Genomic DNA, 115,343 nt, shown 5'->3' on the forward strand with positions numbered 1-115,343 from the left:
AGCACAGGTCATTAAGCCCTAGTTTATTCACTTATGTATTTGATATGATGGATTACTTAGCGCGCTGAATGCGGCGTGGATAGGTAATTCAAACATCACCTTTTTATATCGTGCACTAACGGAGTATGACGAGATGTCAATTTGGGGAAAAATCCTCGGCGCCTTATTTGGTTTCATGTTTTTAAAAATACCCGGCGCCATTTTAGGGCTGTTAGTCGGGCACTTTTTTGATAAAGCATATCGACAAGATTTCAATCAGCTAGGTGGCTTTGGGCGCTTTTTTACCGACCAAGATAACCTCAAGCAGCAGGCCATTTTCTTTCATAGCTTATTTAGCGCACTTGGGCATTTGGCAAAGTCGGATGGCAAAGTTACCGACCGTGAAATTCAAATCGCAACGGCGCTGATGGATGAGATGCGCCTGACCGGTGATGCCCGCCGTGAAGCGCAAGATGCATTTAGAGAAGGCAAGGCACGAGACTTTCCTTTGGTGGATACGTTAAAAGGCTTTTACGATGCCAGCCACGGCAGAAGAGATATCCTTCAGGTATTTCTAGAAATCCTTATACAAGCGGCTTTTGCTGACGGTCAACTTTCTCAAGAAGAATACAACGTACTTGAAAAAGTAGCGAAACCACTTGGATTTAGACGCCGTGATTTAGATTACTTAATCTCGATGTACGAAGCGGAAATCCGCTTTAGACAGCGGGGAGGGCAACGCACTCATTCTGGTGCGGGTCAGCGTCAACACGGCCGCGCAGGTCAGCAGTCGGCGTACTCGGAGCAGCAAAGCCTAGACGATGCCTATCGCATATTGGGTGTTGCTTCATCTGATGATGAAAAAACAATAAAACGGGCATACAGGAAAAGAATGGCCGAGCATCACCCCGATAAGCTAGTGTCTAAGGGTTTACCGGAGCAAGCCATGGAAATTGCGAAAAAGAAGGCCCAAGACATTCAGTCGGCTTACGAGTTGATTAAGCAAAAGCGTGGCTTTTAAATGGCAAAAAAAGAGCGAGAGTTAACCTATGTGCCGCCAGCAAGTCAGGCACATATTGATGGCTTTATCGAAATGCTATGGCTGGAAAAGGGTTTGTCAGAGCACACGCAACAAAGCTATCGTACCGACCTTAGTAAGCTTGCTGTTTTCAGCAACAACCAAGGCATAAAAGACATTGCAGTGCTGAGTACTGAACAGCTTCAAGACTACCTTGCTTATCGTCATGATAAAGGCTTATCTACCCGCAGTACTCAACGCGCGCTAAGCGCTATTCGCGCCTTCTTTGTTTACCTTATTAGTAAGCAGATAAGAGTGGACAGCCCGGTCTCTGCCTTGTCGAACCCGAAAACACCTAAAGCGTTACCTGCTTCACTCAGTGAGCAGCAGGTAGAAGATTTACTTAATGCCCCCCAAACCGACGACCCCATTGAATGTAGAGATAGAAGCATGCTTGAAGTGCTATACGCTACTGGACTTCGAGTCAGTGAACTTATCGGTTTAACGATGGACCAGATAAGCCTTCAGCAAGGTGTGGTACGAGTGGTAGGCAAAGGTAATAAAGAGCGTTTAGTTCCGTTAGGTGAGGAAGCTATAGAATGGCTGCTTACCTATATCAAAACAGCGCGACCTATACTCGCTACTAAAACCTCTGATTTTGTGTACCTCAGTAAGCGGGGTCAAAAGATGACGCGGCAAACTTTTTGGCATCGCATTAAATATTATGCAGTAAAGGCGGGAATAGAGCAGCACTTGTCTCCTCACACCCTAAGACATGCTTTCGCCACGCATTTGCTCAACCACGGGGCTGATTTGCGAGTGGTTCAAATGTTGTTGGGACATAGCGACCTATCGACAACCCAAATATACACGCACGTAGCCACTGAAAGGTTGCAAACGTTGATTCACAGTCATCACCCAAGGGGCTAAAGTGGGGCGTTAATGCTACAAGTTGGCACCTATGTACGATGAGGCTCGGTATGGCCGTATATAAAATTGCAGCGCGTATGATAGGATTAAGGTAAGTCAAATATGGCCGTAAAGTAACGCAAAGCGCGTTCAGTAAAATAAAAGCATAGTTAAATTTAATGCAATTATTTTGTGCTTTGTACGCTCTTATTATTAAGGGGCTTATGAATTTCGGCCTAAAGGTTTATAAAGTGAAGATTATCAGCAGGTGCGCTAGTTGCCTTGGGCGAAAAGATGAAGCATCTGCGTAGCAGCCAAACTGGCGCAATGGAGTAATTTGAAGTGAAAGCAGTACAGAAAATGTTGTTAGCCGGCGCCTTTGCCGTAGGTTCTTTGTTGAGCATAAGTACACAGGCTGCAGATGAAGCCGCCATTCGCGACAAGCTAACCTCAATGTTAGGGTTAGACGTGGAAACGATTGCTGATTCACCCGTTTCAGGCTTGGTACAAGTCTCTACTAACCGCGGGTTATTTTACGTGAGCGAAAACGGGCAATATTTGCTTCAAGCGCGGGTTTTTAACATTGATGAAGAAATGCGTAACGAAACAGAGCTTGCCCTATCAGGATTGCGTAAAGACGGCGTAAAACAAATGAAGTCGTCGTCAATTACGTTTAAAGCGGAAAACGAGAAGTACGAAATTAGCGTGTTCACCGATATTACCTGCGGTTATTGCCGTAAATTTCATAACGAAATTGATGAGTTGAACGATGCGGGCATTACCGTTCATTATCTTGCCTTTCCCCGTTCTGGTTTAAACAGCCAGAATTACGACGATATGGTATCGGTATGGTGTGCTAAAGATCCTCAAAAAGCGCTGACTAAAGCGAAAGCGGGGAGCGATGTTGCAAGCGCAAGTTGTAAAAACAAGGTCGCTGAACAATATATGCTGGGGCAAAAATTAGGGGTGAACGGCACGCCAAATATTGTGTTACCTGATGGTTCACTTATCCCAGGGTATCAACCTGCTAAAATGTTAGCGAAGGCATTAGCAGCGACAGAGTAACGCTTTAATACACGCCTTAAGTTTATAGAAAAAACGCACTTGTGCGTTTTTTCTTTTTCTGCGGTATGATTTCTCCAGTTCTTCCCTAAAAGATTTTCATCACAGCTTTCGCACAGTGAAACTTTGACTTATTGAATAAGCAATCTTGTTTGGGGGTATCAGCACCTTCATCCTGTGCATCGTTAGCTGTAATTACAATTTTGGTTTAGTGGTATCTCATGATTTTGCCTATTGTTCGCCGCGAGATAAGCGGTGCATCCTTAAGTTCCGACTTACACCCCGTTATTGATAGAATTTACCGAGGTCGTAATATTGCGAATATCGATGATTTGGAAAACGGGCTTAGAGGGCTTACTCACTTTAACGCGCTAAAAGGAATGCCTGAGGCCGCGCAAATTCTTGCCACAGCGATAGAACAAAATAAACGCATTATCATTGTTGGCGATTTTGATGCCGACGGTGCAACTAGTACGTCGGTTTGTATTTTGGCGCTACGGGCAATGGGCTTTGATAACGTAGATTTTCTTGTGCCTAACCGATTCGACTTTGGGTACGGGCTCAGCGTTCCTATTGTTGATGAAGCAGCCAAGCAGGGCGCAGATATCATTGTTACCGTGGATAACGGCATATCGTGTATTGACGGTGTTACCCATGCAAAAGGGTTAGGAATACAAGTTGTCGTTACCGATCACCACTTGCCGGGCGATGTGCTTCCGCCAGCTGATGCGATAGTGAATCCTAACCAACCTGGGTGCGAGTTCCCTTCTAAAAATTTGGCAGGGGTGGGCGTTGCTTTTTACATCATGCTTGCGTTAAAAGCCAAGCTACAGCAGCAAGGGTATTTTGAAAAAGCTGGCATAGCTCCACCTAACTTGGCATCACTGCTTGATATCGTTGCTGTAGGTACGGTGGCCGATGTTGTCGTGTTGGATAAAAATAACCGGATATTAGTACATCAAGGCCTTCAACGTATTCGTGCAGGGCAGTGTAGGCCTGGCATTAAAGCGCTGGTGGAAGTGGCAAATCGGGATTGTGCCCACTTAACGTCAACAGATTTAGGTTTTGTGGTAGGCCCACGACTTAATGCCGCTGGACGCTTAGATGATATGTCTCAAGGCATTGCGTGTTTATTAGAAGATGACACGATTCAAGCGCGTATGATTGCCGCCGAACTCGATGCGCTCAACAAAGAGCGACGAGAAATAGAAACGGGCATGAAAGCGCAGGCAGAAATGGCACTAGAGCAAATGGTACTTGATGAAGGCGATATGCCAAGCGCACTGGTGGTCTATCGCGAAGACTTTCACCAAGGTGTTATTGGTATTGTCGCTGGGCGTTTAAAAGAGAAGTACCTTAAGCCCGTGATTGCCTTTGCGCACCAAGATGACCTTATTATTAAAGGTTCTGCTCGCTCTATTCCCGGCGTTCATATTCGAGACGTACTCGATGAAGTTAATACACGATACCCTGGCGTTATCGAGAAGTTCGGTGGCCATGCGATGGCGGCGGGTCTTAGCCTGCCGGTAGCTAAACTGCGTGACTTTGAGCGTGCGTTTATCGACATTGCCGGTAAACATTTAGCTAAATTAGATGGAAACCATGCCCTGCTTTCTGATGGTGACTTATCCGCCAGCGAACTGTGCTTACCCTTCGCCCATTTGCTTCGCCAAGCGGGCCCGTTCGGACAAGGTTTTGAGTCACCGCTTTTTGACGGTGAATTCTCGCTTCTTGACCAGCGCTTAGTTGGGCAAAAACACCTTAAGATGGTGTTAAAAGGCGACGGGGCTAATGAAGTCGATGCTATAGCGTTTAATGTGGACTTGAAAGCGTGGCCTAATGCCATGGTTAAGCGTGTGCATGTAGCTTATCGCCTTGATATTAACGTATTCAGAGGACAAGAAACGGTTCAGCTTATTGTTGAGCAAATAGAAGCCCTGTAGTTTTAATGTGGGCGCCAATACTGGCGGGCCGATGGGCTGGGTTGTGCGCAAATAAAACCGGTAAGTTAAAAGATTGCACATATTATGAGTGTGGGTAGAAAGTAAGGTAAATAGGTAATTCGACGGTGAAGAGCGAAAGAGAAAAGCTGGTTGAAAAACACAAACAACTTAACCAGACAGACAATGCTAAAGTGATCTCTCACGTGCAGCGGGAAGAGAAGGACAGTGATTGGGTTCGCCACACCATTATGTTGGAAGGTATTGATGTACCGTTTATTTACCGGCGTAAGCAGCAATACCAGAGTCTAAAAGGCGCGCGGGTTAACGTCACTTACTATCGGCACGTAGAAGATGTGGCGGGCATAGAGTTTGAAACCATGAAGGTAGTACGTATTAAGCGCAGTTAGCACGGCGCGCCCACCGCTGGCTTGAGCCTTCCTGTGCTTTGCTTTTAAAGCTGACAGCGAATGATCCCGCCGGTTAAACATAAACGGCCTTGTTATAACCCCCTACTATTACAGAGAGCAACAATGAATAACGAATGGTTAAACGCCTATGTATTGCATAGACGCCCTTACAGGGAGACCAGCTATATTGTTGATTTTTTCTCGTTAGAAGAAGGCCGTATAAGTGCCGTCGCAAAGGGGGTAAAAAACAGCAAGTCTGATAAAAAGAGCCTGCTTCAACCCTTTCAGCATTTGCGCCTGCAGCTAAGTGGTAAATCTGATTTAAAGAATTTACGTCACGTGGAAAGTGTAGCGCCGTCAATTTCCCTCACTGGCACCGCTTTATTTTGTGCAATGTATGTCAATGAGTTGACCAATAGAATAATGCCCCAGGGGCTAGCCAGTGATGGAGTATATAGCGCCTATGAAGCTGCGCTTTTGGCGTTGCGAGATGAAGCTGACATTGAAGTGACGTTACGGCAGCTAGAGTTTGCTCTTCTTGATGAAATGGGGTTGCTTCCTGATTTCACCAGTGATGTTGAATACGAAATGCCTATTGAAGAAAACGGTCGCTATCACTTCCAGCTAGACGCCGGTTTTATACAGATTCCCGATGATGTAGTAGGGGCTAGAGGAATTCCCGGTACGGCATTACTTAGCCTATCTCAGGGGGAATTCACACCATTGAGCAAAAAGGTCGCAAAGGTACTGTGTCGCGATTTACTCAAGCCGCTTATTGGGGACAAGCCGTTAAAAAGTCGTGAACTCTTTATGACTAAACCGCGCTAATGAAAACCCTAACGTATCGTCGCTGTTTGCCGGATTATTTTCTCGTAACACAAGCGCTTAATCGACACCTTAGATAAAAAAATTTGCTACAATTGCCGCACGTTGAAACGACGTGACCCCGTTGTTAATAGAAATTTTTATATGAAGGGTACAATTGTCCATGCCCTTACATGCTAGGTGGTGAAATGAGCACGATTTTATTAGGCGTTAACATCGACCATATCGCAACGCTTCGCAATGCGCGCGGTACCCATTACCCTGATCCAGTGCATGCTGCAGATATTGCAGAAAGAGCTGGGGCAGACGGCATAACTGTTCATCTGCGTGAAGACCGCCGGCATATTAAAGACCGCGACGTACGCATTTTAGCGCAAACTATCAATACCCGTTTGAATTTAGAAATGGCAGTAACTGATGAGATGCTAGCCATTGCTGAAGAAGTGAAGCCGGTCTTTTGTTGTTTAGTGCCTGAAAAGCGCGAAGAACTGACCACAGAAGGTGGGCTTGATGTCGCGGGTAACGTCGATAATATTAAAGCGGCGTGTGATAGGCTTGCCAATGCAAATATTCTTGTATCTCTGTTTATCGATGCCGACAAAGCGCAAATTGACGCTGCCGCTGCCTGTAATGCGCCTTACATTGAAATTCACACCGGGCAGTATGCAGAAGCCACCAGTGAAGAAGCGCAGCAAGAAGAACTTGCGCGTTTAGTAGAAGGTATCGAATACGCCGATAGCCTTGGGCTGAAAGTTAACGCCGGACACGGGCTTCACTATCACAACGTGAAACCGATAGCGGCTATTCCTCAGCTTATTGAACTCAACATTGGCCACGCCATTATTGCACGGGCGGCGTTTGACGGATTGCACAAAGCCGTTGCCGATATGCGTAAGCTAATGCTTGAAGCGCGAGCGGGCATTTAATAAAGGTAAGATAAAACGTGGCGATTGCAGGGCTCGGTACTGACATTGTTGAGATTTCGCGTCTTGGAAAAGGCGATACCGCCAACGAACGTTTGGCAAAGCGGGTGCTTACACCTGCTGAATGGCAACAGTTCTGCGAACATGCAAGACCGGTACGTTTTTTAGCAAAACGGTTTGCAGCAAAGGAAGCGGCGGTGAAAGCGTTAGGGACGGGCATAGGAAACGGCATAAGCTGGCAGCATATTGAAGTACGCAACAATAACCTTGGCGCGCCAGAACTACACTTTTCTGGCGAGTTCGCAGCGATGTGTGAAGCCAGGGGGATTACGCGAAGTGTGGTGAGTATTTCAGATGAGCAGCATTATGCGGTGGCCACCGTTATACTAGAGACAGTATAGAAAAGTGCAGCTTTTCGTTACGCAGCGTTCTCGATACGCGGCGCTTTTACCTACAAGGTAGGTTTAGCCTTAGTCTCTGTGGGCTAATATCAACGGTCAACAGACCCTATTTACACCCAATTACGTCAATACAGGTATCCGGAGTCGCCCTTGGCAAACCTTTTTAAACAGTCTCGCGCTAAGCAAAAAAATAAAACAACCCCATCCCAAACTCAGACGAGCACGAAGGGAAGTGCTAGGGCGAATGCGCAAGTCGCCGGGCTTAGGTTTAAAAAAAGCAAGCAATCAAAAGAACACAATACCGCGCAAGACGCCAATAATAATGCCATAACCATCCAGGAATTAGATTGGATGGGACAGGGCGTGGCTCGCGGCGCTACGATGTATTTCGTTGAAGGTGCACTACCCGGTGAAACTTGTGACATAGAGGTGGTATCGAGCAAAAAGAAGGTTGTTAGTGCTAAAACAATTAGCATCCAAGGGCCAAGCGAATTGCGGCAACCCCCCTTCTGCCCGGTATTTGAAGCTTGCGGTGGCTGTCAGTTGCAGCATATTGATGCCGACGCTGCGTTAGCGTACAGAGATAACGCGCTTAAAATTATGATGGAGCGTCAGCTTTCTATAGGTAGTGGCGTTTGGCAAGCTCCACTGGTAGGACCGCGCCCTCAATATCGCAGGAAAGCGCGGTTAGCTATTGATGCCCGCAACCCAGATAATATTAAATTGGGTTTCAGAGAGGCCAACAGCAACAAAGTAGTTAACCTTGACACCTGCCCTATACTCGTTAACCCACTATCAACGGCTATAGGCCCGTTGCGTAATGCGCTAGAGGGGTATGATAGCGCGCGCCATATTGGGCATATCAGTCTTATTGCTGGCGACAACAGGGCGCAAGTAGTTATTAAACACACTAAGGCACTAGAAGATGCGCTTATCGAAACGGTAGATGCTTTTGCTAAAGCTCTCGGTTTAGATGTGGTGCTTGAAAATAAGCAAGGTCGCCTGCGCAGTGTAGGGGAAGCTCAGGGCTTAATTATGCATACCGTTGACGGCTGCTCAATTTCCCCCAGTGCTAACGACTTTATACAAATTAATAAAGTGGTTAACGAAAAAATGATCAATCAGGCTTTAGTATGGCTAGACCCGCGCCCTAATGAACGTATCGCTGATTGGTTTAGCGGCTTAGGGAATTTTACCTTGCCTATTGCGAAAAAGGGCGCCTTGGTACAGGCAATTGAAGGGGTTGCAGAGATGGTGCTCCGTGCTAAAGATAATGCACAGCAACAGGGCATTGAAAACGTTGAGTGGTTGCATTTAGACTTGGCCAATAAGGCTAACGTCGAAGCGTCTTTGCAGCAGGGTTTTGATAAAGTATTGCTCGACCCGTCAAGAGAGGGAGCCTTGACGGTTTGTCACGCGCTTGTAAAAGCACTACCAAAAACGATAGTGTATGTTTCTTGCAACCCAAGCACGTTTTCTAGAGACGCAAAAGTGTTGATAAACGGGGGGTATGAAATGGAAAAAGCGGGCGTAGCAGAGATGTTCCCCTTCACCCATCACATGGAAATGATGGCCTTGTTTACGCAAAGGCAGCAGTAACGAGTAACGGATATGGTATCGACAAGAAAGGTCCACGAAGCCGACCGGCCACCCTTCGAAGCGTGGCTAGACAGCCTGAATTTACACGCAGAAACGAAAGACAAGCTTAGCGCTGTATCGTCTATTCCTGAGCGCTTGTTAGTCGGTCAGGAAATGGTAGAGATTCTGTGTCAGCTCAATATGGACGACGCGACGCTTCAGGCCGCCTTAGTATTTCCTTATTGCGAACAGCACGCGCTAAGCGAAGACGACATTCATGAAGAATTCGGCGGCGAAATTCGCGACCTGGTTGTTGGCGTGCGCAGAATGGACGCTATTAAGTCTTTACATGCCCGCAAAGTAAATGGGTCTGGGTTTGCAGAAAAGTCAGACGAACAGCACATTGACAGCATTCGCCGCATGCTGCTTGCCATGGTTGAAGACGTGCGTGCGGTGGTTATTAAAATGGCCGAGCGCATTTGCGCACTGCAACAGGTTAAAAAAGCGGATGAAGAAACCCGCGTTATGGTGGCTCGAGAATGCGCTAGCATTTACGCCCCGTTGGCAAACCGCCTAGGCATTGGCCAGTTAAAGTGGGAACTTGAAGACCTCGCCTTTCGCTACTTGCACCCTATTACTTATAAACAAATCGCAAAACAGTTAGACGGAAAGCGCAGAGAACGCGCCGAATACATCAATGCTATTGTTGACGACCTTCAAGGCCTGCTAGACAAAGAGCAAATCCGTGCTGAGGTATACGGTCGACCTAAGCATATTTTCAGCATTTGGAAAAAAATGCAGAAAAAACGGCTTACGTTTGAACAGCTATTTGATATTCGCGCGGTGCGCATTATTGCCGAGCGGCTACAGGATTGTTACGCAGCGCTAGGAACGGTGCATGCTAGCTACAAGCATTTACCTAACGAGTTCGACGATTATATCGCGACCCCAAAACCCAATGGTTACCAGTCGATTCATACCGTTATCGTTGGGCCTGAAAGTAAGTCGGTTGAGATTCAAATTCGCACTCAGAAAATGCATCAGGACGCAGAGCTAGGCGTGGCGGCCCACTGGAAGTACAAAGAAGGCAGCACGGGTAAACAGTCGGGCTATGACGAGCGCATAAACTGGTTACGTCGCATACTCGCGTGGCAAGAAGAAGTGGCTGAATCTGGCGATTTAGTTGAAGAGCTTCGCAGCCAAGTGTTCGACGACCGGGTGTATGTGTTTACGCCGAAAGGGGATGTGATTGACTTGCCACAAGGTGCTACGCCTCTTGATTTTGCCTATTACATTCACAGTAATGTGGGCCACCGCTGCATTGGCGCTAAAGTGAATGGGCGTATAGTGCCCTTTACTTATTTGCTGCAAAGCGGCGATCAAATAGAAGTGCTTACGGGTAAAGAGCCAAACCCTAGTCGAGATTGGATGCACCCCGGCCTCGGCTACGTGCACTCATCACGGGCTAGAGCCACTATTCACTCGTACTTTAAAAAGCAGGACAGGGACAAAAACCTTGCTGCAGGTAAAGAGCTTTTAGAGCGTGAATTACAGCGGGCCCATTTACCCGCCAAAGTGCCACACGAGGCTGTCGAGAAGTTTAAGCTGCAAACGCTTGACGATTTATATACTGCCGTAGGCGCGGGCGACGTGCGGGTTATGCAAGTGATTAACTTTATCCATCACCTTCAGGAACCGCCAGCGCCAGAACCAGAAATAAGTCCTAAGGTGAAAACCCGTAAAACGGCAGCGGGGACGGGCAAAAAAGATGCGGTGGTCGTACAGGGCGTGGGCCACTTAATGAGCCAATTAGCCAATTGCTGTAAGCCTGTGCCCGGCGAGCCTATCCTAGGCTACATCACGCAAGGGCGAGGTGTTAGCGTTCATAAAGAGAGCTGCGATCAGCTGCAGCACTTGTTGTCACAGCACCCTGAGCGTCAGATAGAGGTTAACTGGTCAGAAGAACTTAAAGTAGGGTTTGAAACCGGCATAGACATATTCTGCCATGATAGAAATGGTTTACTGCGTGACATTACCACTGTGCTTGCCAATGAAAACGTCCCGCTACTAGGGGTTAATAGCTTAAGTGATAAAAACAGGCAAACGGCGCTTATCACGATATCCATTGAAGTGCAGGATTTAGAAACAGTATCAAAAGTACTGACAAGATTAAGACAGCTTAAAGGCATTACTGATGCAAAACGCAAGCAAAGTTAGGCTTAGCGAAATGCAGCGGCTGCTTGAAATTATGGCGCAGCTGCGCGATCCGGAATCTGGGTGTCCGTGGGATGTAAAACAAACCATGGAAAGCCTCACTCGCTACACCATAGAAGAAGCCTATGAAGTGGCTGATGCTATAGCCAGCGGTGATATGCACGACATTAAAGATGAGTTGGGTGATTTACTGTTTCAAGTGGTGTTCTACGCGCAGATCGCCAGTGAGTCTAGCGCATTTTCTTTTGACGATGTAGCGCAAAGCATTAGCGACAAGCTAGTGCGTCGCCACCCGCATGTTTTTGGCGCGCAGTCTGTCGATGATGGGAAAGGCAGTGAAAAGGGCGGCGAAGCGCTTCAGCGAGCAAGACTCAGCGACACTGCCTTAAACGCACAGTGGGATGCGATTAAAGCGCAGGAAAAACAGCTTAAAAAGCAGCGTTCTGAGCAACGTGTTCAAGCCGCAGAAACCAGTATTCTAGACAGCGTTCCCAAAGGCATGCCGGCACTCATGTATGCGCAAAAGCTACAGAAAGCTTGTGCAAAGGTAGGTTTTGACTGGGCTGATGTCGCACCTGTAATTGATAAAGTGCGCGAGGAAGTGGAAGAGATTCAGCTAGAATTAGATTATAAGCAGCGAGCAGAAACCGCTGCCGAAAAAGCGTCGCAGCATGTCAATAGCACGTCCGATGGCGAAGCGATTCACGACAATCAAAATGCCATAGAAGAAGAAATTGGCGATGCACTTTTTGCTATGGTTAACTTGGCAAGACACTGCAAGGTAGATGCTGATACCGCACTTCGAAACGCCAGTAACAAGTTCGCTAACCGTTTTAAAGGTGTAGAGCGTTTGGCGGCAAAGCAAGGCGAGACGCTTGACGCATTGACCTTAGATGAAATGGAAGCTTTGTGGCAGCAGGTCAAGCAGTCTTCAAGTGCTAAGTGATTTGCACGTCTTGCGAACTAAAAACACACCTTATTCATAAACTCACTCGTCATTTTTCATGCCAGTAAACCCGTAGTGCAATGCTGAGATGCGCTATGGGTTAATGCTAACCCTACCGAATTAGCCTAATGTAGATGGAAACTTCTTTATTTTGGCGTATGGTTATTAAGTAGGTTTGATTTATGGCAAAGGGATGTAGATCCATTTTGTCTATAATCTGTGTATAAAAATAGCACGTTGGAAATGTGCGTAGCCGGTGTTGTGTCATAACACTTACCACGGAGTTGGACTGGATTGGGCGTGACTGTTTTATGAAAAAAGTACTGTATTTAACGCTGGGATTGTTTTTAACGCTTCTAGGCATTGTCGGAGCCTTCTTACCTGTAATGCCAACCACAGTATTTTTGATAGGTGCGCTTTTCTGTTTTACAAAATCTTCACCGCGCCTTGAAAGTTGGCTAATTCAGCACCCCAAATACGGCCCGAGTCTGGTTGCGTGGCGCAAGCACGGGGCAATATCGAAAAAAGTGAAATGCATTGCCTGCTGCAGCATGTTGATAAGCTTTATTCTTGTTTGTCTATTTGCATCTATGCCCATTCCCGCTTATATAGGCATTGCGATGTTTATGGGAGTAGGCGCGTACTTTGTGGTTACACGCCCCAGTATGTCAGCCGTTTAGTATTGTTATCAGTACCCACTAAATCTTTGCTCACGCATGCTTTCCCTTTCTTGACGGTAATCGTGCTGCGACTAACCTGCTAGTTCTAACGGTTCCTACCTAGTCGCTCGTGACTGCTCACCCATTCATCCGCGACCACAGCAGAACCCAAAGATAGGTCGCCGCACAACACAGTCGCCGCAACAATTTCAGCAAACTTATTCACGCTACCTCTTTGTGTACAGCCAAGTACGCGTAAACATTCATTTTGGGTTGCCAAGCCCGTCCCACCGCCATACGTAGCCACAATTAACGATGGAATGGTGACCGAGAAGTAATAGTCACCATTTGGCGTGATCTCGGCGTAGGTGAAGCCCGCTGACGACTCAGCTACGTTAGCAACATCTTGCCCGCAAGCGATGAACATGGCGGTAATGCCGTTAGCGAAGTGGGCGCCATTGTTAACGCTACCGGCCATCAGCGCGCCCATGTTCGAATATTGGCGCTGTTTAAACAAAGCTTCGGGTGGGCAGTGCATAATGTCTGTCATAAGTTGCTTGGGTAAAGTGACCTCAGCGACAACGCGCTTTCCTCTGGTATGTAGCGAGTTTAAGTGAGAGTGCTTTTTATCGGTATCTAGGTTCGCCGCTAAGACAAAATGCTCGATAGCGCCGGGGTAATTCGCTTGAATCCATTCGCAGCCTGCTTTCGTGGCTTTGCTCACCATGTTTTGACCAGCGGCATCGCCGCAGGTGAAGTTGAATCTAAGCCAGCGTAGCTTAGATGCAGCATATTGCTCAATATCCCTTAGTTTGCCTACGCTGGTGGTACTATCACAGGCTCGTTTAATGGCTTCAAAGTTTTGCTCTACCCATTTTCCAAACGCTAACGCCTCTCTGGCATTGCTAAACGCGAACATAGGTGCTCGCTGCATAGCATCATCAATAACCGTCGTAGTAATACCGCCTGCCTCTCTCGTTAAGCGCATACCTCTGCTGTAGCTGGCTGTTAGCGTGCCTTCTGTCGTCGCCATCGGAACGTAAAACTCCCCCTTTGCGTGCTCTCCGTTTACTAACATTGGGCCCGCAAAGCCAATAGGTACCTGTGCAACGCCGGCAAAGTTTTCTATGTTGCCTGATAAGGTTTCAGGCGGAATGGAGTAGTGCCCTAAGTGGTTTAACTGAGTGCCTGTCTCGCGGGCAATAAACTCACGGCGGGTCTGGCTCATATCATGGGTATAGTCGTTGTCTGAAGAACGTGGGATTTTAGGCATTAGGCCACTCCTTTTTTCTTCCATAATAGGAGTGCTGATACCGAATGAGAACTGTTTACAATTTATACATGAGGATAAGTGCCACCTATGTATGTGCTGTTTATGTAGAAAGGCGTTAAATTCACCTTTCTACACGCAAAAAGCGAGGATGTTGCTTATTTCGAACTCATAAGCGACGCGCGATAGCCCCGCATAAAGCAAATGATACTATGCTTTTTTATCCAATTTTGCCTGAAGTATAGCAATCTCTTCTCTGCGTTTTTTATCGGCTAGAGGGCGGTTGGCTTTTTCAGGCGCGTTTTGAGCACGGATTAAAAAACCTTGGGCTTCTTCGTATTCACCATCGTCGAAAAGAAACTCAGCATAAAAGAAGTTTTGGTCCATACCTTCTGGGTTAATTTCCAATGCGCGCTTAAATAATTGTTTTGCTTTCTTATCGCTTCCAAAGCTAACTGGCCAGCCTGGTACTTTATGATAAAGTGCCGCTAATACAGTGAGTGCCGTCCCCTCTAATACCGCTTCCTCTTTTTCAATGGCACGTTCTAAGTTTTCCTTCGCACTTTCAGCAAAGTCCAGGGCACCTAAACCGCCTTTCGCACTTGCAGTACTTGATTGAGAGATAGCTAGCCAGGTCAGTGCTTCAGCGCTATTTTCTGATTGCTCGACTAACACTTTCGCCTGCGCAATCAGTGCAGAAAATGCCTCTAATTGGGCTTTACCTTCAAGCTTATAGTTCGCTTTTGCCCACGCGTGTTGTAACGGTAGTAAATCAGGGGTGCTTGCATGAACCGTAGATATCGACAACGTAGTAATAAGGATGAATAGAAAAGGAGAGAAGAAATTCTTTTTCTGCATGAAAAGTCGCCTTTATAAAATAGAAGTAGTTAGGAATAAACGAGATAACTCGAAGAAATTGTTAGTAATTTCATGAATTATCGTTGAATCGGCGGCTAATCTAACGGTATTTGCAGTGAAAATCTAATACTTGTTGAAAATGGAAAGGCAATAAGAGCATTGCCTTTCCCTGTATACCTTTGGGGTGACTAACTTTTTCTCGCTATTTTCGCTTCCAATAAAGCGATCTCTCTTTTGCGACCTGAATCTGCAATAGGACGATCAGCGCGCGCTGGGGCGTCGAGCGCTTTCTTGGCGAACTTGAGCGCTTGCTCATATTTTCCATTATCGAACAAGTACTCGGCGTAGAAATAGTTGGGATCTATTCCGTCAGGGTTTATTTCAAGCGCATGCTTTAGCAATTTCTCAGCTTTTTTGTCGCTACCGAAACTAATAGGCCAGCCCGGAAGTTTATGATACAGCACACCTAGACTGGTCATCGCAGAGCCAGAGAGTGCGTTTTCGTCCAATCGCATTGCTTGTTCAAAACTCTTACGAGCATCCTTTGCGAAGTCCAGAGCACCAAGTCCGCCCTTGGCACCGGCTGTACTGGATTGAATTATGCCTTGCCAAATCAATAGTTCAGGGTTGTTGGGTTCTGCCTTAACGAAAGATTTAGCGGTATTAATAAGGGCGACGAATGCTTTTTCCTTTTCTGCATCATCAAGTTCATAGTTAATATGTGCCCACTGATGCTGAAGTGTCTTTAACGGGTTGGTTGCTGTTTCACTTAAGGCAGATGTCGGCGCTGTACTTTCTGTGACCTCGTTAGCTTGAGCCATAGCCGTATGGCTTAATGCCAGACCGAGTCCTAGAATTACCGTGGTGCTAAGCGTGGTTAATTTCTTCATAGTAATGTCCTCGTGTTAAATCAGCTTATTACCCAGGCGGGTATCGTTTTGAGCGCTGGTTTGTTTGTCTTGTGATCGCGATTTTTGAAAGGCATAGCGTTTAATTATTGGAAGTTTTTTTGCCAACGCGTTGTCAACAACACTGGGAACTAGCGCGTTAAGTTTGGCAAAAAAGCGTTCAGCACGTCCTAGCGCCACTCTTGCCAAATTGTTTTCTAACTGTTTAATAAATGCTTGTGCTACTGCATCAGGTTCGTCTGTCTGGTTGCCTAATGCGTCGTTTAGCGCAATAGCGCGTTGGTCGTTTATGTCGGTTCGCGTTGCACGTGGCGCTAGATAATGAAATTTGATTTTGCTATCGCTGAATTCTCTGTGCATGGCTTCCGTCCAGCCTTTCAACGCGAATTTAGTTGCGCAGTAGGTTCCGTGCGCAGCAAAACCGATACCTCCAAAAGCAGAGCCTACATTCACAATGTGCGCAGACGGTCTACGTTCTAGTAACGGCAGCAGGCGTTGGGTTAGTAGCATGGGTGCCAGCATATTTGTCGACACAATCGACTCGATAGGGGTGCCCACAAACTCGCCAACATAGGTAATGCCGGCATTGTTAACCAGAATACTTAAAGGAAGTCGTTGGCAGGCACTTACTACTCTATCTCTGCCTTCATCTGACGTAATGTCAGCCATAACGGCGGTATGATGAAGGGTTAAATTTTGTTGCAGCTGTTCGAGCTTCGCCTTACTTCTGCCAGTTAGGATAATGTGCGCGCCTTTTTCATCAAGCGCCTTGGCTATTGCTTTACCAATACCGCCAGTAGCACCTGTAAGAAGCACCACTTGATTACGCCACTCAATATTCATTGTATTTACCTTAACGTGTTAGCCGTTTACCTCAGGAGATAAGCACCAGAGGTAAACCCTTGAATTTAAGCAACCTGTTCCAAGCCGTGTTCGGGTGTTAATTCGCGAAAGATATCTCCGTATAAGCGATAAAACATGTTCGCGCTGTGAATGATCATTTGTTGCTCTTTGGGGGCGGTAATTTTGTTCATAAGCCCTTCAAAGAAAACAATGTGCTCTTGGTCTAGCGCACCGTGAGAGGTAAGGTATTTAAACGCTGATTTAGGCAGTGATAACTTGTCTTTGATTTGTTTTGCAGCGGCGTCGGCAAGCGCGATACTTGTGCCCTCTAAAACGAATACCATGCCGAAGAAATACAGTGGACTTTTGCGAGCTATTGCATCAAAAGCATAGGCAACCATTAATTCGGTGGCGGGTGCAGGCTGACTATTCCTCGCCTTTTCTTTATCAACGCCACAGGCTGCAAGGTCGTTAAGGATCCACTCCTGGTGACCCATTTCTTCTTCAATGTATTCACCAATTGCTTCTCTTAGCCATTCCTTATCTTCGTTGAGTTTGGCACCTGTAGCCATAAGCAGTGGAACAGTAAACTTAACGTGATGATAGGCCTGTTGAAGAAAGGCAATATAGTCGTTTAGGTTAAAATCACCGTTAAAGCAGCGTTGTATAATCGGCGCCTGTAAGAATGACTGTCTGGCATGTTCGGTGTTGCTTTGAAGTTGCTGATAGAAATTCATAAATTATTCCTTGATAACAAATTGAGAAGAAAATGCTGTTGTGCTTTGAACGCTGTACTGGTGTTGATCTTGGCTCTGGTAGAGCATGTCTAAGTCAGTCGCGTAGCGGGTAATTATTGCGTCACGTTTCAGTTTTCCCGTTGGGGTAAGCAGTTGGTTTTCTGGCGTGCAAAGACCGATGGTGGCGAAACTAACAACTTGCGCATAGTCAGGTAACTGCTTATTGATAAGCGCCACGGTGCTTTGAATCTGTGAATTAGAAATAGTATTGGAAGCGGGTACGAGGAGCGCGACACAGTAGGGTTTAGCTTCGCAATACACCAAAGCCTGCCTAAACAGTCCCGTTCCCAGCAATAAAGATTCAATCCACTCTGGTGATACATTTCTGCCAAAGCTGTTCACCATTATGTTTTTTATACGCCCATTCAGCGTAAGTGTGTTGTCAGAAAAAAAGCCTAAATCGCCGGTTCTGACTTGGGTTGGATAAAATGAGGAAGGTTGATTCAGATAGCCCAGAAAGTGGTTGCCTGTAACTACAATTTCACCCTCTTCGATGTGCAGTTGATTATGACCAAGCGTTTTTCCGGCACTGCCCATCGTATTGCAATTGGGCGTGTTCAATGTTGATACTGATACCGCTTCAGATAAGCCATAACCTTCAAATACTGGTAGTCCTTTCGCTTGAGCTTGCGCCAGCAAAGTGGGCGCTACATGCGCACCGCCAACAGCAATGAACACTAGTGATGAAGGTGGTGTCCAGCCCTGATTACATGCCTGTACTAGCACCATTAGCAAGTCGGGAACCAAGATCACCGACGATGGTTGAACGCGGTCTATCAGTGACAGCAGTGCGTTTGGATTGACGAGTTTGCTTCCTCGAAATCCGCGCTCAGATGCCGTGGCTAAATAAACGGTGCCGCCGTGGTACAGAGGGGTGTAAACACCTGCAATATTTTCAAGCAGGGTAGACAATGGCAGTAAACACAGGTGGTTCACTATTTCTGGTTGAACAGCACGCTCAATAGAATGGGCAACTTTCCATTGCGATTCAGTTGACAGGCACACGCCTTTCGGTGAGCCCGTAGAGCCAGAAGTAAAGGTTATTTTGTTAGTACCTACAGGTGTGTATACACGAGAGTCATGTTTGAGTGAATGAGCGACAATGTCGTTTTCGCAATCAATAACAGTCGGTGACTCACTCCACTCACTTAGTTCACCACCGCGATTGGTCAATAAAAAGTGACACTGGCTCTCATTTAATACATGTTCTTGTTGGGAAGTGCTAAAAAATAACGGAACTGGGACACAGCAGACGTCAGCCTGTTGGCAGGCTAAATCAGCAATCACCCATGCAAAGCTATTGTCAAAGGCAATGCCCACCCTCTCGGCATTGTGGTTTGTTATCCAGCTTGCGAGGTTCTCGACGGCGCTCAAAAGGGCGCGGTAAGTTATTGAACCGTGTGTGCATTTAAGCGCAACGTCATTATCGTGCCCATTTATATACTGATTAAGCAACATACGCTGTTTCCTTTTTTGTGCAGGTATTTTGCGTTAACGCATCCACATTTGCGGAAATAAGCTCAATTGCACGTTGGTAATGAGCATTAAGTTCAGGGCAGCCAATAATGTGTTGGGTTACGTGATTTAGCGACAGGGCAGTAACCTGAGGAGCGGTGTCATAATAGGTGCCCCAATCATCGCCATTCCCTTTAAGTTTTGACACATCTGCTTTAACAAGGGGGAGGAGTTGAATACCCGTGCCCATGAGTAAAGAGGTGAGCTGTGAGGTCGCACTGAAAACCAGATATTTGCTACCACATCGTTTTAAAACGAAGAACAGGGCAAATAACAAGGGGAGGGTATAGCGCGATGCACTGCTAAAAAGGTTACCAACTTCAGCAATATGCGCTCTGTTTACGGTTATCCCTTGTAAGGTGAGGGCAGTTTCTACCGAAGTGTTAAGGTATTGCTCTATAAAAAGAGAATTATACTGACCATCATAGGCGGCAAATCTTGCGCCTGCGGCGGCTTTAACTCCCTTAGCGTCAAGAGCAAACAGCATAGGCATAAAGGAAGTCACTCGTGCGTTGTAGCGAGCTTTAAAACCACTCGCTATAAACGCTTCAATACGGCGGCGGGCATTATGTCCATGTTTTGCCGCGATAAAGGTTATAGCGGGCTTTTCCTTTGAGACAATCGCAGGTTGCTGACTAGCAACCTGGGTTGGAACTGAAGCTAAAACGTGACTCATAAACATGCTCATTGGTTTTGCGATGTTATGAGTATTTACGCGAGACCTTAAGAGAACCTTAAGTGGGAAAAACTTTTATAAATGTCAGTCCAAAATGTTAAGAACGCCCAAGCTAATTAATCGCTTGAGCCGTCATAGCTATTAAAAACTGGGCCGTTAGCCGGTAAATCACAGGTAGCGCTCGCAGCAGTGGCAGGAAGCAATAACCATTCGTCACGGTGGACTACGCCCAGTGAAGTGGCTTGTGATAAGTCTGCACATTGAAATTTGTAGTCACTTGGAACTAACAAAAAGCGTTGACGCATTGGCGGTCTAACCCGCTGGCCTGAAACCTTTGTCTGCTCGCGGGAAGGCTCGGAAGTATTAGCCAGCCAAGCCCACGCTGTACCGTTTTCTACTTCTTTCGGGGTATGGTAACCAAAATGAGCCATTTCAAAGGGTGAATAAAGCAAATACTGTTCTTTAAAGCTGACTATCCCTACCTCGAAGGCAGTTGAATCCTTCGTCAACATATTACTTATTTGGCTTTCTGCATTTTGAAGGACTATACGGGGAGTACGGTAGTCATTTAGCAGCCATGCACCGAATGTTGAAGGAATTACAGTTAAAATGAAAAGCCATGCCAGTAATTGGCGGGCGAGTAATTCTCCATCCCCTGCGTTGCGCTTTTTATTGTAAACATAGTAGACAATATGAGTACAAAGCCCAGCGAAACCGAGTACAAGTAATACTATGCTTAAACGAACAAGGGTTTCGCTGTCGCTGTCAAAGCGCGTCATCAGCTTAACAGCGGTGGGCTCGTGAAATAGCAGTGCTAAGCCAGCAATCAATAAAACGGCAGAGATTAACGAAGTAACTGCGCGCGCAAAAAGCACCAACCCTCTTGATACAGTTGAATTCGCAAGTACCAGGCCTGCAACCATACTCAACGCAGGCAGTGCCGGTAGAACATAAACACCACGTTTACCTGGGCTGATACTAAAGAAAATGACAACCAATATTACCCATATCAACAAGGATGAGTAAGCGTGGTTGTGAGTAAGTGCATCTTTTAACGACTTAGCTTTTGATACAAGTATGGCAATTGGAGTTATCCAAAATACAGGAATAACTTCAACAATATAGTAATACCAGGGCTCTATGTGGTGCCAGGCATTGGCATATCGCTCAGCCGTTTGTTTAAACAAAATGTTCGACAAGTATTGTTGTATTTGAGGATCTTGTTTTATCAAACCAAGATAAAGTAGAGGTGCAAGCCACATCGCCACAACTGATAGCATGACTAAGGGGCCAAACAACATGCGCAATGACCACTTGCCGCGATGTGAGCCGCTGGTAAATGCGAAAAATGCAATGGGGATAAATAAAAGAACAGGTAAAAAGCCAACGCCTTTGGTTATGATCCCAAGCCCCATAAAGAACCATGCTGCAAAGTACCACCGCCAATTAACATGCACATAAAAGTGCTGAATGAGTCCGTAGACGCTAATCCAGATAAAGCAGGCGACAAGGGCATCTATTTGAGCAAATTTGGCTTGAATAAGAAACTGAGGGCTCAGTAGAAGTACGAGCATACTCAACATTGCCGCTTTTTCACTGGCAAGTCTTAGCGATAGCTTGTAGGTTAACCCCAAAGTGACAAGGCTTGCGATAGCGTTAGGCAGGAGCATAGCCACCTTCAGGCTACCCGTTATAAGGTAAAAGAAGGCAATACACCACATAAACACAGGAGGCTTGTCTGGATAAATTTCGCCACCGCGCATGGGCACAAGCCACTGTCCGCTGTTCACCATCTCTTTTGCGACCAAGGCAAATCGAGGCTCATCGGGGGGCCAAGCATCTCTGAAACCCAGACCAACAAATATCAGAGCACAGGCAAAAAAGAACAGGGTAGATGCATGGCTATTTGAATTAAGCACAAGCCTCACGACGGCTCACTCCTACGAGAAATGCCTGATAAGGATAGAAGTAGAAGAAGGCTAATGATTAAGCCACCAATTTGTAAAGGCTGTTCAAGGGAACTGACAAATCGAGAACCGCTTCCAAGCAAGGTAAACAAAAAAGTTTGAGGCGCAAAGCCGATTGCACTTGCCAGAATAAACGGGACAAACGGAACGCTTAGCACACCCGCGACGGCGTTTGTGATTAAGTTTGAGCCTACAGGGAATAAACGAACAATTAACACATTGCGAAAACTTCGCTTGGCCAGTTTGTTTTCAACAGGTTTTAATTTTGAACCTAAAAGACGGACGGCGAGTGAGCGCAGAGGGCCATTTGCTAATGCGTAGGCTACACATGCAGACAATACCGTTAGCAACAAGGCAATTAATCCTCCCTGCAATGCGCCAAAGCCCACTCCGCAAAAAAAACTGACAGCCTGACGGGGAAAACCCATGGTTAAAAGTACAACACAACCACCCAGTATCATGCACAGCGATTGCCAATTTAAATTTGAAATATAGGCATTCAACCAATCTGTATCATCACCGTGCTTCCATACTTCACCAGTGACCTCTAGCGACACATAGCAGATAAGCGCGATGCTAGCTGCCCCGATGAAAAACTGTATGAAGCTTTTGAGGCGGCGAACATTAGTCTTCATGACCCATTCCGCTGACAATGTGATTAAGCTTGTTTCTGTACATTAGCCATCTGACGCCAAGCATATCGATGATCCCTGCCCAGCCACGATTCCACGCTGTGTAATTTGATTTACCTTCTAAACGCGCGCGATGATTGACCGATACACATACCACCTTTCCCCCAAGCCTTTTAGTTAAAGCGGGAATATATCGGTGCATATGGTCAAAGTAGGGTAAAAGTAAAAAGGTGCTTCTTGGGAGTAGCTTCAAGCCACAGCCCGTGTCTGGTGTGTCGTCCTGTAGGATCCACTGGCGAACACGATTGGCAACTTTAGACTGAAATCGCTTCCACGGGGTATCTTTTCGCTTCTTACGATGTCCGATAACGCAGAAGTGCGCTGCGTTAGTTTCTTTAGCTGCGCGAATAAGTCGCGGTATATCAGCAGGATCGTTTTGCCCATCAGCATCAAGGGTGATGATCCACTTTCCTTTTGCCTGCAAAACACCGTGAAAAACCGAAGTGCTTTGACCGCAGCTCATAGGATGGACGATGACCCGACAACTTACCGGCAAGGTGCTTGAAAGGTTACGCAGTAAGGATAGAGATTCGTCGCTGCTACCATCATCTACAACAATAATTTCTGTTGTTGCATTAGGGACCACCTCTGAAATTTCTAGCAACAAAGCAGAAAGGTTTTTGGCTTCATTTTTAGCAGGTAAAACAACACTGACGTCAAACTGGCGCATAAGAATATTTGGTAAATCATCGAATGACGTGCACTTTATAAGTCGAACCTTAAGGGAAGCTTAAGTTGGGCGCTAAAGTACAAACTTACACTAGAATTCGTATTCCAACGACATGCGAAGTGTGTGATCTTTACTGTCGCCGTTTAGTCCAGCTATAAAGCCCAGTTCCCACTTTAGCTGCTTCTGTCTGTCATAACGCTTTATGCCCATGAAAGCTGGACCTACGCCAATAAAATCCTCAGCAACATAAACTTCAACGCCAGGCTGTATTTCGGGAAGCCAGCGGTATCTAAACTTGGCTTTAAATTCGCTTTCCCATTCGTTAGCAACCGTTTCGCCCCATTCATAAACGACGGTAATGTTGGTGGTAAGGCTAAATTGACCAAACTCTTTTTCAGTCAGCAAGCCAGCCTTTACTTCCCAGTCATCAGTATTGTGTTGTTTTTCAAGCTCAAACAATGTGCCCCAGTCAGCCCAATACTGTCCCTGTTCGGTCATCATCCAACGTAGTTCTAATTCGTAACCCTCTACGCGAAAATCTTCATTCTCATCACGCGCTCCTACCACATAGGCCTCTAAAATTAAAAATTCGGAAAGTGCGTGCCCGAATGAAAAACGTTGCATTAGTACATTTCCATCGTCGTTTTGTCTCGATGTTAGGCGCCATTCGAATTCTCGCTCAAACGGCAGAACGTAAGGATGATATACCTTATCGACGGTAAAGTTATCTGCGCGTGCCTGACTGGCAAACAGTAACAAAAACGTGATTAAGGAGAAAAAAGCACGTTTTAACATGCGGCCTCCTTGAGAGGGGTAGACCTTTGTCTTATACACAAAAAGGTGATGAGATTAGGGACAATCAAAGCAATCAAAAAGACAACGATATAACTTAAAGAGGGCGTGGCTTCATAGCCAACAAGCGCGTTAAGCAAGTGCCCGTATTCGCTGTTATCGCTCACAATTTCGCTGCTATCCCAAAGTTGGTTTGGCGAGGGAAACGTATCGGTTTGCTCCAATAATAAAGCGATATTGGCTGCCTGCGCTGCAACAAAAACAGAAACAAAGAAATGCGTTGTTTTTAAACTAACAAATTGAGTGAGAAAAATATTGAGCAAGATAGCAATACTGATGCTTATACCAAGCCCAATAGTGGTTCCCAGAAATAGCAAGGTGCTATCGCTGTTTCTCGTCAGTTCAGAGATGAAGTAAACTAAAAAGTGCAGCGAATTGGGTAATCCAATGCCCAATACGAGCAGCGAGATTCCAATGCTAAGCAATGATGAACTCGATGTGCCGGATGACGCGAGAAAGCACATGCCAATCCACGCAATAAAAAATAATAACGTCTTAAGAAGTTCAAATCCTGCGCCTTCGTAAAATTCTGACACCACGCCCAGCTTTGGATAGGTCAATAATGCGATAAATATAAGCGCAAACAAACGCCATAAGAGAGTGACCGCGGAAACGCGAGGTAGGGCCAACAGCACGCTAATAAGTAAGAAAATAGGTAACGTATCACGCAGAAAAAGCACAACAGTATTAATGAGCATATTGATTGTCCTCTGCGCTTTTCACTACCACTTTACCCACTGCGGTGTTGGGATGAAATTCTCCGAAGAAGGGGTATTCTCCTGGTGTGAGCGGTCCGATAAATATGGTGCCTCTGCTATTTGCAAATATCACTTTCTCTCTGTTTAAAGAGAAGCTATCGATTTCCTCTGGTGTATTGTCAAAGTTGATAAAAGTAAGTTTTACCTTTTGCCCAGCTGGAACAGTGACTTCTTGGGGGTAAAACAAATGTGATTTAATTTCAACTACAACCTCAGGTAGCGCCCAGGCACTTGGTACGTGGCAGGCAAAAAAGGCAAAGGCAAGGGATGACTTAAAGTACGAAGTCATTTGAAAAATTCACCCTTACTTCTAAACCGCCCATCGAGCTTTCGTGCAGTGTCAGTTCTGCATTATGTAAAGCAACAACTTGCGCAACAATTGCGAGACCTAGTCCACTCCCCGAAGTGGGTTTACTCGTAGGCCCCCTTTGAAACCGTTTTATAACCTCAGGTCGTTGATCAGCGGGAATGCCAGGGCCAGAATCGCATACACTTAATGAGACACCACGGTGATGACATTCTACTTTAATTAAAATTTGCGCATTTTTAGGCGAATAGTTACTCGCATTACTTACCAAATTCTGAAGCAGCGTATATAGCATAAACTGCGAGCTTTGAAGCCAAACCTCATCTCCTTCCAGCGCAATTTCCTGTGCTTTATTTTCTATTTTTCCATAAAGGTCACTAATAACCTCTTGAGCGACATGGTGCACATTAATAGGCTCTCGTTGTTCAACAAAGGTCTCTGGGCTTGTTCGCGTTAGCAAGAGAAACTGGTTTACTGCGTGGATCATTCTGTCAGTATCAGCCTTAAGTGTTTTAAGTGCTTCACCCTTTTCGCCCAATTCGTTTGCGATGTTGTGAATATTGATTTTCATAACACTTAAAGGCGTTCTAAGTTCGTGCGCCGCATTGGAAGCAAACTGTTGTTCACGCTCAAATGCAGCGTTAAGACGATTGAACATGGTATTCAGTGTGGAAACCACAGGTGTAAGTTCACTTGGTTCTCTATGCATTGCAATGACAGAAAAGTCGTTTCCTTTTCGCTTTGCTAGCAATCTAGATAAATGTTTTAAAGGTGACAAGCCCCATGTTATGCCAAAGAACAGAATAAGAGCGAGTAAAGGCACACTCAATATGAAAGGGGTAATGGCCGCTACGGTGAGTGAATCGGTAAGCATAAAGCGGTTGCTTACCGGCTGGGCGACCATGTACCAAGTGGCAGTTTGTTCCTGGTACTTAGCAAACACACGCCAACGAGTGCCTAACGCGTTGACTTCAGAAAAACCGGGTGTGAAGGCGGCTATTGGGGTAGTGAGTTCAGCCGAAGAGGTGCTTATTAGTTCGCCCCTCTTCCAAATCTGAAACAACAGTTCATGCTCTTCTTCCTGTTGATTACTATCGAAGTAAGCAATGGCGTGGGAGAGTTCAATCAATTCGTCGTCTAAAAGTGCACTTGAGATATTTAGAGTCGCGCGATAGCCATGAAGGGCTGCGCTAAAAATCACCAATACGAGAGCACTGATTAGTGTAAGGATTAGAAAACGGCGAATAGACGACAACTCATTCTCCCGATTTAGATATACAGTAACCCACGCCGCGAATGGTTTTGATAAAATTATCAGGCATTTTTTTTCGCAAATGACTCACATGAACCTCTATTGTGTTACTTGCTACTTCTTCGCCCCATTCATAAAGTTTGTTTTCGAGTTGATTTTTGCTCAATACGCGCCCGGCATTTTCTACAAGCGCTTTAAGTACCATAAGCTCGCGTCTCGGTAAGTGGATGGTCTCATTATCGATTGTCAACGTGTGGTGTGCGGTATCAAGACTCACATTTTTAATCGTAATAATTGTTTGAGAAGCCGTACCTAGGCGGCGTTCAAGAACGCGTAATCTGGCGAGTAGTTCATCAATTTCAAACGGTTTTGGTAAATAATCATCAGCACCTGCGTCTAACCCAGAGATTTTATCGGATACTTTATCTCGTGCAGTAAGAATTAATACCGGGAGTGTCGCATTCTTTTTGCGTATCGATTTAAGCACATTCAAACCATCTGTATCGGGTAAGCCTAAATCAAGAACAACGATATCGGTTTGCCCGATACTAAGGGTTGTCATTGCGTCTGCACCTGTATAAACGCAGTCAACAGCATAGTTTGCATTTTTAAGGGACAAGGCTAACGCATCAGATAAAGGCCTGTCATCTTCAACCAATAATATTCGCATTCAAACACTCGACGATATGAGATCCGTAAAAGTGTATACCAGAAAACTTAAGAAAACCTTAAGAACTCTATTGTGCGGGCAGACAAGTTACTGTTTTAGTGAAAGTTACGAAAGCTTATTTGTTAGTTAGCCAGCTTTCTTTACTTACTTCCCGTTTCTGCGAACGTTAAACACTGATTAGTGCTCAACTGTTGTCTCGTCAACGCTAAGTAGAATGGTTAAAGTGGTCATAGATTTTTATGTGATTTTTCCATGACCAAATTTTATCCATATTTTTTATTCTTAGGGGTTCGCATTTATGTCAATTCCTGTATAATTCGCGCCCTGCCCAGTTACGCCCACCTTTGGGAAGGTGGAAGAATCAGCCGGCTCGAAGGGGTCTTTGTGTTGATTTTAAGGTGATTTCTGGTGTTCAGAAATCAGTAACGACGATATTATTCGGGTGAATTTGAAAATGAAAACTTTTGTTGCTAAGCCAGAAACGGTACAACGTGACTGGTATGTGGTAGACGCCACAGACAAAACTCTAGGCCGTTTGGCTTCTGAAATCGCACTACGCCTTCGTGGTAAGCACAAGCCAGAGTACACGCCTCACGTGGACACTGGTGATTACATCATCGTAATCAATGCTGAAAAAGTTGCGGTAACAGGCCGTAAAGCGCAAGACAAAATGTACTATGCGCACTCTGGTTACCCAGGTGGTCTTAAAGAGACAAACTTCGAAAAACTAATTGCTCACAAGCCAGAAATGGTTCTTGAAAAAGCAGTTAAAGGCATGTTGCCAAAAGGCCCTCTAGGTCGCGCAATGTTCCGTAAAATGAAAGTTTACGCTGGTGCAGAACACTCTCACGCAGCACAGCAACCACAAGTTTTGGACATTTAAGGAGCTATTAACATGGCAGATACTCAATACTACGGCACAGGCCGCCGCAAAAGTTCTACTGCTCGTGTGTTCCTACGTCCAGGCACAGGTAGCATTAAAGTAAACCAACGCGCTCTTGACGAGTACTTTGGTCGTGAAACAGAGTGCATGGTTGTTCGTCAGCCACTTGAACTTGTTGNAATGGCTGAAAAGTTTGACGTTTACGTCACTGTAAAANGTGGTGGTTCTAACGGTCAAGCGGGCGCAATCCGTCACGGTCTTACTCGTGCTCTTATGGAGTATGATGAAGCACTACGTCCAGCACTTCGTAAAGCTGGCTTCGTTACTCGTGACGCACGTCGCGTTGAACGTAAGAAAGTGGGTCTTCACAAAGCGCGTAAGCGTCCACAATTCTCAAAACGTTAATTTTTGCGTTTTTTGTATTGCNAAAACCCGGCTTATGCCGGGTTTTTTATTGCCTGCGTTTTACTGGTCATTGTTGGTTTTTTAGTGTACAGCAAAGTGCGAAGGCCCCTTCATTTCATAACAAAGGTTTAATTTCTACCCCTTATCCTAGTAAATATTCTTCAAAACCTTGATTTTAGGTCTTTCCCTCACTAAACCTAAACACACCTTTTGAATTAAATTATCGCTTAAATATCAGTAAAACCTTGTGTTTATAAGGGCTTTTCTTTTATCATTTGCGGTCGAAAATTTTGAAAACTTTCGTGACCTCGTAAACCAGTAAATTTTTGCTGTTACGTCGCTGTCATGACAAGCCATATGATGTATGACGCAAGCGTGATAAAACCAGTATAAGCTTGGGTTACACATCATAATTATCCAAACCTGGAGAAATGTGGATGAGCAATGTATCTGTAGATGCAACAGAGTCTGCACACAATGAAAACCAGCCAGAAAACAACACCCGTCGTCGGTTCTTGACCGTTGCCACGTCGGTAGTTGGTGGTGTAGGTGTCGTTGGTGCTGCTGTGCCTTTTATTGCGTCCTGGAATCCGAGCGCCAAAGCGAAAGCCGCCGGTGCTGACGTTGAAGTAGATATCAGCGGGATTGAGCCTGGACAGTTAGTACGTGTAATGTGGCGAAGCAAGCCTGTATGGATTGTACGTCGTACGCCAGAAATTCTTGAAGAATTAGGCACTCACGAAGATAAGCTGAAAGATCCTAACTCTGAAGCTGAGCAGCAACCTACTTTTGCTCAAAACCGTTTTCGCTCAATGAAAGAAGAATACCTGATTCTAGTGGGTATTTGTACGCACCTTGGTTGCTCTCCACAGCACCTTAAAGATGGCGCTTTCGAAGAAGTGGTTGAAGGCGTACCAGATGGTTTCTTCTGCCCGTGTCACGGGTCTAAGTTTGATATGGCAGGACGTGTATTCCAAAACGTACCGGCACCATTAAACCTAGTTGTGCCGCCTTATCAGTTCGTTGATGACAACACCGTTATCATCGGCTCAGAAGCGGAGGTTGCTTAACATGAATGCTTTCCTAGGTTGGATTGAAGAACGCATCCCATTGATGCGCGTTGCGAACATGCACGCCCTTCAATATCCTGCTCCAAAGAACATGAACTTTTGGTACGTGTTCGGTTTCCTAGCTACTATCGTTTTGGTAAACCAAATTGTTACTGGTATTTGGTTGACTATGAACTTCGTTCCATCTTCAGAAGGCGCGTTCGCTTCTGTTGAATACATCATGCGTGAGATCGACTACGGTTGGATCATCCGTTACATGCACAGTACTGGCGCATCGGCGTTCTTTATTGTGGTATATCTACACATGTTCCGCGGCATGATTTATGGTTCTTACCAAAAGCCTCGTGAGCTTCTATGGGTGTTTGGTATGTTTATCTACCTAGCGCTTATGGCAGAAGCATTCATGGGTTATGTACTGCCTTGGGGACAAATGTCTTACTGGGGTGCGCAGGTAATCGTATCACTGTTTGGTGCTATTCCTGTTGTAGGTCCTGACCTTGTTATCTGGCTTCAGGGTGACTACGTTATCTCTGGCGCTACGCTTAACCGTTTCTTCGCACTTCACGTAATTGCGCTGCCTCTGGTTATCGTTATTCTTGTGTTCCTTCACATCATCGCTCTTCACGAAGTGGGCTCTAACAACCCAGACGGTATTGCGATTAAGCACAAGAAAGGCTCACTGCCTGAGTCTGAGAAGACTAAATATGAAATTCACGAGTACTACACAAGCAAGTACGACATTGCTGATGACGTGTTACCGTTCTTCCCGCACATTGTTCTTAAAGACCTTGTGGCGTTCTGCGTGTTCTTAGCACTATTCACTTATGTGCTGTTCTTTGCCCCTGAAATGGGTGGTAAGTTCCTGGAACACCCTAACTTTGAAATTGCTAACCCGCTGAAGACTCCTGCGCACATTTTCCCTGTTTGGTACTTCACGCCGTTCTACGCCATTTTGAAAGCGGTACCTGATAAGCTGTTCGGTGTACTTGCCATGTTTGGTGCTATTGCTGCGCTATTTGCTCTGCCTTGGGTTGACCGTGGTCGCGTTAAATCATGGCGCTATCGCTGTGGCCTACACAAAGTAAACCTAATTGTGTTCGCTATCGTGTTTGTTTTCCTTGGTTACCTAGGTGGTACGCCGCAAGAAAACTGGAAAATCATTGCCTCGCAAATCGCAACAGTAATGTACTTCGGTTTCTTCATTGCACTGTTCCTATACAGCAAAAACGAAAATACTAAACCAGTGCCAGAGAGGATTTCTAAATGNAAAAAATGATGTGCTTTTTAGCCTTCTTCCTACCTGGCGTAGCGCTTGCGGCANGCGGGAACGTACACCTAGATAAAGCCCCTATCGATTTAACCGATAANGCGTCTTTACAACGCGGTGCACNATTATTCATGAACTACTGCTTANGCTGTCACTCNATGAAGTATCAGCGCTATCAGCGTTCANTCCAAGACTTGGGTATTCCTGACGAACTAGGTCAAGAATACCTGCAGTTCACGGGTGAAAAAGTGTCTGACTACATCACTCGTGCAATGCCTGAAGAGGCGGCTGCTGGCTGGTTTGGTGCTGCTCCACCAGACCTAACGCTAGTGGCTCGTGTTCGTGGCGAAGACTGGATTTACACTTACCTGCGCTCTTTCTATGTTGACGAAAGCCGCCCATTTGGTGTGAACAACACAGTATTCCCAGAAGTAGGTATGCCACACGTACTTCAACCACTTCAAGGTACGCCAACACGTACTTATGAAGAGCAAATGGTTGATGGAGAGATGGTTAAGCGTTATGTAGGCATTAAGTCAGATGGTACTGGTGCAATGTCTCCTGATGAGTACGACCAAGCTGTTGCCGATATCGTGAACTTCCTTGAGTACACGGGTGAGCCTGCTAAGCTTGAATCTCACAAAATCGGTAAGTGGGTACTTATCTTTATCGCAGTATTGTTCGTATTTGTTTACTTACTGAAGAAAGAATACTGGCGAGAAGTGCACTAATCGCACAGATTTATGTATAATATGAAAAGGGGGCTTCTCGCCCCCTTTTTTGGTATTTACTCGTGCTACCTGAAAACCCTAGTAAATAGGGTCTTCAGGTAGCACGAGTTAACGTAATAAGCTTACTGTTTGTAAGCGTAAACTTGTTTCTCGACGGAGGAAATTGAATGGCCGTAGCCGCGAATAAACGTTCTATTATGACGTTGTTCTCTGACACAATTGATATTTATAGCCACCAGGTGCGTATTGTGTTGGCAGAAAAAGGTGTGGGTGTTGAAATCAGCTACACAGATCCTAGCAATTTGTCTGAAGATCTGTTGGAGCTTAACCCTTACGGTACTGTTCCAACTCTAGTTGATCGCGAGCTTGTACTTTACAAGTCGCACATCATCATGGAATACCTTGATGAGCGTTTCCCTCATCCACCACTTATGCCGGTTTACCCAGTATCACGTGGTCAGAGCCGCCTTATGATGCACCGCATCGAGCAAGACTGGTACTCGCTTGCTGCCCGTATTTTCCGTGGCGAAGGTGATGTAGAAGCAGCACGTAATGAGCTGCGTGAAGCTTTGCTATCTCTTGCGCCTGTATTTGGTGAAATGCCTTACTTTATGAGCGAAGAGTTCAGCTTAGTTGATTGCTACCTTGCTCCGCTATTATGGCGTTTACCTGCACTAGGTATTGAACTAAATGGTGCTGGCAGCAAAGAAATTAACGCTTACATGAACCGTATTTTCTCTCGTAGTTCATTTAAAGCGTCTTTGACTGACCAAGAGCGTGAGATTCACAACCCGCTATGACATCTATGACGTCAAACCAGCCCTATTTGCTTAGGGCTTTTTATGAGTGGATTGTTGATAACGACTTAACGCCGTACATTGTGGTAGATGCAACCAACGAGTTGGTTGAAGTGCCGCAGGAATTCGTTAAAGACGGTCAGATCGTTTTAAACGTATCGCCTAGTGCGTGTGTTAACTTTTCTCTTGATTTAGATGGCTTATCGTTTCAGGCACGCTTTTCTGGGCAACCTAGAAGATTAAGCATGCCATGTGAGGCGGTAATGGCCATTTACGCGCGAGAAAACGGCGCGGGTACTGTGTTCGCGACAGAAGAAGATGTAGCGCGTGCTCAGCAAGAGCGCAGTGAAGAGCCTGAAGACTTATCACAACCAAGCGGTCCAACCTCTTTAGAAGACGCTGACGCAAGTGACGTGCAAGACGCGCCTGTACCACCTAAAAAGGGTAAGCCTACCCTTAAAGTTATTAAATAGCGGATTGAGCCGCTCGTATGGCCGCGATTTAAAAACTTTGTGAGTATTGAATTAGCCTGGCTTTGTGAAGCTTTTCGCGTAAGCAGAGCCAGCTATTATCCCTTCCATTATCCCTAACAGATACTTCACTTTAAACTCAAAGCACCTGTTCTACGCGTCGCTAATTGTTGTTGAACTATAAAATCTAAGAGTTGATAAAGTAAACACTATTGAAAACGGTGGGCAGCTGGTACAAACCGTATAGGGAGTAGATTACAGGCTCAATATCAACGGGCATACTGCCGAATCGCTTAGTGGCTAAGCAAGTATTTAACACCAGCTATTCTTCAAGCCTAGACTCAAATTAAAAATAAAGTTGCCGTACCTAGGAAGGCGAAAATACCGACTACATCGGTAATAGTGGTTAAGATAACGCTACCTGCTAGTGCCGGGTCTATTTTAAGACGCTTCATGATCATCGGTAATGTTGCGCCCGCTAACGCCGCAGCAATCATGTTTATCATCATGGCAAACGCAATGATAATGCCCAGCATGTAATCTTGTTTCCAGAGCGCAATGACAGAGGCAATTAAAATAGCCCATATAGCGCCATTTAAAAAGCCTATCGCGATTTCTTTACTGATCAGCCAGCGCGAGTTACTGGCATTAACGTGACCTAACGCCATACCGCGAATAACAAGGGTTAGGGTCTGGTTTCCTGCTACGCCGCCCATGCTTGGCACAATAGTGTTCAAAATAGCTAATACCGCTAATTGACTTAGCGCCGCTTCAAATAAGTCACTTACCATTGCAGCCATTAGCGCAGTAACAAGGTTTACTGCCAACCATACCGATCTGCGCTTAGTACTTTGCATGACGGGGGCAAAAGTATCTTCGTCGTCATCTAGACCCGCCATACTCATCATCGAGTGTTCGGCGTCTTCGCGAATGATATCTACCACGTCATCAATGGTAATTCGGCCCACCAGCCGGTTGTTTTCATCAACCACTGGCGCTGATAGCCAGTTATAGCGCTCGAACAGACTGGCGACTTCGTCATCAGGCATATTTACCGGAATGGCTTCCGACTCTTCATCCATGACTTCTGATACCTTATTATCGGTTTCAGCGGTCAGTAAACGCGCTACAGGAACAATACCAACCAAGTTATCGGTTCGGTTAACTACGTAAAAGGTATCGGTGTTTTCCGGAAGCTCCCCTTTCAATCGAATATAGCGCAGTACCACATCAACCGTGACGTCAGGTCGTAAGGTGATGGTATCTGTGTTCATGATGAAACCAGCGGTCTCTTCACCATAAGATAGGGCTTGTTCTGCACGTAAACGGTCTTGCGCATCCATTGAGTCGAGAATGTCGGCAAGAACGGGCTCTGGCAGGCTGCTTAGCGTTTCGGCTAAGTCGTCGGTGTCCATCTCTTCAAGTGCATCAACCACATTGGCCGGAAGCATCTTGGTAATAATACCGTTTCGTACATCATCAGACAGTTCCTCTAAGATGTCGCCGTGAAAGTCGCTATCAATGAGTTCCCATAATTCGTCACGGGTTCTACTCGGGCTCGATTCCAGTATGTGGGCGACATCAGAAGGGGGAAGTTCAAGCAGAAGCTTACGTACTGAGACAAACTGACCGTTAGTCAACGCGGCATTAAGGGCGCGTAACTGGGTTTGTACGTATTTAGAAACAAGCGCTTCTGCCATAAGGCGTTATTCCTACCTGCTATTAAGATGAACGGTGAAGGCTTTAAAGCCTAAGTGGGCGTAGAATATCGCAATTACGATGAGTCTGTCATGAAAATTGCGTGGCTTTTGCGCAGTATAACTATAAAACGGCGCTAAACGTTTAATAAGTAATCAGGTGACGGATTTAAACTATTCGTCTTCGTTAAACTTACCTTCTATGAGCTCTTCAATGGCAGCAAGGGCGTCAACATCATCGTTTCCATCTACAATAACATCTACTTGTTCACCTTGATGGCTTTCCAGCATCATTAAACCAAGAACGCTGCTGGCGTCAGCCTCTTTATCGCCTTTCTTTAAAATAATTTTGGCGTCGAACTGATTGGCAAGCTTCACTAATTGGGTCGCTGCTCTTGCATGTAATCCCAGCTTATTTACGATGGTTAGCGTTTTTTTAATTGTCATTACTGGTTTAGCTCTCGATGGCGAATTTGTACATCTGGGTGTATTTCGCTGAAGGTTTTCGACAGAGTTTGGGCAATATACACAGAGCGGTGTTGCCCGCCTGTACAGCCAATAGCGACTGTTACGTAACTTCTGTTGTTGCGCTCTAAATGAGGTAGCCAGGTGGTAATTAAATTCTGAATTTGCCAGATGAACTTGGTAACAACGGGTTGAGAGCCTAAGAAAACCTCAACGGGCGCATCAAGCCCTGTTAGGTGCTTCAGGTCAGGCTCCCAGTGAGGATTAGGTAAAAAGCGCGCATCAAAAACATAATCGGCATCTTTCGGAATACCGTGTTTGAAGCCAAAAGATTCAAACACCAGCACTAAGCGGGAGCTTTTCTTACCGAGTATTCGCTCGCGTATCAACTCAGCAAGTTGGTGAATAGTCAGTTTGTCTGTATCTAAATACAAGTCTGCCCGTTCAGCGATAGGGGCTAGCAAGGCTGACTCTGCCCTTATGGCTTCAGATAGAGACTTATTGAGCTTCGCAAGGGGATGCAGACGTCGGGTTTCGCTGAAGCGTTTTACCAGCACATCATCGCTGGCATCGATATAGACAATGGTCATTGACCACGACGACGGAAGATAATCTAAAATTTCTACCAGATCATCAGGGTTTTTCGGCAAGTTACGCACATCAATGCTCACCGCCACTTGGTCGTATTCATCAACAACAGTGTGGGTTAGGGTAGGAAGTAGGTTTACAGGAATGTTGTCAACGCAGTAGTACCCTAAATCTTCCAATGCGCGAAGTGCGACAGACTTACCAGACCCCGAACGACCACTGATTATAATCAGCTTCACCTAATTTCTCCCAAATCTTCTGGTTTTATCGCATACGCTTTATTGTCTTAAGCGCCTTGGTCACGACCTCGCTAAGGCGCTTAAATCTTTAACTTAGTGCAGAAAGAATATCATCGCTTGTACTGGCACGACGTATCGCTTTAATCGTTTCTTTATCGCTTAGTTTACCGGCTACCGTGGCTAATGTTTGTAGATGGCCTTCGGTTTGCTCTTCAGGAACAAGTAACGCGAAAAATATATCTACCGGCTTTTCATCGAGCGCGTCAAAATTAATGGCTGGCGTACTGGTGACAACAATGGCGATCACCTTTTCTAAACCTGGCAAGCGCCCATGTGGTAACGCAATGCCATTGCCGATTCCGGTACTACCCATACGCTCTCGAGACATCAAACTATTAAGTACCGTTGCCTGATCGATGTTATCGTTATTTTTGGCAGCGATATCTGCGATGATCTCAAGAATTCGCTTTTTACTATTACACTGAACCGCACACTCGGTGCGGTCCAGACTTACGATGGCTTGTATATCCATACTTATTTAGCTACTAATGTTTTTTCAGTTTTTCCTTATGCTTGATTACCTGCCGGTCGAGTTTATCAACCATGCTGTCAATCGCCGCATACATGTCGGTATTTTCTGAGGATGCGAATACTTCAGCGCCACTTAAATGAACGGTCGCTTCGGCTTTTTGATTTAATTTTTCAACGTTCAGGATGACATGCACATTAGAAATGTGATCAAAGTGACGTTCAAGTTTGCTGAACTTCGTATCGACATAATTACGCAAAGAGTCGGTGATTTCGACATGATGACCAGTTAGGTTGATTTGCATATTTCGTCTTCCTTATATTATTAAGCCCGTTTAAATTAGGCTCTTGCGTTGGTTCGACGGCGGGATCGACAATGATTCCCGGTATTTTGCTATTGTTCGCCGGGCAACTTTAATGCCTTGTTCGGCCAACAATGAAGCAATCTTGCTATCACTTAGTGGCTTGCTCGGCTTTTCAGCCGCCACTAGCTTTTTGATCAATGCACGAATCGCGGTAGATGAACACTCACCACCAGAGTCTGTTGCTACGTGGCTAGAGAAGAAGTACTTCAATTCGAAGATACCACGTGGTGTATGCATATACTTTTGCGTTGTGACGCGTGAAATCGTTGATTCGTGCATATCTACCATTTCTGCGACATCGTTAAGCACCATAGGTTTCATCATTTCCGGGCCATGTTCAAAAAAGCCCATCTGCTGCTGCACAATACAGTTTGCCACCTTCATTAAGGTTTCGTTGCGAGATTCAAGGCTCTTAATGAACCACTTAGCCTCTTGCATGTGTGAGCGGATGAATTGTGAGTCGCTACTATTTTTGGCACGACGACTCATTGCAGCGTATTGTTGATTTACACTCAACTTAGGCAGGCTGTCGGGGTTTAGCTCAACCACCCAACGGCCATTCTTTTTGGCGACCGAGACATCAGGAATAACGTACTCAGGCTCTTTAGTAACTAAAGCACTACCTGGGCGAGGATTCAAGGTTTGTAATAAACGCATTGCCTCGCGCAGCTGATCTTCCTTCAAGCGGCTCTTACGCATTAACGTGCGATAATCTTTACTGCTTAATAGGTCTGAATATTCTTCTATAAGCTGTTTGGCTTCGTTAAGCCATGGTGTGTCTTCTGAGAACTGGCGCAGTTGCACCATTAGACATTCCTGCGGCGAGCGGGAGCCCGAACCAATGGGGTCGAACATCTGAATACGCTTAAGTACGCATTCTATTTCGTCCATTTCTATAGGCTCTTCCATATCCTCAGAGTTTACCGCGTCAAGAATGTCTTCAAGGGTCACGGTTAAATAGCCAGACTCGTCAATAGAGTCGATAATTGCCGTAGCAATGGCGCGGTCGGTATCTGAGAAATGGGTCAATCGCATCTGCCACGACAAATGTTCCTGAATATCCTCGGTGGTTTCGCCTTGAAATATTTGTTCATCGTCATTTGAAGGACCTGGCGCTGGGGCCGATGACGCTGAATAGTATTCATCCCATGTGCTGTCGATAGGAAATTCATCGGGAAGGTCGTTTTTTTCTAACGCGTCACCCGCTTCCAATGTATCGCTAGACGCTGTCGCAGACGCTTCTGTCACGCTATCGTCGCTATCGATATTATTTTTTTCTACTTGCGGCTCGTCGTTACCTTCTTCAACTTCCAATAAAGGGTTTGAATCGAGGGCTTCTTGAATCTCCTGCTGAAGATCAAGCGTAGATAGCTGCAGCAGTTTTATCGCCTGCTGAAGCTGGGGTGTCATGGTAAGTTGTTGGCTAAATTTTAGCTGTAAAGATGGTTTCATCTACGTCTTATTTAAATGCTCTAAATTGAATACACCAGAGCGAAATTGAAAAATGACAATTCAGTTACACTAACTATAGCCTGAATTGTTCGCCTAGGTATACATCCCTTACTTTTTGATTACTTAAAACCTGTTCCGCTGTTCCTTGCGCGATAAGCTCGCCATGACTCACAATGTACGCTTTCTCACAAACATCCAATGTTTCTCGCACGTTATGGTCGGTGATAAGGATTCCAATACCCCTATCTCGAAGATGCTGTATTATCTTCTTTATATCATTAACTGATATTGGATCAACACCAGCAAACGGTTCGTCTAATAAAATAAATTGCGGATTAGCTGCTAGTGCGCGTGCTATTTCAACACGTCGTCGTTCACCACCGGACAAACTCATCCCTGTACTATTACGTATATGGTTAATATTAAATTCATCAAGTAGCGCGTCAGCTTCTTCTTCTTGCTGCTGTGAATTTAAATCCTTACGGGTTTGCAAAATGGCCATGATATTTTCATGTACCGTAAGCTTTCTGAAAATTGATGCCTCTTGCGGAAGGTAGCCAATTCCGCGGCGTGCACGCTCGTGCATGGGCTGATGAGTAAGCTCATTATCATCGATTTCAATCTTGCCTTTATCCAGGTTAACCAATCCCACAATCATATAAAATGTAGTGGTCTTACCAGCGCCATTGGGGCCAAGTAGGCCAACAATTTGACCCGTCGAGACAGAAAGGCTGACGTCGCGTACTACCTGACGCGATTTATATGCCTTAGCAAGGTTGGTTGCGCTCAAAGTTGCCATTGCTATTGATTGTCCTCACTGTCTTTATCTTCTTTCTTCGATGATGTCTTGCGAATGGATTCAGGAGTAAATACCGTAGTCACTCGACCTTCTCCATTTTCGCCCGCCCCACCAGTAGCAAGTAACTGCTCGGTAATCATGTCGAAAGTAATGTTGTCACCTTGCACTTTACTGGTGTCTTGTTGAAGTTCCGCGTTTCCTGAAAGAGAAATTGTGCGATTGATCACCTCATAACGAATTTCGTTTGCCTTAGCAGACACCGGAGTACCGTCTTCTAGTGTTTGAGAATAACTGGCTGGCTTTCCTCTGGCGATAAAAATTTCGCGGCCACTACCTTCACTCGCGATAACTTCCACTTCATCGGCTTCAATCACCAGCGAACCCTGGGTAATCAGTACATCTTCTTTATACAACGCCGTTTTATTTTTACCGTCGATAAATTGAGTATTTGAGCCTATTTTAATGGGCTGCGAAAAATCATCTTCGCTTGCGCTTACCGCACCGCTAGCGATGACAAGTAATAGGCTAGTTGCTAGGGGAATAAGTGGTTTGTACATGATCTAAAAGCTCGTATTCTTGTGTGCGTAAATTCGCGTTAAACCCATTGCTCAAAATGACATATTGGGTACCCTGTATTTCAACGACTTGATCAGATGTCATTTGTTTGGTGTCTAAATTAATCTGAATGTATTCGGTTGAGAGGCTTTTGACAAAGTCATCGCTGGTTTGGTTCTCGATAACAACCTGGTTTTCTAACTGGATCAGATCGTTGTTGTAGAGCGTACCTTCTTGCGCCGTCACCACCCAAGGAGACGTAGCGTTCTCAGTATACAGTGTATATTTGGGCTGTTGGAACAATACAAAACCTAGCTGGTCGTAGTGCTCCATTGATTCGGCAAATACCTTGTGATTTAACTCGCCTTCTTGGTTGTAAAGGGTAGTGGTCAAGTTCTTCGCTTTATAGGCAGGTTTTAAGGCGCCATTCTCGCTGCTGCCTTGTGATTCTGGCTGCTCTTCCATCCACGTAGGTACATACATCAGCAACGCTAAGATAAACAGCGCCGATATACTTAAGCCTAAGCGATTAAAGCCAAATTGGCTCATACACTTGCTCCAAAAATCTCATTCGCTACGCCTTTGGCGTGTAAAATAGTATCTGATATCTCGCGCACCGCGCCAAATCCGCCTGGCAAGGTGGTTATCCAGTTCGCTTGTTTTGCCACGAAAGGGTGTGCGTCGGCAACCGCTATTTTAATCGCCACATGCTTATACATGCCGGTATCAGGCATGTCGTCGCCCACCGCGGCAACCTCGTCAGCGCTTAAACCAAGATTTTCTATCAATGTGCTCAATGCGTCAGCTTTGTTTTCTTCACCTTGAATAATGTGGGCTACGTTGAGCGCACTCATTCTGTTTTCTACAATTGCGGAACGACGCCCGGTAATAACCGCTACGTTAACACCGTTACTGACTAGGGCTTTCACCCCATAACCATCACGAGTATGGAAAGCTTTCAGTTCTTCACCGTCGTTGCCTAAATAAATTCGACCGTCTGAAAACACGCCGTCCACATCACATACCAATAACTTAACGTTAGCCAGCGCATCGAAAAGCCCGTCATCCATTTCTGTGTACAAGGTTGTTGTCATTTATAGCACTCCAGCTTTAAGTAGCATATGCATGTTAAACGCGCCCACTGGTTTGTGCTCGTTATCCGTGACCATTAATGCACTAATCTTATGAGTTTCCATTAAGTTTAATGCTTCGACAGCAAGTTGTTCGGCTGTGGTTGTTTTACCGCCTTTGGTCATAACACTTTCGACGGTTGCGCTATGTACGTCAATGCGAGCATCTAAAATGCGCCGTAGATCACCGTCAGTAAATACGCCTGTTAGGGTACCATCAGTGTCAAGCACCCCAGTCATTCCTAGCCCTTTTTTAGAAATTTCGAGCAAAGCATCAGCCACCGATGCGTTTAACTCGATAAGCGGAATATCACTGCCAGTTAGCATGATGTCTCGCACCTTAAGCAACAGTTTACGCCCTAAGCTTCCCCCAGGGTGTGATAACGCAAAATCATCAGACGTGAACCCTTTCTGGTCAAGTAACGCAACGGCAAGCGCATCCCCCATTACTAATGTAGCCGTGGTGCTAGTAGTTGGAGCTAGACCAAGTGAACAGGCTTCTTTCTCAACGCTAATATCAAGGATGACATCAGCATGCTGCCCTAGCGAGCTTGAAGCACTGTTGGTCATGGCTACCACTGGAATACCTAAGCGTTTGACTACAGGCAATAAGTTTACAAGCTCATTGGTTTCACCAGAGTTGGATATGGCTAATAAAACATCGCCTTTGCCCAACATTCCTAGGTCGCCGTGATTGGCTTCACCAGGGTGCATAAAAAAAGCAGGTGTACCTGTGCTAGCCAGCGTGGCGGCAATTTTATTACCTATATGCCCAGATTTCCCCATACCGCAAACCACAACCTTTCCCTGACAGGCAAAAAGAATATCGCAGGCTGTAATAAAGTCGTCGTTTAAGCGCTCACTTAAATTGGCAATGGCCTGCGTTTCAATTTCAATAACGCGCTTCGCCGAGTCGATATAGTTCATCTGAGTTTGTGTATTCATGGTTATCCGAAAAGCCAAAATTGGTAGCCGATAAAGCAGGCCAGAAATAAGCATCCGTTTGTTCTTGATATTGTACGCTTTCCTATTAAATCGAAACTGAACAGGAACAGTAATAGCGTTAAACCTAACATAACGTACATATCGCGATTATAAACGTCGGGGTCTAATAAACCGGGAGCAATGAGGCCAGGCATACCTAGCACAGCCAGCAAGTTGAAAATATTAGAGCCTATTATGTTGCCCAGCGCTAGGTCGTCTTCACCCTTTAATACGCCGGCAATACTCGCAGCAAGTTCAGGAAGACTTGTGCCCAATGCGATTATTGTTAAGCCTATGACTAGGTCTGATATTCCCATATATCGCGCAATTTCTACCGCAGAGTTCACTAAAAAGTGTGCACTTAAAGGTAATATAACAAGACCAACGCCTATCCAAATCAGCGCAGAGGTATTAGATACGCCTTTTGGAATCTCATCAGCGGTCTCTGCAACAAGGGGGTCTTCTTTATCAACCTGTAGTGACAACCATGCCATCATTGCCAGCACGAAAATGAATAGACCCAGCAAGATAATTCCTTCATAAGACTTGAGTTCGCCGTCGAACATAAAGCCAATAGCAATTAATGAGATGATAAGAAGAGCAGGGAGTTCACGCTTTAACGTTGTAGATGACACTAGTAGCGGTTTAACTAGCGCGGTAATGCCTAGCACCAGAGCGATATTCGTTATATTGGAGCCTAATGCATTACCTACGGCGGTATTCATATTGCCATTCGCAGAGGCAATGGCAGAAACCACAATTTCAGGTGCCGAAGATCCCATAGCGACAATCGTTAACCCAATCATCATTGGAGATATGCCAATGTTTTTTGCTAATGCCGAAGCACCGTATACAAAACGGTCAGCGCTCCAACTCAGTATAACCAGCCCTACAATAAAAATGACGATGTTTAAAAGCACAACAACCTGTAATAAAAAGTATTTCGCTTGATTGTCGCAAAAAGAGTGCCATTTGCCTATGCTCGCAATGCTTTATTTTTAGCAAATAGGGTTAAATGCCGTAAATTCCCGCTGAAGAGGACATTAGACGCGGGGGCAGGCAGTAGAAATACCACATTCAGTTTCAGTTAATAAACAGGGAAATAGGATAGGAGTTGCGTGTGGGGATTTGCTTCGCTTGTTTCGCAGGGCTTAGGCAGGCCGCACTTAAACTCGAAAGACCTTACATTCGTCTTAATCGAACATAACTTGTAACTTTTTGACTTTGGCGAGGGTCTTGAAAACGCGTACAATGCCACAAAATTACACCGCCTAGTAAATAGAATTAGCCGGTTGGGTTAATAAACTACACTGCAGAGTAAACTTTCTCGGTATTTTGTGTTCTTAAAGTACACTATTGAGTATACTTTAAGGGCAATAGGTGCCGCAGGCATAGAAATTGAATACTCAGGTTGCTTGTATTCACTTAATAAATTTTAAAGTAGGCCGTGAGTATGATTCTTACAGCCATAATCTTACGTCAGGGGTCGACATTTAAGTAACTATGGATCATTTAGTTGAAGTAGATAACCTAACCTTTAAGCGTGGCGATCGCATCATTTACGATGAGATTTCGCTTAAGGTACCCAAAGGTAAAATTACCGCGGTAATGGGGCCAAGTGGAATAGGTAAAACCACCTTGTTGCGCCTTATCGGCGGGCAGTTAACGCCAGATCAAGGCGACGTTAAGTTCGATGGCGACTCTATTGTTTCCATGTCGAGAAAATCGCTGTATGAAACCCGACGTAGAATGAGCATGTTATTTCAAAGCGGCGCGCTTTTTACCGATATGAGCGTATTTGATAATGTGGCATTTCCTCTTCGAGAGCACACCAAACTAAGCGAAGATATTATTGCAACGATTGTCGCATTAAAGCTACAGGCTGTAGGTTTACGCGGTGCCGCTCAATTAATGCCAAGTGAACTTTCAGGCGGTATGGCAAGACGTGCAGCACTCGCTCGCGCAATCGCGCTTGACCCTGACTTAATTATGTACGATGAGCCTTTCGCCGGGCAAGATCCTATTTCGATGGGAGTACTGGTGAAGCTTATTCGCGAGCTCAATGATGCGCTTAACTTAACAAGCATTGTCGTAACTCATGATGTAACAGAAGTGCTCACCATTGCTGACTACATTTATATTCTGGCCGACAAACGCGTCATTGGTGAAGGCACGGCCCAAGAAATTAAAGAAAGTGACTCTGAACTGGTTCAACAGTTTTTGAAAGGGAAAGCGGATGGCCCCGTGCCTTTTCATTATCCTGCGCCTGATTTAAAAACGAGTTTTTTGGGAGCAGATAAATGAAGTTCTTTCAATCAACTGGGGCCAAGACCATAGGCAAGATAACGGCGATTGGCCGTGCGGCGCTTATGTTATTCGGCGCACTAATCGCTATTCCTAGAGCTAAAAATATTCCACTGACAATCAAACAGCTTTATGTGGTCGGTGTGCAGTCGCTACTTATTATCATGGTGTCGGGACTATTCATCGGTATGGTTATGGCCTTACAAGGCTACACCATTTTGGTTGATTATGGCGCTGAAGGAAGTTTGGGCCCCATGGTGGCTCTGTCTCTTTTACGGGAACTCGGGCCGGTGGTTACCGCGTTGCTGTTTGCAGGTCGAGCAGGCTCTGCATTGACCGCAGAAATAGGCTTAATGAAAGCCACTGAACAGCTGAGTAGCTTAGAAATGATGGCGGTAGACCCACTAAGGCGTATCGTTGCCCCACGTTTTTGGGCCGGCATGCTCGCTATGCCAATGCTTGCCATTATTTTCAGTGCGATTGGTATTTTAGGCGGTCATTTAGTAGGTGTCGACTGGCTTGGCGTTGATGCCGGCAGCTACTGGTCAATCATGCAGTCAACGGTGGATTGGAACCAAGATGTCATTAACGGCGTAATAAAAAGCCTCGTGTTTGCCTTGGTTGTGACGTGGATTGCCATATTTAAAGGTTACGATTCTATTCCCACGTCGGAAGGGATCAGCAAAGCGACTACTGAAACGGTAGTCTATTCATCATTAGCAGTATTAGGGCTGGACTTCGTGCTAACCGCCCTTATGTTTGGTATCGAGTAGGGGATTGGAATGAGTAAGTATAAAACGGAAGTAATGGTTGGTGTGTTTGTCATGCTTACTATAGGTGCATTGTTATTATTGGCACTTAAAGTGGCAAACCAAACGGTGGCTACCGAAGGCGATACCTATACCTTATACGCGAAGTTCGACAATATTGGCGGCCTAAAACCACGTTCAGCGGTAAAAGTGGGTGGTGTAACAGTAGGGAGAGTTTCATCAATTTCACTCGACCAAGAAGATTTCACGCCGGTGGTAGAGCTGTCTATTTTAAATGAATACAACGGCTTTCCTGAAACCAGTTCGGTGTCTATTTTAACCTCTGGTTTACTCGGTGAGCAGTACGTAGGTTTCCAGCCTGGGTTTTCTTTTGATGGCGTCGCTAACCTACAAGACGGCGATTACCTTCAAGATACAAAGTCTGCATTAGTACTGGAAGACCTTATCGGGCAGTTTTTATTTAACCGCGGTAGCGACGAAGACTAGTTATTGCAACCGCGATGGATGAGCTATAAGCCGCCGCTTAAAAATTACAGAGGCTTGATGAAACAAAATCGATATTTGTCAGGTCTGCTTAAAAGAGTTTGAAGTTAGGAGAGATATTTTGAAAAAAATTATGGTAGCAATTGGCATCTTTATGATGTCTGTAGCGGGTGTAGCCAATGCACAAGACGTGAACGAGCAAAACCCTTATGAACTTGTTCAAGATGTGGCAAACCGAACCTTTGACCGCATTAAAGCTAACCAAGATGCAATTAAAGCTGACCCTGAAATGTTGCGTACTATTATGCAAGAAGAACTGGTTCCGCATATCGATTACAAATTTGCCGCTTTCATGGTGCTAGGCAAGCATTTTAAGTCTGTGCCGCAGGAAAAAATGGGTGAGTACATTAGCGTATTTCGTCAGTATCTGGTAACAACGTATGCGGTAGCAATGGGTTACTACGATAACCAAGAAGTTATTTTTGAGCCTGAATCATCGTTTGATGATAAAAAGTCGGTGACGGTACGCGCCGTGGTCCAAGATCCAAAACGCCCGGAAATTAAAATAGCGTTTAAAGTGCGCAAAGACAGCAAGACCAACGAATGGAAAGCGTATGACATGGTTGCTGAAGGTATCAGCATGCTTAACAGCAAACGCAGCGAGTTCGAGTCAATCCTGCGCCAAGAAGGCATTGATGCTGTTATTGCCCTAATGCGCGAAAAAATTGGTAAGCCTGTGGAGCTTAAGCAAGACGAGCCTATCGAAATCAAGGGAGAGGCTGAGTGAGCCTATTTGAGGTAAACGATAAAGGTGACGTGGTTGTTCACGGTCACCTTGACCGTGATACGCTGTCTAAAAACTTCTGGGAAAGCCTAGCGAGTAGTGAGCGCAATACGTTAGTTCAAAACCAACGTTGTTCAGTAGATTTGAGCGATGTAGAGCGTGCAGACAGTGCGGGTTTAGCTTGGCTTATTAATGCCGTTAGGGATGCAAAGCAAAATGGTGTTAGCATAACCCTTCATAAAATGCCGGAAAAGTTGCACAAGCTTGCAAAAATTAGCAACGCCGATGGCTTTTTACCCGTAGAATAAACACCAGTTAGCGAATAAAGAAGTAAGTTATGGAATTGTCTGAAATTGAAAAAATCTTGAAAGATGCCTTAGATCTTCACGAAGTCCACGTAAAAGGTGAAGGTTCGCATTTTAATATCATTGCAGTGAGCGATGCGTTTAATGAAATGAGTCGCGTAAAGCGCCAGCAGGCCGTGTATGCGCCTTTGGCGGATAAAATTGCAGACGGTAGTATGCATGCAATTACTATCAAGACGTTTTCAGTGAAAGACTGGGAGCGTGAGCGCCAGTTTAATATTCCTCAATAATAGGCGCTGCTCGTGGATAAACTCGTAATTAAAAAAGGCTCAGCCTTAAACGGAACTGTGCGTATCTCCGGCGCTAAAAACGCGGCGTTACCATTGTTGATGACAAGTTTGCTTACTGACTCTCCTTGTCGCTATACCAATGTTCCTCGCCTTCGCGATATTAACACTACTACCGCGCTGTTGCGTGAGCTAGGCGTTGAAGTTGCGCTTCCTGCTCCTAACGATATTGTTATTGATGCCAGTACACTTGAAAGCGTAACGGCGTCTTACGATCTTGTGCGTACTATGCGTGCGTCAATTTTAGTACTAGGCCCGCTTCTCGCGAAGCAGGGTAAAGCGAATGTATCATTACCGGGTGGCTGTGCTATTGGAGCTCGCCCTGTAAACCTTCATTTAACTGGCCTTGAAAAAATGGGCGCAAAAATTGAAGTGGACGAAGGTTATATTCGCGCTAAAGTTGATGGTCGCCTTAAAGGCGCGCGTATCTTTATGGATATGGTGAGCGTGGGCGCCACTGAAAACTTACTGATGGCAGCGGCCCTGGCTGACGGTACTACCATCCTAGAAAACGCAGCACGTGAACCGGAAATTGTTGACCTAGCAAACTGCCTTATTCAGATGGGCGCTAAAATTAGCGGTGCCGGAAGCGATAAAATTACTATCGAAGGTGTGGAAACACTCAATGGTTGTGATTATGCCGTGTTGCCTGATCGCATTGAAACAGGGACTTTCTTAGTGGCGGCTGCCGTCACAGGTGGCAAAGTTCGCTGCACAAATGCTGCGCCAGATACTCTTGATGCCGTGCTTGATAAGCTAGAACAAGCCGGAGCAAAAATTACCACAGGTGAAGACTGGATTGAACTCGACATGGAAGGGCGTAAGCCTCAAGCTGTAAGAGTTAAAACCGCACCGCACCCGGCATTTCCAACCGACATGCAGGCGCAGTTTGTTACCTTAAACTGTGTTGCCGAGGGCACGGGCGTAATTACGGAAACGATTTTCGAAAACCGCTTTATGCACGTACCTGAACTGCAGCGTATGGGGGCGGAAATTGCGCTTGAAGCTAACTCTGCGGTATCGAAAGGCAGCTCAAGCCTTAAAGGCGCACCCGTGATGGCAACAGATCTTCGCGCGTCGGCAAGCCTAGTGATAGCAGGGCTTATTGCCGAAGGTGAAACTCATGTAAACCGCATTTACCACTTAGACCGTGGTTACGAAGCAATAGAAGAAAAGCTAGGCGGGTTGGGTGCCATTATTGAGCGCGTTAAAGAGTAATACTCACAACTTATAAGAATGCTAAAAAGCGCCCGAATATCCCACGAGGCGCTTTTTTCGTACCTTATTACTATTGTCCTGCGCGAAGCTCACCCACTGTAGCGGTAAGTGTTAACGAACGCCCATCGCGGCTCAATTCAATTTCAAGCTCTGTGCCAGGTTCTGTTTCAGCAATCATATCCAGCGTTTTCGATGCACTTTCTAAGCGTACGCCATCTATTGCCACTATAATGTCCCCTGGGCGTATACCCGCCACGTCAGCAGGGCTACCTTTCGCTACTGCCGACACATCAATGCCAGGGCGGTTGCGGTTCTCTCCACCCACAAAGCCTAGCTGGCCGCGTATAACTCTGCCGTTACTAATAATTTCATCCATTACGCGCTTGGCTAACTCGTAAGGTACCGCAAAGTTAATGCCGTCTACGTTGCGAACACGGTTATTTGAATCAAGTACCTGGAAGTTGGCGTTGGTAATGCCTAGCAAAATACCGTTACTGTCTACTAATGCACCGCCGGAATTTCCTTGGTTCAACACCGCATCGGTTTGGATAAAGTCTACGTAGTTTGAAAGCCCGTTACGACCAGCTCTACTTACAATACCTTGAGTAATGGTTTGGCCTAAATCAAACGGGTTACCAATCGCCATGACGACGTCACCGACGTGGGTATCAGGTTCAGCGACTTGTGGAATAATATGTAGGTTATCAGCGGTAACTTTTAGCACAGCAAGGTCGGTTAGTGGGTCGGTACCCACAATTTGCGCTTCTAATATACGCCCGTCTTGCACTGCTACATAGATACTGTCGGCATCCGCTACTACGTGATGACAGGTAAGCAAATAGCCGTTTTCTGTCATGATAACCCCGGAGCCCAGATTGGTGCGCCCGCGGGATTGATTGCGAAATAGCCCCGAGCCATTTTCGATGCTAACACTGTAGATATTGACCACGGCAGGTGCTGAGCGGCTTAACGCTGAAAAGTAGCTTTCGCGACTAGCGCTAACGGATGACTCGTTAAAAAAGCCTTGTGCCAAACCTTTACCTTGACGAAGCTCAGGTAAAAAAATCAATAGCAAAGCAGCAACGGCAACACCGAGGATCACAGATTTTAGTAAGAAGTTTATTATTGAGCGGCCAGTCACAAGTCACACTTATTGTTGTCTGTCGCACTTACTCCATACGTACCGTTATTGGGGTACTACTTCACAAATTAAAAGCGCAACGTTCTTGNATTATCTTTATTAGTGTAAAGGATATCACTTTATTCACTAAACTACCGTAACGAAACGCAAATTTTGTGTAACTCAAAGAGTCTGGTTATTTCTGTAGAAAGAGGTTTTGCGAACCGTTTCAGTAAACCTTGAATTGCTAAGGTAAAAATAAAAACGGCGCTTTAATAGCGCCGTTTGATCAATAAGTTAAACGTTACCTAAATGAAAACTACTGCCTAATAACTAAGTATAAAGTAGAGTTTCCGCGTTTCACGTTAAGCGCGATAACGCCTTTAGCTTCATCAAGGGCATTTCTAAACTCGGCCACTGTAGACGTACGCACTCGGTTAACACCAATGATAACGTCATCAGACTGTAGCCCAATTCTTGCCGCTGGCGCACCGCGTTCAATATCAGACACTACAACACCTGCATTACCTGCATCATCGGCTCCGTTAGAAAGGGTTGCACCTTCAAGGGCCGGGTGGATTTGCGCTGCCGTAACCGTAGTATCGGTAGCATCGTCAAGCACCACATCAACATTCATTTTCTTACCTTTACGCATTACGGTAAGTTCAACTTCAGCACCTGCTCCCATGCTTGCGATTTTCGCGCGTAGCTCTTGGAAACTGTGAAGTTGACGGCCATTGATGGCAGTAATGATGTCACCCGCTTGTAGGCCTGCTTTCTCTGCTGCTGATTCTGGCTGAACTTCGCTAACGAATGCGCCAATATTCACTTCGGCATTCATTGCTTCAGCTAGGCCTGCGTCAATATCGCTACCCAGAATGCCGAGCAGGCCGCGACGCACTTCACCAAACTCAGCTATTTGGTCAACAAGACTCTTCATCATATTGGCAGGGATGGCAAAACCGATCCCTACGTTTCCGCCGTTAGGGCCGAAAATAGCGGTGTTGATACCAACCAATTCGCCGTGAAGGTTAACCAGTGCGCCACCTGAATTTCCGCGGTTAATGGCGGCATCTGTTTGAATGAAATCTTCGTAACCGCCAATGTTAAGACCTGAACGGCCCAAGGCGCTTACAATGCCCGACGTTACGGTTTGAGAAAGACCAAAGGGGTTGCCGATGGCCACTACAAAGTCACCTACGCGCAGGCCATCAGAATCGGCAAGGGGGAGGGCTTTTAAGTCATCGGGTTCAATTTTTAGAAGCGCAATGTCACTTTGTTCATCAGAACCCAGCTTTTTCGCTTTAAATTCGCGACCGTCGGTTAGCTTAACGGTAATTTCATCGGCGTTATCGACTACGTGGTTGTTGGTAACGACATAGCCCTTGTCGGCATCGATGATAACGCCAGAGCCAAGGCCTCTAAAGGGGCGCTCTTGAACTTGCTCTTGGGGAGCGCCGAAGAAGTAGCGAAACATTTCAGGTACGCGTTGACGTGAGGTCTGCGTACCCTCAACTGCAATACTGACTACCGCAGGGGTAGCTTCTTCGAGCATGGGCGCTAAAGACGGCACTTCATCTTTTGAATCAGAAAAGAACGGTAACGCCGCCTGCGTGCTAGCAGTAAAGCCCAGTGAACTTACAACAACGGCAGACGCCAATAGACAATGGCGGAAAGACATTTTCATGTTCGCTTACACTCCTTCATGTTATATGCGACATAGCATGGTTTCAGTAAAAGAGTCCGACGTCGTAATAAAGTTCCCGATGTTACTGTTTTTCTGCGTTATTCTGCTCAGAACCGCCGACGAACAACCCCGAACCTGAGTTTGCGAAGTCTTTCGGCTGGGTATCAGAAACACGATTAACTTTAGACTTATCTGACCCTTTCAGATTATTACGTAAATAGGTAGTAGCCTGTTCCCCGTAAAAAGGAACTTTGCTGTCTTCTTCATCACCGCCTTGTTCTAGCAGTGTTTCGTACTCTTCAATTTGTTGCTTTAGCGTTTCGCACTGGCTTTCAATGCTTTCTAAGCTTTGACGCGTTTGATGAATGTGATGCTGTGCCTGCTGTGCGAGGATCTCTTTCACTTGCTTCTCAGTTTGCGCAGCATTACCTGCGCCCTGCTTTTGTTGAAAAAAGCGACCTGCGAAAAAGCCAATAATTAAGCCAACAACTAACAAAGCAAGAGATACTAACAATTCCATTATATTCTCCGAATAAATCTACATCGTGCAGCCGACCTTTACTTCTACGATCTAAAAGCTGCTTTCGACCATATGCTGAATATAGCAAGGTCGAACCCGAAAAGCGCATACATAGTGACATTTATTCAGTGTATGTCGAATTTCAATGTGAGATTCTACCGTGATTTCCATTAAAATTAAGGTCATAATTGAGAAATTCAAGCAGGTCGGTGCAGCGTGCGCCGCTATTGACTTTTGTACGGAGTGGTTTCGGCGATGACGCCATGGGAAAAATATCAGCTAGATCTTAAGTCGTCTGATTTTCATTACGACGCGGCACAAGAAAATGCAGTAAAAGAACTTCAACGTTTGTTTGATGAACTAACCCAGCCTGAAAAGAAAATGACGTGGCGGGTAAAGTTAAAAGCAGCATTTGGTAAAGGCCATGCAAAACAGGGCATACAAGGTATTTACTTTTATGGTGGTGTAGGGCGAGGCAAAACCTATTTGGTGGATACCTTCTACGACTGCTTACCGTTTGAAAAGAAAATGCGTGTGCATTTTCACCGCTTTATGTACCGCGTTCATGACGAGCTCAAACAGCTTAAAAACGCCCAAGACCCGCTGAAGCTAGTAGCTGAAAAATTAGCAAAAGAAGCGCGAGTGATATGCTTTGACGAGTTTTTCGTGTCAGACATTACCGATGCCATGATTTTAGGCACGCTAATGGAAGAGTTGTTTGGCCATGGTATCGTGCTGGTGGCAACGTCGAACATAGTACCCGATGACTTGTATAAAAACGGGCTACAACGTGCGCGATTCTTACCAGCAATTGACCTGCTCAACCAAAACACTCGGGTGGTGAACGTAGACAGCGGTATTGATTATCGTCTAAGAACCTTAGAACAAGCTGAAATTTATCATTACCCACTTGATGAAGAAGCCACCGAGAACCTGCATAGCTATTTTGCACAGCTAGCGCCAGAGGAAGGGTCGAAGGACGAAGATATTGAAGTAAATAACCGCAAAATTAGTACCCTGAGAAATGCTGACGGCGTGCTTATGATTGATTTTAATGCGCTATGCGGTGGGCCTCGAAGCCAAAGTGACTATATTGAACTAAGCCGTTGCTATCACTCGGTATTGCTCGCCAATGTAAAAGAGATGGGGCAACACAATGACGATGTAGCAAGACGCTTTATCGCCATGGTAGATGAATTCTACGAACGCAATGTAAAACTGATAATATCCGCAGAAGTTGCACTTGAAAGCCTTTATACAGAGGGCTTGCTCAACTTTGAATTCAGGCGATGCTTGAGCCGATTAAAAGAAATGCAGTCCCACGATTACCTAGCCACAGAGCACTTGCCATAGGCACAAGTGTGTGGGGTCAGAGTACATTTGCACCAAATGAAGACGTAAAGGCAACATGCCAGCTTCCTTTCTAAGGGCATTCACATTGGTATTAAACGAAAATTAAGGTAGAATTTCGCACAATTTTTCTGTGTCGCTAGGCAAAACTCCAAGGCTTGCCATTGCGCGGCACGGTAGCCCGATAAAACCCAACGCAGCGTTCTAATTGCGAGAAAGAGAATTTTAAGATGGGAAGAGCATTCGAAGTACGTAAAGCCGCCATGGCGAAAACCGCTGGCGCAAAAACTAAGGTTTATTCTAAATACGGTAAAGAAATTTACGTGTGCGCGAAAAACGGTGGTGCCGACCCAGACACCAACCTTTCACTTCGCCGCCTTATGGAAAAAGCGAAAAAAGATCAGGTTCCAAGCCACGTTATCGAAAAAGCAATCGATAAAGCGGCAGGTGGTGCTGGTGAAGACTTCCAGCCTATGCGCTATGAAGGTTTCGGCCCGGGCAACTGCATGGTAATTGTTGACTGCTTATCTGACAACGCAAACCGCACTATCACCGAAGTACGTAACTGCTTTACAAAAACTAACGCCAAGTTAGGTGCGCAAGGCGCGGTATCGCACATGTTCGACCACCAAGCTGTGTTCCAGTTTGAAGGTGACGATGAAGACGCTATCTTAGAAGTGTTAATGGAAGCAGACGTAGACGTAACTGACGTTGAAGTTGAAGACGGTAAAGTAACGGTTTATGCACCGCATACTGAATTTTACCAAGTGAGAACTGCGCTAACTGAAGCGTACCCAGACCTTAGCTTTATCGCAGATGAGATAAGCTGGATGCCGCAAACTGAAACTGAAATCAGTGAAGAAGACATGCCTATGTTCGAAAAATTCATGGACATGCTTAACGATTGTGACGACGTTCAAGACGTTTACCACAATGCGGTAACGCCTAGCTAAAAAGCGCACTATGTAGATGCTCAAAACCCTCGTTTATACGAGGGTTTTTTAATACACGTACGAAGAAAAAAGTGCTTTGCAACAATTAGGATTTTTCGGAAAAGCTTAATCTTGTGTTAAGGGCTCATATCTTAGAGATAAACGGTTTCGTATTTAATAGGCGCTAACTTTTTAAGAATGCGATTTTCTTGTTGATAAGTCAGACCCACATCGCGCATGGCGCCCTGCACGTATTCCACTAAAATATAGAACTCCCGCTCTTTGATATTTAGGTCTTTATGAGACTCTTCCATGGACTTACCGTCATACTCGCAAGGCCCCCCAATAAGCTCGCACGTTTGCAAAACAAGCTGGTCACGCAAATGCTTTTTGGGAACCCCTTTAAAATAGTGACCAATTACAGGGTCTGTATAAATTCGCGTAATAGCTACGCCGTATATAGTATTAAGCGTTTTATGGCCGCCAATTTCATCATAAAGGCTTTGTTCAGGAGAAGTCGCGCACGCGCTGATTAAAGCGCTTAGAATCGCGGATACTGTTAACCGAATGCAATGTTTGCTCATTGTATTCCCCTATCAAAAGTTGCCGTTAACCGAAAGGTAAAAGCCACTGGAGCTTTCTTGTAACGGTAAGTTACCTAAATCGACGTAAGCTGCCGTAATTGAAATAGATTTATTGGGGAAGTAAGCAATAAAGGCATCAACAACCGTATCTTCTTCGGCCAGCCCACCAAGTCGGTTAGTCTGCGTTCTAAACTCTGTTCCTATTGCGGTAGTTGGGCTAATTAACAGGGCCAATGAGCCTTCCCATTCAAGCTTTGCATTGTCGTTTTCTTCGGTACCGAACCCCAACAGACCAAACACATTGGCTTTTGTGTATCGAGCGGTAAGATTGGTAAGTAAATTGTAGCCTGATGGTGTACCTAACCATAATTTAGTAGCCGAAACGTAAACATCAGTGCCGCTATCGTCTTTTGCGCCTAACAGCAAAGGTACGCCGATCTCTGGAAGTGGAACGGTGCCATCTGGCAATGAAAGCGAACTGTCGAAATCTCTATTTTTCTTATACTGGGCACCTATCGCAACTTGTGGACCCCATGAGTTTTGCGTAAATACACCATCCCCAAATAATTTCACTTTCGCGCCCACGATATCTTGTTCGATAGTCGCACTGTTAGCGTTGGTCACCGCACCTTCTGTAAGTAGCGCAAAAACATTGCTGGTTAACCCTGCTGAAATATCTAAACGCTGGCGCTGTACGCTAATTTCAACGCGGTCAAACAGACTTATGCTTGCACCAGCAGTAGTGAGCGAGTAATCGTTCAGGCTTAAGTACTGAACATTGGCAGAATAACTTATCTCTTCTTTACTGGTGTACCCACCAATGAACGCCCATGGGGTTATACCGCCCCCCGCGGTGCCCTCGAACCCGGTAATTCCCCCTGAGGCTATTAAGCGAGAACCGCTTTGTGCAAATACTAGCGGCGAAATAAAAAATAGGGATAACAGCAAACGCTTTATCATAAGGTAAACCTAATTTATTCATGGAGTTATTTGAATTATCGTAATTCAGCATAGCGGTTAGCCCTCCCCTTGTGAAGTTAATCACAAAAAGGTTTTAATAACGCATTCCACGGTATTGGTTTAGAAAGATAATCCTCCGATGACGATAAAGCAGCTTTAAGAGGTTTTCCGTTTGTACTTAAACTTATTTTCAAATTTACTTTGAAACTGATTCATTTTTTATAGGGCTTATCAGTGAAAATCTGAATCTATACCATACGCACAACTTTTAGATTATTCCCATTTATGTATTGAGGAGTTAGTTGTGTCTCACCCAATTATTGAAGATTTAAATAAGCGTTATACGGTTAAGAAGTACGATGCAAACAAACGTTGAAAATAATCTGTCCGCCCCCATCTCACCTGCTTGTCTAAAATCGTATTTTTAGTAAAACCAGCCTAAATATCGTGCGCGCTTTTATAAAACGCTATTGCCCTTCTTCATTTACGCCGCTTCTCGTCGCGTGGGTATTGTCGTATCTAATTGTTAGTACGGGTTTTCAGACACCTGATGTAGCGAATAATGCTGAAGTTACGTCGCAATCTCCGCTGGCTAAGTTTGTTCACAGCACGCAAAACTACTCTCTTAGGTTTAGCGCCACTAAGCTGACCGGTGATAAAGGCGATAAGGCCTTTGACGCAGAGCCGCACGGCTTAATATCGGCATCGCCAAACTTTGCCTTTTACAAAGCTTCATCCACCAAGGTGCCATCAGCAGGGCCTTTCTTTAACCGTAAAACGTGGGTAAAAGCGAGCCCGCGAGGCCCACCTTCCATCCTGAGTTAACCCCTTTACATGCGCTAACGTGAAAGCAAAGCTCCTTTGTTTCTCGTTATAGCGCCTTAAAACTTAATTACTCAGGATTTTAAAATGGCACGATTTTCATTTCGTGGCGTTGTGTATGTGCTCATCGTTATGCTCGGTTTACTGAGCGCTGCGCCCAACATATTGCCACAATCAGTTAAACAACAGTTACCCACGTGGTATACCACTAGCACACTTTCTTTAGGCTTAGATTTACAGGGCGGCTCGCATCTGCTCTTAGCCGCAGACACCAACGCGCTGTTTGCGAAGCAACTCAACAGTTTTTCCAGCGATGTACTTAGCGAATTACGTAGCCAAAACGTACGCTATACCAGAACACCTCACTCGCTTTCTTCTAAGGCGAGTAGTGAAGATAGTGCTGGACGCGTTGTATTTACCTTGCGCAGTGCAGATGATGCTAGAAAGGTCAAAGACATTGCCTATCAAATTTCCGCGCAACCGAACACAGCAAGTGCACTTGATGTTGCGATAAAGCAAAACACCGTCACCCTTACGCTTGATGAGTTGTACACCGAAGAGCTGGTTAAAGACACATTAAACCGAAGTGTAGAGGTAGTTCGAAAGCGTTTGAACGAAACAGGACTTACTGAGCCAAGTGTTACCTTACAGGGTAAAGACGCGATTTTAGTCCAGATGCCGGGCATGTCTGATCCTACCCAAGTTAAAAAACTATTGGGTACTACCGCACAAATGACCTTTCATTGGGCTGCAAACAGCCAGTCTGAGCAAGTAATGAATAAACAGGATGTCGCAGGCAATACCTATCAATTAGAGCAAAAGGTGGCGCTAGAGGGTGAGCATATCACTGATGCGGCAGGTGTCTTAAGTAGCGAAACCGGTCAGCCCGTAGTGACGTTTCGATTAGACAGTGCCGGTGCTAAGCAGTTTGCCACTATGACCCGTGACAATATTGGCCGTGTACTTGCTATCGTACTTGACGACAAAGTGGTGACCGCCCCGGTTATTAATAGCGTGATCCCAGGTGGCCGCGGTGAAATTACCGGTAATTTTACCTTGCCCGAGGCAGGTAATACCGCGCTAATGCTTCGCACTGGGGCGCTACCTGTGCCTCTTACCATTATAGAAGAACGTACGGTAGGACCTGATTTAGGCAGCGATGCTATTCAAACCGGTGTGCAAAGCGGCGTAGCTGGCGCTTTGTTAGTTTTAGCATTTATGGTGGCTATTTACGGCAGGTGGGGGGCTATTGCAAGCTTTGCTCTGTGTATCAACATGGTACTGGTGTTTGGCGCGTTAACCCTATTTGGCGCAACGCTGACGTTACCGGGCATTGCTGGTTTGATTCTGACTATGGGCATGGCGGTAGACGCGAATATCTTGATTAATGAACGTATTCGCGAAGAAAGTAAAAAAGGGCGTCCTGCAGCGCGTGCAATAGACGTGGGCTTTGATAAAGCATTCGCAACAATCGTCGATTCAAACTTCACTACGCTTATCGCAGTCAGCTTATTGTTTATGTTCGGTAGTGGGCCTATCAAAGGTTTTGCTATCACCATTGCCCTCGGTCTTGTGTCCTCTGTTTTTACTGCGGTTGCCTTAACTAAAGTGCTAATGCTAAAAGTGGTTAAGTCGAAGCACAGAAATACGCGAGACCGCACTCAGCAGCGCCTTTATTTGCGCTTCTCATCACCGCTACTGCGGTTGAGCGATAAGCTTAGCGGTATTGATTTTCTGGCTAAACGTAAAATCGCATTAGCTATTTCGGTAGTGCTAACAGTGCTCTCAATCGGATTATTTGCCAAACCAGGTTTACATTATGGCGTCGATTTTACCGGTGGCACCATGATTGAGCTGACTGCGCCAGCGCTCTCGACTGACGAGTTACGAAATGTCATTGAAAGTAATGGTTTTGATCAGGTAGCCATTCAAGAGTATGGCAATGAGCATCACTATTTGTTGCGAGCACCTGTTCTCGACAGCAATGGCGAGCTTGAAAATAGCAATGCAAAGCAGACTGACGCGCTGAAACGTGCGATTTCACAGGCTGACGACACGGTAAGCTTTGATAAAATTGATATGGTTGGTCCCAAAGTTAGCGGAGGTTTCGCGGAGCTATCTATTCTTGCGCTGCTTATCGCCGGTGGTGGCATGTTGGTGTACCTGTGGGCGCGTTTTGAAGCGCATTTCGCGACAGCAGCATTACTTACTGTGTTACTCGATTTAACCAAAACCGTAGGCTTTTTCGCGTTAACCGGTATCGAGTTTAACTTAACCGCTGTCGCGGCGTTATTAGCGCTTATTGGTTATTCGATAAACGATAAAGTGGTGGTGCTTGATCGCATCCGTGAACTATTACGTTTAGACCCAGCTAAACCTTTAGCGAACACTATCAATGAAGCGGTGAACAGCACATTAAGTCGAACGGTATTTACGTCCGTTACCACGCTATTAGCGCTGCTCCCAATGGCTATATTTGGTGGTGACGCAGTAGAAAGTTTTGCAGTGCCTATGGTCTTTGCTGTCGTAGTTGGCACGTCTTCAACTTTGTTTATTACCTCTACATTACTGTATCTATTGGGAAGTAGAAGAGAGAGGCAAGGAAAAGCACAGTTAAAGCCCACTGCAGAAGAAATTAAGGCGTCGTTGTCGCATATTCCTTAAGCGACACACGCTCTTTAATTCATCCCCGTACCGCGTTTTTGGTGCCTCAATACATTTGCGTAGAAACGCGGTAAGGTAACAGTATTAACAGGAACCTTTGATGTGTACCTACTTAGTTTGTGAGTATGTATATTGACATTAAAGGCAATAAGGAACGCATAATGTTTGCAGTTGATCACATTATTTTACTTAGTGCAGTGCTGGCCATTCTAGGCGTGCTGGCCAGTAAATTGTCTCCGCGCTTTGGTGTACCTGTTTTGGTGTTATTCCTTGGTGTAGGTATGCTGGCTGGTGAAGATGGGATTGGGCGTATCTTCTTTGATAATGCCGATGCTGCGCACGCTATAGGTACGTTCGCGCTTATTCTTATCCTTTTTGACGGCGGCCTGCAAACCTCAAAAAGATCGATTGTTCAGGCGTGGAAACCGGCTGCGCTACTGGCAACTTTTGGTGTTATCGGTACCGCTACATTAACCGGTCTGTCCGCTATGATTATACTCGATTTACCGTTATACAAAGGCTTGTTGCTGGGGGCTATTGTAGGCTCTACCGATGCCGCCGCCGTATTTTCAGTATTGCGAAATGCAGGTATTCGCATACCGACTAAAATAAAATCTACCTTAGAATTAGAAAGTGCCTCAAACGATCCCATGGCTATCTTTCTTACCATAGGTCTTATTACCCTCATTCAAGATAGCACCACCAACCCTCTGGATTTGGCCTCTTTATTTGCCAGTCAAATGGGGGTGGGTGCTTTCGTGGGTATTGCTATCGGCGGTATTGCCGTGTGGCTCTTTAGACGAGTTACACTCATGGCGATAGGGTTGTACCCGGTGTTTGTGATGCTGTTTGGTGTGTTGTCTTTTGGCCTAGCTGCAAACCTAAACGGAAGTGGCTTCCTCGCCACGTTCATTACGGGAGTTATTGTGGGCAACAGCCGCTTTGCCTATCAGCGCAATACCTTTGTGTTTCTCGACGGGCTGGCCTGGCTAGGCCAAATTGCTATGTTTGTTATCTTAGGTCTTCTGGTTACCCCAACAGAGCTGTTTGTTAGTTGGAAAGAAGGTTTATTGATTGCCTGTGTGCTGATATTTATAGCGCGCCCGCTGGTGGTAATGCCCATTTTGTTGCTTTCTAAGTTCTCGTTTAAAGCGTCTCTGCTTATTTCGTGGGTGGGGTTACGCGGCTCAGTGCCCATTATTTTGGCTATATTCCCGCTTATATTCGGCATGCCTTACGCCGAGCTTATATTCAACGTGGTATTTTTCATCGTGCTAATTTCGGCCTTGTTGCAAGGTTCTACGCTCCCTTATGCGGCGCGCAAGTTAGGCTTAGTGCTAGATGATAACGTTAAAGCGTCGAGTACCCTAGAAATTGTCAAAGTCGCCAAGAGCAAGCGGGAACTTATCGAAATTGAAGTATCAAAGCTTTCGCCAGCGCTTGATAAAACTATTAGTGAGTTAGCGTTACCCGATAATACGGTTGTGGCGATGATTGCCCGTGGAGAAGACACCCTTATCCCTAAAGGAAGCACGAAAATAGAGAGAGGCGATCAAATTTTTATCATCACAAAACTGCTCGATAAAAACGCCGTTGAGCAGTGCTTTTACAGCGAGTAGGAATAGGGTGCTATTGTAGTGCACTTCATGTAGAATGCGCCGCGGAGTTGGCCAGGCAATCGCCGCTTTCGTAAGAAAGGGGAGGAAAGTCCGGGCTCCAAAGGGCAGGGTGCCAGATAACGTCTGGGCGGCGTGAGCCGACGACAAGTGCAGCAGAGAGAAGACCGCCTAAGCATGTTTACATGCCGGTAAGGGTGAAAGGGTGCGGTAAGAGCGCACCGCACCTCTGGTAACAGAGTGTGGCAAGGTAAACTCCACCCGGAGCAAGACCAAATAGGATCCCTCAACGTGTGGCCCGCATGGGGATCGGGTAGGTTGCTTGAATCAGTGAGCGATTGCTGATCTAGAGGAATGGTTGCCCACGACAGAACCCGGCTTACGGCCAACTCCACTCTTTTCCAAGATAGCGTTTATTGACGCTTTTGTTATTTAGCTTTCAGGTGAGCGCTTTACCTGAAGGCGCATACCTCCAGGCAAAGCGTTTATTCATCCGTAACTAGAAGAAATAACGGAAGGTTGCGCCTACAGTGCGAGGCTGGTTAGTGGTAAAGCCAAGGCGTGCACGACCACCACGTTCTCTATCAAACGACAACAGTGCGTTCTCGTCGAACAGGTTGTTAGCGTAGACTAAGATTTCATAATCATCGTACGTTAAGCCAAAGCTCATATTCAGCGTGCCGTAGTCGTCTAACAACAAATCTAATTCCGTTGTTTCGGTACCTGTAGCTCCGCCAAAGGCAAGCCCTGATGTGAAAGTGCCCGCGCCCGCAACTTGGTCGCTTGGTTGGGTTATACGATCGCCCACATATTGATACGAACCTTGGAAATAGGTCGCATTTGATGAGAATAAAGGCTGCGCTAAATCGTAAGTAAACGCGATAGCAAAGCTTTCTTCAGGTACTGACGCTAAACGATTCCCTTTTTCTACACCACCAAGTACCGCACCGTCGCCATCAACCACCGTTGAGTCGAACTCAGCTTCGATGATGCTACCGGTTAACGAGAAGAATAGTTGGTCGGTAAACTGACGGGTAAGTTCAAATTCAATACCTTGGGTGTGGGCTTCAGGTACGTTAAACGAGACCCGTGAAGAACAAGATCCCGCATCTAACGTAACTTGAAGATCTTCGATATCGTTATAGAAAGCCGAGATATTAGCCGTCCATCCACGACCTGATGATTTCATACCAATCTCATAGTTAGTAAGCTTTTCATCGTCATAGTCTTGGAATGAACCAAAGATGGCTTCATCTTGGTCGGTACACAAGCTGCGGTTTAGCGGGTCATTAACGCCGCCAAGTCTAAAGCCCTGTGAAACCTGAGCATTAAAGTTTACGTTGTCGTTCAGACTGTACTGGCCAATTACGCGAGACGTAAAGCCGTCTGATTCTGTTGCGTCGGTTTGGTTATCGCCATTAGCAAACAAACCGCCAGAGATAAATTGTCGCTCTTCTTCGTAATCGTAAAAACGCGAGCCAACGGTCATTTTGAAGTCATCATTAACCTGATAATTTACTTCACCAAATACCGCCAGCTGTTTTAAGTCGTAAGGTAGGTAAGCGTTGTATGGCGAATTTGCTTCAAAGCCGTTTGCTACAGCCGCCGAAGTACCTTCGCCTAACGTTGCATCAGTGAACGCGTCGTACCCAGGGGTTGGAAGTGATTGATCGTACACGCGCTCGGTAGACGAGTAAAATGCACCAACAAGCCAGTCTAGCGCACCATCATCGTTAGACGCAGCGCGAAGCTCAAAGGTGTCCTGTTCTACTTCTGTTCTATCCAATAAGTTCGATGGCAATAATACCGCTTCATCTGGAAAGCCTAGGTCGATACTAACCGAGCCTGATAGGGCGCTGGCGTCGCGACTAACCAGGATATCGCGGTCGGTGTAGCTGTAAACAAAGGTGAAATCGGCAATATCAGCTTGATATTCAGCGGTTACGTCAGCAATAAAGGTGTCATCGGAGAAGCCTTCATCGAGCAATAAATACTGCTCACGCTCATCAAATTCGACAGCGGGTCGTGAGGTGGTATAAGGGTTACCAAATAGGTTATACACTTCTTGACGGTTAAATCCGTTCATTTCCAATTCTTGGAAAATAAGTCGTGGAGTAATGGTTAATTTATCATTTGGCGCTATCACGAAGGCAACGCGACCGCCGGTTCTATCGCCGTCATTAACGTCTTCTTTAAACGCGCCATTTTCGCCATAAGCATCAATAAAACCCGCGTAGTCTGTGCGATACACTACAGCGCGCATAGCGATGGTATCTGAGATGGGTAGGTTAACCATCCCTTTCACGTGTCCGCCTACGCCGCCATCGGTCACTGTATTTAAGTTTGCTTCAAATTTACCTTCAAAGGTGTCTAATTCAGGCTGGTTGGTAATGTATCGAAGGGTACCGCCAATAGAACCCGAGCCAAACAATGTGCCTTGTGGGCCGCGCAGCGTTTCAATACGGTTAAGATCAAAAAGATCGAGATCTGGGGTAAACAGAGATAGCGAGATCACGCTTTCATCTAGATACACGCCTACCTGTTCTTTAACGCCGGGCTGGTCGCGAACGATTTGCCCTGCCGATACACCACGCATAGACACTTGACTCTGACCCGGTCCAAGGTTTTGAATGGATACGCTTGCTACGTTTCTTGCTACATCTTCAAGATTTCCAGCACCACTGCGCTCGAAGTCACGCTGTGTTTGAGCGTTGATGGAAAACGGAATGTCTTCAATGGATTCTGCACGCTTCGTTGCTGTAACAATAATTTGCTCGAAGTCGTCATCGTCTGCTTGCTGTGTGTCCTGAGCTATTGCGCCAGAGCTAAGTAAACTCATTACCGCAATGCTTAACGTGCTTCGTCGAAACGACGAATTTTCTAGTTTAAACATAAGTCCATCCAGATTGGTTGTTTCTATTTTGTTATTAGGCAAGGGCGTAATGTGGCAAAAAAGCGGGGGATTTTCCATAGATACTAGAATAAATATTTCAACTTTAGTGGAATATCTTGAGGTGTATTTTAATTGTAATTGCAATGTTAATTTTGGTGTGGGTTGGGCACAGTAGTGAACTTGCGTCTAAAAGGTCAAAAAAAGCGTCTATCAAGCTAAATACAACGGAAACAATCCACGTATGATCATTTTTAAGTAAGTTGTCACGCTAAATAGACTTGGCGTAGCGATGAATAGAACTTTGCACTCGCTTGGCTATTACACAGTTAGTAAGCAGGGCTATAAAGCAAGTGGTATCTATCAGGAATATCTGTCAGGAGCATCAGAAGTGGAGAAAGTTTCAAGCGTGGACGACGGGTTAAAGGGCGTTATTGCTATCGTTATCGCCAGTTTTTTATGGGGGACAACCGGAACTGCGGCGCAATTCGCCCCCGAGATAAGCCCCCTCGCTATTGGTGCGTTTGCTATGGGAGTAGGGGGCATTTTGTTGTGTGTGAGTGCCCACAGGGCCTTGGTTCGCGATGCACATATTCTATTTTCTAGGCCTTGGGTGCTGTTGTTTGGAAGCGTATGCGTGGCTGTATATCCGCTTGCGTTTTATAGCGCGATGCGATTATCTGGCGTTGCTATAGGTACCGTAGTCTCAATTGCCAGTGCGCCGCTATTTGCTGCTGTTATGGAACGCGTTATTAGCAAAAAGCCGGTATCTTTTAAGTGGGTTGTTAGCTTCGTGATAGGCGCCATCGGTATTGCACTATTAGCGGCAGGGAAGTCTACTGAAACCCTCGGGCTGTTAGAAGCACAGCGTCATCAAACATTAGGCGTTGTATTAGGCCTAGTTGCAGGTTTAACCTATGCAGGCTACTCGTGGGCTGCTAAGCAGTTAATTGAGACAGGCGCAAATTCGACTTCCTCAATGGCCGGGCTTTTCGGGTGCGCTGCATTGGTATTATTACCGTCGCTTTATTTTACCGGCCAGAATGTGTTTGAAAGTACTATCAACACGAGCGTTTCGCTATATATGGCTGTGGTGCCTATGTTTTTAGGGTACCTTCTTTTCGGGTATGGTCTGCGTACCACACAAGCAAGTAAGGCCACCCTTATTACCCTCATTGAGCCTCTTGTTGCAACGCTATTTACCATATTTCTTATTGGCGAAGCGTTCAAGCCGGTAGGGTGGGTTGGCATGGGGCTAGTTTGCCTCTGTTTACTTATTCAAACCGTGAAACTTCCGGTCTTTTTACAACTTTCAAGTCGAAAGGCCATTACCTAAAGGTTTGTCATATTCTATTTTTAATCCCGCCCTATCCATAATAAGCGGCAGGTTTTCAACTAAAATGCCTGCTCGATTTTCGTTAATAGCATTTTCATAGGGGGTGGAGCTGCCAGAAGTACCTATATTATAACGCAGTACTTCTTCCGCTAAGGCGAAATTGCAATACATCATGGCAGCCACGAACAAGCGCAATGAACAAATCTGTTTGAGGGAAGTTGGCACACTTGCAAAGGCATTTAACGGCCTAAATTTATTACCACGGCACTAATGTACGGCGTTCGCTTCTTGGTCTTTCTCAATACTTGCCCAAAGTTCCACTTTGTCGGTAAGGTCTTCGGCGTCAAAAGGCTTACTTAAATAATCGTCCATCCCAGCGCTTACGCAGCGCTCTTTATCACCTTTCATGGCATTAGCCGTAAGGGCTATGATGGGGACATTCAAATATCGAGAGCCGGCTTCGCCATTTCTAATGCGCTTGGTGGCTTCAAACCCATCCATTTCGGGCATTTGGCAATCCATCAAGATAACGTCGAAGGTAACCTTCATTTTGTTCAAAGCTTGCAGGGCCTCAACACCCGACTTTGCACTTAACGTGGTGTGATTGCTAAGGTGCTGCTTTGCAATTACCTGGTTAATATCATTGTCTTCTACAATGAGCACTTTACGCTTCTTGCCTTTCACGGTTTTCGACGCGTTGTTGTAATGTATCGGTTTTATCAGGCTTTCATCGGCCTCTTCTAATTGAATAGTGAACGAGAAAGTGCTGCCGTTACCTTTAACACTTTCAAGTTTGATGTCGCCGCCCATAAGCCCGCACAGCTGTTTACTTATAGAAAGGCCAAGGCCGGTTCCACCAAACTTGCGAGTAGTAGAAAGGTCTTCTTGCGTAAATACATCGAAGATAGTGCTCTGCTTATCTTGCGCTATTCCGATACCTGTATCTTTTACGCTGCATAATAAACGAAGGGTATTGTCGGGGTTTTTCTCGATACAGGTAGTTACTTCAATGTAGCCTGTATCGGTGAATTTGACGGCGTTACCTAATAAGTTTGAAAGAATTTGTCTAAATCGAACATCATCACCTTGAACGACATGGTAGCCTTGTAAGTCAAAGTGGAAGTGTAGTTCTAGCCCTTTTTCTTGGCAGAGTATGGCGTACTGGCTTTGTAAATTTTCCAGAGACTCCAAGATATCAAACGGGCTCTCTTCTATTTGAAGCTGACCGGCTTCAATTTTAGAGAAGTCCAAAATATCGTTTACGATGTGCAACAATCCCTGAATACTAAATTTAGCCAAAGACAAGTAATGTTTTTGTTCCCCGGTAAGTTCTGAGCCCCCTAACAGTTGTAGTACGCCAGAAATGCCGTGGATAGGTGTACGGATTTCATGGCTCATACTTGCCAAAAAGCTAGACTTGAGGCGCGCAGACTCTTCCGCTTTCTCTCTTGCTTCCTGAAGGTATTGTTCGGTTTGACGCTGCTGGGTTACATCTTGCTGAAACCCGATGTAGTGAGTTATTTCACCGTTAGTTTTAACGGGAGTCAGGTTTAGGCGATTAAAGAACTTGGTGCCGTCTTTTTTATAGTTCAATAACGTGGTTTCTATGGGCTCTCGGGTAGCGATAGCTTTGCGAATGCAGTCAATGGTCTTTTCTTTGGTTTCCTCTCCCTGCATAGAACGGCAATTATGCCCGATGATTTCTTCGCGGGTATAGCCAGTTAGCTCTTCAAATGCACTATTTGCATAGATAATAGGCTGACCAACGCGTTTGATATCAGAAATGATAATGGATACGGTGGCTTCATCCATCGCGTGGGTAAGCACTTTTACGTGGCTTTCTAACGAACGCTGCTCGGTTTCATCACTACCTACAAAAATATCGCCGCGAATGTTGCCATTCGCATCAGCAAGAGAGGTTTTTGTCCAACGAACAAACCGCTCTTGTCCTGTGCTAACCGAAAAGTGTTTTAGTTCATTGCTTTGAGTCGCCCCCAACTTTTGCATGATAAATTTAAGGATACCTTGCTTTTCGCCATATTGGTCATCGCAAAAATCATCAAACCGTTTGTTCGAAAGCAAGACTTCTTGATTTTGATCGACAACAACTAACATGTCGCCCATTGACTCAAGAACGTTAGAAAATTGTTCATTTGAAAGAGAGACTTCGGTGAGGTCCCAAATTAGCTTGTCAAACGCTTTACGAATGTCGGATAGCTCTTGCGCTTCAAGCTGTTGGTCATCGCGCAAAGGTGCATTGCTATTGCTGTTAAGGCTGTTTTTGATATCTTCGTAAAGCTTAGAGAGCGTCCGTTCTGCTAATGTACCTGTCATGCTAACCATGTGCAGAATAATAAATATGAAGCCTGCAATCATGGCTAACAAAACAATGCCAGTCCACGCCATTTCCCGGTACGCTGTTATTGTGGGCTTAACGCTGTATAGCGTTAGATTTTTCCAGTTTGCCTGCGTTATAGCGTACCCGCTATTGTTGAAATTAGAAAAATTTGAGCCGGGTGCAATGAGGGCTGGTTCGCTGCTAAACAGCACATGGCCAGTTGAATCTGTGACAAGCTGATTTGTTAAACGAGGGTAAGGCGCTAATAATGATTGTAAGCTATCAACGTACATGACCAGTGCACCTTCGGCAACCCCTTTGAGTAGCACTGGAACACTAATAAGTACACCATACTGTGATACAGAAGAGAACGTATTCGATGAGCCTAACGTCTGTTGTCGCCATGCACTGCTTAACGATTCAGGAATAGTTGCATTCCAGTTTTTATCGATGACTCGGTTTCCCGCAAAATCAAATAGTGCAAACTCTACGCTTTTCGCCTGCGTTAAATTTAACGAGCGAAAGAACATTGGCAGATAACTATCACGGCGCTCTATATCGACAAGCGCGTTGATAATGATGTCGTTTGCAGCAAGGTCAGCAAGTTGTCGAGTGGTATCACTAACAATGTAGTTAATGTCCTGCTCTAATCCACTTATCGACTGACGCTGAAGTTCATCTGTTTGCTTAATGATAAAGTGAAAAGAAAGCCCAAATAGCATTATAGACAGCACTGCTATTAACAATGCTAGTCGAGGTATCATGCTTGAAAGTAGTAAAGAGCGTAACCTTGTTGGCTTGTGTTGCATTATTTTTGGCCTATTGTTACCAAGTGGCCTTTATCATTATACTTCGTCATAAAATAATCCTTTGACCAAAGTGCATCATGCCTTTCTTTTGTAAATGGGGCGTCATAGTGCTTAACGGCGCCTGAAACGTCCTGCAAAGATTCAAGGGCACTGCGCAATTTATCAATTTCTATACTACCAGCTTTATCGGCAGCCGCAGCGATCAAATGAATTAAATCATAAGCATGAGCTAGCCCTGTAACACCGCCAATAGCCTGACTATCTACCAAGCCATATTTATTGTGGTAGGCTTCTAACAGTTGTTTCGATTGGCTATTTTTTTGATGGCTGAAGTGAAAAGTTTGGAGCACAGAGATATCATACATGCCTATCGGGTTAGCTAGCGCTGACGCAAATTGTCCAGAGGCGATACCCCAATGTGAAATTATGGGGAGTTTGGTTAACTCTTGCTTTGCTATTTCATCCAGAGCTACAACCCCTTCAGGAACATTCGTCACTAAAATTATGCCCTCAGCCTTGTTGTTTCTAATGGCAGAAATATCTTCAGAAAAATCCTTTTGTTGCCAGTTAATCCAGTGGGTTGACGTGAACGCAATGCCTTTTTCACTTGCGGCTTTGGTGAGCGACGCGAGATTAGAACGACCCCAGCCAGTGCGCTCTAAGACAAGGGCTACGTTAGAGAGGCCAATGTTTTTAACATAGTCAATGAGCACCCTTGCGGCTTCTGCATCGCGAACCGATACGCGAAATACATTGTTGGGTGTTTTATCATTATCGACAATAGGTGTGCCCGCCGCCCATGGTACTAGCATTAATATGTTTTTTTCGTGTATGACTTCTATTTCAGCAAGAACAACAGGTGTGTGAACACCCCCTACCACGGCAAGTAAGTGTGGCATTTCAGAAAACTGGTTAATATTAAATACACCACGCGCAGGGTTACCTCGGTGATCTTTAGAAATTACCTTTAGTTTACGACCAAGAATTCCACCTGCTGCATTAATTTCATCAACGGCTAATTCAACGCCTCGTGATATAGCTACGCCCCCTTCAATGGCTACGGCAGACAAGTCCGCATCAATGCCTATAATCAAAGGCTCGGTGGTGCTATTGGCTCGAGGCGTTATGAAAAACAACAGAGCGCTTATGACGACTGATATGAGAAGCTTTACACGCATGAATAAGATACCTAAGAGTTCACTATAAAAGTGTATAGCAATGCGTGAACATTTTTCTCTTTAACGCATTATTCTTTAGTATAACTTAGGGGAGGTTATCTACAGTTTTAAATAGTGCGCATTCAGTATTACGCTCAGTGACAGGAAGCAATGTGGCATGATTCTACTATTAGTCGTACAGGAATAATGTTGGCTGTATGTTTAGTGTACTGGTGTTGGTAGGCGTTCAGCAGTTTCAATACCCTAAAGTGTTTAAGGCCAACGTACTGAATATTGTTTGCCTGTGTTGCAAGCAGTGATAAATAGCGGTTTGGAGTATGAGTGCGAAATATAAGCCTGCCTACAATAATAGATGTTGAAGCAAGTGGATTTGGGGCAGCGAGTTACCCTATTGAAATAGGCATCGTGCGCTATGATGGTGCAAAGTGGTGTAAATTGCTAAGGCCCTATGCTTCTTGGGTCCATTGGGACAAAAGCGCTGAATCGCTCCACGGTATTTCGCAACAGATGCTGGAATCGAGAGGCGAGGAGCCTTATACCGTGTGTATGGAGCTAAATAATTTCTTAGGTAATACCATTGCTTACAGCGATGGGTGGGTAGTAGATAACCCGTGGCTCATTAAGCTATATGCTGCTGCTCAAGTAGAAATGTCTTTCACATGTCGAGCGTTAGAGTATATTTTGACTGAAGCGCAAATGGATAAGTGGCATGAAGTAAAGGATCGCCTGAGCGCAAACGTTGACGTTAAACGCCACAGAGCCAGCTCAGATGCAATGATTATTCAGCAAACCTACGCGAAAACCCTTGAACTCACTAAAACCTAGGTTTTGCTTTTAAGCGAGCAGCTGTCACAAGTTACTTTTTAAAACAGGTAGTTTACGCCAAGCGATAACGCCATGTTTTCTTCTTCCCCAACCATCCTATGTTCAATTTCAACAGCCATGTTTAAACCCTCACGTCCACCAAGTAACCAACCTAAGCGGGTAAAGGTTCCCTCGTCGTGTGGCAAGTATAGCCACTCTGCATAATGTTGAAACGCCGTATTATTGGTTTTGTACGTCGCATAAACCTTTTGCGGAACCCAAGTATCAAAACGCCGACTGGCACTTATCATCCCTTGTGAACCTGCAGGGTAAGCAAAACTGCTGTCGTAATGATGGGTTTCGGTAATTGACTGTACGCGATACATGCTATTTAGCTGCCATCGAGCCAGTTTTTTGCTTTTAAATTGAATAGGGCTGAAATGCGTGTCATTTGTCCCTGCAAAAGCCTGTGTTGTCATCATGGCTGCAGTAATACAGAGAGCGAGAAAAATACTGGTAACTACATTCATGGATGAGCCCAAGTGTTGCCACTGCTTGTATAGCGTTTAGATTACAAGGGGTGAGTAGCAAATAACGAAGCGAACATTATTTAATCATAGCGTTAAATAATAAATGTTGAAAATAGAATCGTTAACTTTTTCTTCTCGCACGCTAGCATTAGATCGAAGAAAAACAAAAACGCCGCTCGGTACGACGATAATGAAAACGTCAACCGAGCGGCGTCTTGCACTATGTGCTTATTGCCTACTGAATTAAAGTGAGGCTTTTAGCGCTTGCGCTTTGTCTGTTGCTTCCCATGGGAACTCGTCACGACCAAAGTGACCATATGCGGCCGTTGGGCGATAAATAGGACGCTCAAGGTCAAGCATTTGAATAAGGCCGTAAGGGCGTAGGTCGAAGTGTTCACGCACAAGCGCTACTAACGTTTTCTCATCAACAACGCCCGTTCCAAAGGTATCAATGCTAATAGACGTAGGCTCTGCAACACCAATAGCGTAAGACACTTGAATTTCACAACGCTTTGCAAGACCTGCCGCAACAATGTTCTTAGCAACATAACGGCCTGCGTAGGCTGCGCTGCGGTCTACCTTAGATGGATCTTTTCCAGAGAACGCACCGCCGCCGTGACGAGCCATACCACCATAAGTGTCTACAATGATTTTACGACCTGTTAGGCCGCAGTCGCCCATTGGACCACCAATAACAAATCGGCCCGTGGGGTTGATGTGAAAACGTGTGTTGCCATCAATCCATTCACTTGGTAGCACTGGCTTGATGATTTCTTCCATTACCGCTTCGCGAACCGTTTCAGTGCTTACTGAATCACAGTGCTGCGTTGAAAGTACAACAGCGTCAATACCCACAGGCTTGTCGTTTTCGTACTTGAAGGTAATTTGGCTTTTTGCGTCCGGGCGTAACCAGTCTAGCTTACCAGACTTGCGTACTTCGGCTTGCTTTTGCACAAGACGGTGAGAGTACGTAATAGGTGCCGGCATCAAAACGTCTGTTTCATCGCTGGCGTAACCAAACATTAAGCCTTGGTCACCTGCACCTTGCTCTTCAAGGCTTGCTCTATCAACACCTTGATTGATGTCAGGAGACTGTTTACCAATGGCATTTAATACCGCACATGAGTCAGCATCAAAGCCCATATCTGAATGGGTATAGCCGATTTCTTTTACGGTGTTGCGGGTAAGCTCTTCAATGTCTACCCACGCTGAAGTGGTTACTTCACCACCTACTAAAACCATACCGGTTTTTACATACGTTTCGCAGGCCACCCGAGCGCGAGGATCTTGTTCTAATATAGCGTCAAGAACCGCATCTGAGATCTGATCAGCAATTTTGTCCGGATGTCCTTCAGACACTGACTCGGATGTGAATAAATGCGTGGCCATAAATGCTCCGTAAGCGTTAAATTATCAAAATAGTCGTATATTGTACTAAAACAAGTTATAAATACCAGTCTTTACTTCTAGACGTCTAAAAGTCTCTTTGTTACGAAATGTTGACATGACCCGATCAGTATTAGGGTTATTTCTATACAATAAAAAGACTTAGGCAAAGATAAGAGGGTTTTCATTACCGAGCTAATACGCATTGGTGAGCGTATAGACCATTTTTTACTATTACTTTCACTATTGGCAATGAAAACCCATTGAACTGTTAGGTGGCATAGGTAAGAATAATGCCACATTCATTCGTATAAAGAAGTGGAGCGAACGCCTTACCTCTACGCTCGTCTAGCTTGCCTAGCCCGCTAAGATACGAAACAAAAGATACAAAATAAATCAGGAGACAACATGCCCTCTCGTCGTGAACTCGCCAATGCTATCCGTGCACTAAGCATGGATGCTGTTCAACAAGCTAAATCAGGTCACCCAGGCGCCCCAATGGGGATGGCTGACATCGCGCAGGTACTATGGGGTGATTTCTTATCACACAATCCTGCTAACCCGTCTTGGGCTAACCGCGATCGCTTTGTGCTTTCAAATGGTCACGGCTCGATGCTGTTGTATTCTTTGCTTCACCTTTCAGGCTACGAACTGCCTATTGAAGAGTTAAAGAACTTCCGTCAGCTTCACTCTAAAACCCCAGGCCACCCAGAGTATGGCTATGCGCCAGGTGTTGAAACTACTACTGGCCCGCTAGGTCAGGGTATTAGCAATGCAGTGGGTATGGCGCTTGCTGAAAAAGTGCTAGCAGCACAATTCAACAAAGACGGTCACACTATTGTTGATCATCACACCTATGCATTCTTAGGCGACGGCTGCTTGATGGAAGGTATCTCACACGAGACGTGTTCACTAGCCGGTACGCTTGGTCTTGGTAAGCTCATCGCATTTTGGGACGACAACGGCATTTCAATTGACGGTGAAGTAGAAGGTTGGTTCACCGACGACACACCAGCGCGCTTCAAGAGTTACGGCTGGGAAGTGATTGAAGGTGTTGACGGTCACGATGCTGAGCAAGTGAAAGCCGCAATCGAAAAAGCGCAAGCGAATACAACGCAACCAACGCTAATTTGCTGTAAAACCACCATTGGATTTGGTTCGCCTAATAAAGAAGGTACTGAGTCTTGCCACGGTGCACCGCTTGGCGATGATGAAATTGTTGCTACGCGTGAGAAGCTTGGTTGGAGCCACGGCGCATTTGAAATTCCAGACGATATCTACGCGGGCTGGGATGGTAAAGACAAAGGCTCAAAAACGGAAAGCGCGTGGAATGACGCTTTCGCAGCATACGAAGCCGCCTACCCAGAGCTTGCAGCAGAATTCAAACGCCGTGTAAATGGCGAGTTGCCAGCAGATTTCAGCGACAAAGCAGACGCTATCATCGCTGAACTTCAAGCTAACCCACAAAATATCGCGTCACGTAAAGCGTCGCAAAATGCATTAAACGCGTTTGGTCCGTTACTTCCTGAGCTTTTAGGCGGCTCTGCCGACCTTGCTGGTTCTAACCTGACTATTTGGGAAGGTAGCAAAGGCGTTGAAGCAAACGATGCATCAGGTAACTACATTTATTACGGTGTACGTGAGTTTGGTATGTCGGCCATGATGAATGGTATTGCCCTTCACGGTGGCTTTAAGGCATACGGTGCAACCTTCCTAATGTTTATGGAATATGCACGCAACGCGGTACGTATGGCAGCGCTAATGAAGCAGCCTGCAATTTTCGTTTACACCCACGATTCAATTGGTCTAGGTGAAGACGGCCCAACTCACCAGCCGGTGGAGCAGGTGGTTGCGCTACGTGCAACGCCTAACCTTGATAACTGGCGCCCTTGTGATCAGGTTGAGTCTGCTGTGTCGTGGAAGTCTGCCATTGAGCGCACTGACGGCCCAACAACACTAATCTTCACACGTCAAGGCTTAGCGCAGCAAGAAAGAACGGCTCAACAAGTGGCTGATATCGCGAAAGGCGGTTACGTACTTAAAGACTGTGAAGGTACGCCTGAGCTTATTCTTATTGGTACCGGTTCTGAAGTGCAGCTAGCTGTTGAAGCGGCAGAAAAACTTACCGAGCAAGGTAAAGCGGTTCGCGTAGTATCTATGCCATCTACTGATGTTTTTGATCGTCAGTCTGCTGACTACCGAGAAAGCGTACTGCCGTCTAGTGTTGTTAAACGCGTAGCGGTTGAGGCCTTGTCAAAATACAGCTGGTACAAGTACGTTGGCTTTAACGGCGCTATCGTAGGTATGGATACCTTTGGTGAGTCTGCACCTGCAGGCGACCTATTTAAGCACTTCAACATTACCACTGACGCTGTAGTAGAGGCTGCACTGTCTCTGTAAGAGGTAATAGATAAGCCTATGGTAAATATTGCCATAAATGGGTTTGGTCGTATTGGTCGTAACGTATTGCGCGCGCTTTATGAAAGTGGGCGCAATAACGAATTCAACGTGGTGGCCATTAACGACATTGCTAAACCCGAAGGCATTGCACATTTACTTAAATACGACACCGCCCACGGGCGGTTCCGTTTTGATGTGGCCTTAGAAAACAATACGCTAAATGTAGCGGGTGATGATATTGCTTTGCTTGCAATAAGTGATATTAAAGAGCTTCCGTGGAGAGACTTAGGCGTTGATATTGTGCTTGAGTGTACGGGAAAGTTTGATGACAGAGCGTCGGGGCAAGCGCATTTAGATGCAGGCGCTGGCAAAGTACTTTTCTCTTCACCCGGTTCACCAGATTTAGACAATACGGTCATTTTTGGGACCAACGAAGACACGTTGACCAGTGAACAAAAATTAGTCTCTAACGGTTCGTGCACCACAAACTGCATTGTTCCTGTCATTCAAGCGCTAGATGCGGCATTCGGTGTTGAAAGTGGTACGATAACAACCATTCACGCGTCTATGCACGACCAGCAGGTTATCGATGCTTATCACGAAGATTTGCGCAGAACCCGTGCGGCCAGTCAGTCAATTATACCTGTTGATACACGTCTTGCTGCGGGTATAGAGCGCATTCTGCCTAAGTTTGCGGGTAAGTTTGAAGCCATTGCCGTTCGCGTGCCTACTATCAATGTTACTGCCATGGACTTAAGCGTTACCCTTCAATCTAAGGTAACCATTGAGCAAGTTAACCAAGCCCTTCGCAGTGCAAAAGCAGGGCGATTACAAGGCATACTCGATTACACCGAAGAGCCTTTGGTGTCGGTAGATTTCAATCACGACCCCCACTCGTGTATTGTAGATGGTACACAGACAAGAGTCAGTCATAAGCAACTAGTAAAAACGCTGGTGTGGTGTGACAACGAATGGGGTTTTGCAAACCGTATGCTCGACACAGCAAAAGTGATGTTCGACGCAAAATAACGCATTGATGCTGCCAGGGCTGGTAGCACAGCCCGCGCAGCTTTCACAGTTAATTTGAGCGTGATTTTAAACGCACGCTCTACTGAATTTAAATTAACATAGGAAAGACAATGGCAATTCCAAGCATGAGCGACATGGCCTTAAACGGTCAGCGCGTACTAATTAGACAAGACCTAAATGTGCCGGTAAAAGACGGCAAAGTTACCTCTGATGCCCGTATCAAAGCATCTATTCCTACGATTAAAGCAGCCCTAGACGCAGGTGCGGCCGTTATGGTGATGTCTCATCTTGGCCGTCCTACAGAAGGCGAGCCTGCAGACGAATTCTCTCTTCAACCTGTTGTTGATTATCTTAATGACGCCCTAGACGTGCCTGTGAAGCTAGTTAAAGACTACCTAGACGGTGTTGAGCTTGCTGACGGCGAATTGGTTATCCTTGAGAACGTCCGTTTTAATAACGGCGAAAAGAAAGACGACGAAGCGTTATCTAAACAATACGCAGCACTTTGCGATATTTTTGTGATGGATGCATTTGGCACGGCGCACCGCGCACAAGCGTCTACCCATGGCGTTGCTAAATTCGCGCCAAAAGCCTGTGCTGGCCCATTACTTGCTGCAGAATTAGATGCACTGGGTAAGGCGCTAGATAATCCGAAGCGCCCAATGGTTGCCATTGTGGGTGGTTCTAAAGTATCGACTAAGCTTACCGTGCTTAAAACGCTAGCTGAAAAAGTAGATCAGCTTATTGTTGGTGGCGGTATTGCCAATACCTTTATTGCAGCGCAAGGGCACAATGTAGGTAAGTCGCTGGTTGAAATGGACCTTACCGAGCAAGCCACGCAGCTTATGAATGAAGCGCAGGCTAATGGCGGTAATATCCCAGTGCCAACAGACGTAGTAGTAGGCAAGGCGTTTGATGAGAACACTGAAGCTACGCTTAAAGTAGTCAGTGATGTTGCTGATGACGATATGATTTTTGACATTGGCCCGGATTCGTCAAAAGCCCTTGAAGATATTATTAAAAATGCCGGTACCATAGTATGGAATGGCCCTGTAGGCGTATTTGAATTTGAACAGTTCAGTGCTGGAACAAAAGCGCTGTCTGAAGCGATTGCCGCAAGCGACGCATTCTCAATCGCAGGTGGTGGTGATACACTAGCCGCAGTTGATAAATACGGAATTGCCGATAAGGTTTCTTATATTTCAACAGGTGGTGGCGCGTTCCTAGAGTTTTTGGAAGGCAAAACGCTACCAGCGGTAGCAGTACTAGAAGAAAAAAATAAATAAGCCTGAGCACTGCACACAAACGCAGTGCCTGATAGCTCAATATAGCTAAGGCCTAGTACAAACGTTACCCCATAGGTGTCACGCTCAGTAACAGCATTTTTGAGCGTGACCTATTAATCGGAAACGATTACCCCTGCGAAACAGTGAAGTACGCAGGCATAAATACCAATTTTATTACAGATGTGTTTACTTTAGGTACCGGCACGCCGTGTCTGAGACAAACAGATCTTTAATAGAATTGGTATAACAATAAACCCTACACCTGCCTATAAAGGCAGTATAATACAAAAGGAGTGTTGCAATGGCATCACAAGCTCAGCAGGCAATGCTGGATAAACTGAAGACGCAAACCGGTTTTATTGCAGCGTTAGATCAAAGCGGCGGTAGTACCCCTAAAGCGTTACGCTTATATGGCATCGAAGAGTCTGAATACAGCTCAGACGAAGAGATGTTTAACCTTGTTCACGAAATGCGTACGCGCATTATCACCAGCACCCCTTTTAGCGGCGAGCGCGTTCTTGGCGCAATCTTGTTTGAAAACACCCTTGATAGAGAAATAGAAGGCATGTCTTCTGCACACTTTTTGTGGCAGAAAAAGCGTGTTATTCCTTTTTTGAAAGTGGATAAAGGGTTAGCTGAAGAAAGCAATGGTGTTCAAGTGATGAAGCCTATGCCAGGGCTTGATGCACTATTAGCAAAAGCCGTAGCGCAAGACGTGTTTGGCACTAAAATGCGCAGTGTTGTTAAGCTTGCTAATCACCAAGGCATTAAAGATGTTGTTGCTCAGCAATTTGAAGTAGGTAAGCAAATTCTAGGGGCTGGCCTTGTTCCTATTATCGAGCCAGAAGTAGATATTCACAGCCCGCAAAAAGCAGAAGCAGAAGCACTACTTAAGCTAGAAATTTTAACCCAGCTTAACCTTCTAAATGAAGGTCAGGAAGTGATGCTCAAGCTAACGCTACCAACTGAAGCTAACTTTTATAAAGAACTTGTTGATCACCCTCGCGTACTTAAAGTGGTTGCGCTTTCTGGCGGTTACAGCCGTGACGACGCTAATGCTAAGCTTGCTGAAAACCAAGGTATGATCGCGAGTTTCTCTCGCGCTTTAACCGAAGGCGTATCTGCACAGCAATCTCAAGAAGAGTTTGAAGCAACACTAGATAAAGCGATTGAAGGTATTTACCAAGCTTCTAAGGCGTAATCATAAGCTCTGGCTATCTTCATTGACACCTTATAAGAGCGCCGTTGGCGCTCTTTTTATTTAGTCACTTTTCGCTGTTTTCTTAACGAGTAAAGTTGAAACGGCTAAAAAAGCGTTCAGCTTCTTCACTATCAAAGTTGTAGCCCATATTTGTCATCGCTTGTAAGGCATTTTCTACAGTATCGTAGAAGCCATAAAGAACCTCGGCAGTGTCGTAGCACTGAGAAATTTGATGCTTTGTTGTAAGCATAATATCGGTATCTAATATCACCACGGCAAGAAATGAGAGGCCGCGGGTTTTTCGCACTCGAGTATGCTTTACAAATATATCAAATGTTGAAGGGGGCATGAGGCTCTCACCGTAAAGACAGCTTACTTGTGCCCACTCGGTGCCTTGTTCAAATTTAGAAATGTCGGAAGACAGTTTAACCACGCCATTTCGCATGGTTTCATCATTCCACGGGCCCCTTGCTGATAAAAGCAGCAGTTGACCGCTTACGCTACATTCAAATTCGCCGTGCGGATTATTCATGGGGAATACCTTCAAGTCTTACTTAAAACTTAACACCTAACTGTCAGCACGCAACTAACCATTCGGCTAAATTCAAAGGCAGGCTTATGCGCTTAATCTCCTAGATGATGTCGCTCAACGTTTAATCTTTATTGCCTGAATTAATTCAGTAGTATGGGAAAGTTAAATGCATCACGGCAAAGTGATCACCCCATAAAAATGATCGGATAAAAACAAATAATTAAGGTGAGATATGTCTTTTACTAGAAATCACAGGTACCCGTCAGTCAAAAAACGGTATGCGATGTGGGCTGTGCTATTTAGCGTAGGCACGCTAGCTATGCCAGCCACAGTGCTTGCGAGCAATGAAACAGAATCTTTTACTACCGACTCTGAACGCTATTTTAAATCAGAAGATATCTTCAACCTTGAATACGTCAGTGAAGTCCAGGTATCTCCAAACGGTAAAAATATCGCGTACGTGCGCCGTTCAAACGACATCATGTCAGACAGTAGCCGCGCCAATGTTTGGCTAGCCTCGGTAGATGGTAAATCACACCGTCCCTTACTTTCTTCGAAAAAAAATTATTACTCTATTCGCTGGTCACCAGATGGCAGCCGATTAGCTTACCTTTCCAATGAAGAGGGTAAACCGCAACTGTATGTGCGCTGGATGGATACGGGGCAAACGGCGTTAGTCACCAACGTTACTTCAAGCCCAAGTAATATCACGTGGTCACCCGACGGAAAATACATTGCATTCACTATGAGTGTGGATGCCAAGGAAAAGCCGCTAGACGTTAAAATGCCTAAAAAGCCGGAAGGCGCAAAGTGGTCGCCTAAATTCCAATATATCACTAAGGCGCGTTATCAAGCCGATGGCAAAGGCGTGCTTGACCCTGCCTATACCCATATCTTTATTGTGCCCTCTGACGGAGGTACAGCAAGACAGTTAACCTCGGGCAACTACCATCACAACGGTCGGTTAAGTTTTGCGCCGAACGGTGAGAAGATTTATTTCTCTGCTAACCGAAGTGATAACTGGGAATATGAACCCGTTGAGGCCGATATATTTTCTGTTGATATGACGGGGAATATTGAACAATTGACGCAGGACAAAGGGCGAGAGTCGTCACCAGTAGTATCGCCTGACGGAAAGTATATTGCTTATGCGTACCGCGACGACGAAAAAGTGATGTACAAAAATAGCTATTTGTATGTAATGAATAGCGACGGCTCTGAACAAAGAAACATAACAAAAGATATTGATAATTCGGTGTCTAATTTTCACTGGAAAGACAATAAACGCATCTATTTTCAGCAATCAGTTCGCGGTCTGGCCCAGGTGGATGTGGTTTCGCTATCGGGTAGTGTAAAAGCCGTAGCAAAAGGGCTTGGTGGCACCACGTTAGGCCGACCTTATGTATTTGGTACTTACCATGCGGTTGGCGATGTTGTGGCCTACACCAAAGGTCGTACCGACCGGCCTGCAGATTTGTTCGTTACCACCAGAAAAGAGCGCCAGCTTACAGCACTTAATGAAGATGTTTTAGGCCACAAGCAGCTCGGTGAAGTGAAAGAAGTTGTTTACCCATCGTCTATCGACGGTGAGGAAATTCAGGGCTGGTACATTCTGCCGCCAAACTATGACAGCTCAAAAACCTACCCTCTCATTCTGGAAATCCACGGTGGGCCTAACCTAGCCTATGGGCCTGTATTTACTGCTGAATTGCAGCGCATGGCCGCAGAAGGTTACGTGGTGTTTTATGATAATCACCGAGGAAGTACGGGATACGGCGAACGCTTTGCGTTATTACTTCAAGGCAAATATAGCTCTGAGTACGACTTTGCTGACCATATGTCTGGGGTAGACGCGCTGATTGAAAAAGGCATTGCCGACCCTGAACGTCTATTCATTACGGGGGGCTCTGCAGGTGGTATTGCATCTGCTTATGCCATTGGTCTTACTAACCGTTTCAAAGCGGCAGTGGTTGCAAAGCCCGTTATTAACTGGCTGTCGAAAGTGCTTAGCGCCGATTCGGGCCTTTATCAAATTCCTTTTCAGTTCCCGGGAAAACCGTGGGACAACGTTGAGCACTACTGGAAGCGCTCGCCGTTATCGCTAGTGGGCAACGTTACTACGCCTACTATGCTAATTACCGGTGTAGAAGATAAGCGCACGCCAATGTCTGAAACCGAGCAATTTTATCAGGCACTTAAGCTACAAAAGGTTGACAGTGTATTAGTTAAAGTTCCCGGTTCGCCTCACGGTATTGCCGCTAAACCTTCACGAATGATTGGCAAAATAGAAAATATTCTGGCGTGGTTCAAGAAGTATGACAGCGACGCTGTCAAAAAGTAGGGCATTGCAAGAAAGGGCAAATACAGTCTGTATTTGCCCTAAACCTGGTGAGCTTTCTATTACAGAATAAGGCCTTAACTTTTACCTATCCAGCCGATGGGTGAATCTCACTAATATCGGGAAGCACGGTTAGCTTCAAACCCAATGCCTTCCAGTAGTGGCTTTCTCTTAAAAGGTCAGCAGAGATAATCGGCTTCTCGTCAAGCCAACCATCTGGAAACGTAATAGTGAGTTCGCTTTTGTCTACGTTGACCTTAAGTTCAGGTAAGAAACCTTCCTGACGCTTTATATTTAGCAGTACACCAAGGCGTAGTAGTGCAATTAAGCGCTTTATCGAATGCTCATCGAACAGATTAAACGAGGGGAGCTCATTGGTGCGGATCTTCTTTCTGTGGAAACGCACTAGTGTGGCTAACAATAGTTGCTGTTCTTGAGTGAAGCCCGGCATATCCACATTACCCAGTATATAGGCGCTGTGTTTTTGAATACCGCGGGAGTTAATTTGCATGCCTACTTCGTGCAGCAGGGCTGCCCAACCTAGCATGCTCTTAAAGTCTTTTCCCTTCAGTTTCCATGCTTTTTCAACCTCGCCGAAAAGTGCCAGCGTGGTATTTAGAACCATGGTCGCCTGCGTTGTATCAACGTCATAGCGTCTGGCCAAGCTACTCGCCGTGCGCCCGCGAATATCTGCATGATGAAGTTCATCTTCCATTTGGTACAACACGCCTTCGCGCAGCGCGGCGGGTGAATACACTAAACCATCAATTTCTAGCGCCTTGAAGACCGCAATCAATATGGCTAAGCCGCCAGCGATAACCACACGACGATCTTCACTTAAATCTGGGTAAGCTAATTTATCGACGTGACCGGCGCTAACGAATTGCTTCATTAGGTTGCGTAGGCTTTTTAAGGTTACTGGAATATCATGCCCATTTGGACGGTCTTGCTGACATAACGTGAACAACGATCGGATAGTACCTGAGGTACCTACACACTGTACCCAGCCTAATCTGCGATACTTGTTATCTATCATTTCAAGCTCTTGTTGAGCTGCGGTAATCGCGCGCTCAAAAGCTTTAGACTTTAATTCGCCGTCGGGGAAAAAGCGTTGAGTATAGCTTACGCAACCCATTTGAAGGCTGCGGCAAAGTAAGGGGGTGAAGCCTTCACCAATAACGAACTCGGTGGAGCCGCCGCCTATATCGATAACAAGTTGCTGGCCATCAGCATGATTGGTATGGGCCACGCCAGAGTAAATCAGGCGGGCTTCTTCTACACCAGAGATAACTTCAATGGGGTAGGGAAGAATGTCTTTTGCTGCACTGATAAAGTCTCTGGCATTGCGGGCTTTACGCAGTGTATGGGTGGCAACAATGCGCACAGAGTCAGGCTCGAACCCCTTGAGGCTTTCTGCTACCACTTTAAGCATAGCAAGCCCACGCTCCATCGCTTCTTCAGACAGAATATCGTCCTCATTGAGGCCTTCGGCCAAGCGAACTTTTTGCTTAACTCTATGCAGTATCTGAACAGACCCAGCAACAATACGCGCCACTACTAAATGAAAGCTGTTAGAGCCAATATCTAACGCCGCGACTTTACTTACCTCGCGGGTTTCCACATCATTAAAAACGGTTTCATGCTGGGTCATGGACTAATTTTTTATCCTACAAAGTGTCTTCTAGCTTCTTTAAATAGTCGTAAATTTCTATTTGCGAGCGAAGTTTTTTACGATTACCCCTCGCAACGTACTTGTTGCTCTGATCCTTGTCAATCACTCGAGCCTTCAGGGTATCTTTAAATTGCAGTTCCATTATATCGACAATACGCTGTTGAAGACCTTTATCGTAAACGGGGCAGCCTACTTCTATGCGGTTATCCATGTTTCGGGTCATCCAGTCAGCAGATGAAATATACACTTTTCTTTCGCCACCGCCTTCAAAAATCATCACGCGAGGGTGTTCAAGGAACCTATCAACAATAGAGATGATCTCGATGTTTTCGCTAATCCCTTTTATGCCTGGATTAAGTGAGCACATGCCGCGCACGATACCGCGGATCTTAACGCCAGCCTGGCTCGCGCGATATAAATCATCAATAAGTTCTTTATCAACAAGGTTGTTAATCTTAAAGGTGATTTGCGCATCTTGGCCCTGGTTCAGGTGCTGAATCTCTTGGCGAATTAACGACTGAATTTTGGTTCTGGCGTTTAACGGCGAAATTTGTAAATGCTGAAACTTATAACGTCGGTAAGGGTATTGAATAAGATCGAATACTGCGACGCCTTCATTGGCAAGCTCCTGATTGCGGGTGAATAAGCTGTAATCGGTATAAATTTTCGCGGTTTTCTCGTTGAAGTTACCCGTACCGAAATGCGCATAATTCACCAAACTGCCCCGTTCTTCCCGGGTCACAATACATAATTTAGAGTGGATTTTCAGGGTTGGCACACCAAGTACTACGCGTATGCCTGCATCGGTCATGCGCTTAGACCATTCGATGTTTGCTTCTTCATCAAAACGCGCGCGAAGCTCTACGACTACGGTGACTTTTTTGCCGTTATCTACCGCGTCAATCAACGAATTTATTATGCGAGAATTACTCGCCACCCGATAGATATTAATGCGTATGGTTTTCACGTTCGGGTCGAAAGCGGCCTGACGCACGAACTCTGTGAAGTGAAGGAAGCGATGATAAGGGTAATATAGCAAGATATCACGAGCAGTTATGGCATCGAATACGGTGTTGTATTTCGAAAATGCCTTGCTGTCGATAGCAGGAAGCGGTGCATGTTCTAAATAATCTCGGCCCACATTGGGGAAGCCGATGAAATCTTTAAAGTTGCGATAGTGCCCTGCAGCATGCATGGTATCAAGCTTGGTTATTTTAAGGCGCTTGCGTAGGTCCGACTGCATGTCTTCAGGCATGTCGGTGTCATAAATAACGCGAACAGGCTCGGCAATAAGACGCTGCTTCATGCTTTCTGACATTTTTTCTACGAAACTTTCGTCAATTTCTTCGTTGATAGAGTATTCCGCATCTCGTGTCATTTTAAAGGAGAAAGCTTCAATTTCGTCGAATTTAACGAACCCGCGGAAAATATCTTCAATGCACAGCTGAATCATGTCATCGAGCATAACAATGCTCTTTTTCTTACGGCTCTTTTGCGGAGGGATCAGCATAAAGCGCGACATCTCAGAAGTGGGAACTTGAATAACGGCGAATTTAGGGTTGCGCTCTTTTCTTCGTAGTGCGACATATAAATACACAGAGTTGCCGTTTAAGCGGCTGAGCAGGTCTGTCTTTTTATCAATTAATATGGGAGCGATGTGTCGCAGTGCTTTATTGATAAAAAAGTTACGCACCCACTGCTTTTGATAATCATCTAAGTCGTCTTTACGCAGGATATGAATATTGTAGCGGGCAAGGCTTTTGACAACGTCTTTATGGATTTGGTCAAATTTTTCAGAAAGCTGTACCACTTTCTTTTGTATCTGCGCCATAAGTTCGGTGAGGCGCTCTGCTTCTTCTTCGTTCCCGTCGTTTTGCGCAATCGTGATAAGGCGTTTAACATCTGCCGCGCGTACCCGATAAAATTCATCAAGGTTATTAGAGTAAATACCCAGAAAGCGAATGCGTTCTATCGCAGGGTTATTCTTATCCGCAGCTTCTTGCAATACGCGTTCGTTAAACGATAGCCAGCTCAATTCTTTGGGATAATATAAAACGTCGTTATCCATAATGTCTCAATTCACGTTCATAAAAATGGTCAAAGACTGCCACCAGTCAGTGACATTACTGTGACAACGCGTATTTCGTGCTATACGCACGCTTACGTTGCGATGATTCCGTTACCTATATACCTTTAGCGAAACTAAACACTTAACGCTTAGCGGTAATATCTACGACTAGGTCGTTAGCAAGTGATTCAAGGGCTTCTTGCAAAGCGCCATCGTCAAAACCGGCAGGTACAGCAATTTCGGCTTTAGCTTTAAAAATGAGGCTGCCCCAATTTGGCGCGCTTTCACAATGAGAGGCAAAAGTAAGAATATTTAAATTAAACTGGTTGAGAACAGAGGTTAGTTCCTGAACAATACCCGTCTTATCGTTACCCATCACATCAACAGTCAGCTTGGTGTTGTTGCTTTTTTCACTGCTGCCAACGGCTACCGATTGCACCGACATATCTTTTATCGCGTCAAGCGCATCGATTAGGCTTTGCTTATTGTCATTTGATACGTGAACTTCTACAAAGCCGGTGAACATCCCTGCCATATGCGCAAAACTTGAGCCCTGCCAATTGCCTTCGTGTTTGTATACGCACTTGGCTAATGCGTCTACCAAACCAGGCTTATCTTTACCCATGATGCTTATTACCAATGACTGCATGCGATGCTCCTTATTGGGCGTGTAGAGAAAAACTTTGATCGTCTTCCTGTTGGGTAATACCATAGGCGCACAGTAGTTTGCGCGAAGGTAATGCTATAAATTTTTACTTGCTATTAGCATAACAAAACTTACACTGCTCACCAGTGCAATTTAGGGTTATTCTTCTTAAAAATGAAGAATTTCGAAAATAAGAATGACTAAACAACCGCATGACTTTCGACAGCAACAGCTCAAATAAAAAACGCCAGCGCAACGATAAGTTGTCACGCTATGTGGTAACGGGGTTTGGCGGCCTTGTTTTATTGACGTTAGTCATTCTTATTACTCACCTTATTAGCCAAGCGCTGCCTTTAACGTATATTCCCAGCTTAAAACACCTTAATACCTTTACAACCTCAAAAAGCGAAGCGCTTGTCAGCGCAGGTGACATTGTTAATGGTCAGCCTCTGCTCGTTAGGAATTCTGACTGCCGTTTAGGTTTAAAGTTGCTTCAAGATAATACGTTAGTCAGTAACCACGAATACATTCGCCCTTGTGAGCATGTGCTGTCGGCCGATAGCGTTATGGGGGAAAACTACATTGTCGATATTTCCCCCAACGCGTTAGTCAGAGTGTTACCGGTAAGGTCGTTCAACGTAAGTAATAATAACCTAGCGGATATGGCGGCGCCCCCTCAAACTGCCCAGTCAGTATTAACCAACAACATCACTTTCTCGCTTCCTAAAGAAGTATGGAAGGAGCGCGAAAGCTGGGATATGGCGTTATCTTCAAAGTGGGCGGTGGTGTCTATCACCCATGGTGATAGCGTTTTCGTTAGATGGGTTAACCGCAAACGACCCACGCATATAGTAGACAAACGTTTTTATAATATTGATCGTTTAACGTTATTACCGGGCAGCGAAAGCGTACTTCTTCAAGTTGACCAAACGCTCTACCTTAACAGGTTACGAGATGAAGGTGTGGCGCTACTTCCCGTGGTGGGCAATGTTTCCGCCTCTTTAGATGAAAAAATAGTGTTCCCCCTTGCTAAAGATCGCACGTTCTTTTTGATGAATAGCAAAACGGAAACATTAACGCGTTGGGTCTTAAGCAAAACGGATAAAGGCCTTTCCTTCGAGCAAACCTATCAAATTCCCTTACGCAATGAAAAAGTAAAAGATGTCGCTGAACATGCGAGTATGAATTTAGTGGCAGTACTGACGAGTAACGCTAGGGTACTGTTAGTCAATCGCGTATCAGGGGATGTGGTGTCTTCTCAAAAGATAGACGACTCAGCTGAACAGATTATTTGGTACGGAAACAAGCTGTATGGTTTTTCTGATAGCACATTGTCGGTGTGGGAAGGACAGCATTTAAGCGGTATCACGACATGGTCTTCCCTTTTCGACCCCCAACACTATGAAGGCTATGAAACCGAAGAAACTGTTTGGCAAACAACCAGCGCATCTGATTTTCAAGAAGCTAAGTTTAGTTTAACCCCGCTTTTAATTGGCAGTATAAAAGCGTCTTTGTTGGCATTGCTTATTGCCATTCCCGTTGCCATTGGCGCTGCTATTTACACCGCTTTTTTTGCTAAAAGCCGCATGCGGAATATCGTTAAGCCTGCCATAGAATTACTTGAAGCGATACCTAGCGTACTTATTGGTTTTATAGCCGCTATTTGGCTTTCGCCTAAAGCTGAGCAATTTCTTTTCTCCTTTGCTTTTTTTCTTATAGTTATCCCCTTTGTGTTAATTGCTGTAGCGGTAGTGCAGCGCCCCGTTGCCGAATACCTACCTAAGCACCTAAGGCATGGGGCGGAGCTTATTTTCGCAATAGGCGGCGTATTTTTGTTGGGATTTATAAGCGTAGAGTTTGCGCCATCCATCGTCTTGTCATTGATGGGAGTAGAGGGCTTCACCTTATTAGCGGCAGAGTCTGATAGCCCTATTGGTAAAACAACCATTGTGGTTGCATTGGCGTTAGGCGTAGCTATTTCTCCCAGTATTTATTCGCTTGCAGAAGACGCCATCAATGGCGTACCAACTGATTTAAAACATGCCTCTTTTGCATTAGGGGCAACGCGTTTACAAACCCTGCTCCACATCGTTTTACACGTAGCCCTGCCCGGTATTGTAGCGGCTATTATGCTGGGTTTTGGTCGGGCGTTTGGTGAGACAATGATCGTGCTTATGGTAACTGGGAACACACCCATATCAAGTTGGGGTCTTATAGAAGGTTTGCGAGCACTGACTGCTAACTTGGCTATTGAGCTTCCCGAAGCGGATGTGTCATCCGCGCATTATCAAATTTTGTTTTTCACCGCGTGTATATTGTTTTTATTTACGTTTTTAGTTAACACAGTAGCAGAGCTTATACGCCAGCGAATTAGGGGCAGGGCTTACTATGGTTAACCGAGACATATTCGGGCTTAATGCGGTTCAGCGCCAGTCGTTGGTGATTAGCTTAACGGCTTTTTTCACTAGCTTGCTGCTCATTGCGCTAGTTAGCGTACTAATACTAATTAGCTTTCGCGGTACCGCTTATTTTTGGCCTGAACCTATTTATAAGGTAACTGGCACGCTACCAGATGGCTCTCGCTTCTCTGTACTTGCGAACATCTTTGAGGATGCGTCAGAAGAAGACATCACCCTCAAATATTCAGATGTGAATCACCCCTTTGGCTTTCAAAAACAATTTGACCGTGAACAATTGCTCAGTGCTAACCTCGCCTTGGACAGTGCAGAGATTAAACTGTTGGATGGCAGGCGGGTAATGGCTATTCCAGAGCACATCGTTGTTCCATCAAAACCGCCACAGCCTCTAGATAACATTGGTGCAGTATTACAAGATGTTGCCTTGATTACGGCACAAATTGAAGACCTAAACACCGAGCATCTTGCGCCTATTCATGAGGCCTTGTCTCAATTTGATAAAAGAGATGTGGTGGAAGATGCGCCGGCTAGAGAAAAGCTGGTTGCTGCTTTTAACGAGTATCAAAAGCGTGTTGAGGCTTTAGAGAGCACGCGTGCCCAGTATAGGTTGCTTGTTAGTTTCGCTGACGGTTCGCCTTTCATTATTCCCATTTCAAGTATTCAGGATGTAGACTTTGTAAGCCGTCTAACTACGTTTGAAAAGTGGCAGGTGGTGTTTTCTGAAATTAGTGTTTTTCTTTCTGACTCCCCTAAGCAAGCGAACACATCAGGGGGCGTTTTCCCCGCGCTATTTGGCACAATACTGATGGTATTTTTAATGACCATTATAGTGACACCTTTTGGGGTGCTAGCCGCCATATATTTAAGCGAGTATGCGCCGAACACCGCGTTAACAACCATTATTCGCGTTAGCGTGAGTAACATGGCAGGCGTACCGTCCATTGTTTACGGTGTATTTGGGCTTGGCTTTTTCGTATACACCTTAGGTGGCAGCATTGATGAGTTGTTGTTTAGCGATACGCTGCCTGCGCCAACGATGGGGAGTCCAGGCGTATTCTGGGCAGCCCTAACGATGGCAGTTTTAACACTTCCCGTGGTTATAGTGGCAACCGAAGAAGGCCTGCGTCGTGTACCTGATGGGTTAAAAGCCGGCAGTTATGCCTTAGGCGCCACTAAAATTGAAACCATATTACGTACGGTTTTGCCTATCGCTTCACCAGGGATCATGACTGGCGTCATTTTAGCGATCGCCAGAGCGGCAGGTGAAGTGGCCCCTCTTATGCTTGTGGGCGCTGTTAAGTTTGCGCCAACTCTGCCCATAGACGGCGAGTTTCCTTATCTACACCTAGATAGACAGTTTATGCATTTAGGCGTGCTTATTTACGACGGTGCTTTTCATAGCCAAACTGATGGGAAAAGTGCCAGTATGATGTTTGCGGCCTGTTTATTATTGTTAATCGTGGTTTTCGTACTCAATATTTTGGCCGTTTTGCTTAGGGCGCGTTTGCGTAAGCGCTATCTCAAAGGTTAATTACAGGTTTTTAGTACATGTTGAAGTTGTTTGAACACAATACGCTAAACGTTAAAGACATTAGTGAAGAGCAAACTGCCGTTGAGGTTAAAAATCTCAACTTATGGTTTGGTAGTAAGCATGTTTTAAACGACATCAGCATGCGTATTCCTAAAAATAAGATCACGGCCTTAATAGGTCAAAGTGGGTGTGGTAAATCTACCCTTATAAGCTGTTTTAATCGACTTAATGACTTGTATGACGGCTGTAAATACAACGGTGAAATCATTATTGACGGACGTAACATCAATAGCCGTAAAGTCAATGTGTCGCGGCTGAGAACCAACGTTGGTATGGTGTTTCAGCGTCCCAATCCGTTTCCTATGAGCATTTATGAAAACGTGTGTTACGGGCTTAGACTTCAGGGTGTGAAGGTACGAAGGCATCTAGATGATGCGGTGGAAGGCGCACTTAAACAAGCGGCGCTGTGGGACGAGGTAAAAGATCGTCTTTTCGAATCGGCTCAAGTGTTATCCGGTGGTCAGCAGCAGCGTTTGGTTATAGCGAGAGCGTTGGCATTAAAGCCGGATATTTTGCTACTTGATGAGCCTACATCGGCACTTGATCCGCTGACTACACTGTTTATAGAGGAACTTATGGACGTGCTGAAAAAGCAGTGCACCATTGTTATTGTTACTCATAATATGCAGCAAGCGGCACGTGTAAGTGACTATACCGCCTTTTTCCATCAGGGCCGGCTAATAGAATACGCTGACAGTGACACACTGTTTACCATGCCTGAGAAAAAGCAAACCGAAGATTATATTACGGGTCGCTATGGATAACGTGGCGCGTGTAAAGAGCAGAGCCCAGATACAATTAACGTTTGCTACAACACAACAAGTGTGGGCACGCGAGGAGAAATAAGCATGCGACAGGTGGCCTTAAATACGCACATCTCTGGCACCTTTAATATTGAGTTGGAAAACTTACGGAACTCGGTATTAACCATGGGCGGAGAGGTTGAGCAGCAGTTAGTTAATACCTTAAAAGCGGTGAAGCATAACCATGCCTCATTAGCTGAAAAAGTGGTATTAAACGATTTGAAGATTAACTCGATGGAAATCCAAATCGATGAAGAGTGCCTTCGTATTATTGCCAAACGTCATCCCACGGCAAGCGACTTGCGTCTCATCATGACGGTTTCCAAAGCCATTACCGACATTGAGCGAATGGGCGATGAAATAGAGCGTATCGCCAAATTAGTTACACGCAATAAGCTTCCAAGCTCGGATACGATTAAAAGCAGCATGTTACTTATCGGCGAGCGTGTAGCGGCGATGATGCGCGGTACGTTCGATGCCTTTGCACGTCAGGATGAAGCGGCGGCGCTTGAGGTATACGATCAAGACAATCGCATTGATAGTGAGTACAAGCGGTTATTGTCCTACACCACGTCAGAAATGCAAAAAAGCACAGACGATATGCAGGATTGGCTGGATGTGTTGTGGGCAATGCGTTCATTAGAGCGGATTGGGGACAGGTGCAAAAACGTATGCGAATATGTGGTTTATCTCACTCGTGGTACCGATGTTAGGCATACGCCGCTCGAAAATATGCAGCAAAAGTTGGAAGACTTGACGTAAAACTGTCCATTTGGTCAATTTGATTTTGCGCAAAGCGCACTAAATTGAAGGAAGTAGGAAACTTATGCGTCATAAAACTGTAATATTTGGTGAATTTATCATCGCAATCAAATAATTCCGCATACTTTTATCGTTTTTCGATGATTTTTGCTATGGCTTCTATGACGATTACGTTATCATGCGCCGCAGCCAAGAACAGATCGTGCAAAATTTAATCGAACATTATGATAGAACACAATTTGTCTTTAACTTCTTTCTCTAGCCTTAATGGCGAAGAGATCATGCTACTTACTCAAGTAGCGTCCAGCCTAAATCGCGTTTAGATCGGGAGCGATTATCCGTGGAATTTTTTGAAAGTTATGGCCTAATTCTTATTATCCTTGCCGCCGGCGTTGGTTTCGTCATGGCATGGGGTATTGGAGCAAATGACGTTGCCAACGCAATGGGTACGTCGGTAGGTTCTAAAGCTTTAACTATTAAACAAGCTATTATCATTGCAATGATATTTGAGTTTGCTGGCGCCTACCTAGCCGGTGGCGAAGTAACGTCTACTATTCGAAAAGGAATTATCGACTCAACCTTCTTTATAGACATCCCTGAATACCTTGTATTGGGCATGATATCATCGCTACTAGCTGCCGGGATTTGGCTTGCTGTGGCGTCATGGTTGGGGTGGCCCGTTTCTACTACGCATTCAATTATCGGCGCTATTATTGGTTTCACTGCCACTGGCGTGAGTATGGATGCGGTAGCGTGGGGTAAAGTAGGCGGCATTGTAGGTAGTTGGGTGGTAACGCCAGCCATATCAGGCATTATCGCGTACCTTATCTTTATGAGCGCTCACAAGCTCATTTTCCAAACCGACTCACCGTTTGTTTACGCCAAGCGCTATGTGCCATTTTACATGGCGTTAGCGGGCTTCGTTATGTCATTGGTTACCATTAAGAAAGGCTTGAAGCACGTAGGTTTAGAACTGAGTGCTGTTAACGGTTATCTTTTGGCGATTGCTATTGCCGTGGCATTGGGCTTCGTGGGTAAATGGTTTATCGGCCGTATGAAGTTTAGCGGCTCTGAAGATGCCGATTTACAGGCGGCAAACGTAGAGAAAGTCTTCGCGCTGCTTATGGTTGTTACTGCATGCAGTATGGCCTTCGCCCATGGCTCGAACGACGTGGCTAATGCTATTGGTCCTCTCGCGGCAGTGGTAAGCGTGGTGACCAGCGGTGGTGAGATTAATTCAAGTGCCACTTTGGCCTGGTGGATCCTGCCGTTAGGTGGTTTAGGTATCGTAGCTGGCCTGGCTCTATTTGGTCATCGTGTTATTAAAACGATTGGTCAGGGTATTACTCACTTAACGCCAAGCCGTGGCTTTGCTGCAGAACTTGCTGCAGCCTGTACGGTGGTTATTGCATCGGGTACAGGTCTGCCAATTTCAACAACGCAAACATTGGTGGGTGCCGTGTTAGGTGTAGGTTTAGCGCGAGGCGTTTCAGCACTGAACTTGGGCATTGTGAGAAATATCGTTGTATCCTGGATTGTAACTTTGCCGGCAGGTGCACTACTTTCAATTATTTTCTTCTTCATCTTAAAAGCAGCATTCGGCGTAGCGTAACGCCAATAACGCTTACATGTATGTAGATATAAAAAAAGGCCGCGCTTCTTGAAGCGCGGCCTTTTTGTTTGTGTTCGTATAAAGTGTGAACTGCAAAGCGCTCAGTCTAGCGATATAGGCGTTTCAAACCCTCTTGGCTTAACGCCCACGACAGCGCACTTCAATTGGTGGATGGTCTCTTCGGCGGTATCACCCATAATATAGCCAGGCACGCCTAAGCGAGATACTGTGCCCATTACGATAATGTCAGTATCAAGGGACGTGGTTGTGGCTGCAATTTCTCTGCGAGGGTAACCGTGGACAATGTGATTTTTAGGCTGTAAGTACTCCCACACATTGTCGTCAAGCTCTTCAGCTAGTTCATTAAGTAGCTTCTCTAATTCTTTCTCACGCTCGGCGTGAATTTTCGCAAGGTCCGTTTCCATTCGGTCGTTGTCTACGGTAATAAAGCCATCTCTTGCGATATTTTCCGGTACAGCATCAAATACGTGAACAATATGCAGTTGAGCAAACTCTAGCAGCGCTATCTGGCTTGCATGTCGCAATATATCGCGGTTAAGGTCACGCCTTATTGACACTTCGTGACTTGGATAATGGTAATTAAGGTCCAGTGCGGCTACCACGTTCTTGTATTGGCTACGCGGTTTATGGTTAATTATCCACAAAGGGCAGGGGCATTTGCGAAACAGCTGCATATCTAAGCTACCAAATAGCTTATCTAAAAAGCTTTCCTCAGCCCGCTTTATGACTAAATCTATATTGTTTTTTACCACATAGCGCACCACGTCAATTAGTGGATGCCCCACGGTTACAGCGGTAGAAACCTTGTAGTTTTCACTCCAGCTTTCAGCCTGTTCTTTAAGCCAAAGTTCAGCCTGCTTTTCCATAGTTTGCTGAGAATCAACATATGAAAATGACTCCATCACCATGCTGGCGTTAGGCGGCAATGCTTCTAAAGAGAGCATAATGGTAAGCGAGGCTTGATGGGCTTTAGCGATATGCAGTGCTTGGGCAACGGTGTCATCCTGCCGATGAGAATCGCTCAACACACATAAAATGTTTTTATAATGTCCTTTCATACTGCCCTCGGTATTTATTCGTTCTATGCGTTAATGATACAAGAGTGGGTTCCACTTCGCTGTATAAATATGCCGTGAAGGTCATAGTTTTGACTTCGATGGCAACTAAAAAGCTTTATTTAATTGAATCCTAACGCTACTTCTAATGGCTTTCCAGCGGGCGGCGATAGAATTCTTAAAACCTTCTCATACAAGCGGTATGAAAGTGAATGTAATTCGCAAACTATGGCCTTTACAAGAATAGTCTCGGTGAGCGGCTAGGCTGTATATAATCTTTATGTTAGATTAAACCATTATCTTTTAATCCCTTTAAATAATAGAGAGATGCCTATGAAATGGCCAAATCTTAAGCACCTACACTATTTGGTGACGCTTCACCAAGAGCAACACTTCCACCGCGCTGCTCAGCGTTGTAATGTAAGTCAGTCAACATTAAGTACGGCCATTCAAAATTTAGAAGAGCATTTTGGTAGTCAATTACTTGAGCGTGAACACAAGACCTTTGTTTTTACTTCATTAGGCTTAGATATTGTTGAGCGCAGTAAAGTGCTGCTGCAAGAAGCGGGGGAATTGGTCGAGTATGCTCAAAATGCGGGCAACTGGCAGCGTGGAACGCTTAAGCTTGGTGTTATACCAACAATAGCGCCGTTTCTTTTTGAAGGAATGATGGGGGCCTTCTCAGCCTTCCTTCCTGAAATTAATTTAGAAATGCAGGAAGATACCACTGAAAAGCTCTTACAACAGTTAACAGACGGTAGGTTAGATTTACTAATTTTAGCGCTTCCAATGGAAACCCCAGGGTGTAAGCAGATGGTATTGGGCCACGACCCCTTCCATCTTATAGCGCACAAAGATATGGCGGAACAACTGCCTAGTCCCGTAGATATTTCAGGTTTACCGAAAAAGAGTATTTTTCTGCTTCAGCAAGAACATTGTATGACGGGGCATGCGGTGAGCGCGTGTAATCTTCAGCATAGTGATCAAATTAGCAGTGTTGCAGCAAGTAGCCTATATACCTTGGTGCAGCTGGCAAATAGTAAAATGGGCTATACCTTCTTACCGGAACTTGCGATAAACCAGTCTATTCTTGAGCACACTGGTCTAAAAAGTTTTCCAGCAGAAGAGCAGGGCTTTCGAGAAATTGGTTTGGTATGGCGCTCAGGCACAACCCGTATGCAGCTATTCCGTCGAATTGGTGAAATTATCTCGCCACTACTGCCTATACCCACGCTGAAATAGCGTTACTGCTGAGTGCACTTTCTTTAGTCTTTATTCAAAGCGGCTGAACCCTTGCGTGTAGCCGCTTTTTTATAGACTACATTTTAGGTGCAATATGCCCCAATTCTGCCGCCCATGTTAGTTCGGATCTAAGCAGATTATTTGCCGCGTTTGCGCCAAAACTATGCAGCGCATTGTAGGCACTGCTAGATGGTATACGGCAATAGTGACAAAGTGCGTAGAATAACAAGCTACAGCGGTGCTGTGAGCCATCGCAGTGCAAATATATCTTCGCTCCCTCTGTCAACATTTGAGACAGTTCATGAAGATATTGGTGGAGGTGCACATCCTCAGTAGGCGATTCTGACGACGGGTGCATAAAGGGAACCCATAGCCACTCTAACCCAGCAGCTAATGAACGGTCGCGAATAATTGGCGCGTGTTCTTCACTGGTTTGTACCGTGGCAATGTGGGTTACGCCTAGTGATTTAAGTCGTTCAAAGTCACTTTCTACAGGCTTTTTTCCCAAACATATCTGACCTGCGCGCAGTGAAAACCATGCGATATTGGGTGTTGCTGTTGTGCTATCTTCCTTTTTCTCAGTTTTTTGCATGGTGTTTAGTATTGCGCTTGCATGAATTTTTAAATAGGGCCTTAAATGGCTTTTTAATTGGGGTTGCCATAGTAGCGGTATCAGAGCCTCTTGTTACACGACAAAATAATAAATAGAAAAGTAATGGCAGCTACATCCGCCAATAACGAACATGTGCCAAATAGCATGGGTATACTTTACCTTTTTCGCCACATAAAAGCACACACCTACGCTGAAACACAGGCCGCCTGCTACCAATAACCAAAGACCAGCACCTGGAAGGGCGACATAAAGTGGGTAGATAAGTCCCAGTGCAATCCAGCCCATTAGCAAATAGGTCATGACCGATACTTTTGGGAAGCGGTGTTGCGCAATTAATTTAAATGCCACTCCACCAATCGCAAGACTCCAAATAATTGCAGTCATGGTAATACCTAGTACGCCACCTATTGCCACTAATAAAAGCGGTGTGTAAGTACCTGCTATCAATAAGTATATTGCACTGTGGTCAAATAGTTTAAGCCATCCCTTCGCTTTTTGATGAGAAATTGCGTGATAAAGGGTTGAACTCAGAAACACCAAAATAAGTGTAGAGCCATAAATAGCAGCGGTAGTTAAGGCAAGCGTGTCTTCTGCGCGGTACAGCATGAAGACTAAACCTACAATCGCCGCAACAAAGCCAATGCCGTGAGTAATGCTGTTAAGCCATTCTTCTAAAACGGAGTAAGCTTTGGCAGAAATAACTTTTGTTTGTTCCTTTACGTCTGTCATTACGGCCTCTGTATCCTTATCAGTAGAAATATGTGTACCTCTTGTTTGTAGATAGCTACCAGCATAAAAACGAGTTTACTAAGCTATTCGCATACCTTTGACAATTATAGCGCACACTTGTTCGCTCAATGTGTAAATAATAACAGATAACGCGGCCGGTATGATGACGCAGAGATTACAAAGTGGCGTTACAACTCAGCGTTCTGAAAACAGCCGCCTAATTTGTCGAGTAGTTTAACCAATTCGCGGCTTTCTTCTGCACTCATACCTTTGAGTTTGCACAACATTTGCGCCGGTACTTCTTCTGCTATGGTTTTCTTTTCTTTTCCCATTTTAGTGAGCTGTACGCGTTTAACACGTTTGTCGGTTTCATCTTTATTAACCATTAAGAAGTCCTTGTCCTCAAGTTTTTTAAGTATTAGGGACATTGCTCCTCCGTCAATGGCGGTTCTCTCTAGAAGTTCAGCAATAGTAATGTGATCAGTTTCCCAAAGCGCCATTAAGGTTACGTATTGAGGGTAGGTAATATCTAGCGCTTTTAGAAGAGGCCTGTAGGCGCGAGTAAACGCGTTTGACAGCGTATAAAACCGATGACAAAGCTGATTTTCTAACTTTAACAATTCTGACACGGCGCTTTCCTAAGTTTGTTCGACGATAAACGATAAATGTATTTTGCATACAAAGTACTTGAACTGCAAGTCACCTTAGTGTTAAGTTGTTTTGTATGCAAAGTATTAAATTGAATTTGCCAAATAGGAGAGCAACTATGCATAAGCTTCAACAAGTGGTTTATACCGGTACTGCAACCGCAACGGGTGGCCGTGAAGGAACGGCCAAATCAAGCGATGGTAAGCTAGACCTTGACCTGTCTACACCCAAAGAGCTGGGAGGCGCAGGTGGTGAAGGTACTAACCCCGAACAGATGTTTGCAGCAGGTTATTCAGCGTGTTTTATTGGCGCGCTTAAACACGTGGCTGCATCGCAAAAAATAAAGTTAGCTGACGACATAAGTGTTACCGGTGATGTATCAATTGGCCCCATTGATCAAGGCTTCGCCATTGCGGTAAAGCTGACGGTAGATTTAGGGGATATGGATAAAACCCAAGCGCAAAGTTTGGTAGATACTGCGCATCAGGTATGCCCATATTCAAACGCAACCCGCGGTAATATTGAAGTAGATATCAATCTAGCCTAATTATGCCGCTACGGGTTCAGTAATCACGCCCGTTACAGCGGGCGTATTCATTTACGTAGATTGCTTACACCCTTTGAAATCGCCACGCCAGTTCTTATAGCTACGTTTGTAATTGATTTAGTTCGAACGCCAGTATCCACGCTACTGTGTTCTAAATTCAGCGCATTGAAAAGGCAGCGCTTCGAATTAGAGTCGCCAGTCATATTACAGCTTGATACACTGAAACGGTATCAACCATTCTTTAGGAAGTTATATGAAAAAATACGGAGTACTGGCTACATTCGTATGCGCGCCTGTGTTGTTCGCGTGCAGTGATAACAGCAGTGTAGACACAGCGAAAACAGATAAAGAGCAGGCCGTCAATGAAAGCGCGGTCTTGAATGTCGAAGCAGAAAAACGCGACGATGCTACCATTGCGTCTGGCGTAGACTATCATTCGTTTGCGAACCCTAATGAAGTTCGGGTTACGCACTTAAGCCTAGACCTCACCGCAAATTTCGAGACCAAACAGCTCGTTGGCGATGTAACACTTGATGTAAAGCGCGCAAAGCCTGAAAACAATACGTTGGTATTGGATACACGCGCTCTAGACATCGACAGTGTCACTGTTAATGGTGAAAGCGTTCCCTTTGAAATAGGCAAGACCGATCCTGATTTAGGTACGCCTCTTACCATTACGTTACCTAGCGCTGCGAATTCAGTAACCGTAGCCTATTCCACATCACCTGACGCCTCTGGCGTGCAGTGGTTAACGCCAGCACAAACGGCAGGTAAACAGCATCCGTTTCTATTTACACAAGCCCAAGCGGTTCACGCACGAAGCTTTATTCCCCTTCAAGATTCACCACAGGTGCGCGTGACCTATGACGCGATCATAAAAACACCTGAAGCTCTGTTGGCGGTAATGAGCGCGTCGAACGACCCTACAACAAAGCGCGACGGCGAATATGAGTTCACCATGCCACAGCCTATTCCGTCGTATCTTATTGCGTTGGCAATCGGTGATCTGAAGTTTAAAGCCATGGGTGAACGTACTGGTGTGTATGCAGAGCCAGCACTTCTTGAAAGCGCAGCGAAAGAGTTTGAAGACACTGAAGCGATGCTTGAAGTAACAGAAGAAACCTATGGTCCCTACCAGTGGGATCGTTATGACCTGCTTATTCTACCGCCGTCGTTCCCGTTTGGTGGCATGGAAAACCCTCGCTTGTCGTTTATCACACCAACGGTTATTGCCGGTGATAAGAGCTTGGTTTCATTGATTGCCCACGAACTTGCACACAGCTGGTCGGGCAACACCGTAACTAACGCAACGTGGCGCGATCTGTGGTTAAACGAGGGGTTCACCACTTATTTAACTTACAGAATTATGGAAATGATCTATGGTCATGATCGTTTTAAAAAAGAAGCAGTGCTAGGTTATCAAGACTTAGAGAACGATATTGCAGCGTTAGATGAAAACGACGAGATCTTAGCTATCGACCTTCGTGGCCGCAACCCAGACGATGTTTTCTCGAATATTCCCTATGAAAAAGGCGCACTATTTTTACGTGAAATTGAGCAAAAAATAGGTCGCGAAAACTTTGACGCGTTTTTAATGCAGTACTTTAAAGACTTTGCTTTTAAGAGCATAACCACCGACACATTTATCGCTTATTTAGATGAAACTCTATTGAAGCAATACCCAGATAAACTCGATGCTAAGCGCATAAATACTTGGATTTTCGAACCGGGTCTTCCGGAAGATGCACCTCAGCCAGAATCTGATGCTTTCACCAAAATCGATGATACACGCACGGCATGGCTTTCAGGTGATGTAAACGCGGCGGATATAGAAACGGCACAATGGACGGTACACGAGTGGTTATACTTCCTGAACAATATGCCTGAAACATTGACTGAGCCACAGCTTGCTGAATTGGACAAGGCATTTTCGTTAACGTCAACAAAGAACAACGAAATTGCTCATAGCTGGCTGATGATCGCGGTAGAAAATAACTACCAACCTGCTTTTGATCGTTTGTACACCTATCTAGTGTCGATAGGACGCAATAAACTGGTTAAGCCGCTGTATCGTGAGCTATCAAAAACGCCCGACGGCAAGGCGTTTGCGAAGCGCGCCTTTGAAGAAGCGAAACCGGGCTATCACCCGCTCACCGTTAGAGCCAATGAGGGATACGTAAACTAATCCTCAGCGCTTGAATATATCGATGGCTTTGCCACACAAAAAAGCAGCGCATTCGGCGCTGCTTTTTTTATCTCTCGTTTTTTTAATTCCCTATAACACGTTGGTGACCTTTAAGCCTTTACATCGAAAAAATTTGAACGATTGTTCAAAAAGGCGATCTGAACGTTAGGTTTAACGTATTAAGTTTACCTAGTGTAGTTCTAGTACGGCAAAACAAGCGACCTGCTTGCCGTGCGTTGAAGGATTCAGATTAATTGTTAAGGAGTCTCTATGTATACACAAAAAATGCACCCAGCCGCCACTTTTCCTGAAGTTAGCGTTACATTATCAACTGGTGAAACGGTATCGTTGACTAACAAAGAAGAGGGATGCGACTGGAAAATGGTCGTCGTTTTTCGCGGCAAGCATTGCCCGATCTGTACTAAATACTTAAATAAACTCGAAGACTTCACTGGCCGCCTTCGTGAAATGAATATTGATGTAGTTGCAGTAAGCGGCGATAGCAAAGCACAGCTTGACGAACATCTTGATGAGCTATCCATAAACTTCCCTATTGCATGTGGTTTATCACAAAGTGATATGGAAAAGCTTGGCTTATACATTTCTGAACCACGCTCAGAAAAAGAAACCGATCATAACTTCGCTGAACCCGCGTTATTTGTGCTTAACAGTGACAACGAAATTCATATTGCTGAAATTGCCAACGCGCCTTTTGTTCGTCCGGATTTGGAACAGTTGGTGTCGGGCTTAGAGTTTATTCGTAACCCCGATAACAATTATCCTATTCGCGGCACGCTTAAAAGCTAATTTTTGATGTTTTAACAGCGGTAGGTGGGATTCACCTGGCGCTGTTTCCAGTGCCTGTGGTTTTACCGAGGTCTTTCTCAGGCTTTTAGTGAGTGCCCCTATGGACAAAGAAGTAAACTGAACTATATCTCGCACTCATTAATGGAAAATGCAATTGCAGCCAGTTGCTGTTTGAAATTATCTACTGCGTTTTCGGGAAGTTTAACCGCCATCAACACACTGCTAGTGTAATCGCACGAACCAATTTCTCCCTGTGCTTGCTCAGCTAAATGTCGTACAAACTGCTCGTGTTTGAAATCAATATCAACGTTGAGCGTTTCTAAACGAACTTCTTGTCTTACTTCTAGTGCGTCAATTGCTTGCTGAGCTGCTGCCGAATAGGCACGAACCAATCCTCCTGCGCCAAGCTTAATTCCGCCAAAGTAGCGCGTAACAATTACCATGATATCGCCAATATCTTTGTGCTGAAGCACATTTAGAATAGGCTTGCCTGCTGTACCGCTAGGCTCACCGTCATCTGCCATGGCTGCACTCGTTGGCGAGCTAGGATTTCCAAAAACATAAGCCCAGCAGTGGTGGCGAGCATCAGGGTATTGTTGTTTAACGCTGTCTAAAAGCGCCATTGCACTTTCACGAGAGTTGGCAAAGCCGGCACAAGCAATGAATTTGCTTTTTTTAATTTCGTACAGGGTTTCAACCTGTTTGGCGGGAACGGGATAAGTCATTAGCGCATTGTAAGCCAAGACAATAATAAGGTAAACGCGCTACGTGTTAACTAACAGAGGGCCGGTGATTATCAACAGCCCCTCGTTCGCTGTTTGCTTAACGGAGAGTACCTGAAATCGTTTCCGATACATTAAGCATTATCCATTGGGCTTAATTCTGTGAAGAGTAGTTGTTTTTTACTTGTACTACGGTAACTATTTACACCGTACAGAATGCAAAAAAACTTATAAGACTACTTCATGCCACTAGAACGATTTATTCCTTTTCGCAAGCGCGACGTCGCCACTTTGTGTGAAAATTTGCTTGCACGTGACACTACAAACTTTCGTATTTTCTCAACCTTGCTGGTGAATCGTATTCACTACCAGTACCACGAGCAACTAGAAGCGTTAAAAAATAGCTACAGTTATTTTGACCCAAATAAGGACACACGAGAATTGCAGCCTGCGGATGAAAGGTTGCGAAAGCAGAACCAAAAAGCGTTTTCTAAGGGATTTGCTAGTCTCCTTGATGCGGCCAATTTCGAGAAAGTCACAGACGAAGATTTAGCCGCTGCGCTTAGTGAAGAATCGCTATTTAAAGTGCGTCTTGCGGTTTGCTTTGACGATTTTGACGACGTGGTTTTTTATCGACGGGGCGAGTCGGTGAAAACTGAAACCGTGCGTACTTTTTTCGGTTTGAGGAAAAAAGAGGTGTCGTTCACTAACTACGACAAAGTAGCCGTGTATATTACCTTTAAAGATGAAGCCTATTTTAAAGAAAAAGGGCAGAAGGTGTTAACGTTTAAACCTGGCTCAACCATAGTTAAGCTTTTTCAAAACGTACCTAAAGCCGATCTCGAAATGCTGTTTCCCAATAGCGAAGTGAAGATGCGGCCGCTAGATAAGTTAATCATTAGCGCATCGGCTGCAATAGGCGGCACGGTTGTCTTAGTGACTAAGTTAGGTGCTTCATTACTACTTGTGGCGTCGTTTATCGCATTTTGGCTAGGCTTTAAAGATGACGAAGTGGAGTTAACGAAGCAAAGTTTAATTACTTTTGGTATTGGCATGGGGGTATTTGGTAGCTTTATCTTCAAGGAATGGACAAAGTTTAAAAACAGAAAAATTCGGTTTATGAAGGCCCTTTCCGACAACCTGTATTTCAAAAATTTAGACAATAACGCAGGTGTGTTTCACACGTTAATCGATGCAGCAGAGGAAGAGGATTGCAAAGAAGCCTTGTTGGCTTATACATTTTTGCTTAAATGTAGAGAAGTGTCTGTAGAAGGTGGTGCTGCATTCTGCGCGGTGCGTGCAGAGCGGGAGATTGCCGCAGGTGGAATGACATTAGCAACGCTAGATAGTGCAATAGAAACCTACTTTTTAGAAGAACACAACTGTGCGCTCGATTTCGACGTTACCGATGCCATTGATAAACTGGTGGCTATGGATCTGGTTGAGCAAAACGGTGATATTTTTGCAGCACGAGCGCTCAACGATGCCGTGAAGATACTCGATGATTACTGGGACAATATTTATCAACCGGTGTGAACGGTTTTATTTGGCTACTGCGATAAATTAGATGTCAGTCACCTACGCTTTTAGACACCACACGTTTAATAAAGCCAGCGGTGCCCTTTGCTTTCTATCCGTACTCCTAGTCATGTGCCCTTAATACAAACCATTGTCATAAAACCACAAAATCTCTATAGTTGCTGTACGGTGCGTTGACCAACATCGACACACCATGGCAAAAGCCGCATTGCGCCGAATGCGTTTCTCTATCTCCAATGCAACAAGCCTGGTTCACTTCTACATGAAAATATTGCATACATCTGACTGGCATTTAGGTCAGAGTTTTTTTACGAAAAGTCGCAAAAAAGAACATGCCGCTTTCCTTAAATGGCTTCTCCAACAAGTAGAAGCGCATCAAATAGATGCGATTATTGTCGCGGGCGATGTGTTTGACACTGGCACGCCGCCAAGCTATGCCCGAGAGCTATACCATGCGTTTATCGGTGAATTACAAGGCATGCAGTGTACGCTAGTGGTGCTGGGGGGAAATCACGACTCGGTGTCGGTACTAAATGAAAGCAAGGCGCTACTGAAATATTTAAATAGTCATGTGATAGCCAGTACATATGGAGAAATAAGTGAACAGGTGATTGCGCTTAAAAACCGCAAGGGTCAGCCCAGTGCCGTGCTTTGTGCTGTGCCATTTATTCGCCCTCGTGATGTATTGGTAAGTGAGTCAGGGCAAAGCGCAACTGACAAGCGCCAAGCGCTGGGCAATGCAATAAAACAGCACTATGCGTCGCTTTATAGTGAAGCCCTAACACTACGCAATACATTGGGGAATAATCGATTAGAAGAGGGCATTGATCATAGCGCTGCTATTCCCATTATCGCCACGGGGCATTTAACCGCCTTGGGTGTAAGTCAGTCTGAAAGTGTGCGTGATATCTACATTGGCACCCTTGAAGGCTTTGACGCCAAAGGTTTTCCGCCAGCCGACTATATCGCATTAGGCCACATCCATAGACCCCAAAAGGTAGCGAAAGCCGAACACATTCGCTATTCAGGCTCGCCTATACCGCTAAGCTTTGATGAATTAACTTCTCAAAAACAAATCGTGCTGGTGGAGTTTGATGGGGTAAGTACGACACCCAATATCTCAACCCTTCCAGTACCTCGTTTTCAAGCCATGGAAGTAATAAAAGGGGACTTAAAAGCGATTGAGGCGATGATTAATGAAAGCGAAGCCATAGCCTATGCTTCCCTAGCAAACGAAGACCAAAACGCCAGTTCAGAACCTCTCGCTAGCCATGAAGCTTCTAGTTCTAACGAAAAACCTTTTGGCTCAAAAGACCCCGTGTGGTTGTGTATTGAGGTTGAAACCGAAGACTATCTGACTGATTTACAGCAGCGAATTCAGGGCTTATTAGAAGGTAAAAACGCTGAAATTCTTCAGCTAAAACGCATGCGTAAGCGCACGGTGAAAAGCCTGAGCGAAAAGCAAAATATTCAGCTTAGCGAGCTGTCAGTGAACGAGGTTTTTGAAGCGCGCTTAGCGCTAGAGTCGTTGGATGAGGAACCTAATGAAACGTCCAACGAGGCTTCAGAACTGCCGCAGAAAAATACTGAGCCGTCACGTATTAAGCGTATTAAACATTTGTTTGCCGAAGCCGTAGCGCTAGTGCATACCAATAAAGAAGACTTAGAAAACAGCGAAGGGCTAGTACAATCAAAGCCTGCAAGCGAATCTGAACCAAACAAAGAAACGCGGGGCGATTGAAAATGAGAATATTGACCTTACGCCTTAAAAATTTAAATGCCCTTAAAGGGGAGTGGAAGATAGATTTCACTCAGTCACCCTTTATCGACAACGGCTTGTTTGCCATTACTGGCCCAACCGGTGCGGGTAAAACCACCCTGCTCGATGCAATATGTTTAGCTTTATATCACCAAACGCCTCGACTTGGGCCTATATCAACGTCGAACAACGACATTATGACTCGCGGTACAGCGGAGTGTTTGGCGGAAGTTGAGTTTGATATTAAGGGTAAAGCGTACCGTGCGTTTTGGAGCATGCGCCGCGCCAGAGGAAAAGTTGACGGTAATCTGCAAAGTGCCGATGTTGAGCTGGCTGAAGTTGAAAGTGGCGATGTGCTAGCAACCCAAGTTCGCCCTAAAAATGAAGAGATAGAAAAGCTCACTGGTCTGAACTTTGCGCGCTTCACAAAATCTATGATGTTGTCGCAGGGCGACTTTGCTGCCTTTCTAAATGCCAATGAAGGCGACAGGGCTGAGTTACTTGAAGAACTAACTGGTACTGAAATCTATGGGCAAATATCACAAGCAGTACATCAGCAATTTAGCGAGGCTAAACAAAAGAAAAAAGAATTCGCGATAAAGCTTGAAGGGGTAACGTTACTTAGCAATGAGCAAATTACCCAGTTGGAAGAAGATCAAGACGGTATTAATGGTCAAGTTGCGGCGTTTAACCAAACACTTACTGAACTACAACAGCAACAGCAATGGCAACAATCATTCAACACCAATGCACTCGCGCTTAAAGAGGCGAAAGAAGCACAGCTTGCTGCGAATAATGCGATCGATGAGGCGAAACAAGAACTTAATGTGCTAACTCACAGTGAGCCCGCCGAAAAGCTTCGCCTCCCTTTTTTGCAGCGAAACGGGCTTCAGCAAGACCTATCAGGCTACAAAGAAAAGCTCAATGAAAAAGCGGCTCAGCTTCCCGAATTAAAAACGCAAAAAGAACAGCTTAGCTCGGAAGTGACCAATGCTGAACGAGCGCTACTTCAAACTAAGCAACAAAGCAGTGAACTTGAAAAGCGCATAAACGAGCAGGTCGTTCCGTTAGATAATAATATAGCGCAGAGTACAGCCGCCCAACAAAAAGCAAATGACAGCGCTGCGCAGTTTACGCGCTCCATAAATGCGCTAACTAAAAAGCGTACAGAAATAGAAAATGCGTCAGCCGATAACAAGAAAAAATTGGGTGAATTAGAAGCCTACCTAAATGAAAACCACTCACTCAGCAGTATGGCCGAGTTTATCAGCGGTTGGAGTGAAACTGCGCGGCATATTGAGAGCGAACAGAAGCAAATAGCGACACTTAAACAAAGCGCCCAAGAGCACCGCCACGCGCTTTCCTCAATTGATGAAGCTATTACACAAACGAATCAGGCGCTGAAAACATTAACGCAAACTTTTGATAATGCAACCGCCAACGTCGCCACTTGTGAAGAGGCGTTAAATGCTGCGCTTTCTAACGCCGATAAAAATAGCGCAACCAGTAAAACAAGTCTTCAACAAGAGCGGGATACCAAGCTTCATCACTGGGACAACCTGATTCAGATAGGTCATATTCAACAGCAATATTTGGCACTAGAGCAAGACAAAGTATCGCTGAGTGCACAGAAGGAAGACTTATCGAAAAAACTAGCGCAGCAGCAATCTGACCGACAAGCCTTGGTTGACGCCTACAAACAAACACGCAGTAATTTAAAAGACATAGAGGCGCTGATCGCCCTAGATGCTGAAGTGGCACACCTGCGCGCCCAGCTAAAAAGTGGCGAGCCATGTCCGGTATGTGGAGCTAACGAGCACACTACGGCTAGCGTGGCGATTGATATACCTGAAACTGTACAAAAGCGTGACAGCTTAAAAGAGCAGTTAGATGATATTGAGCAACAAGGAGCACAGGCAAAAGAAAGCGTTACACACACTGAGTTAACCCTTACCCAGGTTAATAAGCAGCTAGACCAAACAAACGCAAAACGCGATGCGTTGGTAGAAAAGTGGAAGCAGTTTTCAAGCGTACTTAGCGCTGATATATCTAGCTTTGAAAAAGTCGACATTAATACATCACAAAGTGTCGCCCAATTTACCGAGCAGTTTAAAACCCGTCTTGATGACATTAGTGCCCAGTTAACGCGCATAGAGCAGTGTGAGCAAGCATTAAATACTGCAATGCAGAGTAAAAATGAGGCGCAACAAGCGTTGCAAGCCAAACAGTCAGATGTTGCCGTTAGCATGCAGCGGCGCGAAACATTGGAAAAGCAACTCACCGAACGCAACGCAGAAGTAGAGAACAAAACTAAAGGGGTTAACGACAGCATTGCAACACTTCGTGAGACTATGACGGCGCACGGTGCTGAAGTTCACAACCTGCCTATTGAAGGAATTGCTACGTGGTTAAATGAAGAAGCCGAAGCGCTCAAAACTTATAAACACAATCATCAACTGCACACCAACCTTAATGAAGAGCTACAAGAGGTGAGTCGTACCTTGCTTGTACTAAACCGTGATATTGAAAGTGCAGAAACACAGCTTAAAAGCGTATCTGAAGAACTCATGCAGCTAGATAGCACGCTGATAGAACTGCGCAAATCACGTATGGCGGTATTCCCTGAAGGTAATATTTCAGAAGTAAGGAGTAAAGCAAGCGCCGCCCAAGTACAGGCTGAGCAAAAATTGAGTGAATGCCAATCTCGCTTGCACCAAACGGATACTATTTTGTCTCGGTTAGAAGCAGAAATTGCCCAGCTTAATGAGCAAATACGCGAGAAAGAGCAGGCACTTACAGAGGCGACTGAGAACTTTAATCGCCAGCTAGCAAACAGCCCATTTGCCGATGAGCAAGCGTTTAGCAATGCGCTACTAGATGAAGAAACCCGTAATAAGTTGCTTGAGCTGCAAAAGCAATTAACGCAGCAAAAACAACAGGCTGACCTTAAACTAGAAAACGCGCTAGCGACACAGCAATCGCTAACAGCGCGTGACCATGCACAGCAGTGGCAGCGCAAGCTAGAAGAACATGGTATGCAGTGGGTTGAAAATCAAATTACCGAGCAAGCGCAACAAAAAGACGCTTTGTTATCCACCCTAGGGCAAATTAAACAGCAGTTAAACGCCAATAATGAAGCCCGTGAAAAGCAAAGGACGCTGGTAGAAGAGATGGCCGCGTTCGAAACCTATTACGATGATATTACTTACCTGCATTCGTTGATTGGTTCGGCAAGCGGTGACAAATTCAGACGTTTTGCACAAGGGCTTACGCTGGACAACCTTGTCCAACTTGCTAACCAGCAGCTAGAAAAGTTGCACGGTCGCTATCAGCTTATTCGCAAAGAAAACGACGGGCTAGGCTTAAGTGTTTTAGATACTTGGCAAGGAGACGTGGTACGCGATACCAAAACGCTGTCGGGTGGAGAAAGCTTCTTAGTGAGCCTTGCGCTGGCATTGGCGTTATCTGACCTGGTAAGTCACAAAACCAGTATCGATTCACTATTTTTAGATGAAGGCTTTGGAACCCTTGATGCTGAAACCTTAGATGTGGCCCTCGATGCGCTAGACAACTTAAATGCCAGTGGAAAAATGATTGGCGTCATAAGCCATATCGAGGCCATGAAAGAGCGAATTCCTACTCAACTTAAAGTAATTAAACGCAACGGTGTGGGCTTAAGTGCACTAGAAAAGCCTTATGCGGTGGGGTGAACTCACCGCTTAGGGATTAGTAGCTAAAACGTTTGCTTACAAGTATGTGCGAGGTAAATGCTCGCAAGATCATAGTTTTATGATACTTTATCGTTATTGAAAGTAGATATGGACATCATAAACAGTGAAACGATTTGCGATACTCCCTCTTTTTGCCTCTTTCTGTTCGTTTGGTAGTACCTTTCAATGTGAAAGTGAGTTTGAATGGCTAAAGAGCACGTTTGAAAACAACGATGCCGGTTTTCAATATAGCGTAGAGAAAAAAGGGCAGGACCTTTATTCCGCCCACAATAATGCCATCTTGGCTTGGGTGCAAAGCGCGAAGAACGAAGCGCAATGCCAAACTGTGCTTAGCGACTGGCTCGCGTTTTTTCGCAAGGGGCATATTGGTCTTGCGCTAAATACAAATAATTCAAACGAAACGGTAACCGAATCGAAAGTACATGATTTCGACTTATCAGCATTTAAACAGCATTTAGAAACTAAAAGTGATGAGTCTCTTGAGGGGATTTGGCAATTTTCCAGCTATACGGTTGCGTTAAAAAAGAAGGCAATGTCCATAAAGGCTATATCGTTGAAAGTACCAATCCGTCATGGAAGGCAGGGCAAGTAAAGTTCATTGTTAACGACCCTGAAGACGACAATGCCGCAAAAGTAACGTTTTTTATGGGCGATCACTCCGCCCGACAAATAAATAACATGATGTTCTTGGGTAACAATCATGTGGTACTGGGAAACAGCTTTATCGTTATGTCCCGTCAGGAACCGCGACAAGAATCATCGCCTGAAGTAACGCGTTATGTGCGCCTACTTAGTGCAAAAGCCCCGCTATTCAAGAGAATTTCTGAGAACACAGTGCTTGTTCGCATACCGTCTTTCAACCATGCCTTCAAAAAAGATATCGACGCGCTAATTGCTAAGCACCTAGACAAGATTTTAAAAACCGAAAACCTCATTATCGACATCCGAGGAAACGGTGGTGGTAGTGATGCCAGCTATGCTTCTTTGCTACCAATTTTATACACCAACCCTATTCGAACGGTAGGCGTGGAATACTTATCAACCGAGCTTAACAACTCTAGAATGCTCGGCTTTTTGCAAAACCCTCATTTCAGTGAAGAAGAAAAGCAGTGGGCTAAAGACGGATATGACATTCTTCAGCAACACATTGGTAGCTACATCAATATTGGTGAAGATGTAACGGTAGAGAAATTTGATAAAATTGAACCCTTGCCAAAAAGTATAGGCGTATTTGTTGATTCAAGTAATGGCAGCACCGCTGAGCAGTTCTTGCTGGCGGCTAAACAAAGCAAGAAAGTAAAGCTGTTTGGGCAGACCACAGCGGGTGTGCTCGATATCTCTAATATGTATAAAACTGATTCGCCGAGCGGTGCTTTTACCTTGCATTACAGTTTAACCAAAAGTTTGCGCATTCCCCACATGGCCATTGATGGAGTGGGCATTCAGCCAGACTATTATATTGACGAAGAGATCCCTATTTATGAGTGGACGTCTTATACGTAAAAGATACTTGAAGGCATGTAAACCCTTATAAACGGCAAGTATGCGGTTATTTGCGAGTAACTAAGGCTAAACAGGTTCATTTGTCTGGGGTTTTACATTATGGTGCGTTGTCAAAAATAATAATGGACCAACATTTATGGACTCAACGTCACGCCCTAGCCTGTTTCAGCGCTACATGAATGGCAGTTTGGTACTGCAAATTATCATTGGTATCGTATGTGGTATTGCGATAGCGAGTTTTTCACCTTCAGCTGCTCAATCTGCAGGGCTGTTGGGGAGTTTATTTGTAAAAGCCCTTAAGGCCATTGCTCCTCTATTAGTTTTTGTTTTGGTTATGGCGTCCATTGCCAACCACAAGCAAAACGAGCAAACGTTCATAAAGCCCGTACTGGTGCTATATCTAATTGGAACACTTTTGGCTTCCCTTACCGCCGTAATGGCAAGCTTTGCTTTCCCCACTAGCTTAAGTTTAGTGACCTCCGACATTAGTCAAGCTGCACCGAAAGGGGTGTCGGAAGTGCTTACCACCTTGCTTTATAACATGGTGGATAACCCAGTGAATGCGCTAGTAAATGGAAACTACATCGGTATTCTTACTTGGGCTGTAGGCCTAGGTTTAGGCCTACGACACGCTAGCGAGGCAACGAAAGCCCTGCTGCAAAATATGGCAGATAGCGTAACAACCGTAGTTGGGTTTGTAATCAGGCTTGCCCCTTTTGGTATTTTCGGTTTGGTAGCCAACACCATAGCTACCACGGGGTTTGAAGCATTGCTTGGCTACTCCCATTTATTAACAGTACTTATTGGCGCAATGCTAGTTATCGCGCTGGTGACCAATCCGTTGTTAGTATTTTTAGCGACTAAAAAGAACCCGTACCCTTTGGTGTTTAAGTGCTTAAAAGAAAGCGGCATTACGGCATTTTTCACCCGTAGTTCTGCGGCAAATATCCCGGTAAACATGGCGCTGTGCAAACGTTTAAAGCTTGATGAAGATACCTACTCGGTATCTATCCCCTTAGGCGCCACCATTAATATGGCTGGGGCTGCGATCACCATCACGGTGCTGACACTAGCTGCGGTTAATACCTTGGGAATTTCTGTAGATTTTCCCACTGCTGTACTGTTAAGCGTTATTGCGGCGGTATCCGCATGCGGAAGTTCAGGCGTTGCTGGCGGTTCGCTATTGCTTATTCCGCTTGCCTGTAGCCTGTTTAATATACCTAATGAAGTGGCTATGCAGGTGGTCGCGGTGGGCTTTATTGTTGGCGTATTGCAAGATTCTGCTGAAACCGCATTAAATAGCTCCACCGATGTCTTGTTTACCGCCGCTGCGTGCAAGCGTGCTGCCGGCAAGTAAACCGAGCGCGTTGCCTTAAACATTGTTGGTGGTGGTTTTCATCGCCAACGCTTTCGCTAAGCGCCTTCAAACGCGCGAGTCGCCTAAGCCGCATTAAGCGTTAATTGCGTAAGCTTACCGCATCCACCGCTTCAAAAATTAGCCGTGCAGCCAGTTTGGCTGTGCGGCTGTCAATATCATAGTAAGGGTTCATTTCTGCAACGTCACACAGTCGCCATTGATAGCCATAGGTGCTTTGGTGCTGCGCTAAAAAATGCAGCGTATTGATGACAAGTGTTGGTGAAATGCCTAATGCACTAGGAGCGCTTACCCCAGGCGCTTGGGCTGCAGAAAATGCATCTAAACATACGGTGACATACAGCGCATCGATGTCTTTTAGCATTGGAGACAGCAGCTCATCTATTCGCTGCATACATAACGATTCATCATTTAATGCCATATCGGTCAAATACCGTGTGTTGGACACATTGGCAAAGTTGAATAATGCCGCCGTATTAGCGGCTTTAGATACGCCCAAGCAAGCATAATAAAACGGCGTATTGTGAAGCTGGCAATGGTCGTAGACTTGCCTAAATGGTGTACCAGAGCTGGTGTTCAAAACCGGTTTTCTGAGGTCAAAGTGGGCATCAAAATTAATAATACCAATGCGTGCATTTTCCGGTTTCGTATTGAAAAGCCCTTGGTAGCTACCCCACGCAATTTCATGGCCTCCTCCTAAACCAATGGTAAACCCAGTATGTTGTTTAAGTGCATAGGAGATGGCGTCGGCATATTGGGTTTGTGCCTGAGCTAAATTGTCTACGGCTGTAACGTTACCTAAATCGGTAAAAGGCGTATTCGGCCAGTGCCAAGGTAAGTTTGATAACGCTTGGCGAATGGCGTTGGGGCCAGCGGCAGCGCCTGTGCGCCCTTTGTTGAATGCTACGCCCAAATCACTTTCAAACCCCACTAACGTTACGGTGTTGTCAATAGTCGCACGCTTATCAGAATTATTAACGCTTGTGAGGTTGCCGCTTTCTTTATATGCGTGTTCATCAACCTTTTGGTGCCAGCGTAGACCTTCAAGACCGTCTTCATTGTCTATTCTACCTTGCCATTTAAACATGTTTACCATCCTTAAATACCGCGATTGGGCGGTGACCGTTAATGCAATAGACAAGTTCTGCGGGGGTTTCTATATCCCACAAGGTAAGGTCGGCAACGTTACCAATATCAACCACACCCCTATCGTTTAGCCCAAGCGCACTCGCAGCGTGCTCCGTCGCGCCACGCAACGCTTCTTCTGGGGTAAGTTTAAACAATACGCAACTCATATTCAGCGCAGTAAGCAAAGAGGCTAATGGCGAACTGCCTGGATTAAAGTCGGTGGCTACAGCGATAGGAACATTGTGCGCCCGCAATGCCTCTACCGGCGGTTTCTGTACTTCGCTTAAATAGTAAAAAGCGCCGGGTAGCAAAACAGCTACCGTTTCACTTTTAACAAGAGAAGGAATATCGCTGTCGACCAAGTATTCTATATGGTCGACCGATAGCGCCCCGTATTTAGCGGCAAGCACTGCACCTTTACTATCGCTTAGCTGTTCTACGTGAGCTTTTACCGGTAAACCGTATTGCTTAGCACAGCTAAATACCCGTTCGGTTTGCTGTAGCGAAAATCCAATAGTTTCACAGAAAACGTCTACAGCGTCGGCTAAGCCGAGCGACGCAATTTGAGGCAGGGCGTCTCGGCATATAAAGTCTATATAGGCGTCAGCATCATGATTAAACTCATTCGGCAGGGCATGGGCACCTAAATAGGTGGTTTGAATAGTGACGGGTAAATGCTTTTCAAGGGATTTAGCTACGCTTAGCATGCGTATCTCTGTGTCTACATCAAGCCCATACCCAGACTTTACTTCAATGGTTGTTACCCCTTCTTCGCACAACCGCATGGCGCGTTTTATTGCGGTGTTAAGTAGTGTTTGTTCATCCGCTTGCCGAGTTTTCTTTACGGTTCCTTTTATACCTCCGCCGCGCTCAGCTATTTCTACATAGCTTGCGCCCTGCAAACGCATTTCGAATTCTTCAGCGCGATTCCCGCCATAGACGAGGTGAGTATGACAATCTATAAATCCAGGAAGTAGCCAAGGAAGTGTGGGCTGCTCATTTTCATTACAAGGAATGAGACGACTGCCATCTATCACTGTACTGGTTTGCTGTAATGCGTCGTTAAGTTGCTCATCACAAGAGAGCAAGGCGACAATGTGACCCTCTTTAATAGCAATAGCGGTTGGCGGTAGCTCACCGTAAGGCATGCCGTTGTGCTGCATAGATGCAATTCGCACATTGTAAATAAGCGTATCGTATTTACTATCCATAACTTTCCTCGCTCATTTTATTGACTTCAGCCACTTCACTACCTCATCAGCCTTCGCTTTTTATATGAAGTGTACTTGTGCATACTTGTATATACAAGTATGCTGTTAGCATATTATTAACAATTTAGTTGTGAACCTCTATTCTATGCAACCTCGTTACATGCTTATTAAAACGGCCATTCTTGACGCCATCGAACGTGGAGAAATGAAACCGGGTAGCCAAGTCCCTTCTGAAAACCAGCTGGCGCAGCAGCACAATGTTAGTCGTATGACAGCGCGTCGCGCGCTAAGTGAAATGGTAGATGATGGCATATTAATGCGCAGCCAAGGCATTGGTACCTTTGTATCAGATCATCGCCCTATGAGCTCTATGCTAGAGATAAAAAGTATCCGCGATGAAATAGAGCAGCGTGGCCATCGCTACACAAACGAAATTTTAGTGCTGGAAATTGCACCAGCTAGTGCTGATATAGCTCACCGATTGGCTGTCGATGAAGGCGTAGAGGTGTATCACAGCATTATTGTGCATTGTGAGAATAACCTGCCTGTTCAATATGAAGATAGATGGGTGAATCCCGCTTGGATAGGTGACTATCTAAACAAGGACTTTAAGGCGCATACGGCGAATTATTACTTGAACCAAGTAGCGCCTTTGTCTCAAGCCGATCACAGTGTAGAAGCTGTGATTGTAGAAAAAGACATTGCCAATGCCCTGCTTATCAAATCTAAAGATCCTTGTCTTAAAATTACCCGGCGCACCTTTTCCCGAGGCTCAAATTCCACAGCGCAACCAAAGGTAATGAATGCAAATAATTATGGAAACAGCGGCGCCGTGGTGAGTCACGCAGTGCTTTATCACCCGGGAAGCCGATACCGTTTAGGCGGGCATTTAGAATTTTAAGTCCAATAGATTATTACAATAAGAAGAATAAAACAGCCATGTTAAATAGGCCTAGGAGAAGTTTATGAAACGCCTTGACCCTACAAGAGAAATACGTGCCCCAAGAGGCGCCGTGCTCAATACAAAAAGTTGGCAAACTGAAGCGCCCCTTCGCATGCTCATGAATAACCTAGACCCAGAGGTGGCAGAGCATCCGCAAAACTTAGTGGTGTACGGTGGCATTGGCAGAGCTGCGCGTGATTGGGCATCTTACGACAAAATTGTTGAAGTGCTTAAGCGATTAAATACTGATGAAACCTTACTTATTCAATCAGGTAAACCCGTTGGGGTTTTTCCTACTCATGAAAACGCGCCCCGAGTACTTATTGCTAACTCTAACCTTGTGCCGCATTGGGCTAACTGGGAACAATTTAACGCCTTAGATAAAGAAGGCCTAATGATGTATGGGCAAATGACGGCGGGCTCGTGGATATACATTGGCTCACAAGGCATTGTTCAAGGTACTTATGAAACCTTTGTTAGCGTGGCTAAAGCCCATTTCAACGGTGTAGCAAAAGGGCGCTGGATTCTAACAGGCGGCCTTGGCGGTATGGGCGGAGCACAGCCTCTTGCCGCAACGATGGCAGGCTTTTCTATGCTGGCAGTGGAGGTAGATGAAACCCGAATAGACTTTAGAATTCGCACTGGCTATTTAGATAAGAAAGCCCATTCGTTAGATGAAGCAATGACCATGTTGGAAGAGGCCAAAAAAGCCGACAAGCCTGTATCTATCGGATTATTGGGCAATGCAGCTGAAGTATTTCCGGCTATGCTAGCGCAAGGGATCATTCCAGATGTCGTGACCGATCAAACCAGTGCTCACGACCCGCTTAACGGCTATATACCGGTAGGCTGGTCGCTAGATCAAGCGCAAGCTCAGCGTTTTAAAGATGAAGCCTGTGTGATTAAACAAGCGAAGCAGTCGATGGCGCTACAGGTAAAAGCCATGCTAGGTTTTCAGCAAGCAGGGGCGGCCACCCTCGACTATGGTAATAATATTCGGCAGATGGCGTTAGAAGAAGGTGTAGAGCACGCTTTTGACTTCCCAGGATTTGTGCCTGCTTATATTCGACCTCTTTTTTGTCAGGGCATAGGGCCATTTAGGTGGGCCGCGCTTTCGGGCGACCCCGACGATATTTATAAAACTGATGAGAAAGTTAAAGAACTCATTCCAGATAACCCTCATCTGCACAATTGGCTGGATATGGCCAAAGCACGCATTCAATTCCAAGGTCTGCCCGCGCGTATTTGCTGGGTAGGTTTAGGTGAGAGGCAAAAGCTGGGATTAGCCTTTAACGAAATGGTTCGCACTGGCGAGTTAAGCGCGCCAGTGGTGATTGGACGCGACCACTTAGACTCTGGTTCGGTGGCCTCTCCAAATCGCGAAACCGAGGCGATGTTAGACGGATCTGACGCAGTATCAGATTGGCCACTCCTCAATGCCTTGTTAAACACCGCAGGTGGGGCAACGTGGGTAAGCCTTCACCACGGCGGCGGCGTGGGTATGGGCTTCAGTCAGCATTCGGGTGTTGTGATCCTGTGTGACGGTACAGATGAAGCAGCCGCACGTATAGCGCGGGTGCTGCATAACGACCCTGCTACAGGGGTTATGCGTCACGCAGACGCAGGGTATGACATTGCTAAGCAGTGCGCAAAAAAGCATGGGCTAGATTTACCTATGGTGAATGGCCAAAAAACTCGTAATAGAGAGGCGTAACCATGTCAGATTCTCGCTTTTCTTCTACGATAATTGACGACCGACATAGTGACCGCTCTACCATCTACCACGTTGATGGCGTTAAGCATTTAAAACTCATCCCAGGCACCTTGACCCTAGACCAGCTAAGAGAAGTGTATCGAAGCCCTACACAGTTATCTTTAGATGAATCGGCAATACCTGCAATTAATGCGGCAGAACAGGCGGTACTTAACGTTATAAAAGAAAATCGCACGGTTTATGGCATAAATACCGGGTTTGGTCTGTTGGCTAACACACGTATAAACGTGGACGAACTGGAATTATTACAGCGCAGCATAGTGTTGTCGCACGCTGCGGGTACCGGTGATTTCATGCAAGAAGATACGGTACGCCTACTAATGCTGTTAAAAATAAACTCACTGGCTCGGGGTTATTCAGGTATCAGGTTAAGTGTTATTAACGCATTGATTA

Annotated in this window: 104 protein-coding genes and 1 other RNA gene (1 of these 105 running past the window's edge); 57 read left to right on the forward strand and 48 right to left on the reverse strand. The window is 45.4% G+C overall.

What is annotated here, in order from left to right; all coding sequences use genetic code 11:
* Positions 1-133 precede the first annotated feature (133 nt).
* The 12 genes from djlA (at position 134) to MADE_RS03980 (ending at position 12,885) form a co-directional block, all read left to right on the forward strand.
* Complete coding sequence (djlA, locus tag MADE_RS03925) at positions 134-1,000, forward strand: co-chaperone DjlA (RefSeq protein ID WP_012517302.1); 867 nt, start codon at positions 134-136, stop codon at positions 998-1,000.
* Positions 1,001-1,927: a site-specific tyrosine recombinase XerD gene (gene xerD, locus MADE_RS03930; RefSeq protein WP_012517303.1), complete on the forward strand. Its 927-nt coding sequence runs from the start codon at positions 1,001-1,003 to the stop codon at positions 1,925-1,927.
* A 321-nt stretch (positions 1,928-2,248) separates the two neighbouring features.
* Positions 2,249-2,971 carry a bifunctional protein-disulfide isomerase/oxidoreductase DsbC gene (gene dsbC / locus MADE_RS03935; RefSeq protein ID WP_012517304.1) on the forward strand — a complete coding sequence of 241 codons (723 nt, stop codon included), beginning with the start codon at positions 2,249-2,251 and terminating at the stop codon, positions 2,969-2,971.
* Positions 2,972-3,189: 218 nt separating this feature from the next.
* Positions 3,190-4,911, forward strand: a complete 1,722-nt coding sequence (gene recJ, locus MADE_RS03940) for a single-stranded-DNA-specific exonuclease RecJ (protein ID WP_012517305.1) — start codon at positions 3,190-3,192, stop codon at positions 4,909-4,911.
* Positions 4,912-5,036: 125 nt separating this feature from the next.
* Positions 5,037-5,318 carry a hypothetical protein gene (locus tag MADE_RS03945; protein WP_012517306.1) on the forward strand — a complete coding sequence of 94 codons (282 nt, stop codon included), beginning with the start codon at positions 5,037-5,039 and terminating at the stop codon, positions 5,316-5,318.
* Between the two features lie 123 nt (positions 5,319-5,441).
* Positions 5,442-6,146 carry a DNA repair protein RecO gene (gene recO / locus MADE_RS03950; RefSeq protein ID WP_012517307.1) on the forward strand — a complete coding sequence of 235 codons (705 nt, stop codon included), beginning with the start codon at positions 5,442-5,444 and terminating at the stop codon, positions 6,144-6,146.
* A 185-nt stretch (positions 6,147-6,331) separates the two neighbouring features.
* A complete protein-coding gene (gene pdxJ, locus MADE_RS03955; RefSeq protein ID WP_012517308.1) occupies positions 6,332-7,069 on the forward strand; it encodes a pyridoxine 5'-phosphate synthase in 738 nt (245 codons plus the stop codon).
* Positions 7,070-7,086: 17 nt separating this feature from the next.
* Positions 7,087-7,467 (forward strand): holo-ACP synthase, encoded by a 381-nt coding sequence (gene acpS / locus MADE_RS03960; protein ID WP_012517309.1) that lies wholly within the window; start codon positions 7,087-7,089, stop codon positions 7,465-7,467.
* A 150-nt stretch (positions 7,468-7,617) separates the two neighbouring features.
* A complete protein-coding gene (gene rlmD / locus MADE_RS03965; protein WP_012517310.1) occupies positions 7,618-9,066 on the forward strand; it encodes a 23S rRNA (uracil(1939)-C(5))-methyltransferase RlmD in 1,449 nt (482 codons plus the stop codon).
* A 12-nt stretch (positions 9,067-9,078) separates the two neighbouring features.
* Positions 9,079-11,262: a GTP diphosphokinase gene (gene relA / locus MADE_RS03970; RefSeq protein WP_012517311.1), complete on the forward strand. Its 2,184-nt coding sequence runs from the start codon at positions 9,079-9,081 to the stop codon at positions 11,260-11,262.
* Positions 11,240-12,205, forward strand: coding sequence for a nucleoside triphosphate pyrophosphohydrolase (gene mazG, locus MADE_RS03975; RefSeq protein WP_012517312.1), 966 nt, complete (start codon positions 11,240-11,242; stop codon positions 12,203-12,205). Before relA ends, mazG begins: the two co-directional genes overlap by 23 nt.
* A gap of 311 nt (positions 12,206-12,516) precedes the next feature.
* A complete protein-coding gene (locus tag MADE_RS03980) occupies positions 12,517-12,885 on the forward strand; it encodes a YbaN family protein (RefSeq protein ID WP_012517313.1) in 369 nt (122 codons plus the stop codon).
* Between the two features lie 85 nt (positions 12,886-12,970).
* Here MADE_RS03980 and MADE_RS03985 read toward each other — a convergent pair whose 3' ends face one another.
* The 15 genes from MADE_RS03985 to MADE_RS04055 all read right to left on the reverse strand — a co-directional run bounded on the left by MADE_RS03985 (position 12,971) and on the right by MADE_RS04055 (position 26,899).
* A complete protein-coding gene (locus MADE_RS03985; RefSeq protein ID WP_012517314.1) occupies positions 12,971-14,137 on the reverse strand; it encodes a hydroxymethylglutaryl-CoA reductase in 1,167 nt (388 codons plus the stop codon).
* Positions 14,138-14,344: 207 nt separating this feature from the next.
* Positions 14,345-14,992, reverse strand: a complete 648-nt coding sequence (locus tag MADE_RS03990; protein WP_012517315.1) for a tetratricopeptide repeat protein — start codon at positions 14,990-14,992, stop codon at positions 14,345-14,347.
* 188 nt (positions 14,993-15,180) lie between these two features.
* Positions 15,181-15,882: a tetratricopeptide repeat protein gene (locus MADE_RS03995; protein WP_012517316.1), complete on the reverse strand. Its 702-nt coding sequence runs from the start codon at positions 15,880-15,882 to the stop codon at positions 15,181-15,183.
* 15 nt (positions 15,883-15,897) lie between these two features.
* The gene (locus MADE_RS04000; RefSeq protein WP_012517317.1) at positions 15,898-16,743 is read right to left on the reverse strand and encodes an SDR family oxidoreductase; all 846 of its coding nucleotides are present in this window, start codon (positions 16,741-16,743) and stop codon (positions 15,898-15,900) included.
* 65 nt (positions 16,744-16,808) lie between these two features.
* The gene (locus tag MADE_RS04005) at positions 16,809-17,480 is read right to left on the reverse strand and encodes a TenA family transcriptional regulator (protein WP_012517318.1); all 672 of its coding nucleotides are present in this window, start codon (positions 17,478-17,480) and stop codon (positions 16,809-16,811) included.
* A gap of 3 nt (positions 17,481-17,483) precedes the next feature.
* Positions 17,484-18,998, reverse strand: a complete 1,515-nt coding sequence (locus MADE_RS04010; RefSeq protein WP_012517319.1) for an AMP-binding protein — start codon at positions 18,996-18,998, stop codon at positions 17,484-17,486.
* Positions 18,988-19,731 carry a thermostable hemolysin gene (locus MADE_RS04015; RefSeq protein WP_012517320.1) on the reverse strand — a complete coding sequence of 248 codons (744 nt, stop codon included), beginning with the start codon at positions 19,729-19,731 and terminating at the stop codon, positions 18,988-18,990. Before MADE_RS04015 ends, MADE_RS04010 begins: the two co-directional genes overlap by 11 nt.
* A 116-nt stretch (positions 19,732-19,847) precedes the next feature.
* The gene (locus tag MADE_RS04020; RefSeq protein WP_041912821.1) at positions 19,848-21,650 is read right to left on the reverse strand and encodes an ArnT family glycosyltransferase; all 1,803 of its coding nucleotides are present in this window, start codon (positions 21,648-21,650) and stop codon (positions 19,848-19,850) included.
* A gap of 5 nt (positions 21,651-21,655) precedes the next feature.
* The gene (locus MADE_RS04025; protein ID WP_012517322.1) at positions 21,656-22,333 is read right to left on the reverse strand and encodes a TVP38/TMEM64 family protein; all 678 of its coding nucleotides are present in this window, start codon (positions 22,331-22,333) and stop codon (positions 21,656-21,658) included.
* Positions 22,323-23,060, reverse strand: a complete 738-nt coding sequence (locus MADE_RS04030) for a glycosyltransferase family 2 protein (RefSeq protein ID WP_012517323.1) — start codon at positions 23,058-23,060, stop codon at positions 22,323-22,325. Before MADE_RS04030 ends, MADE_RS04025 begins: the two co-directional genes overlap by 11 nt.
* 90 nt (positions 23,061-23,150) lie before the next feature.
* Positions 23,151-23,855 (reverse strand): hypothetical protein, encoded by a 705-nt coding sequence (locus MADE_RS04035; protein WP_012517324.1) that lies wholly within the window; start codon positions 23,853-23,855, stop codon positions 23,151-23,153.
* Positions 23,849-24,610, reverse strand: a complete 762-nt coding sequence (locus MADE_RS04040; protein WP_012517325.1) for a hypothetical protein — start codon at positions 24,608-24,610, stop codon at positions 23,849-23,851. The genes MADE_RS04035 and MADE_RS04040 overlap by 7 nt, the downstream gene beginning before the upstream one ends.
* Positions 24,600-24,959 carry a cupredoxin domain-containing protein gene (locus tag MADE_RS04045; RefSeq protein WP_012517326.1) on the reverse strand — a complete coding sequence of 120 codons (360 nt, stop codon included), beginning with the start codon at positions 24,957-24,959 and terminating at the stop codon, positions 24,600-24,602. The genes MADE_RS04040 and MADE_RS04045 overlap by 11 nt, the downstream gene beginning before the upstream one ends.
* Positions 24,943-26,232, reverse strand: a complete 1,290-nt coding sequence (locus MADE_RS04050) for a sensor histidine kinase (protein ID WP_012517327.1) — start codon at positions 26,230-26,232, stop codon at positions 24,943-24,945. The genes MADE_RS04045 and MADE_RS04050 overlap by 17 nt, the downstream gene beginning before the upstream one ends.
* Before the next feature lies 1 nt (position 26,233).
* Complete coding sequence (locus MADE_RS04055) at positions 26,234-26,899, reverse strand: response regulator (RefSeq protein ID WP_012517328.1); 666 nt, start codon at positions 26,897-26,899, stop codon at positions 26,234-26,236.
* 454 nt (positions 26,900-27,353) lie between these two features.
* On the opposite strand from MADE_RS04055, the gene rplM reads away from it, so the two are divergent.
* The 7 genes from rplM to MADE_RS04090 all read left to right on the forward strand — a co-directional run bounded on the left by rplM (position 27,354) and on the right by MADE_RS04090 (position 32,525).
* The gene (gene rplM, locus MADE_RS04060; protein ID WP_012517329.1) at positions 27,354-27,782 is read left to right on the forward strand and encodes a 50S ribosomal protein L13; all 429 of its coding nucleotides are present in this window, start codon (positions 27,354-27,356) and stop codon (positions 27,780-27,782) included.
* A gap of 12 nt (positions 27,783-27,794) precedes the next feature.
* Entirely contained in the window at positions 27,795-28,187 is a 393-nt protein-coding gene (gene rpsI / locus MADE_RS04065; protein WP_023559523.1) for a 30S ribosomal protein S9, read from the forward strand.
* A gap of 437 nt (positions 28,188-28,624) precedes the next feature.
* Positions 28,625-29,257, forward strand: a complete 633-nt coding sequence (gene petA, locus MADE_RS04070; protein WP_015066274.1) for a ubiquinol-cytochrome c reductase iron-sulfur subunit — start codon at positions 28,625-28,627, stop codon at positions 29,255-29,257.
* A gap of 1 nt (position 29,258) precedes the next feature.
* Positions 29,259-30,533: a cytochrome b gene (locus tag MADE_RS04075; RefSeq protein WP_023559524.1), complete on the forward strand. Its 1,275-nt coding sequence runs from the start codon at positions 29,259-29,261 to the stop codon at positions 30,531-30,533.
* Complete coding sequence (locus MADE_RS04080) at positions 30,521-31,255, forward strand: cytochrome c1 (RefSeq protein ID WP_023559525.1); 735 nt, start codon at positions 30,521-30,523, stop codon at positions 31,253-31,255. Before MADE_RS04075 ends, MADE_RS04080 begins: the two co-directional genes overlap by 13 nt.
* A gap of 167 nt (positions 31,256-31,422) precedes the next feature.
* Entirely contained in the window at positions 31,423-32,055 is a 633-nt protein-coding gene (sspA, locus tag MADE_RS04085; RefSeq protein WP_012517332.1) for a stringent starvation protein SspA, read from the forward strand.
* Complete coding sequence (locus MADE_RS04090) at positions 32,052-32,525, forward strand: ClpXP protease specificity-enhancing factor (protein WP_012517333.1); 474 nt, start codon at positions 32,052-32,054, stop codon at positions 32,523-32,525. Before sspA ends, MADE_RS04090 begins: the two co-directional genes overlap by 4 nt.
* Before the next feature lie 338 nt (positions 32,526-32,863).
* Here MADE_RS04090 and mgtE read toward each other — a convergent pair whose 3' ends face one another.
* The 12 genes from mgtE to MADE_RS04150 all read right to left on the reverse strand — a co-directional run bounded on the left by mgtE (position 32,864) and on the right by MADE_RS04150 (position 42,244).
* Complete coding sequence (gene mgtE / locus MADE_RS04095; RefSeq protein ID WP_012517334.1) at positions 32,864-34,222, reverse strand: magnesium transporter; 1,359 nt, start codon at positions 34,220-34,222, stop codon at positions 32,864-32,866.
* Between the two features lie 171 nt (positions 34,223-34,393).
* Positions 34,394-34,666, reverse strand: coding sequence for an HPr family phosphocarrier protein (locus MADE_RS04100; protein ID WP_012517335.1), 273 nt, complete (start codon positions 34,664-34,666; stop codon positions 34,394-34,396).
* A complete protein-coding gene (gene rapZ, locus MADE_RS04105; RefSeq protein ID WP_012517336.1) occupies positions 34,666-35,511 on the reverse strand; it encodes an RNase adapter RapZ in 846 nt (281 codons plus the stop codon). The genes MADE_RS04100 and rapZ overlap by 1 nt, the downstream gene beginning before the upstream one ends.
* 88 nt (positions 35,512-35,599) lie before the next feature.
* Positions 35,600-36,043, reverse strand: coding sequence for a PTS IIA-like nitrogen regulatory protein PtsN (gene ptsN, locus MADE_RS04110; protein ID WP_012517337.1), 444 nt, complete (start codon positions 36,041-36,043; stop codon positions 35,600-35,602).
* A gap of 13 nt (positions 36,044-36,056) precedes the next feature.
* The gene (gene hpf / locus MADE_RS04115) at positions 36,057-36,344 is read right to left on the reverse strand and encodes a ribosome hibernation promoting factor (protein ID WP_012517338.1); all 288 of its coding nucleotides are present in this window, start codon (positions 36,342-36,344) and stop codon (positions 36,057-36,059) included.
* 30 nt (positions 36,345-36,374) lie between these two features.
* Positions 36,375-37,856, reverse strand: coding sequence for an RNA polymerase factor sigma-54 (locus MADE_RS04120; protein ID WP_012517339.1), 1,482 nt, complete (start codon positions 37,854-37,856; stop codon positions 36,375-36,377).
* Between the two features lie 73 nt (positions 37,857-37,929).
* Positions 37,930-38,655 carry an LPS export ABC transporter ATP-binding protein gene (gene lptB, locus MADE_RS04125; RefSeq protein ID WP_012517340.1) on the reverse strand — a complete coding sequence of 242 codons (726 nt, stop codon included), beginning with the start codon at positions 38,653-38,655 and terminating at the stop codon, positions 37,930-37,932.
* Between the two features lie 2 nt (positions 38,656-38,657).
* Entirely contained in the window at positions 38,658-39,212 is a 555-nt protein-coding gene (gene lptA, locus MADE_RS04130; RefSeq protein ID WP_012517341.1) for a lipopolysaccharide transport periplasmic protein LptA, read from the reverse strand.
* Positions 39,181-39,759, reverse strand: coding sequence for an LPS export ABC transporter periplasmic protein LptC (gene lptC, locus MADE_RS04135; protein ID WP_012517342.1), 579 nt, complete (start codon positions 39,757-39,759; stop codon positions 39,181-39,183). The genes lptA and lptC overlap by 32 nt, the downstream gene beginning before the upstream one ends.
* Positions 39,756-40,304: a 3-deoxy-manno-octulosonate-8-phosphatase KdsC gene (gene kdsC / locus MADE_RS04140; RefSeq protein ID WP_012517343.1), complete on the reverse strand. Its 549-nt coding sequence runs from the start codon at positions 40,302-40,304 to the stop codon at positions 39,756-39,758. The genes lptC and kdsC overlap by 4 nt, the downstream gene beginning before the upstream one ends.
* Positions 40,305-41,285 carry a KpsF/GutQ family sugar-phosphate isomerase gene (locus MADE_RS04145; RefSeq protein ID WP_012517344.1) on the reverse strand — a complete coding sequence of 327 codons (981 nt, stop codon included), beginning with the start codon at positions 41,283-41,285 and terminating at the stop codon, positions 40,305-40,307.
* Between the two features lie 2 nt (positions 41,286-41,287).
* Complete coding sequence (locus MADE_RS04150; RefSeq protein ID WP_012517345.1) at positions 41,288-42,244, reverse strand: calcium/sodium antiporter; 957 nt, start codon at positions 42,242-42,244, stop codon at positions 41,288-41,290.
* A gap of 583 nt (positions 42,245-42,827) precedes the next feature.
* Between MADE_RS04150 and mlaF the strand changes: the two genes are divergently transcribed.
* The 7 genes from mlaF to murA all read left to right on the forward strand — a co-directional run bounded on the left by mlaF (position 42,828) and on the right by murA (position 47,535).
* A complete protein-coding gene (mlaF, locus tag MADE_RS04155) occupies positions 42,828-43,628 on the forward strand; it encodes a phospholipid ABC transporter ATP-binding protein MlaF (RefSeq protein WP_012517346.1) in 801 nt (266 codons plus the stop codon).
* Entirely contained in the window at positions 43,625-44,401 is a 777-nt protein-coding gene (gene mlaE / locus MADE_RS04160; RefSeq protein ID WP_012517347.1) for a lipid asymmetry maintenance ABC transporter permease subunit MlaE, read from the forward strand. Before mlaF ends, mlaE begins: the two co-directional genes overlap by 4 nt.
* A gap of 9 nt (positions 44,402-44,410) precedes the next feature.
* On the forward strand, positions 44,411-44,884 hold the full coding sequence (gene mlaD / locus MADE_RS04165; protein ID WP_012517348.1) for an outer membrane lipid asymmetry maintenance protein MlaD: 474 nt from the start codon (positions 44,411-44,413) through the stop codon (positions 44,882-44,884).
* Between the two features lie 118 nt (positions 44,885-45,002).
* Positions 45,003-45,668, forward strand: a complete 666-nt coding sequence (locus MADE_RS04170) for an MlaC/ttg2D family ABC transporter substrate-binding protein (RefSeq protein ID WP_012517349.1) — start codon at positions 45,003-45,005, stop codon at positions 45,666-45,668.
* Positions 45,665-45,973, forward strand: a complete 309-nt coding sequence (locus MADE_RS04175; protein ID WP_012517350.1) for an STAS domain-containing protein — start codon at positions 45,665-45,667, stop codon at positions 45,971-45,973. The genes MADE_RS04170 and MADE_RS04175 overlap by 4 nt, the downstream gene beginning before the upstream one ends.
* A 29-nt stretch (positions 45,974-46,002) precedes the next feature.
* Positions 46,003-46,260: a BolA family protein gene (locus tag MADE_RS04180; RefSeq protein WP_012517351.1), complete on the forward strand. Its 258-nt coding sequence runs from the start codon at positions 46,003-46,005 to the stop codon at positions 46,258-46,260.
* A gap of 12 nt (positions 46,261-46,272) precedes the next feature.
* Positions 46,273-47,535, forward strand: a complete 1,263-nt coding sequence (gene murA, locus MADE_RS04185) for a UDP-N-acetylglucosamine 1-carboxyvinyltransferase (RefSeq protein ID WP_012517352.1) — start codon at positions 46,273-46,275, stop codon at positions 47,533-47,535.
* Between the two features lie 70 nt (positions 47,536-47,605).
* Here murA and MADE_RS04190 read toward each other — a convergent pair whose 3' ends face one another.
* The 3 genes from MADE_RS04190 to MADE_RS04200 all read right to left on the reverse strand — a co-directional run bounded on the left by MADE_RS04190 (position 47,606) and on the right by MADE_RS04200 (position 50,862).
* Positions 47,606-48,676: a trypsin-like peptidase domain-containing protein gene (locus MADE_RS04190; protein ID WP_012517353.1), complete on the reverse strand. Its 1,071-nt coding sequence runs from the start codon at positions 48,674-48,676 to the stop codon at positions 47,606-47,608.
* 298 nt (positions 48,677-48,974) lie between these two features.
* The gene (locus MADE_RS04195; RefSeq protein ID WP_015066282.1) at positions 48,975-50,336 is read right to left on the reverse strand and encodes a DegQ family serine endoprotease; all 1,362 of its coding nucleotides are present in this window, start codon (positions 50,334-50,336) and stop codon (positions 48,975-48,977) included.
* Between the two features lie 88 nt (positions 50,337-50,424).
* Positions 50,425-50,862 carry a ZapG family protein gene (locus MADE_RS04200; RefSeq protein ID WP_012517355.1) on the reverse strand — a complete coding sequence of 146 codons (438 nt, stop codon included), beginning with the start codon at positions 50,860-50,862 and terminating at the stop codon, positions 50,425-50,427.
* 255 nt (positions 50,863-51,117) lie between these two features.
* On the opposite strand from MADE_RS04200, the gene zapE reads away from it, so the two are divergent.
* Together zapE and MADE_RS04210 are read left to right on the forward strand one after the other, a co-directional pair.
* The gene (gene zapE / locus MADE_RS04205; protein ID WP_012517356.1) at positions 51,118-52,215 is read left to right on the forward strand and encodes a cell division protein ZapE; all 1,098 of its coding nucleotides are present in this window, start codon (positions 51,118-51,120) and stop codon (positions 52,213-52,215) included.
* Positions 52,216-52,442: 227 nt separating this feature from the next.
* A complete protein-coding gene (locus tag MADE_RS04210) occupies positions 52,443-53,165 on the forward strand; it encodes a YebC/PmpR family DNA-binding transcriptional regulator (protein ID WP_012517357.1) in 723 nt (240 codons plus the stop codon).
* A 131-nt stretch (positions 53,166-53,296) separates the two neighbouring features.
* On the opposite strand, the gene MADE_RS04215 is transcribed toward MADE_RS04210, so the two are convergent.
* Both MADE_RS04215 and MADE_RS04220 read right to left on the reverse strand, forming a co-directional pair.
* Positions 53,297-53,728 carry a group I truncated hemoglobin gene (locus tag MADE_RS04215; RefSeq protein ID WP_012517358.1) on the reverse strand — a complete coding sequence of 144 codons (432 nt, stop codon included), beginning with the start codon at positions 53,726-53,728 and terminating at the stop codon, positions 53,297-53,299.
* Positions 53,729-53,740: 12 nt separating this feature from the next.
* On the reverse strand, positions 53,741-54,688 hold the full coding sequence (locus MADE_RS04220; RefSeq protein ID WP_012517359.1) for a DUF3034 family protein: 948 nt from the start codon (positions 54,686-54,688) through the stop codon (positions 53,741-53,743).
* A 447-nt stretch (positions 54,689-55,135) separates the two neighbouring features.
* Between MADE_RS04220 and MADE_RS04225 the strand changes: the two genes are divergently transcribed.
* From MADE_RS04225 to rnpB, 4 genes are all read left to right on the forward strand, one after another.
* Positions 55,136-55,513, forward strand: a complete 378-nt coding sequence (locus MADE_RS04225; RefSeq protein WP_012517360.1) for a hypothetical protein — start codon at positions 55,136-55,138, stop codon at positions 55,511-55,513.
* Between the two features lie 84 nt (positions 55,514-55,597).
* Positions 55,598-58,174: a protein translocase subunit SecD gene (gene secD / locus MADE_RS04230; protein ID WP_012517361.1), complete on the forward strand. Its 2,577-nt coding sequence runs from the start codon at positions 55,598-55,600 to the stop codon at positions 58,172-58,174.
* A gap of 161 nt (positions 58,175-58,335) precedes the next feature.
* Entirely contained in the window at positions 58,336-59,793 is a 1,458-nt protein-coding gene (locus tag MADE_RS04235) for a potassium/proton antiporter (RefSeq protein ID WP_012517362.1), read from the forward strand.
* A gap of 43 nt (positions 59,794-59,836) precedes the next feature.
* Positions 59,837-60,187: RNase P RNA component class A (rnpB, locus tag MADE_RS20070), an RNA gene on the forward strand.
* Positions 60,188-60,289: 102 nt separating this feature from the next.
* Here the strand turns inward: rnpB and MADE_RS04240 are convergent.
* Entirely contained in the window at positions 60,290-62,683 is a 2,394-nt protein-coding gene (locus MADE_RS04240) for a TonB-dependent receptor (RefSeq protein ID WP_012517363.1), read from the reverse strand.
* A gap of 388 nt (positions 62,684-63,071) precedes the next feature.
* On the opposite strand from MADE_RS04240, the gene MADE_RS04245 reads away from it, so the two are divergent.
* On the forward strand, positions 63,072-64,016 hold the full coding sequence (locus tag MADE_RS04245; RefSeq protein WP_041912824.1) for a DMT family transporter: 945 nt from the start codon (positions 63,072-63,074) through the stop codon (positions 64,014-64,016).
* A 267-nt stretch (positions 64,017-64,283) separates the two neighbouring features.
* Here the strand turns inward: MADE_RS04245 and MADE_RS04255 are convergent, their stop codons facing one another.
* Both MADE_RS04255 and MADE_RS04260 read right to left on the reverse strand, forming a co-directional pair.
* Positions 64,284-67,076 carry an ATP-binding protein gene (locus tag MADE_RS04255; protein WP_232363098.1) on the reverse strand — a complete coding sequence of 931 codons (2,793 nt, stop codon included), beginning with the start codon at positions 67,074-67,076 and terminating at the stop codon, positions 64,284-64,286.
* Between the two features lie 86 nt (positions 67,077-67,162).
* Positions 67,163-68,341, reverse strand: a complete 1,179-nt coding sequence (locus MADE_RS04260; RefSeq protein ID WP_012517367.1) for an ABC transporter substrate-binding protein — start codon at positions 68,339-68,341, stop codon at positions 67,163-67,165.
* Positions 68,342-68,662: 321 nt separating this feature from the next.
* Between MADE_RS04260 and MADE_RS04265 the strand changes: the two genes are divergently transcribed.
* Positions 68,663-69,166: an exonuclease domain-containing protein gene (locus MADE_RS04265; RefSeq protein ID WP_012517368.1), complete on the forward strand. Its 504-nt coding sequence runs from the start codon at positions 68,663-68,665 to the stop codon at positions 69,164-69,166.
* A 38-nt stretch (positions 69,167-69,204) separates the two neighbouring features.
* Here the strand turns inward: MADE_RS04265 and MADE_RS04270 are convergent, their stop codons facing one another.
* Positions 69,205-69,675: a hypothetical protein gene (locus MADE_RS04270; RefSeq protein ID WP_012517369.1), complete on the reverse strand. Its 471-nt coding sequence runs from the start codon at positions 69,673-69,675 to the stop codon at positions 69,205-69,207.
* 243 nt (positions 69,676-69,918) lie between these two features.
* Positions 69,919-71,064 (reverse strand): methionine adenosyltransferase, encoded by a 1,146-nt coding sequence (gene metK / locus MADE_RS04275; protein ID WP_012517370.1) that lies wholly within the window; start codon positions 71,062-71,064, stop codon positions 69,919-69,921.
* Positions 71,065-71,469: 405 nt separating this feature from the next.
* Between metK and tkt the strand changes: the two genes are divergently transcribed.
* The 4 genes from tkt to MADE_RS04295 all read left to right on the forward strand — a co-directional run bounded on the left by tkt (position 71,470) and on the right by MADE_RS04295 (position 76,977).
* Positions 71,470-73,461: a transketolase gene (gene tkt, locus MADE_RS04280; RefSeq protein WP_012517371.1), complete on the forward strand. Its 1,992-nt coding sequence runs from the start codon at positions 71,470-71,472 to the stop codon at positions 73,459-73,461.
* Positions 73,462-73,479: 18 nt separating this feature from the next.
* Complete coding sequence (gene epd, locus MADE_RS04285; protein WP_012517372.1) at positions 73,480-74,490, forward strand: erythrose-4-phosphate dehydrogenase; 1,011 nt, start codon at positions 73,480-73,482, stop codon at positions 74,488-74,490.
* A gap of 110 nt (positions 74,491-74,600) precedes the next feature.
* Entirely contained in the window at positions 74,601-75,776 is a 1,176-nt protein-coding gene (locus MADE_RS04290) for a phosphoglycerate kinase (RefSeq protein ID WP_012517373.1), read from the forward strand.
* A gap of 301 nt (positions 75,777-76,077) precedes the next feature.
* Complete coding sequence (locus MADE_RS04295; RefSeq protein WP_012517374.1) at positions 76,078-76,977, forward strand: fructose bisphosphate aldolase; 900 nt, start codon at positions 76,078-76,080, stop codon at positions 76,975-76,977.
* Positions 76,978-77,059: 82 nt separating this feature from the next.
* Here the strand turns inward: MADE_RS04295 and MADE_RS04300 are convergent, their stop codons facing one another.
* On the reverse strand, positions 77,060-77,509 hold the full coding sequence (locus tag MADE_RS04300) for a hypothetical protein (RefSeq protein ID WP_012517375.1): 450 nt from the start codon (positions 77,507-77,509) through the stop codon (positions 77,060-77,062).
* A gap of 232 nt (positions 77,510-77,741) precedes the next feature.
* Here MADE_RS04300 and MADE_RS04305 point away from each other — a divergent pair, with 232 nt between their 5' ends.
* Entirely contained in the window at positions 77,742-79,850 is a 2,109-nt protein-coding gene (locus MADE_RS04305) for an alpha/beta hydrolase family protein (RefSeq protein ID WP_041912751.1), read from the forward strand.
* 85 nt (positions 79,851-79,935) lie between these two features.
* Here MADE_RS04305 and ppx read toward each other — a convergent pair whose 3' ends face one another.
* The 3 genes from ppx to MADE_RS04320 form a co-directional block, all read right to left on the reverse strand.
* Entirely contained in the window at positions 79,936-81,498 is a 1,563-nt protein-coding gene (gene ppx, locus MADE_RS04310) for an exopolyphosphatase (protein ID WP_012517377.1), read from the reverse strand.
* A 16-nt stretch (positions 81,499-81,514) separates the two neighbouring features.
* Positions 81,515-83,587 (reverse strand): polyphosphate kinase 1, encoded by a 2,073-nt coding sequence (gene ppk1, locus MADE_RS04315; RefSeq protein ID WP_012517378.1) that lies wholly within the window; start codon positions 83,585-83,587, stop codon positions 81,515-81,517.
* A 142-nt stretch (positions 83,588-83,729) separates the two neighbouring features.
* Positions 83,730-84,236: a glycine cleavage system transcriptional repressor gene (locus MADE_RS04320; RefSeq protein ID WP_012517379.1), complete on the reverse strand. Its 507-nt coding sequence runs from the start codon at positions 84,234-84,236 to the stop codon at positions 83,730-83,732.
* A 209-nt stretch (positions 84,237-84,445) separates the two neighbouring features.
* Here MADE_RS04320 and MADE_RS04325 point away from each other — a divergent pair, with 209 nt between their 5' ends.
* The 5 genes from MADE_RS04325 (at position 84,446) to MADE_RS04345 (ending at position 91,418) form a co-directional block, all read left to right on the forward strand.
* Complete coding sequence (locus MADE_RS04325) at positions 84,446-86,629, forward strand: ABC transporter permease subunit (protein WP_012517380.1); 2,184 nt, start codon at positions 84,446-84,448, stop codon at positions 86,627-86,629.
* Positions 86,622-88,181, forward strand: a complete 1,560-nt coding sequence (pstA, locus tag MADE_RS04330) for a phosphate ABC transporter permease PstA (RefSeq protein ID WP_012517381.1) — start codon at positions 86,622-86,624, stop codon at positions 88,179-88,181. The genes MADE_RS04325 and pstA overlap by 8 nt, the downstream gene beginning before the upstream one ends.
* Before the next feature lie 17 nt (positions 88,182-88,198).
* A complete protein-coding gene (gene pstB, locus MADE_RS04335) occupies positions 88,199-89,005 on the forward strand; it encodes a phosphate ABC transporter ATP-binding protein PstB (RefSeq protein ID WP_012517382.1) in 807 nt (268 codons plus the stop codon).
* Positions 89,006-89,089: 84 nt separating this feature from the next.
* A complete protein-coding gene (phoU, locus tag MADE_RS04340) occupies positions 89,090-89,806 on the forward strand; it encodes a phosphate signaling complex protein PhoU (RefSeq protein ID WP_012517383.1) in 717 nt (238 codons plus the stop codon).
* 340 nt (positions 89,807-90,146) lie between these two features.
* Complete coding sequence (locus tag MADE_RS04345; protein ID WP_012517384.1) at positions 90,147-91,418, forward strand: inorganic phosphate transporter; 1,272 nt, start codon at positions 90,147-90,149, stop codon at positions 91,416-91,418.
* Between the two features lie 101 nt (positions 91,419-91,519).
* On the opposite strand, the gene MADE_RS04350 is transcribed toward MADE_RS04345, so the two are convergent.
* Positions 91,520-92,497 carry a universal stress protein gene (locus MADE_RS04350; RefSeq protein ID WP_015066311.1) on the reverse strand — a complete coding sequence of 326 codons (978 nt, stop codon included), beginning with the start codon at positions 92,495-92,497 and terminating at the stop codon, positions 91,520-91,522.
* A gap of 330 nt (positions 92,498-92,827) precedes the next feature.
* Between MADE_RS04350 and MADE_RS04355 the strand changes: the two genes are divergently transcribed.
* Complete coding sequence (locus MADE_RS04355; protein ID WP_015066312.1) at positions 92,828-93,736, forward strand: hydrogen peroxide-inducible genes activator; 909 nt, start codon at positions 92,828-92,830, stop codon at positions 93,734-93,736.
* A gap of 76 nt (positions 93,737-93,812) precedes the next feature.
* Here the strand turns inward: MADE_RS04355 and MADE_RS04360 are convergent, their stop codons facing one another.
* From MADE_RS04360 to MADE_RS04370, 3 genes are all read right to left on the reverse strand, one after another.
* Positions 93,813-94,328 carry a protein-tyrosine phosphatase family protein gene (locus MADE_RS04360; protein WP_012517387.1) on the reverse strand — a complete coding sequence of 172 codons (516 nt, stop codon included), beginning with the start codon at positions 94,326-94,328 and terminating at the stop codon, positions 93,813-93,815.
* 93 nt (positions 94,329-94,421) lie between these two features.
* Entirely contained in the window at positions 94,422-95,078 is a 657-nt protein-coding gene (gene trhA, locus MADE_RS04365) for a PAQR family membrane homeostasis protein TrhA (RefSeq protein WP_012517388.1), read from the reverse strand.
* A 188-nt stretch (positions 95,079-95,266) separates the two neighbouring features.
* On the reverse strand, positions 95,267-95,707 hold the full coding sequence (locus tag MADE_RS04370; RefSeq protein ID WP_012517389.1) for a MarR family winged helix-turn-helix transcriptional regulator: 441 nt from the start codon (positions 95,705-95,707) through the stop codon (positions 95,267-95,269).
* 137 nt (positions 95,708-95,844) lie between these two features.
* Here MADE_RS04370 and MADE_RS04375 point away from each other — a divergent pair, with 137 nt between their 5' ends.
* From MADE_RS04375 to MADE_RS04385, 3 genes are all read left to right on the forward strand, one after another.
* Positions 95,845-96,273 (forward strand): organic hydroperoxide resistance protein, encoded by a 429-nt coding sequence (locus MADE_RS04375; RefSeq protein ID WP_012517390.1) that lies wholly within the window; start codon positions 95,845-95,847, stop codon positions 96,271-96,273.
* 253 nt (positions 96,274-96,526) lie between these two features.
* Positions 96,527-98,458: a M1 family metallopeptidase gene (locus MADE_RS04380; protein ID WP_012517391.1), complete on the forward strand. Its 1,932-nt coding sequence runs from the start codon at positions 96,527-96,529 to the stop codon at positions 98,456-98,458.
* A 270-nt stretch (positions 98,459-98,728) separates the two neighbouring features.
* On the forward strand, positions 98,729-99,265 hold the full coding sequence (locus MADE_RS04385; RefSeq protein WP_012517392.1) for a redoxin domain-containing protein: 537 nt from the start codon (positions 98,729-98,731) through the stop codon (positions 99,263-99,265).
* 122 nt (positions 99,266-99,387) lie between these two features.
* Here the strand turns inward: MADE_RS04385 and MADE_RS04390 are convergent, their stop codons facing one another.
* Entirely contained in the window at positions 99,388-99,990 is a 603-nt protein-coding gene (locus MADE_RS04390) for a YigZ family protein (RefSeq protein ID WP_012517393.1), read from the reverse strand.
* Between the two features lie 240 nt (positions 99,991-100,230).
* Here MADE_RS04390 and MADE_RS04395 point away from each other — a divergent pair, with 240 nt between their 5' ends.
* From MADE_RS04395 to sstT, 6 genes are all read left to right on the forward strand, one after another.
* Positions 100,231-101,523 carry a TMEM143 family protein gene (locus MADE_RS04395; RefSeq protein ID WP_012517394.1) on the forward strand — a complete coding sequence of 431 codons (1,293 nt, stop codon included), beginning with the start codon at positions 100,231-100,233 and terminating at the stop codon, positions 101,521-101,523.
* Positions 101,524-101,788: 265 nt separating this feature from the next.
* Positions 101,789-103,267, forward strand: a complete 1,479-nt coding sequence (gene sbcD / locus MADE_RS04400) for an exonuclease subunit SbcD (RefSeq protein ID WP_020745410.1) — start codon at positions 101,789-101,791, stop codon at positions 103,265-103,267.
* A 2-nt stretch (positions 103,268-103,269) separates the two neighbouring features.
* Positions 103,270-106,995 (forward strand): AAA family ATPase, encoded by a 3,726-nt coding sequence (locus MADE_RS04405; protein ID WP_012517396.1) that lies wholly within the window; start codon positions 103,270-103,272, stop codon positions 106,993-106,995.
* Positions 106,996-107,119: 124 nt separating this feature from the next.
* Positions 107,120-107,608, forward strand: coding sequence for a hypothetical protein (locus MADE_RS20815; protein WP_232363099.1), 489 nt, complete (start codon positions 107,120-107,122; stop codon positions 107,606-107,608).
* Positions 107,506-108,519, forward strand: coding sequence for a S41 family peptidase (locus MADE_RS04410; RefSeq protein WP_232363100.1), 1,014 nt, complete (start codon positions 107,506-107,508; stop codon positions 108,517-108,519). The genes MADE_RS20815 and MADE_RS04410 overlap by 103 nt, the downstream gene beginning before the upstream one ends.
* Positions 108,520-108,655: 136 nt before the next feature.
* Complete coding sequence (gene sstT / locus MADE_RS04415; RefSeq protein ID WP_012517397.1) at positions 108,656-109,876, forward strand: serine/threonine transporter SstT; 1,221 nt, start codon at positions 108,656-108,658, stop codon at positions 109,874-109,876.
* 100 nt (positions 109,877-109,976) lie between these two features.
* On the opposite strand, the gene hutG is transcribed toward sstT, so the two are convergent.
* Together hutG and hutI are read right to left on the reverse strand one after the other, a co-directional pair.
* Positions 109,977-110,981, reverse strand: coding sequence for a formimidoylglutamase (gene hutG, locus MADE_RS04420; protein ID WP_012517398.1), 1,005 nt, complete (start codon positions 110,979-110,981; stop codon positions 109,977-109,979).
* Positions 110,974-112,233, reverse strand: a complete 1,260-nt coding sequence (hutI, locus tag MADE_RS04425; protein WP_012517399.1) for an imidazolonepropionase — start codon at positions 112,231-112,233, stop codon at positions 110,974-110,976. Before hutI ends, hutG begins: the two co-directional genes overlap by 8 nt.
* 145 nt (positions 112,234-112,378) lie before the next feature.
* Here hutI and MADE_RS04430 point away from each other — a divergent pair, with 145 nt between their 5' ends.
* From MADE_RS04430 to hutH, 3 genes are all read left to right on the forward strand, one after another.
* Positions 112,379-113,134, forward strand: a complete 756-nt coding sequence (locus tag MADE_RS04430) for a UTRA domain-containing protein (RefSeq protein WP_012517400.1) — start codon at positions 112,379-112,381, stop codon at positions 113,132-113,134.
* A 64-nt stretch (positions 113,135-113,198) separates the two neighbouring features.
* On the forward strand, positions 113,199-114,890 hold the full coding sequence (gene hutU / locus MADE_RS04435; RefSeq protein WP_012517401.1) for a urocanate hydratase: 1,692 nt from the start codon (positions 113,199-113,201) through the stop codon (positions 114,888-114,890).
* A 2-nt stretch (positions 114,891-114,892) separates the two neighbouring features.
* A protein-coding gene (gene hutH / locus MADE_RS04440) for a histidine ammonia-lyase (protein ID WP_012517402.1) crosses the window boundary here: on the forward strand, positions 114,893-115,343 show its start. 1,166 nt of this gene lie beyond the right edge of the window; 451 of the gene's 1,617 nt are visible here — the first part of the coding sequence; the start codon lies at positions 114,893-114,895; the stop codon falls past the right edge of the window.

Source organism: Alteromonas mediterranea DE, assembly GCF_000020585.3.
In the GTDB taxonomy this organism is placed as follows: domain Bacteria; phylum Pseudomonadota; class Gammaproteobacteria; order Enterobacterales; family Alteromonadaceae; genus Alteromonas; species Alteromonas mediterranea.

Bases quoted from the DNA above. Each gene is read 5' to 3' on its own strand.
- djlA (WP_012517302.1), top strand. From the start codon at position 134: ATGTCAATTTGGGGAAAAATCCTCGGCGCCTTATTTGGTTTCATGTTT.
- xerD (WP_012517303.1), top strand. From the start codon at position 1,001: ATGGCAAAAAAAGAGCGAGAGTTAACCTATGTGCCGCCAGCAAGTCAG.
- recJ (WP_012517305.1), top strand. From the start codon at position 3,190: ATGATTTTGCCTATTGTTCGCCGCGAGATAAGCGGTGCATCCTTAAGT.
- recO (WP_012517307.1), top strand. From the start codon at position 5,442: ATGAATAACGAATGGTTAAACGCCTATGTATTGCATAGACGCCCTTAC.
- pdxJ (WP_012517308.1), top strand. From the start codon at position 6,332: ATGAGCACGATTTTATTAGGCGTTAACATCGACCATATCGCAACGCTT.
- relA (WP_012517311.1), top strand. From the start codon at position 9,079: ATGGTATCGACAAGAAAGGTCCACGAAGCCGACCGGCCACCCTTCGAA.
- mazG (WP_012517312.1), top strand. From the start codon at position 11,240: ATGCAAAACGCAAGCAAAGTTAGGCTTAGCGAAATGCAGCGGCTGCTT.
- MADE_RS03980 (WP_012517313.1), top strand. From the start codon at position 12,517: ATGAAAAAAGTACTGTATTTAACGCTGGGATTGTTTTTAACGCTTCTA.
- MADE_RS03985 (WP_012517314.1), bottom strand. From the start codon at position 14,137: ATGCCTAAAATCCCACGTTCTTCAGACAACGACTATACCCATGATATG.
- MADE_RS03990 (WP_012517315.1), bottom strand. From the start codon at position 14,992: ATGCAGAAAAAGAATTTCTTCTCTCCTTTTCTATTCATCCTTATTACT.
- MADE_RS03995 (WP_012517316.1), bottom strand. From the start codon at position 15,882: ATGAAGAAATTAACCACGCTTAGCACCACGGTAATTCTAGGACTCGGT.
- MADE_RS04000 (WP_012517317.1), bottom strand. From the start codon at position 16,743: ATGAATATTGAGTGGCGTAATCAAGTGGTGCTTCTTACAGGTGCTACT.
- MADE_RS04005 (WP_012517318.1), bottom strand. From the start codon at position 17,480: ATGAATTTCTATCAGCAACTTCAAAGCAACACCGAACATGCCAGACAG.
- MADE_RS04010 (WP_012517319.1), bottom strand. From the start codon at position 18,998: ATGTTGCTTAATCAGTATATAAATGGGCACGATAATGACGTTGCGCTT.
- MADE_RS04015 (WP_012517320.1), bottom strand. From the start codon at position 19,731: ATGAGTCACGTTTTAGCTTCAGTTCCAACCCAGGTTGCTAGTCAGCAA.
- MADE_RS04025 (WP_012517322.1), bottom strand. From the start codon at position 22,333: ATGAAGACTAATGTTCGCCGCCTCAAAAGCTTCATACAGTTTTTCATC.
- MADE_RS04030 (WP_012517323.1), bottom strand. From the start codon at position 23,060: ATGCGCCAGTTTGACGTCAGTGTTGTTTTACCTGCTAAAAATGAAGCC.
- MADE_RS04035 (WP_012517324.1), bottom strand. From the start codon at position 23,855: ATGTTAAAACGTGCTTTTTTCTCCTTAATCACGTTTTTGTTACTGTTT.
- MADE_RS04040 (WP_012517325.1), bottom strand. From the start codon at position 24,610: ATGCTCATTAATACTGTTGTGCTTTTTCTGCGTGATACGTTACCTATT.
- MADE_RS04045 (WP_012517326.1), bottom strand. From the start codon at position 24,959: ATGACTTCGTACTTTAAGTCATCCCTTGCCTTTGCCTTTTTTGCCTGC.
- MADE_RS04055 (WP_012517328.1), bottom strand. From the start codon at position 26,899: ATGCGAATATTATTGGTTGAAGATGACAGGCCTTTATCTGATGCGTTA.
- rplM (WP_012517329.1), top strand. From the start codon at position 27,354: ATGAAAACTTTTGTTGCTAAGCCAGAAACGGTACAACGTGACTGGTAT.
- petA (WP_015066274.1), top strand. From the start codon at position 28,625: ATGAGCAATGTATCTGTAGATGCAACAGAGTCTGCACACAATGAAAAC.
- sspA (WP_012517332.1), top strand. From the start codon at position 31,423: ATGGCCGTAGCCGCGAATAAACGTTCTATTATGACGTTGTTCTCTGAC.
- MADE_RS04090 (WP_012517333.1), top strand. From the start codon at position 32,052: ATGACATCTATGACGTCAAACCAGCCCTATTTGCTTAGGGCTTTTTAT.
- mgtE (WP_012517334.1), bottom strand. From the start codon at position 34,222: ATGGCAGAAGCGCTTGTTTCTAAATACGTACAAACCCAGTTACGCGCC.
- MADE_RS04100 (WP_012517335.1), bottom strand. From the start codon at position 34,666: ATGACAATTAAAAAAACGCTAACCATCGTAAATAAGCTGGGATTACAT.
- ptsN (WP_012517337.1), bottom strand. From the start codon at position 36,043: ATGGATATACAAGCCATCGTAAGTCTGGACCGCACCGAGTGTGCGGTT.
- hpf (WP_012517338.1), bottom strand. From the start codon at position 36,344: ATGCAAATCAACCTAACTGGTCATCATGTCGAAATCACCGACTCTTTG.
- MADE_RS04120 (WP_012517339.1), bottom strand. From the start codon at position 37,856: ATGAAACCATCTTTACAGCTAAAATTTAGCCAACAACTTACCATGACA.
- lptB (WP_012517340.1), bottom strand. From the start codon at position 38,655: ATGGCAACTTTGAGCGCAACCAACCTTGCTAAGGCATATAAATCGCGT.
- lptA (WP_012517341.1), bottom strand. From the start codon at position 39,212: ATGTACAAACCACTTATTCCCCTAGCAACTAGCCTATTACTTGTCATC.
- lptC (WP_012517342.1), bottom strand. From the start codon at position 39,759: ATGAGCCAATTTGGCTTTAATCGCTTAGGCTTAAGTATATCGGCGCTG.
- kdsC (WP_012517343.1), bottom strand. From the start codon at position 40,304: ATGACAACAACCTTGTACACAGAAATGGATGACGGGCTTTTCGATGCG.
- MADE_RS04145 (WP_012517344.1), bottom strand. From the start codon at position 41,285: ATGAATACACAAACTCAGATGAACTATATCGACTCGGCGAAGCGCGTT.
- mlaF (WP_012517346.1), top strand. From the start codon at position 42,828: ATGGATCATTTAGTTGAAGTAGATAACCTAACCTTTAAGCGTGGCGAT.
- mlaE (WP_012517347.1), top strand. From the start codon at position 43,625: ATGAAGTTCTTTCAATCAACTGGGGCCAAGACCATAGGCAAGATAACG.
- mlaD (WP_012517348.1), top strand. From the start codon at position 44,411: ATGAGTAAGTATAAAACGGAAGTAATGGTTGGTGTGTTTGTCATGCTT.
- MADE_RS04180 (WP_012517351.1), top strand. From the start codon at position 46,003: ATGGAATTGTCTGAAATTGAAAAAATCTTGAAAGATGCCTTAGATCTT.
- MADE_RS04195 (WP_015066282.1), bottom strand. From the start codon at position 50,336: ATGTCTTTCCGCCATTGTCTATTGGCGTCTGCCGTTGTTGTAAGTTCA.
- MADE_RS04200 (WP_012517355.1), bottom strand. From the start codon at position 50,862: ATGGAATTGTTAGTATCTCTTGCTTTGTTAGTTGTTGGCTTAATTATT.
- zapE (WP_012517356.1), top strand. From the start codon at position 51,118: ATGACGCCATGGGAAAAATATCAGCTAGATCTTAAGTCGTCTGATTTT.
- MADE_RS04210 (WP_012517357.1), top strand. From the start codon at position 52,443: ATGGGAAGAGCATTCGAAGTACGTAAAGCCGCCATGGCGAAAACCGCT.
- MADE_RS04215 (WP_012517358.1), bottom strand. From the start codon at position 53,728: ATGAGCAAACATTGCATTCGGTTAACAGTATCCGCGATTCTAAGCGCT.
- MADE_RS04220 (WP_012517359.1), bottom strand. From the start codon at position 54,688: ATGATAAAGCGTTTGCTGTTATCCCTATTTTTTATTTCGCCGCTAGTA.
- secD (WP_012517361.1), top strand. From the start codon at position 55,598: ATGGCACGATTTTCATTTCGTGGCGTTGTGTATGTGCTCATCGTTATG.
- MADE_RS04235 (WP_012517362.1), top strand. From the start codon at position 58,336: ATGTTTGCAGTTGATCACATTATTTTACTTAGTGCAGTGCTGGCCATT.
- MADE_RS04240 (WP_012517363.1), bottom strand. From the start codon at position 62,683: ATGTTTAAACTAGAAAATTCGTCGTTTCGACGAAGCACGTTAAGCATT.
- MADE_RS04255 (WP_232363098.1), bottom strand. From the start codon at position 67,076: ATGCTATTTGGGCTTTCTTTTCACTTTATCATTAAGCAAACAGATGAA.
- MADE_RS04260 (WP_012517367.1), bottom strand. From the start codon at position 68,341: ATGCGTGTAAAGCTTCTCATATCAGTCGTCATAAGCGCTCTGTTGTTT.
- MADE_RS04270 (WP_012517369.1), bottom strand. From the start codon at position 69,675: ATGAATGTAGTTACCAGTATTTTTCTCGCTCTCTGTATTACTGCAGCC.
- metK (WP_012517370.1), bottom strand. From the start codon at position 71,064: ATGGCCACGCATTTATTCACATCCGAGTCAGTGTCTGAAGGACATCCG.
- tkt (WP_012517371.1), top strand. From the start codon at position 71,470: ATGCCCTCTCGTCGTGAACTCGCCAATGCTATCCGTGCACTAAGCATG.
- epd (WP_012517372.1), top strand. From the start codon at position 73,480: ATGGTAAATATTGCCATAAATGGGTTTGGTCGTATTGGTCGTAACGTA.
- MADE_RS04290 (WP_012517373.1), top strand. From the start codon at position 74,601: ATGGCAATTCCAAGCATGAGCGACATGGCCTTAAACGGTCAGCGCGTA.
- MADE_RS04295 (WP_012517374.1), top strand. From the start codon at position 76,078: ATGGCATCACAAGCTCAGCAGGCAATGCTGGATAAACTGAAGACGCAA.
- MADE_RS04300 (WP_012517375.1), bottom strand. From the start codon at position 77,509: ATGAATAATCCGCACGGCGAATTTGAATGTAGCGTAAGCGGTCAACTG.
- MADE_RS04305 (WP_041912751.1), top strand. From the start codon at position 77,742: ATGTCTTTTACTAGAAATCACAGGTACCCGTCAGTCAAAAAACGGTAT.
- ppx (WP_012517377.1), bottom strand. From the start codon at position 81,498: ATGACCCAGCATGAAACCGTTTTTAATGATGTGGAAACCCGCGAGGTA.
- ppk1 (WP_012517378.1), bottom strand. From the start codon at position 83,587: ATGGATAACGACGTTTTATATTATCCCAAAGAATTGAGCTGGCTATCG.
- MADE_RS04320 (WP_012517379.1), bottom strand. From the start codon at position 84,236: ATGCAGTCATTGGTAATAAGCATCATGGGTAAAGATAAGCCTGGTTTG.
- MADE_RS04325 (WP_012517380.1), top strand. From the start codon at position 84,446: ATGACTTTCGACAGCAACAGCTCAAATAAAAAACGCCAGCGCAACGAT.
- pstA (WP_012517381.1), top strand. From the start codon at position 86,622: ATGGTTAACCGAGACATATTCGGGCTTAATGCGGTTCAGCGCCAGTCG.
- pstB (WP_012517382.1), top strand. From the start codon at position 88,199: ATGTTGAAGTTGTTTGAACACAATACGCTAAACGTTAAAGACATTAGT.
- phoU (WP_012517383.1), top strand. From the start codon at position 89,090: ATGCGACAGGTGGCCTTAAATACGCACATCTCTGGCACCTTTAATATT.
- MADE_RS04350 (WP_015066311.1), bottom strand. From the start codon at position 92,497: ATGAAAGGACATTATAAAAACATTTTATGTGTGTTGAGCGATTCTCAT.
- MADE_RS04355 (WP_015066312.1), top strand. From the start codon at position 92,828: ATGAAATGGCCAAATCTTAAGCACCTACACTATTTGGTGACGCTTCAC.
- MADE_RS04360 (WP_012517387.1), bottom strand. From the start codon at position 94,328: ATGCAAAAAACTGAGAAAAAGGAAGATAGCACAACAGCAACACCCAAT.
- trhA (WP_012517388.1), bottom strand. From the start codon at position 95,078: ATGACAGACGTAAAGGAACAAACAAAAGTTATTTCTGCCAAAGCTTAC.
- MADE_RS04375 (WP_012517390.1), top strand. From the start codon at position 95,845: ATGCATAAGCTTCAACAAGTGGTTTATACCGGTACTGCAACCGCAACG.
- MADE_RS04380 (WP_012517391.1), top strand. From the start codon at position 96,527: ATGAAAAAATACGGAGTACTGGCTACATTCGTATGCGCGCCTGTGTTG.
- MADE_RS04385 (WP_012517392.1), top strand. From the start codon at position 98,729: ATGTATACACAAAAAATGCACCCAGCCGCCACTTTTCCTGAAGTTAGC.
- MADE_RS04390 (WP_012517393.1), bottom strand. From the start codon at position 99,990: ATGACTTATCCCGTTCCCGCCAAACAGGTTGAAACCCTGTACGAAATT.
- MADE_RS04395 (WP_012517394.1), top strand. From the start codon at position 100,231: ATGCCACTAGAACGATTTATTCCTTTTCGCAAGCGCGACGTCGCCACT.
- sbcD (WP_020745410.1), top strand. From the start codon at position 101,789: ATGAAAATATTGCATACATCTGACTGGCATTTAGGTCAGAGTTTTTTT.
- MADE_RS04405 (WP_012517396.1), top strand. From the start codon at position 103,270: ATGAGAATATTGACCTTACGCCTTAAAAATTTAAATGCCCTTAAAGGG.
- sstT (WP_012517397.1), top strand. From the start codon at position 108,656: ATGGACTCAACGTCACGCCCTAGCCTGTTTCAGCGCTACATGAATGGC.
- hutG (WP_012517398.1), bottom strand. From the start codon at position 110,981: ATGTTTAAATGGCAAGGTAGAATAGACAATGAAGACGGTCTTGAAGGT.
- hutI (WP_012517399.1), bottom strand. From the start codon at position 112,233: ATGGATAGTAAATACGATACGCTTATTTACAATGTGCGAATTGCATCT.
- MADE_RS04430 (WP_012517400.1), top strand. From the start codon at position 112,379: ATGCAACCTCGTTACATGCTTATTAAAACGGCCATTCTTGACGCCATC.
- hutU (WP_012517401.1), top strand. From the start codon at position 113,199: ATGAAACGCCTTGACCCTACAAGAGAAATACGTGCCCCAAGAGGCGCC.